The 109253-nt window shown below is 61.9% G+C and carries 121 protein-coding genes and 2 pseudogenes (1 of these 123 running past the window's edge); 44 read left to right on the top strand and 79 right to left on the bottom strand.

Annotated features, from left to right (window positions below; translation table 11 throughout):
* Nucleotides 1-711 precede the first annotated feature (711 nt).
* Together rhtA and CKW22_RS23700 are read left to right on the top strand one after the other, a co-directional pair.
* Nucleotides 712-1599 (top strand): threonine/homoserine exporter RhtA, encoded by an 888-nt coding sequence (gene rhtA / locus CKW22_RS23695; protein ID WP_033700271.1) that lies wholly within the window; start codon nucleotides 712-714, stop codon nucleotides 1597-1599.
* Nucleotides 1600-1789: 190 nt separating this feature from the next.
* A complete protein-coding gene (locus CKW22_RS23700; RefSeq protein ID WP_033700272.1) occupies nucleotides 1790-2071 on the top strand; it encodes a hypothetical protein in 282 nt (93 codons plus the stop codon).
* A 57-nt stretch (nucleotides 2072-2128) separates the two neighbouring features.
* On the opposite strand, the gene CKW22_RS23705 is transcribed toward CKW22_RS23700, so the two are convergent.
* Nucleotides 2129-3937 carry an aminopeptidase P family protein gene (locus CKW22_RS23705; RefSeq protein WP_033700274.1) on the bottom strand — a complete coding sequence of 603 codons (1809 nt, stop codon included), beginning with the start codon at nucleotides 3935-3937 and terminating at the stop codon, nucleotides 2129-2131.
* Between the two features lie 237 nt (nucleotides 3938-4174).
* Between CKW22_RS23705 and CKW22_RS23710 the strand changes: the two genes are divergently transcribed.
* A complete protein-coding gene (locus tag CKW22_RS23710; RefSeq protein ID WP_033700276.1) occupies nucleotides 4175-5287 on the top strand; it encodes a DUF3182 family protein in 1113 nt (370 codons plus the stop codon).
* Nucleotides 5271-6041: a S9 family peptidase gene (locus CKW22_RS23715; protein ID WP_033700278.1), complete on the top strand. Its 771-nt coding sequence runs from the start codon at nucleotides 5271-5273 to the stop codon at nucleotides 6039-6041. The genes CKW22_RS23710 and CKW22_RS23715 overlap by 17 nt, the downstream gene beginning before the upstream one ends.
* Here CKW22_RS23715 and CKW22_RS23720 read toward each other — a convergent pair.
* Nucleotides 6020-6400 carry an antibiotic biosynthesis monooxygenase gene (locus CKW22_RS23720; protein WP_033700280.1) on the bottom strand — a complete coding sequence of 127 codons (381 nt, stop codon included), beginning with the start codon at nucleotides 6398-6400 and terminating at the stop codon, nucleotides 6020-6022. The genes CKW22_RS23715 and CKW22_RS23720 overlap by 22 nt on opposite strands.
* Nucleotides 6401-6574: 174 nt before the next feature.
* Between CKW22_RS23720 and CKW22_RS23725 the strand changes: the two genes are divergently transcribed.
* On the top strand, nucleotides 6575-7129 hold the full coding sequence (locus CKW22_RS23725; protein WP_033700282.1) for a cysteine hydrolase family protein: 555 nt from the start codon (nucleotides 6575-6577) through the stop codon (nucleotides 7127-7129).
* A 49-nt stretch (nucleotides 7130-7178) separates the two neighbouring features.
* Here the strand turns inward: CKW22_RS23725 and CKW22_RS23730 are convergent, their stop codons facing one another.
* Nucleotides 7179-7742: a helix-turn-helix domain-containing protein gene (locus CKW22_RS23730; protein ID WP_033700285.1), complete on the bottom strand. Its 564-nt coding sequence runs from the start codon at nucleotides 7740-7742 to the stop codon at nucleotides 7179-7181.
* Nucleotides 7743-7825: 83 nt separating this feature from the next.
* Between CKW22_RS23730 and CKW22_RS23735 the strand changes: the two genes are divergently transcribed.
* From CKW22_RS23735 to CKW22_RS23765, 7 genes are all read left to right on the top strand, one after another.
* Nucleotides 7826-8776, top strand: a complete 951-nt coding sequence (locus CKW22_RS23735; RefSeq protein WP_047583908.1) for a DMT family transporter — start codon at nucleotides 7826-7828, stop codon at nucleotides 8774-8776.
* 149 nt (nucleotides 8777-8925) lie between these two features.
* Nucleotides 8926-11841, top strand: a complete 2916-nt coding sequence (locus CKW22_RS23740; RefSeq protein ID WP_047583907.1) for a monovalent cation/H+ antiporter subunit A — start codon at nucleotides 8926-8928, stop codon at nucleotides 11839-11841.
* Nucleotides 11841-12185, top strand: coding sequence for a Na+/H+ antiporter subunit C (locus CKW22_RS23745; protein ID WP_003250128.1), 345 nt, complete (start codon nucleotides 11841-11843; stop codon nucleotides 12183-12185). Before CKW22_RS23740 ends, CKW22_RS23745 begins: the two co-directional genes overlap by 1 nt.
* A complete protein-coding gene (locus CKW22_RS23750; protein ID WP_033700290.1) occupies nucleotides 12182-13861 on the top strand; it encodes a monovalent cation/H+ antiporter subunit D in 1680 nt (559 codons plus the stop codon). Before CKW22_RS23745 ends, CKW22_RS23750 begins: the two co-directional genes overlap by 4 nt.
* Nucleotides 13858-14346 carry a Na+/H+ antiporter subunit E gene (locus CKW22_RS23755; RefSeq protein WP_033700293.1) on the top strand — a complete coding sequence of 163 codons (489 nt, stop codon included), beginning with the start codon at nucleotides 13858-13860 and terminating at the stop codon, nucleotides 14344-14346. The genes CKW22_RS23750 and CKW22_RS23755 overlap by 4 nt, the downstream gene beginning before the upstream one ends.
* Complete coding sequence (locus CKW22_RS23760; RefSeq protein WP_003259015.1) at nucleotides 14343-14621, top strand: K+/H+ antiporter subunit F; 279 nt, start codon at nucleotides 14343-14345, stop codon at nucleotides 14619-14621. Before CKW22_RS23755 ends, CKW22_RS23760 begins: the two co-directional genes overlap by 4 nt.
* Nucleotides 14618-14983 carry a Na+/H+ antiporter subunit G gene (locus CKW22_RS23765; RefSeq protein ID WP_033700295.1) on the top strand — a complete coding sequence of 122 codons (366 nt, stop codon included), beginning with the start codon at nucleotides 14618-14620 and terminating at the stop codon, nucleotides 14981-14983. The genes CKW22_RS23760 and CKW22_RS23765 overlap by 4 nt, the downstream gene beginning before the upstream one ends.
* 12 nt (nucleotides 14984-14995) lie before the next feature.
* On the opposite strand, the gene CKW22_RS23770 is transcribed toward CKW22_RS23765, so the two are convergent.
* From CKW22_RS23770 to CKW22_RS23825, 11 genes are all read right to left on the bottom strand, one after another.
* The gene (locus CKW22_RS23770; RefSeq protein ID WP_033700297.1) at nucleotides 14996-15208 is read right to left on the bottom strand and encodes a hypothetical protein; all 213 of its coding nucleotides are present in this window, start codon (nucleotides 15206-15208) and stop codon (nucleotides 14996-14998) included.
* Nucleotides 15205-15675, bottom strand: a complete 471-nt coding sequence (locus CKW22_RS23775) for a hypothetical protein (RefSeq protein WP_033700299.1) — start codon at nucleotides 15673-15675, stop codon at nucleotides 15205-15207. Before CKW22_RS23775 ends, CKW22_RS23770 begins: the two co-directional genes overlap by 4 nt.
* A 362-nt stretch (nucleotides 15676-16037) precedes the next feature.
* Complete coding sequence (locus CKW22_RS23780) at nucleotides 16038-16232, bottom strand: hypothetical protein (protein WP_033700301.1); 195 nt, start codon at nucleotides 16230-16232, stop codon at nucleotides 16038-16040.
* Nucleotides 16233-16414: 182 nt separating this feature from the next.
* Nucleotides 16415-16819, bottom strand: a complete 405-nt coding sequence (locus CKW22_RS23785) for a TraR/DksA C4-type zinc finger protein (protein ID WP_033700302.1) — start codon at nucleotides 16817-16819, stop codon at nucleotides 16415-16417.
* A gap of 267 nt (nucleotides 16820-17086) precedes the next feature.
* A complete protein-coding gene (locus CKW22_RS23795) occupies nucleotides 17087-17860 on the bottom strand; it encodes an enoyl-CoA hydratase (protein WP_033700305.1) in 774 nt (257 codons plus the stop codon).
* Nucleotides 17861-17873: 13 nt separating this feature from the next.
* Nucleotides 17874-19001, bottom strand: coding sequence for an acyl-CoA dehydrogenase (locus tag CKW22_RS23800; RefSeq protein ID WP_033700307.1), 1128 nt, complete (start codon nucleotides 18999-19001; stop codon nucleotides 17874-17876).
* A gap of 8 nt (nucleotides 19002-19009) precedes the next feature.
* The gene (locus tag CKW22_RS23805; RefSeq protein WP_095065249.1) at nucleotides 19010-20203 is read right to left on the bottom strand and encodes an acetyl-CoA C-acyltransferase; all 1194 of its coding nucleotides are present in this window, start codon (nucleotides 20201-20203) and stop codon (nucleotides 19010-19012) included.
* A gap of 12 nt (nucleotides 20204-20215) precedes the next feature.
* Nucleotides 20216-20983 carry an SDR family NAD(P)-dependent oxidoreductase gene (locus CKW22_RS23810; protein ID WP_033700311.1) on the bottom strand — a complete coding sequence of 256 codons (768 nt, stop codon included), beginning with the start codon at nucleotides 20981-20983 and terminating at the stop codon, nucleotides 20216-20218.
* A gap of 11 nt (nucleotides 20984-20994) precedes the next feature.
* Nucleotides 20995-22641: an acyl-CoA synthetase gene (locus CKW22_RS23815; RefSeq protein ID WP_033700313.1), complete on the bottom strand. Its 1647-nt coding sequence runs from the start codon at nucleotides 22639-22641 to the stop codon at nucleotides 20995-20997.
* Between the two features lie 263 nt (nucleotides 22642-22904).
* Nucleotides 22905-23927 (bottom strand): AraC family transcriptional regulator, encoded by a 1023-nt coding sequence (locus CKW22_RS23820; RefSeq protein ID WP_095065251.1) that lies wholly within the window; start codon nucleotides 23925-23927, stop codon nucleotides 22905-22907.
* 57 nt (nucleotides 23928-23984) lie between these two features.
* Nucleotides 23985-24848, bottom strand: coding sequence for a LysR substrate-binding domain-containing protein (locus CKW22_RS23825; RefSeq protein WP_033700317.1), 864 nt, complete (start codon nucleotides 24846-24848; stop codon nucleotides 23985-23987).
* 134 nt (nucleotides 24849-24982) lie between these two features.
* On the opposite strand from CKW22_RS23825, the gene CKW22_RS23830 reads away from it, so the two are divergent.
* The 3 genes from CKW22_RS23830 to panB all read left to right on the top strand — a co-directional run bounded on the left by CKW22_RS23830 (nucleotide 24983) and on the right by panB (nucleotide 27916).
* Nucleotides 24983-26089 (top strand): 2-aminoethylphosphonate--pyruvate transaminase, encoded by a 1107-nt coding sequence (locus tag CKW22_RS23830; RefSeq protein WP_047583905.1) that lies wholly within the window; start codon nucleotides 24983-24985, stop codon nucleotides 26087-26089.
* Between the two features lie 34 nt (nucleotides 26090-26123).
* Entirely contained in the window at nucleotides 26124-26951 is an 828-nt protein-coding gene (gene phnX / locus CKW22_RS23835) for a phosphonoacetaldehyde hydrolase (RefSeq protein ID WP_033700321.1), read from the top strand.
* A gap of 149 nt (nucleotides 26952-27100) precedes the next feature.
* Nucleotides 27101-27916 (top strand): 3-methyl-2-oxobutanoate hydroxymethyltransferase, encoded by an 816-nt coding sequence (gene panB, locus CKW22_RS23840; protein WP_033700322.1) that lies wholly within the window; start codon nucleotides 27101-27103, stop codon nucleotides 27914-27916.
* Here panB and CKW22_RS23845 read toward each other — a convergent pair.
* A complete protein-coding gene (locus tag CKW22_RS23845) occupies nucleotides 27904-29313 on the bottom strand; it encodes a PLP-dependent aminotransferase family protein (RefSeq protein WP_095065253.1) in 1410 nt (469 codons plus the stop codon). The genes panB and CKW22_RS23845 overlap by 13 nt on opposite strands.
* Nucleotides 29314-29392: 79 nt before the next feature.
* Nucleotides 29393-30457, bottom strand: a complete 1065-nt coding sequence (locus CKW22_RS23850; RefSeq protein WP_033700327.1) for an AI-2E family transporter — start codon at nucleotides 30455-30457, stop codon at nucleotides 29393-29395.
* 131 nt (nucleotides 30458-30588) lie between these two features.
* Here CKW22_RS23850 and yegQ point away from each other — a divergent pair, with 131 nt between their 5' ends.
* The 6 genes from yegQ (at nucleotide 30589) to CKW22_RS23880 (ending at nucleotide 36509) form a co-directional block, all read left to right on the top strand.
* Nucleotides 30589-31923 carry a tRNA 5-hydroxyuridine modification protein YegQ gene (gene yegQ, locus CKW22_RS23855; RefSeq protein ID WP_033700329.1) on the top strand — a complete coding sequence of 445 codons (1335 nt, stop codon included), beginning with the start codon at nucleotides 30589-30591 and terminating at the stop codon, nucleotides 31921-31923.
* Between the two features lie 78 nt (nucleotides 31924-32001).
* Complete coding sequence (locus CKW22_RS23860; RefSeq protein WP_095065255.1) at nucleotides 32002-33693, top strand: copper resistance system multicopper oxidase; 1692 nt, start codon at nucleotides 32002-32004, stop codon at nucleotides 33691-33693.
* Nucleotides 33686-34555 (top strand): copper resistance protein B, encoded by an 870-nt coding sequence (locus tag CKW22_RS23865; RefSeq protein WP_047583903.1) that lies wholly within the window; start codon nucleotides 33686-33688, stop codon nucleotides 34553-34555. Before CKW22_RS23860 ends, CKW22_RS23865 begins: the two co-directional genes overlap by 8 nt.
* A 14-nt stretch (nucleotides 34556-34569) precedes the next feature.
* Nucleotides 34570-34998 carry a DUF411 domain-containing protein gene (locus CKW22_RS23870; RefSeq protein WP_033700334.1) on the top strand — a complete coding sequence of 143 codons (429 nt, stop codon included), beginning with the start codon at nucleotides 34570-34572 and terminating at the stop codon, nucleotides 34996-34998.
* A complete protein-coding gene (locus tag CKW22_RS23875) occupies nucleotides 34998-35435 on the top strand; it encodes a YqaA family protein (RefSeq protein WP_033700336.1) in 438 nt (145 codons plus the stop codon). Before CKW22_RS23870 ends, CKW22_RS23875 begins: the two co-directional genes overlap by 1 nt.
* A gap of 75 nt (nucleotides 35436-35510) precedes the next feature.
* Entirely contained in the window at nucleotides 35511-36509 is a 999-nt protein-coding gene (locus CKW22_RS23880) for an alpha/beta fold hydrolase (protein ID WP_033700337.1), read from the top strand.
* Between the two features lie 2 nt (nucleotides 36510-36511).
* Here CKW22_RS23880 and zapE read toward each other — a convergent pair whose 3' ends face one another.
* The 7 genes and pseudogenes from zapE to CKW22_RS23915 form a co-directional block, all read right to left on the bottom strand.
* On the bottom strand, nucleotides 36512-37621 hold the full coding sequence (gene zapE, locus CKW22_RS23885) for a cell division protein ZapE (RefSeq protein ID WP_033700339.1): 1110 nt from the start codon (nucleotides 37619-37621) through the stop codon (nucleotides 36512-36514).
* A 48-nt stretch (nucleotides 37622-37669) separates the two neighbouring features.
* Nucleotides 37670-38818: a PQQ-dependent sugar dehydrogenase gene (locus CKW22_RS23890; protein WP_033700340.1), complete on the bottom strand. Its 1149-nt coding sequence runs from the start codon at nucleotides 38816-38818 to the stop codon at nucleotides 37670-37672.
* Nucleotides 38819-38840: 22 nt separating this feature from the next.
* Entirely contained in the window at nucleotides 38841-39158 is a 318-nt protein-coding gene (locus tag CKW22_RS23895) for a hypothetical protein (RefSeq protein ID WP_033700341.1), read from the bottom strand.
* Between the two features lie 131 nt (nucleotides 39159-39289).
* Nucleotides 39290-40369 carry an extracellular solute-binding protein gene (locus CKW22_RS23900; protein ID WP_033700343.1) on the bottom strand — a complete coding sequence of 360 codons (1080 nt, stop codon included), beginning with the start codon at nucleotides 40367-40369 and terminating at the stop codon, nucleotides 39290-39292.
* 64 nt (nucleotides 40370-40433) lie between these two features.
* Complete coding sequence (locus CKW22_RS23905) at nucleotides 40434-42869, bottom strand: TonB-dependent receptor (protein ID WP_050506115.1); 2436 nt, start codon at nucleotides 42867-42869, stop codon at nucleotides 40434-40436.
* A gap of 120 nt (nucleotides 42870-42989) precedes the next feature.
* A complete protein-coding gene (locus CKW22_RS23910) occupies nucleotides 42990-43862 on the bottom strand; it encodes a FecR domain-containing protein (RefSeq protein WP_315972656.1) in 873 nt (290 codons plus the stop codon).
* A gap of 4 nt (nucleotides 43863-43866) precedes the next feature.
* Nucleotides 43867-44373: pseudogene (locus CKW22_RS23915) on the bottom strand (RNA polymerase sigma factor); the annotation flags it as partial.
* Between the two features lie 136 nt (nucleotides 44374-44509).
* Between CKW22_RS23915 and CKW22_RS23920 the strand changes: the two are divergent.
* Nucleotides 44510-44998, top strand: coding sequence for an LEA type 2 family protein (locus CKW22_RS23920; RefSeq protein WP_095065257.1), 489 nt, complete (start codon nucleotides 44510-44512; stop codon nucleotides 44996-44998).
* A 6-nt stretch (nucleotides 44999-45004) separates the two neighbouring features.
* Here CKW22_RS23920 and CKW22_RS23925 read toward each other — a convergent pair whose 3' ends face one another.
* The gene (locus CKW22_RS23925) at nucleotides 45005-45268 is read right to left on the bottom strand and encodes a hypothetical protein (RefSeq protein WP_033700347.1); all 264 of its coding nucleotides are present in this window, start codon (nucleotides 45266-45268) and stop codon (nucleotides 45005-45007) included.
* Between the two features lie 126 nt (nucleotides 45269-45394).
* Here CKW22_RS23925 and CKW22_RS23930 point away from each other — a divergent pair, with 126 nt between their 5' ends.
* Nucleotides 45395-45715: a YqjD family protein gene (locus CKW22_RS23930; RefSeq protein ID WP_033700349.1), complete on the top strand. Its 321-nt coding sequence runs from the start codon at nucleotides 45395-45397 to the stop codon at nucleotides 45713-45715.
* A 35-nt stretch (nucleotides 45716-45750) separates the two neighbouring features.
* On the opposite strand, the gene CKW22_RS23935 is transcribed toward CKW22_RS23930, so the two are convergent.
* Nucleotides 45751-46368 carry a tRNA-(ms[2]io[6]A)-hydroxylase gene (locus CKW22_RS23935; protein ID WP_033700351.1) on the bottom strand — a complete coding sequence of 206 codons (618 nt, stop codon included), beginning with the start codon at nucleotides 46366-46368 and terminating at the stop codon, nucleotides 45751-45753.
* Nucleotides 46369-46522: 154 nt separating this feature from the next.
* Between CKW22_RS23935 and CKW22_RS23940 the strand changes: the two genes are divergently transcribed.
* Entirely contained in the window at nucleotides 46523-47386 is an 864-nt protein-coding gene (locus tag CKW22_RS23940; protein ID WP_095065259.1) for a universal stress protein, read from the top strand.
* Nucleotides 47387-47568: 182 nt separating this feature from the next.
* Here the strand turns inward: CKW22_RS23940 and CKW22_RS23945 are convergent, their stop codons facing one another.
* The 10 genes from CKW22_RS23945 to CKW22_RS23990 form a co-directional block, all read right to left on the bottom strand.
* Nucleotides 47569-47772, bottom strand: coding sequence for a formate dehydrogenase subunit delta (locus CKW22_RS23945; RefSeq protein WP_033700355.1), 204 nt, complete (start codon nucleotides 47770-47772; stop codon nucleotides 47569-47571).
* Complete coding sequence (gene fdhF, locus CKW22_RS23950; RefSeq protein WP_095065261.1) at nucleotides 47769-50648, bottom strand: formate dehydrogenase subunit alpha; 2880 nt, start codon at nucleotides 50646-50648, stop codon at nucleotides 47769-47771. The genes CKW22_RS23945 and fdhF overlap by 4 nt, the downstream gene beginning before the upstream one ends.
* On the bottom strand, nucleotides 50645-52204 hold the full coding sequence (locus tag CKW22_RS23955) for an NADH-quinone oxidoreductase subunit NuoF (RefSeq protein WP_033700359.1): 1560 nt from the start codon (nucleotides 52202-52204) through the stop codon (nucleotides 50645-50647). The genes fdhF and CKW22_RS23955 overlap by 4 nt, the downstream gene beginning before the upstream one ends.
* A complete protein-coding gene (locus tag CKW22_RS23960; RefSeq protein WP_033700360.1) occupies nucleotides 52198-52680 on the bottom strand; it encodes a formate dehydrogenase subunit gamma in 483 nt (160 codons plus the stop codon). Before CKW22_RS23960 ends, CKW22_RS23955 begins: the two co-directional genes overlap by 7 nt.
* A gap of 262 nt (nucleotides 52681-52942) precedes the next feature.
* Entirely contained in the window at nucleotides 52943-54100 is a 1158-nt protein-coding gene (locus tag CKW22_RS23965) for a glutathionylspermidine synthase family protein (protein ID WP_033700362.1), read from the bottom strand.
* Nucleotides 54101-54102: 2 nt separating this feature from the next.
* Nucleotides 54103-54819, bottom strand: a complete 717-nt coding sequence (locus CKW22_RS23970) for a DUF1190 domain-containing protein (protein WP_177447961.1) — start codon at nucleotides 54817-54819, stop codon at nucleotides 54103-54105.
* Nucleotides 54820-54847: 28 nt separating this feature from the next.
* Nucleotides 54848-55273, bottom strand: coding sequence for a DUF350 domain-containing protein (locus CKW22_RS23975; protein WP_033700365.1), 426 nt, complete (start codon nucleotides 55271-55273; stop codon nucleotides 54848-54850).
* A gap of 12 nt (nucleotides 55274-55285) precedes the next feature.
* Nucleotides 55286-55960 carry a DUF2491 family protein gene (locus CKW22_RS23980; protein ID WP_371856445.1) on the bottom strand — a complete coding sequence of 225 codons (675 nt, stop codon included), beginning with the start codon at nucleotides 55958-55960 and terminating at the stop codon, nucleotides 55286-55288.
* Between the two features lie 54 nt (nucleotides 55961-56014).
* A complete protein-coding gene (locus CKW22_RS23985) occupies nucleotides 56015-56419 on the bottom strand; it encodes a DUF3077 domain-containing protein (protein ID WP_238347543.1) in 405 nt (134 codons plus the stop codon).
* A complete protein-coding gene (locus CKW22_RS23990; RefSeq protein ID WP_033700369.1) occupies nucleotides 56416-56673 on the bottom strand; it encodes a hypothetical protein in 258 nt (85 codons plus the stop codon). The genes CKW22_RS23985 and CKW22_RS23990 overlap by 4 nt, the downstream gene beginning before the upstream one ends.
* Nucleotides 56674-57018: 345 nt before the next feature.
* Between CKW22_RS23990 and CKW22_RS28220 the strand changes: the two are divergent.
* The 3 genes and pseudogenes from CKW22_RS28220 to CKW22_RS24005 all read left to right on the top strand — a co-directional run.
* A pseudogene (locus CKW22_RS28220) lies at nucleotides 57019-57144 on the top strand (arsenical resistance protein ArsH); the annotation flags it as partial.
* Nucleotides 57145-57423: 279 nt separating this feature from the next.
* Nucleotides 57424-57861 (top strand): acetyltransferase, encoded by a 438-nt coding sequence (locus CKW22_RS24000; RefSeq protein ID WP_033700370.1) that lies wholly within the window; start codon nucleotides 57424-57426, stop codon nucleotides 57859-57861.
* Between the two features lie 160 nt (nucleotides 57862-58021).
* Complete coding sequence (locus tag CKW22_RS24005; RefSeq protein ID WP_084213352.1) at nucleotides 58022-59929, top strand: acyltransferase family protein; 1908 nt, start codon at nucleotides 58022-58024, stop codon at nucleotides 59927-59929.
* Between the two features lie 79 nt (nucleotides 59930-60008).
* Here the strand turns inward: CKW22_RS24005 and CKW22_RS24010 are convergent, their stop codons facing one another.
* Complete coding sequence (locus tag CKW22_RS24010; RefSeq protein WP_033700373.1) at nucleotides 60009-60209, bottom strand: hypothetical protein; 201 nt, start codon at nucleotides 60207-60209, stop codon at nucleotides 60009-60011.
* A gap of 381 nt (nucleotides 60210-60590) precedes the next feature.
* Here CKW22_RS24010 and CKW22_RS24015 point away from each other — a divergent pair, with 381 nt between their 5' ends.
* The gene (locus tag CKW22_RS24015; protein WP_160015251.1) at nucleotides 60591-62270 is read left to right on the top strand and encodes an RNA-binding domain-containing protein; all 1680 of its coding nucleotides are present in this window, start codon (nucleotides 60591-60593) and stop codon (nucleotides 62268-62270) included.
* Between the two features lie 334 nt (nucleotides 62271-62604).
* On the opposite strand, the gene CKW22_RS27500 is transcribed toward CKW22_RS24015, so the two are convergent.
* The gene (locus CKW22_RS27500; RefSeq protein ID WP_160015253.1) at nucleotides 62605-62763 is read right to left on the bottom strand and encodes a hypothetical protein; all 159 of its coding nucleotides are present in this window, start codon (nucleotides 62761-62763) and stop codon (nucleotides 62605-62607) included.
* Nucleotides 62764-62991: 228 nt separating this feature from the next.
* Between CKW22_RS27500 and CKW22_RS28000 the strand changes: the two genes are divergently transcribed.
* Nucleotides 62992-63255: a helix-turn-helix transcriptional regulator gene (locus CKW22_RS28000; RefSeq protein WP_256577333.1), complete on the top strand. Its 264-nt coding sequence runs from the start codon at nucleotides 62992-62994 to the stop codon at nucleotides 63253-63255.
* A gap of 108 nt (nucleotides 63256-63363) precedes the next feature.
* Nucleotides 63364-63639, top strand: coding sequence for a hypothetical protein (locus CKW22_RS24025; protein ID WP_095065269.1), 276 nt, complete (start codon nucleotides 63364-63366; stop codon nucleotides 63637-63639).
* Here the strand turns inward: CKW22_RS24025 and CKW22_RS24030 are convergent, their stop codons facing one another.
* The 36 genes from CKW22_RS24030 to CKW22_RS24205 all read right to left on the bottom strand — a co-directional run bounded on the left by CKW22_RS24030 (nucleotide 63640) and on the right by CKW22_RS24205 (nucleotide 94715).
* Nucleotides 63640-64746, bottom strand: a complete 1107-nt coding sequence (locus tag CKW22_RS24030; RefSeq protein ID WP_095065271.1) for a lipopolysaccharide assembly protein LapB — start codon at nucleotides 64744-64746, stop codon at nucleotides 63640-63642.
* Nucleotides 64747-65225: 479 nt separating this feature from the next.
* Nucleotides 65226-66020: a DNA adenine methylase gene (locus tag CKW22_RS24035; protein WP_095065273.1), complete on the bottom strand. Its 795-nt coding sequence runs from the start codon at nucleotides 66018-66020 to the stop codon at nucleotides 65226-65228.
* Nucleotides 66021-66171: 151 nt separating this feature from the next.
* Nucleotides 66172-66726, bottom strand: a complete 555-nt coding sequence (locus CKW22_RS24040) for a lysis system i-spanin subunit Rz (protein ID WP_095065275.1) — start codon at nucleotides 66724-66726, stop codon at nucleotides 66172-66174.
* Entirely contained in the window at nucleotides 66726-67295 is a 570-nt protein-coding gene (locus CKW22_RS24045) for a glycoside hydrolase family 19 protein (RefSeq protein WP_095065277.1), read from the bottom strand. The genes CKW22_RS24040 and CKW22_RS24045 overlap by 1 nt, the downstream gene beginning before the upstream one ends.
* A 36-nt stretch (nucleotides 67296-67331) precedes the next feature.
* On the bottom strand, nucleotides 67332-68375 hold the full coding sequence (locus tag CKW22_RS24050; protein WP_095065279.1) for a phage late control D family protein: 1044 nt from the start codon (nucleotides 68373-68375) through the stop codon (nucleotides 67332-67334).
* A gap of 59 nt (nucleotides 68376-68434) precedes the next feature.
* Complete coding sequence (locus CKW22_RS24055) at nucleotides 68435-68641, bottom strand: tail protein X (RefSeq protein WP_095065281.1); 207 nt, start codon at nucleotides 68639-68641, stop codon at nucleotides 68435-68437.
* Entirely contained in the window at nucleotides 68616-69461 is an 846-nt protein-coding gene (locus CKW22_RS24060; RefSeq protein WP_095065283.1) for a phage tail protein, read from the bottom strand. Before CKW22_RS24060 ends, CKW22_RS24055 begins: the two co-directional genes overlap by 26 nt.
* A gap of 9 nt (nucleotides 69462-69470) precedes the next feature.
* Nucleotides 69471-73649: a phage tail tape measure protein gene (locus CKW22_RS24065; RefSeq protein WP_095065284.1), complete on the bottom strand. Its 4179-nt coding sequence runs from the start codon at nucleotides 73647-73649 to the stop codon at nucleotides 69471-69473.
* 131 nt (nucleotides 73650-73780) lie between these two features.
* On the bottom strand, nucleotides 73781-74077 hold the full coding sequence (locus CKW22_RS24070) for a phage tail assembly protein (protein ID WP_095065287.1): 297 nt from the start codon (nucleotides 74075-74077) through the stop codon (nucleotides 73781-73783).
* A gap of 45 nt (nucleotides 74078-74122) precedes the next feature.
* Nucleotides 74123-74632 (bottom strand): phage major tail tube protein, encoded by a 510-nt coding sequence (locus tag CKW22_RS24075; protein WP_095065289.1) that lies wholly within the window; start codon nucleotides 74630-74632, stop codon nucleotides 74123-74125.
* Nucleotides 74633-74644: 12 nt separating this feature from the next.
* Entirely contained in the window at nucleotides 74645-75811 is a 1167-nt protein-coding gene (locus tag CKW22_RS24080) for a phage tail sheath family protein (protein WP_095065291.1), read from the bottom strand.
* A gap of 93 nt (nucleotides 75812-75904) precedes the next feature.
* Nucleotides 75905-76360 (bottom strand): hypothetical protein, encoded by a 456-nt coding sequence (locus CKW22_RS24085; protein WP_095065293.1) that lies wholly within the window; start codon nucleotides 76358-76360, stop codon nucleotides 75905-75907.
* A gap of 10 nt (nucleotides 76361-76370) precedes the next feature.
* Nucleotides 76371-77099, bottom strand: a complete 729-nt coding sequence (locus tag CKW22_RS24090; protein ID WP_095065295.1) for a hypothetical protein — start codon at nucleotides 77097-77099, stop codon at nucleotides 76371-76373.
* Nucleotides 77100-77101: 2 nt separating this feature from the next.
* Nucleotides 77102-77788 (bottom strand): phage tail protein, encoded by a 687-nt coding sequence (locus CKW22_RS24095; protein WP_095065297.1) that lies wholly within the window; start codon nucleotides 77786-77788, stop codon nucleotides 77102-77104.
* Nucleotides 77785-78507, bottom strand: coding sequence for a phage tail protein I (locus CKW22_RS24100; RefSeq protein ID WP_095065299.1), 723 nt, complete (start codon nucleotides 78505-78507; stop codon nucleotides 77785-77787). Before CKW22_RS24100 ends, CKW22_RS24095 begins: the two co-directional genes overlap by 4 nt.
* On the bottom strand, nucleotides 78504-79484 hold the full coding sequence (locus tag CKW22_RS24105; RefSeq protein WP_095065301.1) for a baseplate J/gp47 family protein: 981 nt from the start codon (nucleotides 79482-79484) through the stop codon (nucleotides 78504-78506). Before CKW22_RS24105 ends, CKW22_RS24100 begins: the two co-directional genes overlap by 4 nt.
* Nucleotides 79481-79807, bottom strand: a complete 327-nt coding sequence (locus CKW22_RS24110) for a GPW/gp25 family protein (RefSeq protein WP_095065303.1) — start codon at nucleotides 79805-79807, stop codon at nucleotides 79481-79483. Before CKW22_RS24110 ends, CKW22_RS24105 begins: the two co-directional genes overlap by 4 nt.
* Before the next feature lie 2 nt (nucleotides 79808-79809).
* Nucleotides 79810-80094 carry a hypothetical protein gene (locus tag CKW22_RS24115; RefSeq protein WP_095065305.1) on the bottom strand — a complete coding sequence of 95 codons (285 nt, stop codon included), beginning with the start codon at nucleotides 80092-80094 and terminating at the stop codon, nucleotides 79810-79812.
* A gap of 43 nt (nucleotides 80095-80137) precedes the next feature.
* The gene (locus tag CKW22_RS24120; protein WP_095065307.1) at nucleotides 80138-80740 is read right to left on the bottom strand and encodes a phage baseplate assembly protein V; all 603 of its coding nucleotides are present in this window, start codon (nucleotides 80738-80740) and stop codon (nucleotides 80138-80140) included.
* Nucleotides 80737-81267 (bottom strand): hypothetical protein, encoded by a 531-nt coding sequence (locus CKW22_RS24125; protein WP_095065309.1) that lies wholly within the window; start codon nucleotides 81265-81267, stop codon nucleotides 80737-80739. The genes CKW22_RS24120 and CKW22_RS24125 overlap by 4 nt, the downstream gene beginning before the upstream one ends.
* Nucleotides 81260-81928: a hypothetical protein gene (locus CKW22_RS24130; RefSeq protein ID WP_095065311.1), complete on the bottom strand. Its 669-nt coding sequence runs from the start codon at nucleotides 81926-81928 to the stop codon at nucleotides 81260-81262. The genes CKW22_RS24125 and CKW22_RS24130 overlap by 8 nt, the downstream gene beginning before the upstream one ends.
* A complete protein-coding gene (locus CKW22_RS24135; RefSeq protein WP_095065312.1) occupies nucleotides 81925-82248 on the bottom strand; it encodes a hypothetical protein in 324 nt (107 codons plus the stop codon). The genes CKW22_RS24130 and CKW22_RS24135 overlap by 4 nt, the downstream gene beginning before the upstream one ends.
* 2 nt (nucleotides 82249-82250) lie before the next feature.
* Nucleotides 82251-82433: a hypothetical protein gene (locus tag CKW22_RS24140; RefSeq protein ID WP_095065314.1), complete on the bottom strand. Its 183-nt coding sequence runs from the start codon at nucleotides 82431-82433 to the stop codon at nucleotides 82251-82253.
* 1 nt (nucleotide 82434) lies between these two features.
* Nucleotides 82435-83463 (bottom strand): major capsid protein, encoded by a 1029-nt coding sequence (locus CKW22_RS24145; protein WP_095065316.1) that lies wholly within the window; start codon nucleotides 83461-83463, stop codon nucleotides 82435-82437.
* Between the two features lie 11 nt (nucleotides 83464-83474).
* On the bottom strand, nucleotides 83475-83825 hold the full coding sequence (locus tag CKW22_RS24150; RefSeq protein WP_095065318.1) for a head decoration protein: 351 nt from the start codon (nucleotides 83823-83825) through the stop codon (nucleotides 83475-83477).
* A gap of 13 nt (nucleotides 83826-83838) precedes the next feature.
* Nucleotides 83839-85059: a S49 family peptidase gene (locus tag CKW22_RS24155; RefSeq protein WP_095065320.1), complete on the bottom strand. Its 1221-nt coding sequence runs from the start codon at nucleotides 85057-85059 to the stop codon at nucleotides 83839-83841.
* Nucleotides 85060-85061: 2 nt separating this feature from the next.
* Complete coding sequence (locus CKW22_RS24160) at nucleotides 85062-86669, bottom strand: phage portal protein (RefSeq protein WP_095065322.1); 1608 nt, start codon at nucleotides 86667-86669, stop codon at nucleotides 85062-85064.
* A gap of 2 nt (nucleotides 86670-86671) precedes the next feature.
* Nucleotides 86672-86887: a hypothetical protein gene (locus tag CKW22_RS24165; RefSeq protein ID WP_085625556.1), complete on the bottom strand. Its 216-nt coding sequence runs from the start codon at nucleotides 86885-86887 to the stop codon at nucleotides 86672-86674.
* A gap of 12 nt (nucleotides 86888-86899) precedes the next feature.
* On the bottom strand, nucleotides 86900-88786 hold the full coding sequence (locus CKW22_RS24170) for a phage terminase large subunit family protein (RefSeq protein WP_177447962.1): 1887 nt from the start codon (nucleotides 88784-88786) through the stop codon (nucleotides 86900-86902).
* A 43-nt stretch (nucleotides 88787-88829) separates the two neighbouring features.
* Entirely contained in the window at nucleotides 88830-89351 is a 522-nt protein-coding gene (locus CKW22_RS24175; RefSeq protein WP_095065325.1) for a terminase small subunit, read from the bottom strand.
* A 142-nt stretch (nucleotides 89352-89493) separates the two neighbouring features.
* On the bottom strand, nucleotides 89494-89841 hold the full coding sequence (locus tag CKW22_RS24180) for a phage holin family protein (protein WP_095065327.1): 348 nt from the start codon (nucleotides 89839-89841) through the stop codon (nucleotides 89494-89496).
* Nucleotides 89842-90044: 203 nt separating this feature from the next.
* Nucleotides 90045-90596: a hypothetical protein gene (locus CKW22_RS24185; protein WP_095065329.1), complete on the bottom strand. Its 552-nt coding sequence runs from the start codon at nucleotides 90594-90596 to the stop codon at nucleotides 90045-90047.
* 324 nt (nucleotides 90597-90920) lie between these two features.
* Nucleotides 90921-93680, bottom strand: coding sequence for a bifunctional DNA primase/polymerase (locus tag CKW22_RS24190; protein ID WP_095065331.1), 2760 nt, complete (start codon nucleotides 93678-93680; stop codon nucleotides 90921-90923).
* Nucleotides 93677-93880, bottom strand: coding sequence for a TraR/DksA C4-type zinc finger protein (locus tag CKW22_RS24195; RefSeq protein WP_095065333.1), 204 nt, complete (start codon nucleotides 93878-93880; stop codon nucleotides 93677-93679). The genes CKW22_RS24190 and CKW22_RS24195 overlap by 4 nt, the downstream gene beginning before the upstream one ends.
* Nucleotides 93873-94361, bottom strand: coding sequence for a phage regulatory CII family protein (locus CKW22_RS24200; protein WP_095065335.1), 489 nt, complete (start codon nucleotides 94359-94361; stop codon nucleotides 93873-93875). Before CKW22_RS24200 ends, CKW22_RS24195 begins: the two co-directional genes overlap by 8 nt.
* Nucleotides 94362-94490: 129 nt before the next feature.
* Nucleotides 94491-94715: a YdaS family helix-turn-helix protein gene (locus CKW22_RS24205; protein ID WP_095065337.1), complete on the bottom strand. Its 225-nt coding sequence runs from the start codon at nucleotides 94713-94715 to the stop codon at nucleotides 94491-94493.
* A gap of 97 nt (nucleotides 94716-94812) precedes the next feature.
* Between CKW22_RS24205 and CKW22_RS24210 the strand changes: the two genes are divergently transcribed.
* The 7 genes from CKW22_RS24210 to CKW22_RS24235 all read left to right on the top strand — a co-directional run bounded on the left by CKW22_RS24210 (nucleotide 94813) and on the right by CKW22_RS24235 (nucleotide 97795).
* The gene (locus CKW22_RS24210) at nucleotides 94813-95517 is read left to right on the top strand and encodes a LexA family transcriptional regulator (RefSeq protein ID WP_095065338.1); all 705 of its coding nucleotides are present in this window, start codon (nucleotides 94813-94815) and stop codon (nucleotides 95515-95517) included.
* Between the two features lie 135 nt (nucleotides 95518-95652).
* Nucleotides 95653-95823, top strand: coding sequence for a hypothetical protein (locus tag CKW22_RS27505; RefSeq protein WP_160015255.1), 171 nt, complete (start codon nucleotides 95653-95655; stop codon nucleotides 95821-95823).
* Entirely contained in the window at nucleotides 95820-96329 is a 510-nt protein-coding gene (locus tag CKW22_RS24215) for a hypothetical protein (protein ID WP_095065340.1), read from the top strand. Before CKW22_RS27505 ends, CKW22_RS24215 begins: the two co-directional genes overlap by 4 nt.
* Nucleotides 96326-96574, top strand: a complete 249-nt coding sequence (locus CKW22_RS24220; protein ID WP_012270872.1) for a pyocin activator PrtN family protein — start codon at nucleotides 96326-96328, stop codon at nucleotides 96572-96574. The genes CKW22_RS24215 and CKW22_RS24220 overlap by 4 nt, the downstream gene beginning before the upstream one ends.
* A gap of 83 nt (nucleotides 96575-96657) precedes the next feature.
* On the top strand, nucleotides 96658-97155 hold the full coding sequence (locus tag CKW22_RS24225; RefSeq protein WP_095065342.1) for a hypothetical protein: 498 nt from the start codon (nucleotides 96658-96660) through the stop codon (nucleotides 97153-97155).
* A complete protein-coding gene (locus CKW22_RS28005) occupies nucleotides 97152-97535 on the top strand; it encodes a hypothetical protein (RefSeq protein WP_256577334.1) in 384 nt (127 codons plus the stop codon). Before CKW22_RS24225 ends, CKW22_RS28005 begins: the two co-directional genes overlap by 4 nt.
* Complete coding sequence (locus tag CKW22_RS24235; RefSeq protein ID WP_013971747.1) at nucleotides 97532-97795, top strand: pyocin activator PrtN family protein; 264 nt, start codon at nucleotides 97532-97534, stop codon at nucleotides 97793-97795. The genes CKW22_RS28005 and CKW22_RS24235 overlap by 4 nt, the downstream gene beginning before the upstream one ends.
* Before the next feature lie 285 nt (nucleotides 97796-98080).
* Here CKW22_RS24235 and CKW22_RS24240 read toward each other — a convergent pair whose 3' ends face one another.
* From CKW22_RS24240 to CKW22_RS24250, 3 genes are all read right to left on the bottom strand, one after another.
* Nucleotides 98081-98491, bottom strand: coding sequence for a hypothetical protein (locus CKW22_RS24240; RefSeq protein ID WP_095065344.1), 411 nt, complete (start codon nucleotides 98489-98491; stop codon nucleotides 98081-98083).
* A gap of 74 nt (nucleotides 98492-98565) precedes the next feature.
* Nucleotides 98566-99276 carry a hypothetical protein gene (locus CKW22_RS27410; RefSeq protein WP_143500801.1) on the bottom strand — a complete coding sequence of 237 codons (711 nt, stop codon included), beginning with the start codon at nucleotides 99274-99276 and terminating at the stop codon, nucleotides 98566-98568.
* A 363-nt stretch (nucleotides 99277-99639) separates the two neighbouring features.
* Nucleotides 99640-100761 carry a site-specific integrase gene (locus CKW22_RS24250; protein ID WP_095065354.1) on the bottom strand — a complete coding sequence of 374 codons (1122 nt, stop codon included), beginning with the start codon at nucleotides 100759-100761 and terminating at the stop codon, nucleotides 99640-99642.
* A 101-nt stretch (nucleotides 100762-100862) separates the two neighbouring features.
* On the opposite strand from CKW22_RS24250, the gene dusA reads away from it, so the two are divergent.
* The 4 genes from dusA (at nucleotide 100863) to CKW22_RS24270 (ending at nucleotide 105285) form a co-directional block, all read left to right on the top strand.
* Nucleotides 100863-101873, top strand: coding sequence for a tRNA dihydrouridine(20/20a) synthase DusA (dusA, locus tag CKW22_RS24255; RefSeq protein ID WP_095065348.1), 1011 nt, complete (start codon nucleotides 100863-100865; stop codon nucleotides 101871-101873).
* Nucleotides 101874-101905: 32 nt separating this feature from the next.
* Nucleotides 101906-102127: a hypothetical protein gene (locus CKW22_RS24260; RefSeq protein ID WP_227696913.1), complete on the top strand. Its 222-nt coding sequence runs from the start codon at nucleotides 101906-101908 to the stop codon at nucleotides 102125-102127.
* A gap of 176 nt (nucleotides 102128-102303) precedes the next feature.
* Nucleotides 102304-103230 carry a transaldolase gene (gene tal / locus CKW22_RS24265; RefSeq protein ID WP_033700376.1) on the top strand — a complete coding sequence of 309 codons (927 nt, stop codon included), beginning with the start codon at nucleotides 102304-102306 and terminating at the stop codon, nucleotides 103228-103230.
* Nucleotides 103231-103419: 189 nt separating this feature from the next.
* On the top strand, nucleotides 103420-105285 hold the full coding sequence (locus CKW22_RS24270) for an alkaline phosphatase D family protein (protein WP_095065350.1): 1866 nt from the start codon (nucleotides 103420-103422) through the stop codon (nucleotides 105283-105285).
* Nucleotides 105286-105356: 71 nt separating this feature from the next.
* Here CKW22_RS24270 and rssC read toward each other — a convergent pair whose 3' ends face one another.
* Complete coding sequence (gene rssC / locus CKW22_RS24275) at nucleotides 105357-105839, bottom strand: anti-sigma factor antagonist RssC (protein ID WP_016500715.1); 483 nt, start codon at nucleotides 105837-105839, stop codon at nucleotides 105357-105359.
* Nucleotides 105836-107020 (bottom strand): two-component system response regulator RssB, encoded by a 1185-nt coding sequence (gene rssB, locus CKW22_RS24280; RefSeq protein ID WP_027596602.1) that lies wholly within the window; start codon nucleotides 107018-107020, stop codon nucleotides 105836-105838. The genes rssC and rssB overlap by 4 nt, the downstream gene beginning before the upstream one ends.
* Before the next feature lie 270 nt (nucleotides 107021-107290).
* On the opposite strand from rssB, the gene CKW22_RS24285 reads away from it, so the two are divergent.
* Nucleotides 107291-107590, top strand: coding sequence for a PilZ domain-containing protein (locus tag CKW22_RS24285; protein WP_095065352.1), 300 nt, complete (start codon nucleotides 107291-107293; stop codon nucleotides 107588-107590).
* A gap of 34 nt (nucleotides 107591-107624) precedes the next feature.
* Here CKW22_RS24285 and CKW22_RS24290 read toward each other — a convergent pair whose 3' ends face one another.
* A complete protein-coding gene (locus tag CKW22_RS24290) occupies nucleotides 107625-108332 on the bottom strand; it encodes a VacJ family lipoprotein (protein ID WP_033700380.1) in 708 nt (235 codons plus the stop codon).
* Nucleotides 108333-108523: 191 nt separating this feature from the next.
* On the opposite strand from CKW22_RS24290, the gene CKW22_RS24295 reads away from it, so the two are divergent.
* Nucleotides 108524-109087 carry a hypothetical protein gene (locus tag CKW22_RS24295; RefSeq protein WP_047583297.1) on the top strand — a complete coding sequence of 188 codons (564 nt, stop codon included), beginning with the start codon at nucleotides 108524-108526 and terminating at the stop codon, nucleotides 109085-109087.
* Nucleotides 109088-109209: 122 nt separating this feature from the next.
* Nucleotides 109210-109253: the beginning of a DUF4404 family protein gene (locus CKW22_RS24300; RefSeq protein WP_003248815.1), read on the top strand. It continues 220 nt past the right edge of the window; the window shows 44 of its 264 coding nt (coding positions 1-44); the start codon lies at nucleotides 109210-109212; the stop codon falls past the right edge of the window.

Consider the following 109253-nt stretch of genomic DNA (forward strand, 5'->3'; position numbering starts at 1 on the left):
CAATCTCAAATGACTATGTGATTTCTCGCATGGTCACTTGTGATGCTGATAATCTTTGTGACTATCAGCCCATACTCACAAGCACCCACACGAATTGCTTGATTCAATTTGTTAAAGAGCGGTTGGTTAAGAGCCTTTCGTCTCAACCGAGGGGCGCATTCTACGCTTTCCTCATTTGCTGTCAAGCGTTTATTTTGAAGTTTTTTGCGAGAAACTCGTTTAGCTTCAAACACTTGACTCGCTGCGATCTCTCGTAGCGGGAGGCGAATCATACAGCGTTTAGAAGCGCTGTCAACCACCATCTTAACCGCTAACGATCTTTCGATCGGAGCACTTCAAACTTCGTCTTGACTATTTAACTCATTGAATCTCAAGGAGTTTTTCGTTCCGACTACGCTGGAAGTGGGGCGCATTATAAGGGGATTCGAAATCGCGTCAACCCTTAATGTTCATTAAAGTGAAATAACCGCAGAAAAGACCGCATCAAGGCTGACAGGTGCCCGCCATTACCCTTTCGGCGCCTATGAGATCGAGCGCCGCCCGCGCGGCGCATCGCGACGCAAGGCCGCTCCTACATTTGTTTCGGGCCAGTTATTGGTGAGGGATTGGCGCGCGGCCACCACCCTTACACCCAATAACCCATTGCCCCGCAGCCCCACAAGTGCGCACTATAGTGCACACCCACGCCTGCTCAAGGATCGCCGCACATAAATGAACACCCAAGCCCGCAGCCTGGCCGCCACGCTCTTTCCCATCGGCCTGCTGCTCATCGCCATGGCATCGATACAATCCGGTGCGTCACTGGCCAAAAGCATGTTCCCTATCATCGGCGCTCAGGGCACCACCGCGCTGCGCCTGATCTTCGCCAGCATCATCATGCTGCTGATCCTGCGCCCATGGCGTGTCCGCATGACCGCCAACACCCTGCGCAATGTCATCATCTATGGCATGGCACTCGGCGGCATGAACTTCCTCTTCTATATGTCTCTGCAGACGGTACCTATCGGCATTGCCGTGGCACTGGAATTTACCGGCCCCCTGGCCGTGGCGATCTGCTCTTCGCGCCGCCCGATCGACTTCCTCTGGATCGCCCTGGCGATTGTTGGCCTGTTGCTATTGCTGCCGGCAGGCGATGGTGGGCAAGCACTTGACCCGGTGGGCGCCGCCTACGCATTGGGGGCAGGCGTGTGCTGGGCGCTGTATATCCTGTTTGGCCAACGCGCCGGCGCCGAGCACGGCATCCAGAGTGCCGCACTCGGGGTAGTCGTCGCCGCCCTGTTCGTTGCCCCTATCGGCGTAATCCACGCCGGCAGCGCCTTGCTCACCCCAGCCGTGATCCCAATGGCCTTGGCTGTCGCGGTACTGTCCACCGCCCTGCCCTACAGCCTGGAAATGGTCGCCCTGACACGCATGCCTGCACGCACCTTCGGCACGCTGATGAGTATCGAACCGGCCTTTGGCGCGCTGTCCGGCCTGCTGTTTCTCGGCGAAGTACTCAGTACCACCCAATGGTTGGCAATTCTGGCGATCATCGTCGCATCGGTAGGCACCACGCTGTCCATGCGACAGACGCCCACCCCACCCGTCGCCGCCGACTGATATGAGAAATATTTTCATTTGTGACGGGAATAGTGATTGTAGCGGCCCGTCTCGCTGATTAAGCTGTCACAGCTTCAACATCTTTACGCTATCTACTGGAGCGAACACGGACGCTGGGGAAACTTCAGGAAGAACCAAAGCGATAACGACAGGGCCAGACAGCTGCTCCGCCCTGCATTTAAGGACAGGAATGAAACGTATTTTGCTCATCCTGGCCATCTTGGCTATTGCTGGATGTGCCGCCACGGCCAAGACTGAGGTCAAAAGGGGTAAGAAAGGCCTGCATATCAATTGTTCTGGCCTTTCCTCGTCCTGGGACAACTGCTACAGCAAGGCCGCGACGTCTTGCAGCTCACGTGGCTACAAGGTCATTGCGCGCTCGGGCGACACCGACGAAGAACCCGGCGACTACCTGTTCGGTATCAACCCGGCCGGCTATACCAGCCGCAGCATGATCGTCATCTGCAAGTGATGACCACACGCAATTGAAAAGGGCAGCGCGAACGCTGCCCTTTTCATTGGCCGGTTATCACAGCGACGCGGTGCGCGCCTGCAGCCAGGCCAGCGCCTCGCCTTTCAATAAAGGCGCAAGGCGCTCACGCACCATCGCGTGGTAACCGTTCAGCCAGTCCAGCTCTTCCCTGGCAAGCAACTCGGGCAACAGGCAGCGCGTATCGATCGGGCAAAGCGTCAAGGTCTCGAAATTCAGGAAGTCACCAAAAGCACTCTTGCCCGCTTCACGACTGACCACCAGGTTCTCGATACGAACGCCCCACTCGCGCGGCCGGTAGGTGCCTGGCTCGATTGAGCTGATCATGCCCGCCTGCATCGCAGTTTGCGGCGTGGCTGCCGCCTGATAGGCGATTACCTGTGGCCCCTCGTGCACGTTCATGAAGTAGCCCACCCCATGACCGGTGCCGTGGCCATAGTCCACTTGATCAGCCCAGATCGGTGCCCGGGCAATGGCATCGAGCAGTGGTGAGAGGATCCCGCGCGGGAAGGTGGCCCGCGACAATGCAATCATACCCTTGAGCACACGCGTGCAATCCTGCTTCTGCTCAAGCGTCGGGTTGCCCACCGGCACCATCCGGGTAATGTCGGTGGTGCCGCCCAGGTACTGCCCACCCGAATCGATCAGCAGCAAGCCGTCACCTTCGAGCGTGGCATGCGACTGCTCGGTGGCGCGGTAATGAGGCATCGCACCATTGCCGTTGAAGGCCGCAATGGTCGAGAAGCTCAACGACACGAAGTCGGGGCGTCGGGCACGCGCGGCGCTCAGTTGCTCATCGACCGTCAACTCGGTAATGACCTCCCGGCCCAGGTTTGCGTCCAGCCAGGCGAAGAACTCGCACAAGGCGGCGCCATCCTGCTCCATGACCCGGCGAACGTGCACAAGGTCCTCCTCACGCTTGCACGACTTGCTCAGGGTAGTGGGGTTGATCCCCTCGACCAGTTCCACCCCAGGGCTCAGGTTTTCCAGCAGGCCGCAAGTGACTCGCGCCGGGTCGAGCAACAGCCGGCTCCCTGAGGGCACCGCACCCAGGACCTGACCTATATCGGCGTAGTCACGCACCTCAATGCCGTCTACCGCCAACACATGGCGCAGATGATCATCGACTTTGTCGCGCCCCACGAACACAGTCGCCTGCTGCTGGCTGATCAGAGCGAACGAAACAAAGACTGGGTTGTACGACACATCACTGCCGCGCAAGTTGAACAGCCAGGCAATGTCATCCAGGGTAGCGATGAAGTGCCAGTCGGCGCCCTTGGCCTTCAGGCTGTCGCGCAATTGGGCGAGTTTGTCCGCCCGGTTCTGCGTCGCATGTGGCGGCAAGTGCTGATAGACCGGGTTGCTTGGCAACGGCGGGCGCCCCTGCCAAACCTTGCCGAGCAGGTCCTTGTCAGTCACCAACCTTACCTCGCGGGCCTTCAGGCGCTCGCCCAACAGCCGCGCCGACGCCAGGGCCATGACGGCACCGTCCACGGCAACGGCCCCCTTCGGCGCGATGTGCTCACCCAGCCACTCCAACGCGCCCGGCTTGCCTGGCAGCAGCTTCATCAGTTCGATGCCACTGCCGGCCAGCTCGTTTTCAGCCTGCTCCCAGTAGCGGCTGTCGACCCAGAGCCCGGCAAAGCCCGCCGTGACCACCAGCGTGCCGACAGAGCCGTGGAAACCGGACAACCATTGGCGCCCCTGCCAGAAGCCGGGCAGGTATTCGGAAAGATGGGGATCGGCCGATGGCACCAGCAGCGCATCGATGCCCTCTGCGGCCATTGCCTGGCGCACCTGCATCAGGCGCTCCGGCACACTCTGCTCAATCGTGGTCTGAACGTTCATGCGCACTCCTGCGAAACATCTTGGCTAATCCAGGCTGTCGATAATGGAACAGCCACCCGAGCCCTGCAATCGCGGCGACCGGCTAACGGCATGCAATGCCCGGCACGCCCTCTGCAATCAAGACGTTTCCTACAACTGACCCTACAGAGTCGCACGGACCGCCGATCACATCCCGATGAACTTCCCCAAAACGACGGATTCACACACAGTACATTCATTGCAGACAGGCCAACCCTTATGCCCGCTGCCTGCGACTCGAAAACCGGCGTTGTGCTGCTCGACACCCGCGAGCACACGCCCGACCACGAACATGCCGCCCACCTCAAGCTCGCCGATGGCCTGGCACAACTGCTGGGCTGCCCACGCTTAGACCCTGCCGCACCTGCCACTGCTGCAGACCGCTACTACTATGTACCGACCGAAACGCTGGTCGACCCACAGCGCCATGCCGCGCTGGGTATCCGTACCGAGCAGGACCTGTTCGGCGGGTTGGTCGCCTATCCCTACATGGCGACCAAGGCGATCTCCCATCCGCTGCCGGCCGACGCCAGCTTCCCGCCAGGCTGGACCGACGCCTTCGCCCTGCAGGCCAGCGATGCGTTGCTGCGGGGCTACACCGTGTTCAGCAAAACCGATGCCCGCACTGCGGCACGCTTGCTGCTGCTCGACGGCCCAGTGCGCATCAAGCCGGTATTGGCTTGCGCCGGCCGCGGGCAACAGGTAATCGATACAGCGGATGCGCTGGAGCCTTTGCTGGCCGACATGGATGATCAGGCCCTGGCAGTGTGGGGCCTGGTACTTGAAGAAGACCTGAGCGAGGTACAGACCTTCAGTGTCGGCCAAGTGCGGGTCGCCGGCCTGACCTGCAGCTACCACGGCACCCAGCAGCTGACCCACGACCATCAAGGCACAGAGGTTTATGGCGGCTCCGACCTGATCGTGGTGCGCGGTGACTATCAGGCACTGCTGCAACTGCCACTGGAAGACCACCTGCGCCTGGCGATCAACCAGGCCATGGCCTACGAACGGGCGGCCGAGCAGCACTTCCCGGGCTTCGTCGCATCAAGGCGCAACTACGACATCGCGCGCGGCACCACCGCCCAAGGCCATGTGCGCAGCGGCGTGCTTGAACAGTCCTGGCGCCTAGGGGGTGCCAGCAGTGCAGAACTGCTGGCCCTGCAGGCCTTCGCCGATGACCCCGCCCTGCAACGGGTTCGCGCTTCCACCCATGAAGTGTTCGGTACGCCCGACCTGCCCACTGACGCCACCCTCTTTTACCAAGGAATCGACAGTGAACTCGGACAACTCAGCAAATATGCACGGATTCGCGAACATGACCATTCAGAGTGAAACCATCGAACTGCAGGTCGAGAACGACACCATCGTCGGCACCCTGGTCAGCCCTGGCAGCAAGATGCCAGGCATACTCTTCGTCCACGGCTGGGGCGGCAGCCAGCAACGCGACCTGGCCCGCGCCCGGCATATCACCGGGCTGGGCTGCGTGTGCATGACCTTCGACCTGCGCGGGCACGAGAAGACCGAAAGCCAGCGCCTGACCGTCACCCGCGAACAGAACCTCAACGACTTGCTGGCCGCCTACGACCGCCTGGTCAGCCACCCGTCCGTGGACAGCAGTGCCATCGCCATCATCGGCAGCAGCTACGGTGGCTACCTGGCCACTCTGCTGACCCGGCTGCGGCCAGTGAAATGGCTGGCACTGCGGGTACCCGCCATGTACTGGGACGACGAGTGGGATAACCCCAAGCAAACCCTTGATCGGCAGCGGCTTAACGCCTACCGCAAACGCCCGCTTGGCCCGACGGACAACCGTGCCCTGGCCGCGTGCGCGGAATTCGGTGGTGATGTATTACTTGTGGAGTCTGAACAAGACGACTATGTGCCCCACAGTACACTGATGAGCTACCGCTCGGCGTTCGTCAGCGCCCATTCGCTGACCCACCGCATCGTCGACGGTGCCGACCACGCGCTGTCCAGCGAAGAGAGCCAGAAAGCCTACAGTTCGATCCTTGCCTCCTGGATCGGCGAAATGGTCGTAGGCGCGCGCCTGGATCGCTACCCGCACTACGCGCCCTGGTATGCCTGAGGCTCGCCGACCTGGCAGTGCAGGCCACCATCGGCGCCACGTACGAGGCTGCGCAATGTCTGGTAGGCAGCAAAGTTGACGCCGCGCGCCTGATGCTGGCACAGCAGGTCGAAGAAAGGCTCCTCGGCGAAGTCAGCCGCAGCTGCCGCCCAAGCCTGCCGCGATTGCCATTGCAGATACTGCAAGACCCGGCTGCCATCGTCACTGGCCTGGATGCTCACGCCCTGCAAGCCTTCACAGCGCGTTGCCAGTTCCTCGCTGCGCGCCACCAACGCCTGGGCCAATGCCACCTGGCGCATGGCCGGGACTTCATATTCGATCATCTGGGTAAACCACAGAGAGTGAGGCGTCGCCCTCATGAACAGTCTCCTTGCTCTGGACGCTATCAGCGTGATGGTGAGCAGGGTAAAACCTCAAGCTAAGTCAAGGTCAAGTGGTTTTTTCGTCAGAAAACGCAAAAGCGCTGCAGTTGAACCCTCAGGTCGATGTACACACGCTATGGTCATTCAACGACTACCGCCGCAGGAGGCAACATGAGCAAGCAAGCGCTGATCATCATCGACATCCAGAACGACTATTTCCCCGGTGGCAAATGGACCCTCGACGGCGCCGAGCAGGCAGCCGACAACGCCGCCCGGCTGCTGGCCGCCGCACGCGACCGGGGCGACCTGGTGGTGCATGTGCGGCATGAATTCGAAAGCGCCGATGCGCCGTTCTTCACGCCGCAGTCACCAGGGGCGGCCATCCATGCCAAGGTCGAGCCCGTGACCGGCGAACCCGTGGTACTCAAGCACAAGGTCAATGCGTTTCTCGGCACCGGCCTCAAGGATACGCTGGACCAGCATGGGGTTCAGGCGTTGACCATCGTCGGCAGCATGAGCCATATGTGCATCGATGCAGCAACCCGAGCCGCCGCCGATTTTGGCTACGAAGTGACCGTGGCCCACGATGCCTGCGCCACCCTGCCCCTGGATTTCAATGGTAAACAGGTGCCGGCGGCCCATGTGCACGACTCGGCGATGGCTGCACTGGCATTTGCCTATGCCAAGGTGGTGAAGACCGACGACCTGTTGCCCCCCAAGGCTTGACGCTTGTGAACTGCGCCCCTTTCGCGACGCAAGGCCGCTCCTGCAAGGGTCAGATCACCACGTTGCGGACAAAGCGCACAGCCACGGCGCCATCATTGCGATAGGCATAACGGCAGTTGCTGGGGAACACATGAAACTGGCCGACCTGCAAGCGGTGCTCGGCGTCTTCGATGACCAGTGTGAGCTGCCCTTCGGCCACATAGATCTGCTCGCTCCAGCCATCGGCATCCGCCTCGCTGAGGTAGCACTCGCCCGGCGCCAACGTCCATTCCCAAAGCTCGACCTCACGCCGGGCGGTGCTGCTACCCAGCAGCACCGCCTTGCTTTGCGGATGTTCGCCAGCCCAGGCCAGTTCATCGATACGGCTCGGGTCGCGCTGCTCAGGCGCCTGGATCAAGGTACTGAATGCTACGCCGAGGGCTTCGGCAATCAGATCGAGGGTGGTGAGGCTGACATTCTTCTCACCCGCCTCGATCGCCACCAGCATCCGCCGGCTGACGCCAGAGCGCTCGGCCAGGGCCGACTGGCTCATACCGGCTGCGTTACGCAGGCGCCGAACGTTGAGGCTGACATGCTGCAGCACCGAGGCGCGGTGTGTGGGATTTTTGTGCACGTTGTTGCTCGCTGATCGTGGCTGCGCAGTATACTGCCCACTTTGCGCAGATTGTGCGCCGGCCCCTCCGAGTGTGCAAGACCATGACCCACCCCAGCCGCAAACCGAACACTGCCGTCTCTTTTCGCCTGAGCAAGGCTGAACTGGTGCTGGTCTTCATCACCATGCTGTGGGGCGGCACCTTCTTGCTGGTGCATAACGTGATGACGGTAAGCGGCCCGATGTTCTTCGTCGGCCTGCGTTTCGCTGCGGCGGCGTTGTTCGTGGGGGTGGTCTCGGCGCGTGCACTGCCGGGGCTGACGCTTACCGAGCTCAAGGCCGGCGTGCTGATCGGCGTGTCGATCATGCTGGGCTACGGTTTGCAGACCATGGGCCTGCAAACCATCAGCAGCAGCCAGTCAGCCTTCATTACCGCGCTATATGTGCCCTTCGTGCCGCTGCTGCAATGGCTGGTGCTCGGCCGCCGGCCCGGCCTGATGCCAAGCATTGGCATCTGCCTGGCATTCTGCGGCTTGATGCTGCTGGCCGGGCCAGAGGGCGGCACCTTGCACTTCAGCGAAGGCGAGATAGTGACCCTGGTCAGCGCCATCGCCATTGCTGGCGAAATCATCCTGATCAGCCGCTATGCCGGCCAGGTCGATGTGCGCCGTGTGACCGTGGTGCAACTGGCGACCGCCTCGTTGCTGTCGTTCCTGATGATCGTACCGACCCAGGAACGCATCCCCGACTTCTCCTGGCTGCTGCTGGCCAGTGCCCTGGGGCTTGGCGCCATGAGCGCCGTGATCCAGGTGGCGATGAACTGGGCACAGAAGTCGGTTTCGCCCACCCGCGCCACCCTGATCTATGCCGGCGAGCCGGTGTGGGCCGGGATCGTCGGGCGCCTCGCCGGCGAGCGCCTGCCTGGCGTTGCATTGATCGGCGGGCTGCTGATCGTGATCGCAGTGGTGGTCAGCGAACTGAAGGTGCGCCGCCCCCGCGAAGACGCCGAGGCACGCGAAGCACAGGCCGAACGCGAGCAGCAAGCCGGCCTGTAAAGCGGCCAACTCCAGCTATGCTTTGTAAAAAACTGTTATAAAAAAACACCTTGTCACAGCGTATTTGTACGATTCTGCGACAGCTTGCGTGTTGGTGATCAACTGATCGGCACGTATGATCCTTGCAAACCTCTCCAGAATAGAACGCTATGTCCTTGATAGTGCTATTGCTTCTGCCGTTCGTGGGCAGTTGCCTGGCAGCCGTGCTGCCGCACAACGCACGTAACGCCGAGTCCATATTGGCGGGGCTCGTCGCCTTGGTCGGTACGGTCCAGGTAGCACTGCTGTACCCTCAGGTCGCCCACGGTGGCGTGATTCGCGAGGAATTCCTCTGGCTGCCCAGCCTGGGTTTGAACCTTGTGCTGCGCATGGACGGCTTCGCCTGGCTGTTCTCGCTGCTGGTACTGGGCATCGGCACACTGGTGTCGCTGTATGCCCGCTACTACATGTCACCGCAAGACCCGGTGCCGCGTTTCTTCGCCTTCTTCCTCGCGTTCATGGGCGCCATGCTGGGCCTGGTGATCTCTGGCAACCTGATCCAGCTGGTGTTCTTCTGGGAGCTGACCAGCGTTTTCTCCTTCCTGCTGATCGGTTATTGGCACCATCGCGCCGACGCCCGCCGCGGCGCCTACATGGCGCTGATGGTGACCGGTGCCGGCGGCCTGTGCCTGCTGGTCGGTGCCTTGCTGCTGGGCCACGTGGTCGGCAGCTACGACCTGGACAAGGTGCTGGCCGCGGGTGACGTTATCCGCCAGCACGCACTGTACCCGGTGCTGCTGCCACTGATCCTGATCGGCGCCCTGAGCAAGAGTGCGCAGTTTCCGTTCCACTTCTGGTTGCCCCACGCGATGGCGGCGCCGACCCCTGTGTCCGCCTACCTGCACTCGGCAACCATGGTAAAGGCCGGGGTGTTTCTGCTGGCGCGGCTCTGGCCTGTGCTGTCAGGCAGCGAGGAGTGGTTCTGGATCGTCGGCGGGGCTGGCGCCATCACGCTGCTGCTCGGCGCCTTTGCCGCGATGTTCCAGAACGACCTCAAGGGCCTGCTGGCGTATTCCACCATCAGCCACCTGGGCCTGATCACCCTGCTGCTGGGCCTGAACAGCCCGCTGGCGGCGGTCGCCGCCGTCTTCCACATCCTCAACCATGCCACCTTCAAGGCCTCGCTGTTCATGGCCGCCGGCATCATCGACCACGAGAGCGGTACGCGCGATATCCGGCGCCTCAGCGGCCTGATCCGCCTGGTGCCCTACACCGCCACCCTGGCCATGGTGGCCAGCGCCTCGATGGCCGGCGTGCCGCTGATGAACGGCTTCCTGTCCAAGGAGATGTTCTTCGCAGAAACAGTGTTCATCAGCTCCACGGCCTGGGTCGAAGCCGCCCTCCCGGTGATCGCCACGCTGGCCGGTACCTTCAGCGTGGCCTACGCACTGCGCTTTACCGTCGATGTCTTCTTCGGGCCAACCGCCCAGGACCTGCCCCACACACCTCACGAACCACCCCGCTGGATGCGCGCGCCGGTCGAACTGCTGGTGCTCACCTGCCTGGTGGTAGGCATCTTCCCTGCCCAGTCGGTCGGCCCGTTGCTGGCTGCGGCGGCCCTGCCGGTGGTGGGCGGTACGCTACCGGAATACAGCCTGGCCATCTGGCACGGCTGGAATGCGCCACTGATCATGAGCCTGGTCGCCATGAGCGGCGGCATCGTGCTCTACCTGCTGCTGCGCAAGCAACTGCGCATGGGCCGCTTCCCCTACCCACCACTGATCGAGCGGTTCAACGGCAAGCGCTTGTTCGAGCACGGCCTGGTGCGCCTGATGCTGCTGGCCCGCCGAATCGAAGGCTTGCTGACCACGCGCCGCCTGCAATCGCAGTTGTTCATGCTGGTACTGGCGGCCTTCCTGGCCGGCCTCACGCCCATGCTGTACAGCGGGCTGACCTGGGGTGAGCGCCCGAAAATCCCTGGTTCCGGCGTGTTCGTCGCACTCTGGCTGATCGCCATCGCCTGCGCCATCGGCGCCGCCTACCAGGCCAAATACCACCGTCTGGCCGCCTTGATCATGGTCAGCGTCTGCGGCCTGATGACCTGCATCACCTTCGTCTGGTTCTCGGCGCCCGACCTGGCCTTGACCCAGCTGGTCGTGGAAGTGGTCACCACTGTACTGATCCTGCTCGGCCTGCGCTGGCTGCCGCGCCGTATCGAAGGCGTATCACCGCTGCCGGGCAGCCTGGAGCGCGCCCGCATGCGCCGCCTGCGCGACCTGCTGCTGGCGGTGCTGGTGGGTGGCGGCATGGCGGTGCTGTCGTACGCCATGCTCACCCGGCCAACGCCCAACGACATTTCCTCGTTCTACCTGAGCCGCGCCCTGCCGCAAGGGGGTGGTACCAATGTGGTCAATGTGATGCTGGTCGACTTCCGTGGCTTCGACACCCTCGGTGAAATCACCGTGCTGGTCGCCGTGGCCCTGACCGTGTTCGCCCTGCTGCGACGCTTCCGCCCGCCCAAGGAGAGCATGCAGTTGCCCGCCCAGCAGCGCCAGCTGGCGCCCGACGTGGTCACAGACCTGATCAACCCGCGTCACGCCACAGACACCGCGCTGGGCTTCATGATGGTGCCTGCGGTGCTGGTGCGGCTGCTGCTGCCAATCGCCCTGCTGGTATCGATGTACCTGTTCATGCGCGGCCACAACCAGCCTGGCGGCGGGTTCGTCGCCGGCCTGGTGATGTCGGTGGCGTTCATCCTGCAGTACATGGTCGCCGGCACCCAATGGGTCGAGGCGCAAATGAGCTTGCGGCCGCTGCGCTGGATGGGCACTGGCCTGCTGTGCGCGACCCTGACCGGGGTCGGCGCCATGCTGCTGGGTTACCCGTTCCTGACCACGCACACGGCACACCTGCACCTGCCCGTGCTGGGGGATGTGCACGTGGCCAGCGCGCTGTTCTTCGATATCGGCGTGTACACCGTGGTGGTCGGCTCGACCCTGCTGATCCTCACTGCCCTGGCGCACCAGTCGGTGCGCGCCTACCGCCCGGGCAACCCGTCGAAATCCAGCCAAGCAGGAGCCGCCTGATGGAAGAAGTCATTGCAGTCGCCATCGGCGTACTGGCCGCCTCGGGGGTCTGGTTGATCCTGCGCCCACGGACCTACCAGGTGATCATGGGCCTATGCCTGCTGTCGTACGGCGTCAACCTGTTCATCTTCAGCATGGGCAGCCTGTTCATCGGCAAGGAGCCCATCATCAAGGACGGCGTGACCCAGGACTTGCTGCACTACACCGACCCCCTGCCCCAGGCCCTGGTACTGACTGCCATCGTCATCAGCTTCGCCATGACCGCACTGTTCCTGGTGGTGCTGCTGGCCTCACGCGGGTTGACCGGCACCGACCATGTGGATGGCCGGGAGCGTGACGAATGAGTGGCATGAGTCAACTGATCGTCGCCCCCATCCTGCTGCCCCTCATCACCGCTGCGGTGATGCTGTTGCTGGGCGAGAAACACCGGCGCATCAAGGCGCAACTGAACCTGCTGTCCACCTTCGCCGGCCTGGCCATCGCGGTCAGCCTGCTGCTGTGGGTGCGCACCCAGGGCCAGGCCGAATCGATCGGTGTGTACCTGCCAGGCAACTGGCCGGCACCGTTCGGCATCGTGTTGGTAGTCGACCATCTTTCGGCATTGCTGCTGACCCTGACCGGCATCATCGGCTTCAGCGCCCTGCTGTTTGCCCGCGCCCGCTGGGACAGCGCCGGTGCCAGCTTCCACGCACTGTTCCAGATCCAGCTGATGGGGCTGTACGGTGCATTCCTGACGGCCGACCTGTTCAACTTGTTCGTGTTCTTCGAGGTGCTGCTCGCAGCCTCCTATGGCTTGCTGCTGCACGGTTCGGGCCGCGCAAGGGTCAGGGCCGGCCTGCACTATATCGCCATCAACCTGTTCGCTTCGTCGTTGTTTCTGGTGGGCGCGGCGATGCTCTATGGCGTGACAGGCACCTTGAACATGGCCGACCTGGCGCTGAAGATCCCGCTGGTGCCGGAGGCCGATCGCGGCTTGCTGCACGCAGGCGCCGCGATACTGGCCATGGCGTTTCTGGCCAAGGCCGGCATATGGCCCCTCAACTTCTGGCTGGTGCCTGCCTACGCCTCGGCCAGCGCACCGGTTGCCGCGCTTTTTGCCATCATGACCAAGGTCGGCCTGTATGCCGTGCTGCGCCTGTGGACGCTGCTGTTCTCCGGGCAAGCCGGCGCCTCGGCGCACTTCGGTGGCGAGTGGCTGGTTTACGGCGGCCTGGTCACCCTGGCGGTGGCCGCCGTATCGATATTGGCCGCACAACGCCTGGAACGCATGGCTGCCCTGAGCATCCTGGTCTCCGCCGGCACGCTGCTCGCGGCCGTCGGTTTTGCCCAACCGGTGCTCACCGGCGCGGCATTGTTCTACCTGGTCAACTCGACCCTGGCGCTGTGCGCCCTGTTCCTGCTCGCCGAGCTGGTCGAGCGCTCGCGCTCGGCCAACGAAGTGCCGCTGGATGAAGAAGAAGACGCCATGCCTTCGCCCCTGGAGTCGCTGCACCCGCCCAAGGGCATCAACCTCGATGATGAACAAAAGGTCGTGATCGGCCAGATCATCCCATGGACCATGGCCTTCCTCGGCCTGAGCTTCATCGCCTGTGCGTTGCTGATCATCGGCATGCCGCCGCTTTCGGGCTTCGTCGGCAAACTCAACCTGATCAGTGCGCTGTTCAACCCGCTGGGGCTGGGCATAGCGCCGGAGCAACCGCTGACAACAGCTGGCTGGGGCCTGGTGGCATTGCTTGTACTTTCCGGCATGGCATCGCTGATCGCCTTTGGCCGCGTAGGTATTCAGCGCTTCTGGAAGCCCGAGGAGCGCCCCTCGCCTGTGCTGCGTCGCTATGAGTGCCTGCCGATCGTCATCCTGCTTGGGCTGTGCATCATCCTCAGCTTCAAAGCCGAGCCGTTGCTGCGCTACACCCAGGACACGGCTGCCAGCCTGCAGGCGCCGGACACCTACATAAAAGCGGTGATGGCTGCCCAACCGATCCCTGGCCCGACCTCCCTCGACGTGGAGCTGCAGCCATGAACCGTCTGTTCCCCGCCCCGCTGCTGTCGGTGTCGCTGTTTGGCCTGTGGTTGCTGCTGAACCTGTCGGTCAGCGCCGGCAACCTGCTGCTCGCTGCCCTGCTCGGCATCCTTGCACCGCTGTTGATGGCACCCCTACGCCCCCAGCATGCCCATGTGCGGCGCCCACTGGTGATTGCCAAGCTGATTGGCCGGGTAGGCCTTGATGTGATTGTGTCCAACCTGCTGGTGGCCCGTGGCGTGCTGCGCGCCGGCAAACAGCCGCCGCGCTCGGCATTCGTGCACATCCCGCTGGCCCTGCGTGATGCCCATGGCCTGGCCGCGCTTTCGATGATCACCACGGTGGTACCGGGTACGGTCTGGTCCGAGCTGGCACTGGACCGCAGCGTGCTGCTGCTGCATGTGTTCGACCTGGAGGATGAAGCCGCCTTCATCGAGCACTTCAAGGCCACCTATGAACGCCCGCTGATGGAGATTTTCCAATGACAGGCCTGCTCGCCAACGCTGTACTCGCCAGCCTGTTCATCTTCGCCCTGGCCATGGCCCTGGCGCTGATCCGGTTGTTCCGCGGCCCGTCCGCCCAGGACCGGGTTCTGGCGCTGGACTACCTGTATATCCTGGCCATGCTGACCATGCTGGTACTGGGGATTCGCTATGCAAGTGACACCTACTTCGAAGGTGCGCTGCTGATTGCGTTGTTCGGCTTTGTCGGCTCGTTCGCCCTGGCCAAGTTCCTGCTTCGTGGTGAGGTGATCGAATGACCGAAACGCTAGCACTGCCCTTCTGGCTGGAGTTGGTCACTGCCGCGCTGCTGCTGATCGGCAGCCTGTTTGCCCTGATCGGTGCCGTGGGCCTGCTGCGCCTGAAGGATTACTTCCAGCGCATGCACCCACCCGCGCTGGCCTCGACCCTCGGCGCATGGTGCGTGGCCTTGGCCTCGATCATCTACTTCTCGTGGCTCAAGGAAGCGCCCATCCTGCACGCCTGGTTGATCCCGATACTGCTGTCGATCACCGTACCGGTCACCACGCTCTTGCTGGCCAGGGCTGCGCTGTTTCGCAAGCGCATGTCGAAAGAAGCGGTGCCCGAGGAAGTCAGCAGCGGCGGCGACCGCGGCCACTGACAGCGTGCAGCCTCAGCCCTGGCTGAGGCGCTGCAGCTCGCGTCGGACCATGGCGGCATACGGTGGCGGGCCGAGCCGATACAGTTCACCGGCCACCCAGTTCAGCCAAGCCCCTTGCAAGTCCTCACGCCGAGCCAACAGGCGTTCGGCTTGCGCCAGCGCATCCGCCTGGTGCTGCTGATGGAACTCGGCACGCGAAACGGGCGAGCCGTTGCCGTCAGTCATTCACTGGCCTTGAAGGTGGTCAGCTCACCCTTGCGCCATTTCGCGACTTTGCCGGTCACGGCCTTGAGCAGCTTGCCCAGGCCTTCCTGCACTTGCTGTTGCGCAGCAAAGACCAACATCACGCCATGGCCCTCGCGCAGCACGATGCCCTCGCCTTCAGGCACCGAAACAAAGGCATAGTCGCCCACGCCGTAGACGTTGAGCTTGATGTCACGAAAGCGCATTTCCAACTTGCCGCCCTCGCGGCTGGGCAGTACGGCGGCACGGAAGTGATCGCCTACTTTCAGCTCCAGGCGCTGCTTGTCATCGACCACCAATGCGCTCTCGGTGTCGATCTCGGCCATATACAAGCCTTCAGGACTTTGTTCGGTGACATAGATAAAGCGGCCTTGGAACAGCTGGGCCAATTTACCGCGCAAATCGCCCAGGGCGAACAAGGCGTGGGTATCAAGAGTGCTGACTGCCAATGAAGTGATCCTCAACCGGTTACATCCCGCCCCCACACACGCTCGGTGAGGCACGGCCATTACATAGCGATAGGCGAAAAGAGTAATAAAGCGATGCGCTGATGTCTGTGCCTGCTGGCGATGCAGCATGCAGGATTCTTTACTCTGGCTTGCCAGATCTGGCCTCAGTACAGGCTTTCGGCAAATTCCCAACGCGGGAAGTGTAATGCCTGACAATAAAGCCGCCAGAAAAGATGCGATAGGGCGTTGCAGAGCACCCGACAGAACGGGCTCTGAAATCCATCAGCGCATTACTGGGGAAGGAATATGCACGAAAACACCGAAATCCGTCGAGAGGCAAACAACATTTCTTGCGACCGCCTTCAAGCGGCAAGGCCCTTCCTGAGTTGCTGCAACCAAGCCGCCTGGCATTCCACAGCCTCATCACGCGTGGCGAACGCAGTACCGCGGCGCTCACCATTGACCAGCACCACCCAGCAAATGCGCTTGCCCAGCGCCTGCAAGGTGGCAGGCACACCGGAGCCAATCATCACGGCTACATCGACTCGGCTATTCATCATCCCCTCCGGAATTTAATTAGCACCCTAACGATAAAGCCATGATACGCCTGCCTGCAGGCAGGAAACAGCGCATCTCGGTACAGCAGTGTTACGCCACAAGCAACAAATTCAGCAGCGTTTGCCGCAACAACGCAAAAAGCCCCAGGGATTTCTCCGTGGGGCTCACGCACCGCGCTCGGTCAGATCTGCCGCTGGTGGCGGTCGAGCTGCTCGTGGCGCTCCTGGGCTTCGATGCAGTACTTGGTGGTCGGGCTGATCAGCAGACGCTGCAGGCCGATGGGCTCACCACTGTCATCGCACCAGCCAAAGCTTTCGTCAGCGATTCGGCCCAGGGCCATCTCCAGCTGCGGCAGCAGGCGTTGGTCACGCTCGATGGCGTTGACCAACCAGTGGCGCTCTTCTTCGACCGAGGCCACATCAGCTGGATCCGACGGGGTTTCCAGGCTTTCGATGATGATGCGGTTCTTATCGATGCGTTCATGGGTTTCGACTTTCATCGCTTGCAGCAGGCCAGTGAAAAAGGCCAGCTGTTCAGCGCTCATGTAGTCATCGGCCGACATGGCCAGCAACTGTTCCTTGGTCATCGATTTCTCTATGAAAAAATGTGCATTGGGCGATTCGGGTGCCGCCGACGCCAGCGCGTCGGCAGCGGAATTCTTCAAGCGCCAACCGGCACTCTTTTACAGGGGGCGGCAGTCTAAGGCGCCACGTCGCGTGGAGCAACTGCAATTGGGGGGGAATTTACGCCCATTGACCAGAATCCGCTGGTCGGCGCCCTGGGCGGGCATGCCTTGAGAGGGCGGGTGCATTCGAGAAGAAGCGCGCCACCTCTCAAGGCAAGTACAACGCACTCAGCGATCCTTGAACTGCGCCTCACGCTTGCCAATGAAGGCACTCATGCCTTCCTTCTGGTCTTCAGTGGCGAAGGCCGCATGGAACACTCGACGCTCAAACCGCACGCCCTCACTGAGGGTAACTTCAAAGGCCCGATTGACACTCTCCTTGACCATCATGCTCACCGGGATCGACTTGCTGGCAATGGTCGCAGCCACTTTCAGCGCTTCCTCAAGCAGCTCGACCTGGGGCACGATGCGCGCCACAAGGCCGGCGCGCTCTGCCTCTTCGGCGCCCATCAGGCGGCCGGTCAGGCACAGTTCCATGGCCTTGGCCTTGCCGACTGCGCGGGTCAGCCGCTGGGTGCCGCCCATGCCGGGCAATACGCCCAGGTTGACCTCAGGCTGACCGAATTTGGCATTGTCAGCGGCCAGAATGAAGTCGCACATCATCGCCAGTTCACAGCCGCCACCCAAGGCAAAACCCGACACCGCAGCAATGATCGGTTTGCGCCGGTTGGCGATGCGATCAGCATCGCTGAACAGGTCATCGACGTAGATCTGCGGGTATTTGAGGTCGGCCATTTCCTTGATGTCGGCACCGGCGGCAAACGCCTTGGCCGAGCCTGTCAGCACTACGCAGCCGATGTTCGGGTCCTTTTCCAGCTGGTCCAGGGCCTGGTTGATCTCGCCGACGATCTGCGCGTTGAGTGCATTGAGCGCCTGGGGCCGGTTGAGGGTAATCAGGCCGACCTTGCCGTGGATGTCCAACAGGATGGTTTCGAATGCCATGCAGACTGCTCCTTCAAAGATTGCGCGCAATGACCATGCGCTGAATGTCGCTGGTGCCTTCGTAGATCTGGCAAACCCGAACGTCGCGGTAGATCCGCTCCAGCGGGAAGTCACTCAGATAGCCATATCCGCCCAGGGTCTGCAAGGCATCCGAACAGACCTTTTCGGCCATTTCCGAGGCGAACAGCTTGGCCATCGACGCCTCCACCAGCGCAGGGCGCCCGGCGTCACGCAGCGCGGCGGCATGCAACACCATCTGCCGGGCCACGGCAATGCGCGTGGCCATGTCAGCCAGGCGGAACGCCACGGCCTGGTGCTCGATCAACGGCTTGCCAAAGCTCTGGCGCTCCTTGGCATAGTCGCGCGCCACCTCGAACGCGGCACGTGCCATGCCGACCGACTGGGACGCAATGCCGATACGCCCACCCTCAAGGTTGGCCAGGGCGATCTTGTAGCCCTGCCCTTCTTCGCCCAGGCGATTGGCAACGGGCACGCGCACATTGTCGAAAACGATCTGACAGGTGTCCGAGGCATGCTGCCCTAGCTTGTCCTCGACCCTCGCCACCTGGTAGCCCGGCGCATCGGTGGGCACGATGAAAGCGGTGATGCCGCGCTTGCCCGCTTGCGGGTCGGTCACCGCAAACACGATGACCACACCGGCGTTCTGCCCGGAGGTGATGAACTGTTTGCTGCCGTTGAGCACATAGTGATCGCCCTCCAGACGCGCGCGGGTCTTCAGGCTGCTGGCATCGGAGCCCGCCTGGGGCTCGGTCAGGGCGAAGGCGCCGATCATCGCACCGCTGGCCAGCGGCGTCAGAAACTGCTGCTTTTGCTGCTCGGTGCCAAACTTCAGGATCGGCACACAACCCACCGAGTTGTGCACGCTCATGATGGTCGAGCAGGCACCGTCGCCTGCGGCGATTTCTTCAAGGGCCATGGCGTAGGCTACATAGCCGGTGTCACTGCCCCCGTACTGCTCCGGCACCAGCATGCCGAACAGGCCCAGCGCGGCCATCTCGTCGATGGCTTCACGGGGGAAGCGGTGCGCCTTGTCCCACTGTTCGGCGAACGGCCGCAGCCGTTCCTGGGCAAAGTCACGGACAGCGTCAGCGATTTGTTGTTGCTCGTCAGTTACCAGCATGGTTCACCTCAATACAGGCATTCGACGGCCATGGCCGTGGCCTCGCCACCGCCGATGCAGATGGCGGCCACGCCCCGGCGCAGGTTGTTCTGGCGCAGGGCCGACAGCAAGGTCACCAAAATCCGCGCACCCGAGGCACCGATCGGGTGGCCCAGCGCGCAGGCACCGCCGTGGATGTTGACCTTGTCATGCGGCAGGTCGAGGTGCTTCATGGCCGCGAGGGTGACGACGGCAAAGGCTTCGTTGATCTCGAACAGGTCCACCTCGGCCAGGTTCCAGCCGGTGCGCTTCATCAGTTTGTCGATGGCGCCGATCGGCGCGGTGGGGAACAGCGCCGGAGCATCGGCGAACGCCGCATGGCCATGAATGACGGCCAGGGGTTTCAAACCGCGCTTTTCAGCTTCGCTACGGCGCATCAGCACCAGTGCCGCGGCGCCGTCGGAAATCGAACTGGCGTTGGCCGCTGTCACCGTCCCGCCCTCACGGAAGGCCGGCTTGAGCTGCGGGATCTTGTCCAGACGCGCCTTGGGCGGTTGTTCGTCATCCTTGATCACGCGCTTTTCCTTGCCTTCGGTGACCTCTACCGGGACGATCTCGGCGCTGAAGCGGCCGTTGTTGATGGCGTCCTGGGCGCGGGTCAGCGAGCTGATGGCGAAGGCATCCTGGGCTTCGCGGCTAAAGCCGCCAGCCTGCGCGCAATCCTCGGCGAAGGTGCCCATCAGGCGCCCTTTGTCGTAAGCGTCTTCCAGGCCGTCCATGAACATATGGTCAATGATCTTGCCATGCCCCATGCGGTAGCCACTGCGGGCCTTGTCCAGCAGGTAGGGCGCGTTGGTCATGCTCTCCATGCCACCGGCCACCACCACATCGGCGCTGCCGGCCAGCAGCAGGTCATGGGCCATGATCGCCGCCTGCATGCCCGAACCGCACATCTTGTTCAGGGTGGTGCAGGTGGTGTGTTTATCCAGGCCGGCGCCCAGCGCCGCCTGACGTGCAGGCGCCTGCCCCAGGCCTGCCGGCAGCACGCAACCGAACAGCACCTGCTCGACGCTGGTGGCCTGGATGCCGGCGCGCTCGACGGCGGCGCGGATTGCGGCGGCGCCCAGTTGCGGCGCGGTCAGGCTCTTGAGGTCGCCCTGCAGGCCGCCCATGGGCGTGCGCACGGCGTTGACGATGACAATCGGGTCGTTGGCGAGGGTCATGTTCATTTCTCCTTACTTGGCAGCCATGCGCAGTGCGCCGTCGAGGCGGATCACCTCGCCGTTGAGCATGCTGTTCTCGATGATGTGGCGGGCCAGTGCGGCGTATTCCTGCGGGCGGCCCAGGCGTGGCGGGAACGGTACGCCAGCGGCAAGCGAGTCGCGCACTTCCTGGGTCATACCGGCCATCATGGGCGTCTCGAAAATGCCTGGGGCTATGGTCATCACGCGGATACCGAAACGCGCCAGCTCACGGGCCGCTGGCAGCGTGAGGCTGGCGATGGCGCCCTTGGACGCGGCGTAGGCGGCCTGGCCGATCTGCCCGTCATAGGCGGCGATGGACGCGGTGTTGATGATCACACCCCGTTCTGCGCCTTCGTCAGCCGGGCCCTCGGCCATCGCCGCCGCCGTCAGGCGCAGCAGGTTGAAGCTGCCAATCAGGTTGACGTTGATGACCTTGGCGAAGCTCGCCAGCCCATGCGGCCCTTGCTTGCCCAGGACCTTCTCGGCGCCGACGATACCGGCGCAGTTGACCAGGCCATGAATGCTGCCAAACGCGCTGACGGCGGCGTCGACCGCAGCCTTGGCGGCCTGCTCGTCGCTGATGTCAGCGACTGCGAAACGGGCGTTGTCGCCCAGTTCACGCGCCTTGGCTTCGACGGCCTGGGCATTGAGGTCGACCAGCATGACCTTGGCACCCGCCTCGATCAGCATTTGCGCGGTGGCGGCACCTAGCCCGGAAGCCGCGCCGCTGACGATGAAATGTTTGTTGATGATCTGCATGGTAGGTTCCCTCAGGCGCTGGCGCTGGCGGCCAGCAGCGCGTGTTGTTTGGCGATTTCCTGGTTGCGCAGGATGAAGCGTTGCAGCTTGCCGCTCGGGGTCTTGGGCAGCTCGCTGACGAATTCGATTTCACGCGGGTAGGCGTGGGCATACAGGCGCTGGCGCACGTGTTGGCGCAAGGTCTCTTCCAGCTCAGCGGTGCCTGACACACCGTTGGCCAATACCACGAAGGCCTTGATCAGTTCGGTGCGCTCGGGGTCGGGCTTGCCGATCACCGCCGCCTCGATGACTGCCGGGTGTTCGATCAGCGCGCTTTCCACATCGAACGGGCCAACCCGGTAGCCGGAGGTGGTGATCACGTCGTCGCTGCGGCCGACAAAACTGATGCTGCCGTCAGCGTTGAGCTCGACAGTGTCGCCGCTGAGGTAGTACTTGCCCACGAAAGATCGGGTAGGCACACCGTGGTAACCACCGAACCAGCAAAGCGGCGATTGCTCGCGGTCAACCGCCAGGATGCCTGGCTGGCCGACCGGTAATTCTGCGCCCTGTTCATCCAGAACGACGATGCGGTGACCGGGAATGGCGAACCCGGCTGACCCCAGGTGTACCGGGTGTTTGAGAGCATGGTGGTTGCACAGCACCATGCCCAGTTCGGTCTGGCCGTAATGATCGTGGATGGTCACACCCAGCTCGTCGGCGAACCAGCGAATCACCTCCGGGTTGAGCGGTTCGCCCGCGCTGCTGACGACCCGCAGGCGCCCCTTGATCGGCGCGGAGAACTCGCTACCCGCGGCAATCAGCAGCCGATAGGCCGTGGGTGAGCCCGCCAGGTTGGTGATGCCCAGCTTGTTGATGACCCGCGCGCAGCTCTCGACGCTGAACGGGCCATCGTAGAAGGTGGTGGCGTGGCCCAGCGACAGCGGGCCGGTCACCGCGTAATACAGGCCATACGCCCAGCCTGGGTCGGCCAGGTTCCAGAAGTTGTCCTCGGGGCGCAGGCCGATGGCATCGCGCATGTAGCCCTGGAAGGCCACAATCGCGCGCAGCGGCACCTCCAAGGGTTTGGCAGGGCCGGTGGTGCCGGAGGTGAACATCAGCAGGAACGGGTCATCGCCCGAGCGCATGACGGGCTCACAGACGGCTGAGGCCGTCGCCAGGCATTGTTGGAAATCCAGCTCGCCACTGCGGGCGTTGACCGTGATGATCGTCGGGCAGGCCTGCACATCGTCCAGCTTGGCGCGATTGTGGCTGTCGGTGACGACGACCCGGGCGTGGGACTGCTCCAGGCGGTGTTCGATGGCCTTAGGCCCGAACGCGGTGAACAGCGGCTGGTACACCGCCCCCAGGCGCCAGGTGGCGAGAATGGTGACCAGCAGCTCGGGGGTACGCGGCATCAGGCCGGCAACCCGGTCGCCGGCACCCACGCCCTGCGCCTTGAGCACATTGGCAAAACGGGCAGCTTGCGCCTTCAGCTGATCGAAGCTGTGGCGCGTGCTGTTGCCCTCGCGGTCCTCGTGGATCAGCGCCAGCTTGCCGTCACCGGCATGCCGATCACAGCATTCGACACAGGCATTGAGGGCAGCGAGGTTGCCATGCAGCGCCGTGCTGGCGGCCTGGGCAAGGTCGAACGCTCGAACGGCCTCGGCGTAATCACGCATCGTCTGACTCCTGGTTCTTGTTTTTGGAGTTTAACCATCAGTCCGACGATGTTCGCGCCGCTCAATCGCGGCGGCAATGGCCAAAGCTGTCAATCTGGATGACCGGTTTGGCCGCCCTCGTTCACCCCGCTGCGCGCTTGGCTGCACGCAGGTAGGACTGGGTGAGCCCGCTGATCAGGCGCTCGGTATCCATGCTCTGCTGTTCCCGCAGGCCGCTTTACGCAGAGGGAAGCGGCCCGCGAGGCCTTGCCACGGCAGCGCCCTCAGCGCCCCGAATCGCGTGCCTGAATCAATGCCCGGTAGTGCCCCGGGTTACAGCCAAACCACTTGCGAAACGCCTTGTAGAACGAACTGCTGTCGGCAAACCCAAGACGCTCGGCGATCTCGCCCATGGCCGCCTCTTCCTCGCTCAACCAGGCGATCGCCAGCTCACGGCGCACGCTGTCTTTCAAGCCCTGGTAGTTCTGCCCCTCCTCGGCCAGGCGCCGGCGCAGGGTCGAGGGCGACAGGCACAACTGGCGCGCCAGGCTGTCACCGTCGGGCCAATGCTCCGGGGCCAGGCGCAGCAGGTCGGTGCGGATACGCCGCCCAAGGCTTGCAGGGTCACGGTATTTGACCAGAATGTTGCCCGGCGCTTCGGCAAGAAAGCGCTGCAATTCCTCCTCGCTGCGCCGCAGTGGCAGTTCGAGGCATTCGGCGGCGATGATCATGCGCGTGCGCGGGCGTTCGAACTGCAGGTTCTCCGAAAACATCACCCGATAGTCGTCACAGAACGGTGGCTCGGCGCAGCGCAGGTCGATAGCCAGAATCGGGATGCGCCGCCCGGCCAGCCAGCAGGCCACGCCATGCACGATCATCCAGAAGGTGAAATACGTGAAGGCGCGACGGGGTTCGTCACGCGGCTCGTTGATGACGATCTCGGCCAGGCCTTCCTGGCGAACCAAACTTGGCTGCAGGTCTTCGAGCATCAGCGACAGGAACGCCAACGCGGTTTCCAGCGCCGTGCCCAAGCTCGGCTGGCCCATGCTCGCCCGGCACATGAACGCCAGGCTGCCGCTGCGCAGGCCACGCGGGTCCATGGCGAAGAACTCGTCATTGCAGCGCCGCGCCAGCAAACGCCAGAGGCGGGCATAGGCGTCGGCACTGACCCGTGCAGCGGGCAGGTGCAAGTGCTCGACGGCAATGCCAGCCCGCGCCAGCAAGCCGCTGTCGGGTTCACCCTTCGGGCAGGTCTGCAACAGCGCTTCGCGCACCAGCTGCATGGAGATAGTGTCTTTATCGCTCATCGACAGTCCTGTCGGTTCTGTGCCGGCCATGTTAGGGCGCCCAGTTGAAAACAGCCATCACAGCCCCGCCGCCAGGCTCAGGAAGGCCTGGATCAGGCGCAGTTCGCGGCGGCGCTCCAGGCAGCCAATCATGTGCTGGTTGAGCAGGCCGTCGCCGGCCAGCGGCCGAGCCACCACCCTGGGGTCATGGGCCACTTCAGTGGACGACACAACGCCAATGCCCAGCTCCGAGGCCACCGCTTCGGTCACTGCCTCGCGGCTGTCCAGCTCCAACAGCACCCGCGGCTGCACGCCCGCCTTGGCGCAGGCCTTGTCAAAGGTACGCCGGGTGGTGGAGCTCGGCTCACGCAGCACCATGATCTGCTGGTGCAGCTCGGCCAGCGGCAAGTCCCCCTCGCCACTGGCCCAGGCATGCCCCGCCGGCAGCAAGGCGCACAGGCGCGATTCACACAGGCTCTGCAAATGCAGGCCCTTGCGCGGTTCGATCTCGGTCAGCACGGCCACGTCGGCATGCTCGCTGAGCAACGCAGCCAGGGTTTCCTGGGCATTGCCCAGGCGCAGGTTGACAGTAATGCCCGGGTAGCGCTCGCGCAGCAGCGCAAGCATCGGCATGACCCGGTGCGGGCCGTCGGCGGCCACTTCCAGGCGCCCGGTCAGCAATTGCCGGTTGGCCTCGAGCATGGCCTGGGCCTCCTCCGCCAGGCCGAACATGGCGCGGGTGATGGCTGCCAACCGCGTGCCCTCCTCGGTCAGCTCCACGCGCCGGGCGGTACGCCGCAACAAGGTGATCTGGTAGTGCTCTTCCAGCGCCTTGACGTGGCCGGTGACGGCCGGCTGGCTGATGAACAACCGCGCCGCAGCGCGGGTGAAGCTACCTTCACGCGCCACCGCATCGAAGGCACGCAGCTGGAACAGGTTCATATCTATCGGCCCGACTTATGGCTGGCATAACAACAAACAATTTGATTGATAGCACAGTGAATTGCAACCTTGGCTCCGTAGTTTCAGCGCCAGATTTTTCGGCTCACCACCCGCCGCTTGTGAGGAACCACGGAATGAGCAACGCCCCGATCCTGCTGACCCCCGGCCCCCTGACCACTTCAGCCCGTACCCGCCAAGCCATGCTGGTGGACTGGGGCTCCTGGGACCGCGACTTCAACCAACTCACGGCCAGCGTCTGCGAGCAATTGCTGGCGATCATCGACGGCAGCGCCAGCCACCACTGCGTGCCCCTGCAAGGCAGCGGCACCTTCGCCGTGGAAGCTGCCATCGGCACTCTGGTTCCGCGTGACGGCAAGGTGCTGGTGTTGATCAACGGGGCCTACGGCCAACGCCTGGCGAAGATCTGCAAGGTGCTGGGGCGCACCTGCAGCACCTTCGAAACCGCCGAAGACCAGCCGACCACCGCCGCCGACGTCGACCGCCTGCTGGCTGCCGACCCGGGTGTCACCCACGTGGCGCTGATCCACTGCGAAACCAGCACCGGCATCCTCAACCCGCTGCCAGAGATCGCCCAGGTGATCAAACGCCACGGCAAGCGCCTGATCATCGATGCCATGAGCTCGTTCGGCGCCCTGCCGATCGATGCCCGTGCAGTCCCCTTCGAGGCATTGATCGCCGCCTCCGGCAAATGCCTGGAAGGCGTACCTGGCATGGGCTTCGTCTTCGCCGAAAAAACCGCACTGGCCGCAGCCGAAGGCAACGCCCACTCCCTGGCCATGGACCTGTACGACCAGCACACCTACATGGCCAAGACCGGCCAGTGGCGCTTCACCCCACCCACCCACGTGGTCGCGGCGCTGCACGAAGCACTGCAACAGTACAACGAGGAAGGCGGCCTGCCCGCCCGCCACCAGCGCTACGCCGACAACTGCAAGACGCTGCTGGACGGCATGGCCGCCATCGGCCTGCGCAGTTTCCTGCCCGCCGACATCCAGGCGCCGATCATCGTCACCTTCCATGCCCCGAACGACGCCCGCTACCAGTTCAAGGACTTCTACGAGCGGGTCAAGGCCAAGGGCTTCATCCTCTACCCCGGCAAGCTGACCCAGGTCGAAACCTTCCGCGTCGGCTGCATCGGCGTGGTCGGGCCAGACGGCATGCAGGCCGCCGTAAATGCCGTGGCCGACGTACTGCGGGAAATGGAAGTACTGACCATCTGACCCTTTGCCCACCCGACTTCAGGAATTAGCGCACATGAACTACAGCAACCCAACACAGCTGCAAGCCGCCATCCTCGACTGGGCCGGCACCGTGGTCGATTTCGGCTCGTTCGCCCCGACGCAGATCTTCGTCGAAGCCTTCGCCGAGTTCGATGTCCAGGTCTCCATCGAAGAAGCCCGTGGCCCGATGGGCATGGGCAAGTGGGACCACATCCGCACCCTGTGCAACGTGCCAGACATCGCCGAGCGCTACCGCAAGGTGTTCGGCCGCACCCCGACCGACGATGACGTCACCGCCCTCTACAACCGCTTCATGCCGCTGCAGATCGAAAAAATCGCCGTGCACTCGGCGCTGATCCCAGGCGCGCTGGACACCCTCACCGGCCTGCGCCAGGGCGGCCTGAAGATCGGCTCGTGCTCGGGTTACCCGAAGGTGGTCATGGACAAGGTGGTGGCGCTGGCCGCGCAGAACGGCTACGTGGCCGACCATGTAGTGGCCACCGACGAAACCCCGAATGGCCGCCCATGGCCGGCCCAGGCCCTGGCCAACGTGATTGCCCTGGGCATCGATGACGTGGCGGCCTGTGTGAAGGTCGATGACACCGTACCGGGCATCCTCGAAGGCCGTCGTGCGGGCATGTGGACCGTGGCCCTGGTGTGCTCCGGCAATGCCTTGGGGCTGACCTGGGAAGGCTACCAGGCGCTGAGTGCCGAGGCGCTGGAGAGCGAGCGCAAGCGCATTCATGCGCTGTTCGCCAGTTCCCGCCCGCACTACCTGATCGACACCATCAACGAGCTGCCCGAGGTGATTGCCGATATCAACCAGCGCCTGGCCAAGGGCGAGATGCCGCAGGCCTGCTGACCGTCGCGCTTGGCGCCTGGGGTTGCCTTGCAGCCCCAGGCGCGCATCTGGGTTGTTTTCCAGGGCCATTCTGTACATTGCGCCGTGACTGCGAAACTCAATAATCGGGCCACCTCTTTCCTGACGATTACACCGCAAAGGGAACACCGATGAGCACGCATACCCGCAACAGACGGCTGACGGTACCGCAGCTGGTGGCCATGAAAGGCCGGCAGAAAATCGTTTCGCTGACGGCCTACTCCAGCGCTATTGCCAAGGTCATCGACCCCCTGGTCGATTTCATTCTGGTGGGTGACTCCACCGCGATGGTCGGCTACGGCCGCCCGTCCACCCTGGGCATGCGCCTGGACGAAATCATTGGCCATACCCGGGCGGTCGTAGACAGCACGCGCCTGGCCTGCGTGATCGCCGACATGCCATTCGGCAGCTACCAGGAATCCCATGAGCAGGCGTTTCGCAACTGCGCCCAGGTACTCGCCAGCACCGGTTGCGACGCGGTAAAGCTGGAGGCCAACCAAGCCTTGGCAAGCACCGTGGCGTTTCTGGTCGCGCGCGGCATACCGGTCATGGCGCACATCGGCCTGATGCCGCAGTTCATCAATGTGATGGGCGGCTACAAGGCCCAAGGCCTGAGCCCCGACAGTGGCGCTGCACTGCGTGCCGATGCGCAGGCCAACCTTGAGGCCGGTGCCTTCAGCCTGGTGCTCGAAGGCGTGGCCGAACCCATTGCCCGCGCCATCACCGAGGCCACCGACAAACCGACCATCGGCATTGGCGCCTCACCCGCTTGCGATGGCCAGGTGCTGGTCACCGAAGACCTGCTGGGGCTGGGCGGCGAGCACGTGCCACGCTTCGTCAAGCAGTATGCCGACGTAGGCCAGGTGATCCGCGAGGCCTGCGCCCGCTACGCTGACGAAGTGCGCAACGGCGCCTTCCCCGAAATGCATCACTGCTACGGGGTCTGAGCCTCGTCCTGAATCGCCTTGACCAGGCGTTGCAGCGCCTGGCCAATGTCCTTGTCCCAGTCCAGCGTGTAGCACAGCCGCAGGCGGCCCTGCCAAAGGCCACGTTGGCTGAAGATTTCCCCCGGCGCGATGACGATGCGCTGGGCCAACAGCCGCTCGAAGACCCGGCGCATGTCCACTGGCCGGGTCGCCGCCAGCCACAGGCTCGCCCCGCCCTGCGGCTCGACGATACGCAGGCAGCCTTGGCCGTGGGCCTCCAGCAACGCCTTCATATACAGCATGCGAGCGCGCAGCAAAGGCCGCAGGCGTTGCAGATGCTGCTCTACCCGACGCGAGGTGAACAACTTGGCGATCGCCCTCTGGCGAATCGGTGACAACCGAAAACCGCGCTCCAGAAACACGTGCTGCAAGCGCTCGGCATGGCGCTTGCAAAGCAGATAGCCATAAGGCGCCTCGGCACCGATCACCTTGTCGAAGGCAGCGAACACCAACAGCCGGTCGGGGTCGGCGAAATCACGATAGCGCGGCGCCGCCTCGTGGAAACACAGTTCGCCATAACCGTCGTTCTCGAACAGCCACACCTCGCGCTCGGCCAGCCAGCGGCAGATCTGCTGTTTGTCCTCGGCCGGCATCAGGCCACCCTGAGGCGCATTGGTGGTTGAGGACAGCACTGCCAGGCGTACCGGCGCGTTGCTCAGCAGTTGCTGCAAGTGCTGCAGGTCGAACCGACCGTCGTCGCCCAAGGGCACTTCGATGATGGTCATGCGCGCGGCCTGCAACTGCCTCAGTACCGCCCAGCTGCAGGGCGACTCGACCAGCGCCACCTCGCCTTCGAGGTTCAGGGCACGCACCGCCAGCTCCAGCATGCTGCGCAGGTCGGCACCGATGAACACGTGCTCGGCTTGCCAGCAAAGCTGCGCCGAGCGGGTATAAATGCCCGCCAGCACGCTGCGCAATTCAGGTTCACCGAACGGTTGATACAGCGGCACTTGGGCACGCGGGTATTGGCGCGCCAGCTCCCGTTCGATCATCAGCAGCGGTTTATCCAGCGACAGCAGCATGGCCGGCGCATCACTGCCAAGGGCCAGCATGCCAGGCTGGCGAGCGCTGGCAAACACGGTGTCGAGCAAGCTCGCGGAGGGCTCCCTGCGCAACGGCGCGCTGCGGGTGACGGTGAAGTAGCCCCGCTTGGGCCGCGCAATCACCCGCCCCTGATCCTCGAGCAGCGCATAGGCGTACTTGGTGCTGGAGACCGAAACACTCAGCCGCTGGGCCAGATCACGCAACGACGGCATGCGCTGCTCCACGTCGCAAGGCGTCGCCTCGATCCAGTCGAGCAGGTAGCGGTAGACCGCCTGGTAGGTGAAGCCGGGTTTGTCGCTGTGGCGGGTATCCATACTCGGGCATCGTAGGCAGATAACGGCTACAGGGTAAACGAAAGCCCCTGCCCAGCGTCCAGCATCAGCGGCGCAACCTTTATTCCGGCAACTGCACCTGCGGCTTGGTCGCGGCAAAAATCGCCCAGCTCGACACGAACAACGCCGCGATCAACGGCCCGATCACGAACCCGTTGAGCCCGAACACCGCCAGCCCGCCCAAGGTGGAAACCAGGATCAGGTAGTCTGGCATGCGCGTATCCTTGCCCACCAGAATCGGCCGCAGCACGTTGTCCACCAGGCCGATCACCAGCACGCCGAAAGCGCTCAGGATCACCCCCGGCAAAATCGCCCCGGTCAGCAGGAAGTACGCCGCCACCGGCGCCCACACGATGCCCGCCCCCACCGCTGGCAACAGCGACAGAAACGCCATCAGCACCGCCCACACCAGCGCACTCGGAATATCCAGCACCCAGAAGATCAGACCGCCCAGCGCGCCCTGGGTAATGGCAACCAGCACGTTGCCCTTGACCGTCGCCCGCACCACACGGTTGAACTTCAACTGCAACCGGCGCTTCTGGTGCTCGGGCAGTGGCACCGCCAACCGCACTCGCCTGGCGACTTCCGGCCCCTCACGCAGAAAGAAGAACAGCAGGTACATCATGATGCCGAAGCTGATCAGGAACTCGAACGTGCCCTGGCCAAAGTTGAATGCCTGGCTGGCCAGCACCTGGCTACCCTGCGTGGCCCACTTGGTGATCTTGTCGCGCAGCCCATCCAGGTTACCCATGCCCATGCTGTCCAGGCTGTGCTGCGCGAAGGCCGGCAGCATGACCTTGCCGCGCTCGACGTAGCCGGCGATATCCAGTTGCCCGCTCTCGATGCGCTGGTACAGCGTGGCGCCCTCCTGTACTAGCAGGGCACTGGTGATGATGACCGGCAGTACCGCCACCAGCAGGCACACCATCAAGGTGGTGAACGCTGCCAGGTTGCGCCGCCGCCCAAAGCGGATCAGCAGGTTCCGCTGCAAGGGGGCAAACAGGATGCCCAGTATCACCGCCCAGAAGATCGCACCGTAGTACGGCAGCAGGATCCAGACGAAGGCAATGGTCACCAGCGTCAGGAGGACTGCCAGGGCTTTGTTCTGTAGAGCGGTTGGGTTCATGGCACTTCCTCGCGGGTTCTTGGACATTAGTGCCCGCCGCTGCCGCAAAAGTGCCGCTGCTCCGTTGATTCAGGTCAATACGCTGTGGCCGGCAGGTGCTTAGCATCCGCACCTTTTGCCCCGGTGCGTCCATGAACCCTCCCGCCAAGCCCGAACTGCTGGCCCCCGCCGGCTCCCTCAAGAGCATGCGTTATGCCTTCGCCTATGGCGCCGACGCGGTCTATGCCGGCCAGCCGCGCTACAGCTTGCGGGTGCGCAACAACGAATTCGACCACGCCAACCTGGCGCTGGGCATCCAGGAAGCGCATGCCCTGGGCAAGCACTTCTACGTGGTGGTCAACATCGCCCCGCACAATGCCAAGCTCAAGACTTTCCTCAAGGACCTCGCACCGGTGATCGCGATGGCACCGGATGCGCTGATCATGTCCGACCCCGGCCTGATCATGCTGGTGCGCCAGCACTACCCAGAGATGCCAGTACACCTGTCGGTGCAGGCCAACACGGTCAACTGGGCCAGCGTGCAGTTCTGGCAACAGCAGGGGATAAGCCGAGTGATTTTGTCGCGGGAGCTGTCGCTGGAGGAGATCGAAGAAATCCGCCAGCAGGTGCCGGGCATGGAGCTGGAGGTTTTCGTCCACGGCGCGCTGTGCATGGCCTATTCCGGCCGCTGCCTGCTGTCGGGCTACCTCAACAAGCGCGACGCGAACCAGGGCAGCTGCACCAATGCCTGCCGCTGGAAGTACCAGGCCACGCCCGCCGGCGAAGACGCCACGGGCGACATCGTGCGCCAGGTCGAGCCGACCCTGGGCCTCGGTGCGCCCACCGAGCACGTCTTCCTGCTGCACGAAAGCAACCGCCCAGACGACGCGATGCCGGCGTTCGAGGACGAGCACGGCACCTACATCATGAACGCCAAGGACCTGCGCGCCATCCAGCACGTCGGGCGCCTGGCCGGCATGGGCGTGCACTCGCTGAAGATCGAGGGCCGGACCAAGTCGCACTTTTACTGCGCCCGCGCGGTGCAGTCGTACCGCCAGGCGATCGATGACGCCGTGGCCGGCCGGCCTTTCGATCGCGCCCTGATGGACAACCTTGAATCCCTGGCCCAGCGCGGTTACACCGAAGGTTTTCTGCGCCGGCATGTGCACGACGAGTACCAGAACTACCAGCGTGGCAACTCACTGTCCGAACGCCAGCAGTTCGTCGGCGAGCTGACCGGCGCGCGCGTGGACGGCCTGGCCGAGGTCAAGGTCAAGAACCGCTTCGCCGTGGGCGACCACCTGGAGCTGATGACACCGCGTGGCAACTACCATTTCGACCTGCACCGCCTGTGCGGCCGCCAGCAGCAAGCCCTCGAAGTGGCCCCAGGGGACGGCCATGTGGTGTACCTGCCGATCCCTGAACAGGTCTCCCTGGAGTACGGCCTGCTGATGCGCGACCTGCGCCACGAAGAAGCCGCCGCCTGACAACGCTGTAATGTGCAGCTCAGCTGGCTGACAGCCGGCACAAGCGAACATCGGGGCTCTCTCGCATGAGGCCTCGCCATGTTGCGCACCCCCTCCCGTCGTACCTTCGTCAAAGGCCTGGGCGCCGCCACCACACTGGCAGGCCTTGGCCTGTGGCGGCCGTTGGCCCAGGCAGCCGATGGCCGCGACCTGGCCGGGCAGCACTTCGAGCTGTCGGTCGGCCAGAGCGCCGTCAATATCACCGGCCGCCCGCGCACAGCCCTCACCGTCAACAACAGCCTGCCCGGCCCGGTGCTGCGCTGGCGCGAAGGTGATACGGTCAGCCTGCGCGTGCGCAACCACCTCGATCAGGCCACCTCGATCCACTGGCATGGCATCCTTCTGCCGGCCAACATGGACGGCGTCCCTGGCCTGAGCTTTGCCGGTATCGAGCCTGGGGGCAGCTACCTCTACCAGTTCACCCTGCGCCAAAGCGGCACCTACTGGTACCACAGCCATTCCGGGCTGCAGGAGCAGGCGGGGGTGTATGGGGCGATCGTCATCGAACCCCGCGAAGCCGAGGCGCACCGCTACCAGCGTGACCATGTGCTGCTGTTCAGCGACTGGTCGGACCAACCTCCCGAGCAGCTGCTGGCGACACTGAAGAAGCAGTCCGACGCCTTCAACTACCACAAGCGCACGCTCGGTGACTTCATCGATGACGTGGCTGACAATGGCTGGCGCGCTACGGTCGCCGAACGCATGGGCTGGGCAAGCATGCGCATGAGCCCCACCGACCTTGCCGATATCAGCGCAGCTACCTACACCTACCTGCTCAATGGCCAGCCGCCGGACGGCAACTTCACCTGCCTGTTCCAACCGGGTGAAACCGTGCGCCTGCGGCTGATCAATGCCTCGGCCATGACCTATTTCGACTTTCGCATCCCCGGCCTGAAGCTGACGGTGATCGCCGCCGACGGCCTGCCGGTGACGCCGGTCAGCGTGGACGAACTGCGCATCGCCGTGGCCGAAACCTACGACGCGCTGGTAACCGTCGGCAACCTGCCCGCCTACACCCTGTACGCCCAGAGCATGGACCGCAGCGGCTACGCCCGCGGCACCCTTGCCCGCGCCAGCGGCTTGCAGGCACCGGTGCCGCAGCCCGACCCTCGGCCGGTGCTGAGCATGGCCGACATGGGCCACGGCGCCATGGCCGGCATGGACCACAGCAATATGGCCGGCATGGACCATTCGGCCATGCCCGCCATGCAGCAGCACCCGGCCAGCGAAACCGACAACCCACTGGTGGACATGCAGACCATGGCCCCACAGCCCAACCTCGCCGACCCAGGCATCGGCCTGCGCGGCAATGGCAGGCGGGTGCTGACCTACGCCGACCTGCGCAGCCCCTACCCCGACCCCGACGGCCGCGAACCGTCACGCGACATCGAGCTGCACCTGACCGGCCACATGGAACGCTTCGCCTGGTCGTTCGACGGGGTCAAGTTCAGCGATGCCGCACCGTTGCGCCTGACCTACGGCGAGCGCGTGCGCATCACCCTGGTCAACGACACCATGATGACCCACCCCATCCACCTGCACGGCATGTGGAGCGACCTGGAGGACGAGCACGGGCGCTTTCAGGTGCGCAAGCATACCGTCGACATCCCGCCCGGCAGCCGCCGCTCGTACCGGGTCACTGCCGACGCCCTGGGCCGCTGGGCCTACCACTGCCACCTGCTCTACCACATGGAGACCGGCATGTTCCGCGAGGTACGGGTCGATGAATGAGCCCAACAACCGCCGCATCATCACCGGCGTAGCCCTGCTGGCATTGCTCGCCAGTGAGCGCGTCCTGGCCGCCGGCATGCAGCACATGGACCACGGCGCCATGCCCATGGACCACCGCCAGATGAACCATGCAACGCCGCCTGCGCAGCAACCGCGCACACCATTGCCGATGTTCAGCGACGCCGACCGCCACGCCGCCTTCGCGCCGCTGCCAGGGCACCAGGTGCATGACCGCGCGCTCAACTGGGCAGTGATCGTCGACCAGCTCGAATACCAGCATGTGGACAACGGCAGTGCCTTGAACTGGAACGCCAGCGCCTGGGTCGGCGGCGATATCGACCGGCTGTGGCTGCGCAGCGAAGGCGAGCGCGAGCAAGGCCAGACCCACAAGGCCGAACTGCAGGCGCTGTGGGGCCACGCCATCAGCCCCTGGTGGGAACTGGTCGGCGGCCTGCGCCAAGACTTCAAGCCCGCCAGCGGCCAGGCCTGGGCAGCCTTCGGCATCCAGGGCACACCGCTGTATGGCGTAGAGCTGGAGGCCACCGCCTATGCCGGCGAGCGGCAACAGTCCGCGCTGCGCCTGGAAGCCGCTTACGCTATGCTGCTGACCAACCGCTGGATACTCGAACCCACCCTGGAAGCCAACTTCTTCGGCCGCAACGATGGCGGCCGCGAGCAAGGCACAGGGCTGGCTGACAGCGAGGTCGGCCTGCGCCTGCGCTACGAAATCAGCCGTGGCTTTGCGCCCTACCTCGGGGTCAGTTTCAATCGCCTGCACGGCAACCGCGCCGATCAGGCCCGCGAAGACGGCGAAGACACAGGCCAGACCCGCCTGGTGGCCGGTATCCGCCTGCGTTTCTAAAGGAGTGCTTCACCATGCTGCGCAAACACCTGCTCACCGTCGGCCTGCTGGCCATCACCGGCCTGGCCCAGGCCGCCGAAACCCTCGATGTGTACCGCGACCCCAACTGCGGCTGCTGCAAGGCCTGGATCAGCCACCTGCGCGACAACGGCTTCACCGTCAATGACCACGTCGAACCCAACATGAGCGCGGTCAAGCAACGCCTGGGCGTGGCGCCGCGCCTGGCCTCGTGCCATACCGGGGTGATCGACGGCAAGTTCGTCGAAGGCCATGTACCGGCCGAACAGGTTCGCCTGCTGGCCAAGCGCGACGACCTCAAGGGCCTGGCCGTGCCGGGCATGCCCATGGGCTCGCCGGGCATGGAAATGGGTGACCACAAAGACGCCTACCAGGTCATCGGCGTGACCCAGGATGGCAAGGACACCGTGGTCGCCAACTACTGATGCTCAGCTTATGGGCGCTGTTTTTCAGCGCCTTCGGCGCCGCCACCCTGCTGCCGCTGCAATCGGAGGCGGTGCTGGTCGGCTTGCTGCTGCGCCAGCCCGATGCCTGGGTAACCTTGCTGCTGGTGGCTACCCTGGGCAATGTGCTCGGCTCGGTGGTCAACTGGCTACTGGGGCGGGCCATCGAACACTGGCGTGACAAGCGTTGGTTCCCGTTCAGCGCCGTCCAGCTGGAGCGTGCCCAGCAGCGCTACCAGCGGTGGGGGCAGTGGTCGCTGCTGCTGAGCTGGATGCCAGTGATCGGCGACCCGCTCACCCTGATCGCCGGGATCATGCGCGAGCCGTTCTGGCGCTTCATGCTGCTGGTAACCCTGGCCAAGGCCGGCCGTTACGCGGTGGTGGCAATGATCACTCTGGGCTGGTTTCACGCCTGGTAACACCTTTGCCGCTTGCGGGGGTCAACTCACTGTTACAGTCGCCAATTCCTACATGGCCCTACACGGAGTGCCCCCATGCTGCGCGCAACCGCCCTGGCTCTGGCCTGCCTTGTCGGCGGCCCGGCCATCGCCGCCGAGTCGCCCACCTACGGTAAACAGCTCGAAGGGTTCAGCTACCCTCACCCGCTCAAGCATTTCGATTTCAAATCCCAGGGCCAACCCCTGCAGATGGGCTACATGGACGTGCCTGCCCAAGGTCAGGCCAACGGCCGCAGCGTGCTGCTGATGCATGGCAAGAACTTCTGCGCCGCCACCTGGGAAACCACCATCAATGCCCTGAGCAAGGCCGGCTACCGGGTCATCGCCCCGGACCAGGTCGGCTTCTGCACCTCCAGCAAACCCGCGTATTACCAGTACAGCTTCCAGCAACTGGCAGACAACACCCATGCCCTGCTCGACAAATTGGGCGTGAAGCAGGCCATTGTGCTGGGCCACTCCACAGGCGGCATGCTCGCCACCCGCTATGCACTGATGTACCCGCAGCAGGTCGAGCGCCTGGCGATGGTCAACCCGATCGGCCTTGAGGACTGGAAAGCCCTGGGCGTGCCGTATCGTACGGTGGACCAGTGGTATGCACGGGAGCTCAAGCTCGATGCCGCAGGGGTACGTGAGTATGAGCGCAAGACGTACTACGCCGGGCGCTGGAAGCCGGAGTACGAGCGCTGGGTGCAGATGCTGGTAGGCCTGAACCAAGGCCCGGGCCACGAAGCAGTGGCGTGGAACTCGGCGCTGATCTACGACATGATCTTCACCCAGCCGGTGTACCACGAGTTCAAGGACCTGAAGATGCCGACCCTGCTGCTGATCGGCGATCAGGACACCACGGCCATTGGCAGCGATATCGCACCGCCAGAAGTCAAGGCACAGCTGGGCAAGTACCAGGTGCTGGGGCCGCAGGTGGCCAAGCTGATCCCCCAGGGTGAACTGGTGACATTCGAAGGCATGGGCCACGCGCCGCAGATCGAAGAGCCGGTGCGGTTCAACCGGACCCTGATCGAGTGGCTGGAGCGCTAAGCCTACGAGCCGAAGCGCTGCAGTTGCATCTCGCGCAAGCGGCTCAGGGTGCGTTGGTACGGGAACGCCAGGTACCCTTGCGTGTACAGCGCATCGAGCGGTACCTGCGCCTCCACATACAACGCCACCCGGCGGTCGTAGCATTCGTCGACCAGCGCAATGAACCGGCGCACCGCATCGTCCTTGGGCGACAGCGCCGGCAGTTCACGGTCCCCTGCCGCGACCCGCGCCGCGCCATCTTCTGTACCCCGGGCGATGCGGCCGGCCCGTTGTTCGCCGCCCAACGCCGGTACCCCTTCCAGCAGAATCGAGGGGAAGCGGTCACACAACGCCATGAACTCGGTGGCCGCCAAGGGTTGCTCGCAGAGGTCGCTAAAGCGGCACCAGATGGCCTGCTCGCTGCGCCGGATGACCGTGATCTGCCTGGAGCCTATGGCCAACGGCTGGTCGCTCCCCGGGTCTGCCGGGCTGAGTTGGCGAAACACCTCGGCGAGCACCCCTCGCTCACCGGGTTCGACCACCCAGTAACGCTGGTGCTGCGCGCCCGGGTGCAGGCGATGGTCCTGATCACCGGCCACCGACAGCACCCGCATGTGCCGCTCGATGGCCGCAATTGCCGGCACGAAACGCTCACGGTTGAAGCCGTCGCGGTAGAGCTGGTCTGGTGGCTGGTTGGAGGTAGCGACGATCACCACGCCCTGATCGAACAGTACCTGGAACAGCCGCCCGAGGATGATCGCGTCGCCGATGTCGTTGACGAACAACTCGTCGAAACACAGCACACGAATCTGCCTGGCCAGTTCACGGGCCAGGGCCAGCAGCGGGTCAGCGGTGCCGTTGAGCTGGAACAGGCGCTGGTGCACCCAGGCCATGAAATGGTGAAAGTGCTGGCGTCGGCTGGGCAGTTGCAGGCAGCGGTGGAACTGGTCCATCAGCCAGGTCTTGCCACGGCCGACCGGGCCCCAGAGGTAGATGCCCTGGGTCGGGCGGCCATGTGCCACTGCCTCGAAACAGGCCTGCAGCGCGTTGATCGCATCGGCCTGTGCAGGGTCGTGGACATAGCCGTGGTCGGCCAGGGCTTGTTGGTAGAGGGTCTGCGGGTCTGGGGTCATGCGGCATTATCAGTACCGGCCCCCTCGCCGGCAAGCCGGCCCTGCCCCTCAGCCTTCGTTGAGCCCCACTTTCAACAACTGGCCGTCCTTGTCGTCGGTCAGTACATACAAGTAGCCATCCGGCCCTACCCGCACATCACGGATTCGTGCCTTGAGGTCCCCCAGCAAGCGCTCCTCGTGCACGACCTTGTCGCCCTTGAGCTGCAGACGAATCAGCTCCTGGCTGGCCAGTGCACCAATGAACAGATTATGGTCCCAGCCCTTGAATGTCGGGCTGTCGTAGAACGCCATGCCGCTGATGCCAGGGGACTTCTCCCAGACATGGTGCGGGTCGACCATGCCCTGCACATGCTTGCCCTTGGCCTCCGGAATCGGCAGCAGCGAGTAGTTGATGCCGTGGGTAGCAATCGGCCAGCCGTAGTTTTTGCCGGGCTGCGGAATATTGATTTCGTCACCGCCACGCGGGCCGTGTTCGTGGGTCCAGAGCGTGTCTGTCCAGGGGTTGAGCGCCGCACCCTGCTGGTTACGGTGGCCGAACGACCAGATCTCGGGCCGCACGTTGGCCTGGCCGACGAAGGGGTTGTCCTTGGGCACTTCGCCGTCGGGCAGAATGCGCACGATCTTGCCTTGCAGCTTGTCGAGGTCCTGGGCGGTTGGCCGTTGGTTGTTCTCGCCCAAGGCGATGAACAGATAACCCTCACGGTCGAACACCAGCCGCGAGCCGAAGTGGTTGCCCACCGACAGTTTGGGCTGCTGGCGGAAGATCACGGTGAAGTTCTCCAACCGCGCGCGGTCTTCAGACAACTGGCCCCGGCCAACCGCCGTACCGGCCTTGCCGTCATCGCCCGCTTCGGCATAGGACAGGTAAACGGTACGGTCCTTGCCGAATGCCGGCGACAACACCACATCCAGCAAGCCGCCCTGGCCCTCGGCCCAGACCTTGGGCACACCGCTGATGGGCGGGCCGACCTTGCCTTCGGCGTTCACCAGCCGCAGGTTGCCGGGGCGTTCGGTGACCAGCATGTCTTTGCCACCGGGCAGGAAGGCCAGTGCCCAAGGGTTGCGCAGGCCGTCGGCCACGGTATTGACAGTCAACTGCCCTTGCTCGCTGGGGAACTGCTGTTCGGAGGCCGCTTGTGCCAGCAAAGGCAGTAGCGCGGCAGCGGTCACGGTGGTCAGCCAGGTAGCTCTGGTCATTCAGGGTTCCTTGCAACGGGGCTCACGGCGCGCGTGGGTTATCGCGCGGTGGCCGGGTGGGTTCCAGATTAGGGGTCTGCTGTTGGCGACGCAGGTTGTCGCCGTTGCCAATGCCGCGGTTGTCCAGTGACGGCGTGCGCTGGTAGGGGTCGGTCGAAGGGCCGCGCACCGGCGGTGTGGCAGGCATGCTGCCTTGCCGACTGTTAGGGTTGGCACGCTGGATCGGGCTGTTGTACGGGTTGTTGTTGCTGGCAGCGAGCTGCAAGGGCGCAACCGGCGCGGCGCGCGCGGGCATACACAACGCCAGGCCGATGGCCAGGATTGGCAGGGTCAGGTTCATGCTTCACCTCCTGTACGAAAATGCCGCGCCTTGTGCGTTTGATAGCCTAAGGCGCGAGGGGTTCGCGGCAAAAGTGTGAATGCAGCTGGAGATAATTCCTGATGTTTCAGTATGGACCCGCACGGGCGGGTTTACTGGCCGGTGCGAAAGGCCATCCACAGGCGGTTGCGTTGGCGCAGGTCGGAAAGCGCCATGCTGCGGTCGGCATACAGCCGCTTACGTACCTGGGTAGGCGGGTAGATGTCCGGGTCGTTGCGCACGGCTTCGTCCACCAAGGGCGTGGCTGCGCGATTGGCATTGGCGAAGAACAGCGTGTTGGTCAGTGCCGCAACCGACTCCGGCTTGAGCATGAAGGCGATGAACGCCCGGGCCGCTTCAGGGTGCGGCGCATCCTTGGGGATGACCAGGTTGTCTTGCCAGACCACGGTGCCTTCCTGGGGGATGCGGTAGATCAGCTCGAACGGCTTGCCCGCACGGCGGGCCTGGTCGGCGGCCATCGCCGCATCGCCGTTGTAGGTCAGTGCCAGGCACACACTGCCGTTGGCCAGGTCGCTGATCTGCCGGCCGTTGGCGACATAGCGGATCGAAGGCTGCAGCTGGTTCAGCAGTTTCTGCGCCGCTGCAAGGTCGGTTTTGTCCTGGCTGTAGGGGTCCTTGCCCAGGTAGTTCAAGGTCAGGCCGATCACTTCCTGCGGCGAGTCGGGCATGGCGATACCGCAGTCCTTCAGGCGGCTGGCGTACTCGGGCTTGAACAACAGGTCGAGGCTGTCCAGCGGCACATCGCCCAGGCGCTGGCGTACGGCCTCGACATTCACCCCCAGGCCCAAAGTGCCCCAGGTATAGGGCACCGCATAGCGGTTGCCGGGGTCGGCCTCGGCCAGCTTGGCCAGCAGGTCCTGGTCGAGGTTGGCATAACCCGGCATGGCCTGGGCTTCGAGCGGCTGCAGGGCATTGGCCCTGAGGGCACGGGCCAGCACGGTGGATGACGGCACCACCACATCGTAGCCGCTGCCCCCGGTCAGCAGCTTGGTCTCCAGCACCTCGGTGGTGTCGAAGGTGTCGTAGCGCACCTTGTAGCCGGTTTCGCGCTCAAAGCGCTGAAGGGTTTGCGGGGCGACATAGTCGGCCCAGCTGTAGAGGTTGACGACCTTTTCCTGGGCCTGCAGCGGCAGGGCCAGGCACACGGACAACAGGCACAGCGATCGACGCATGACGGACACCTCGGCAAAGGGGGCTGCCCGTCACTGTAGCCCAAGGGTTTTCAGGCTGCGCCAATCAGTAGGCCATGCTCCAGGTCAGGGTGTAGGTGCGCCCACGCCCTTGGTAGTCATACAGGTACGCTGGCCCATAGGTCGGTGCATAGAACAACGTCGCACGCTGCCCCCAGACCGTGCTGTACTGCTTGTCCAGCAAGTTCTGGATGCCTGCACTGAAGGTGCCGAAGCCAGTGTCCTGGCTGCCCAGCAGGTCGAAAGTGGTGTAGCCGTCGATTTCGTGATCGGCATCGTCCTTGAGGCTGAATGCGTGGTTGGCCTGCAGCCGCGCACTGCGGCCATCGCCCTTCCAGCCGACGAACGCGGTGGACTTGGACAGCGACGCATAGCGGGCATCGCGCTTGTTCCAGCCACCGTTAGCGGCCTCTTCTTCGGAACGGGTCAGGTGCAAGGTACCACCGGCCTCCCAACCGCTCTGGAAGTGACGGGTCAACGCACCTTCGAAACCAAAGTCGCGGCTCTTCTGCTCTTCGACGTTGATGGTCAGCGTTTGCGAGTCGACGTTGATGATCTTGTCCGACCAGATGTAGTACAGCGCCGCCTGGGCGTCCCAGTCCAAGTCGGCAAAGCGCCAGCCGAGTTCGACCTGGCGGCTCTTGATACCGGCCAGCGGGTTGTCGGCGACGCTCAGGCCTGGCTTGCCGTAGTACTTGGCCGGGTCTGGCAGGTCGAAACCTTCACCGTAGTTGGTCCACAGCTGATGGCCATTCTTGAAATCGTAAATGGCGCCGACGTTGTACAGGCTGACCTGATAATCGTTGCTGCCGCCGGGTACGCCTTTGAAATCGCTGACATCCACGTCCATCTGCTGGCGCCGCGCGCCACCGGACAAGGTCAGGTTGTCGGTGGCATGCCAGTCGAGTTGGGCGTACACCGACACACCGTCAACCCGGTAACTGGGGTAGCGCGCGGCCTTGCTGGCCTTGTCCATTTCCAGGCCACCGCTTTCGGATGACGTCAGGGCATCGAAGGTGGTCTGTTCGGCGTTGAAGCGCTCGCGGTCCAGGTCGACGCCGTAGGTCAGCTTGAGCGCATCCCATTGTTTGGCGAACAGGCCTTTGAGGCTGGTGACTTCGAAGTTCTGTTGTGATGCGGCGAAGTACACCCCGCGCGACCCGGTGGGGGTGGCGCGGTTGTAGTACGGAAACGGGTAGAAGTTGTCGTCTTCCTTGCGGTACGAGGCCTGCAGGTAGAAGTCCTGGCCCAGCACATCGGTGTGATGGTAGTTGGCGTTGAGCAACAGGCGCCGGGTGCGTGGCTCGAGGTCGGAGGAATAGCCGCTGCGCAGTTCGGCGTCTTCCAGGTCCGAGGGGGCGTTGTGGTTGAGGTTGGGGAAGTAGATACCCGTGCTGCCGTGGTTGCCCGAGTCGTAGTACTGGGCCAGCAGGTCCAGGCTCTGCTCGTCGGTCAGGGTCAGGCCCAAGGTGCCGAGCACGTCGATTGTGCGGTTGTACTGCAGGTCGGTCTGGGTATTGTCGATGAAGATCTGGTCGCCAGCGCCGTCGTAAAAGGCTTCATTCTGCTCGCCGGAGATGCCCAGGCGGGCGCTGACCCGCTCGTTGCCGCCGCTGATCGACTGGGCGATGCGGGTGGCCAGGTCGTCACTGTTGTTGAAACCGCTGCTGGCTCCTAATTGGGTCTCGAAGCGTGCCGGGCCGGGCTCGCCCTTCTTGGTCACGATGTTGATGATGCCGCCGGTGGCGCCACCCCCGTAGAGGGCACTGGCACCCGACAGCACTTCGACACGCTCGACGTTGAACGGCGAAATACTGTCAAACTGGCGCGACAGGCCGCGCGAGCTGTTCTGGCTGACCCCGTCGATCATCACCAGCACATTGCGCCCACGCATGTTCTGGCCGTAGTTGGTGCGCCCCTCTGGGGCCAGGTCCAGGCCCGGCACCAGCTTGCCGATGGCTTCCTTCAGGCTCACACCGCTGTCGATCTGCTCGCGCAGTTGCTGCTGGTCGACCACCCAGACGGTGCCGGGGATTTCACTGATGGCGGTGCTCGTGCGCGAGGCGACGCTGACTTCGATGGGCTTCAAGTTGACAGCCTGCGGCGCAGTGTCCGCCTTGCGCAGGGTGACGGTGCGGGCATCGCTGAACTGCCAGCCCATGCCACTGCCGGCCAGCAACTGCTGCAACGCCTGCTCGATGCTGTAGCTGCCCTGCAAGGCCTGGCTATTCAGGCCCGACACATCACCGGTGGTGTACAGCAAGTGCAAACCGGCCTGGTCGGCGAACGCCGTCAGGGCCTGGTCCAGTGGCTGGGCCGGCACGTCCAACTGCACCTGGCGGGCTTCAACCTGGGCCGCTTGCGCAGCGGTCGAGGCCAACGCCTGCAGTGGGCCGGCCAACATGGCCAGGGCACTGCAAGACAGCAAGGCGTGATGGAGAGAACCGCTGGTGCGGTGCAAGGGCTTGAGCGTAAGGGCCACGAATGAGCTTCCAGACAAGTCGTAAATGAGAATGAGTTGCTGATCAGTCCCACTACGACGATCTGGCCTGCATGAACTTGCAGCGGCAGATGAAAAATATTTCGATTATTTTTTGCAGGGTCAGTGCACCACGGCCAACCAGGGCAGGTAGGTGACCTTCAGGCCATAACGCTGCTCCAAGGTACGCAGCAGTGCCTGGGGCTCATCGAGGTCGAACACCCCGCTCACTTCCAGGGCGGCCAGCGTGGTATCGGACAGCAATATGCGCCCCTGCTGGTAACGCTCAAGCTCCGCCAGCACCTGCCCCAGCGGCTTGCCGTTGAAAATCAGCTTGCCGCGCTGCCAGGCGGTCTGTGCACTGGCATCGGGCGACACCGGCACCCTGCGCTCACCCACCGTGGCCTCGCCCTGGGCCAGCACCACGCGGCCATCGCGGCGCACGCTGAACGTCGCCGCCGTGCCCCGCACCGCCTCGCCTTCGGTATCGACCACAAAGGGCCGTGCGTCGTTGGCCGTTTCGAACAAGGCCTCGCCAGCATTGAGCACCACTCGGCGCTCGCGGTCGGTAAATGCCACCGTCAAGGCACTGCCGCTGTTCAGCAGTACCCGCGAGCCATCGGCCAGGGTAATAGCCTGCCGCTGCCCCAGCCCGGTGTGGTAGTCCGCCAGCCAGATTGGGGCCTGCTGCCAGCCGGTAAAGCCTGCGGCCAGCACCACCACCGAGGCCGCCAAGCCGGCCGCCCAGTGCCGTCGGCGCCGCACGGGTGGTGGCGCGACAACCTGGGCGGTCGGGGTGTGGCCAATGTCTTGCCACAGCGCTTGCGCCTCGCGCGCCGCCTCGGCATGCGCCGGGCTCAATGCGCACCAGCGCTGGTAGCGGGCGTGGTCCGCCGCCGTGGCATTGCCCGCGTGCAACAGCACCTGCCAATCGATGGCATCGTCGCTGAGGTCGCTGAGCGGTTGGGCTGCAGGCATGGCGTAAGGCTCAGTCATGGTTGTGTTTGAGCCAGTCACGGCAATGGCGCAGCGCCTGGCCGATGTATTTTGCCACCATGCTTTCGGAAACGCCCAGCCGTTGTGCAATCTGTGCCTGGGTCAGGCCTTCGATGCGGTTGAGCAACAGCGCCTGGCGGGCATTGCTGGGCAGCTGCAACAGCGCCTCGTCGAGTATCTGCAGGCGCTCGCGGGCAAGTAACGCCGCCTCGGGCGCCGGCGCCGGGCAGGCCACCTCCCCTGTGCCATCGCTGTCATCGTGACGGGCAGCGTTGCGTTGCTCACGGCGCAAGGCATCGATCGCCAGGTTGCCCGCGACCCGAAAGATGAAGCTGCGCGCATGCAGCACCGTGACCGCTTGCTGGTCGATCTTCACCAGCTTCAGGTACGTCTCCTGCGCGACGTCGGCGGCGCGCTGTCGATCGCTCATGCGCCGGGTCAGGAACTGCAGGAGGTCGTCGTAGTGCTCCTGGAAACTCGCCAGCAGACCAGACACGGGAGACGTCAGCATGAGGTAGGAGAAAGGCCAGTAAGAGGAATTGTCGGGCGTTAATGAGAAACAGTATCTTTCATTGTGCACGCCACTTTCAACGTCAGAGAGCATTTGCCACACTGACGCTTGAATTCTTCTGGCAAGGTTGCAACCCATGACTGCCCATTTGCACCGCTGTGCCCGCGGCTGCCTGGTACTGCTGTTGGCGTTCGGCCTCAGCGCCTGTGCGTTGTTCCAAGCGCGCGACCCGCTCAACATCAGCGTGATCGGCATCGAGCCGCTGCCCGGCCAGGAGCTGGAACTGCGCATGGCGGTGAAAATACGCGTACAGAACCCTAACGAAACCCCGATCGACTACAACGGCATCGCGCTCGACCTGCAGGTCAACGGCCAGCCGCTGGCCGCCGGGGTGAGTGACCAGCAGGTGCATATAGGCCGGTTCGACGAAGCGGTGATCGTGGTGCCGGTCAGCGTCACCGCGTTTTCCTTCCTGCGCCAGGCGTATGGCCTGGGCCAGCGCAATTCGCTGCAAGGGCTACCCTATGTACTGCGCGGCAAACTGGCAGGCGGGTGGCTGCGCACCGTCCGCTTCACCGACGAAGGCACGCTGGATTTGCCGAAGGCTGCAGGCGCTGGCGGGTAACCAGCCTCAGCGGCTGTTGTTGGCGGCGGCCATCATCTTGTTGACCTCACTGCGCACCATGCTGGCGTATTCAGGCGGCGACATGCTTTCAAGCTCGGCACGCACCCACTCGGCCCATTTGCCCTTGCGCCGTGGCTTTTCGGAAATCAGCCGGGCCGCTTCGCCCTTGGCCTTGCCCAGGTTGCTCTGCCACATTTCGAACAACCGCGCCTTCTCTGCCTCGATCTGCGCCCGTTCCTCGAAGCTCTTGTTGGCCAGATTGAAACTCATGAAGGTACCTGCCTGTTGAAAATGGCCGCTATCTTACACCGTAGCGATGCGTCACCGGAAAGCCGGCGCAACTTTCCCGACGCGCCGGCATCCATTGTTCACCCCCCCATTGACGAGGATGAGTTCATGGCCCGAAAAAACGCCGCACAAGCCGCCAGCGATCAGATCAAGGATCAGGTCTTCAGCGAACTGCAGGCATTGATCGAAGAATCCGAAAAGCTGCTCAACGACAGCGCAGCCCTGGTTGGCGAGGAGGCAGAAACCCTGCGCGCCCAAGTCAGCCTGAAACTGCGCCAGGCCCGCCAGGCGGCGAGCAACGTGCGTGACAAGGCCCAGCCGGTGGTGGATGCCACCCAGGACTACATCGGCGGCCACCCCTGGCAGACCGTTGCCGTGTCCGCAGGCTTCGGCCTGGTGGTCGGCCTGTTGCTGGGCCGCCGTTACTAAGCAGCGCTAACGGCCGCAGCGCCGCCTGACCGGTTTCAGGCGGCCTGCGCCAGCGGGATACCGCTATGGAAGCGCAGCTCCTGGTCCGGTGACTGGATCAGTTCGGCCTCGGCCTCACGTACCAGCTCCACCCGGCCGGCGATGTCCGCTGCCTCACCATACTGATGGGCCAGCTTCAGGTAGCCCTGGTAATGGCGCGCTTCACTTTTCAGCAAGCCGTGGTAGAAGGTACCCAGCTCTTCATCCAGGTGCGGCACCAGTGCGGCAAAGCGCTCGCAACTGCGTGCTTCGATGAAAGCCCCCACCACCAGGGTATCCACCAGTTTGACCGGTTCATGGGCACGCACCAGGCGGCGCAGGCCCGAGGCATAACGCCCGGCCGACACCGGGCGCAAAGGCACACCCCGGCGCTTCATCAGGCGCAACACCTGCTCATGGTGCACCAGTTCTTCACGGGCCAGGCGCGACATCATGTTGATCAGGTCCAGGTGCGTGTTGTACTTGGCGATCAGGCTCAAGGCGGTGCTGGCGGCCTTGAACTCGCAGTTCTTGTGGTCGATCAGCAGGGTTTCCTGGTCGGCAAGCGCCGCTTCGATCCAGGCATCTGGGGTCGGGCAGCCAAGAAAGGCGTCGATTTCGGGGATCAAGGACATAAACGTGCAACCAGACAGAACAGGCAGGGCCGGCGATTATACCGGCGGCAAGCGGCAGCGCCAGTGACTATGCTTGATGTACATCAAGCGGCGGCGGGTGGGGCGCCGACTATAGTCAGGCATTGGCCGCCATCTTTGAACGGAGCTCAAGCCCATGCAAGCCGTCCGCAGCATCCTCGTCGTCCTCGACCCCGCGCATGCCCATAGCCGGGCCTTGACCCGCGCCAAGCTAATCGCAGGGGTGACCGGCGCGCGCCTGCACCTGTTGATGTGTGACAAGAAGCAGGACCACAGCGCACTGCTCAGCCTGCTGTGCAGCCAGTTGCACGATGACGGGTATGACAATGTGACCTTTGAGCAGGCCTGGCACGACACCCTTCACGAGTCGATCATCGCGGTGCAGCAAGCTGAAGGCTGCGAGTTGGTCATCAAGGAGCACCGGCCGGACAACCCCCTGAAAAAAGCACTGCTGACGCCCAGCGACTGGAAGCTGCTGCGCCTGTGCCCCAGCCCGGTGCTGATGGTGAAAACCGAGCGCCCATGGACGGGCGGGGCAATTCTGGCGGCCGTGGATGTCGGCAACCAGGATGAGGATCACCGCCGGTTGCACGCAAGCATCATCGACCATGGCTATGCCATTGCCGGCCTGGCTAAAGGTCAGTTGCACGTCATCAGTGCGCACCCCTCCCCCATGCTGTCGGCTGCGGACCCGGTCTACCAGCTCAGCGAGACCATTGCAGAGCGCTACCGCGAAGCCTGCCGCGCGTTTCAAGCCGAGTTCGACATCAGCGATGAACGCCTGCATGTCGCCGAAGGCCCGGCCGATGTGCTGATACCCCATACCGAGAAGAGGTTCGGCGCCGTGGTCACGGTGATCGGCACGGTGGCCCGCACGGGGATTTCCGGTGCCTTGATCGGCAATACGTCGGAGGTGGTGCTCGACTCGCTCGAAGGGGATGTGCTGGTGCTCAAGAGCGAAGAAGCGATTGCCCACCTGACAGAACTGGCCCGCGGGTAGGCCCAGCACAGCATCAACATGCTTTTGTAGGAGCGGCCTTGCGTCGCGAAAGGGGCGCGTAGCGGCCCCGGCGATTTTTGCTGCGCCACAGAACCTGGGGCCGCTATGCGGCCCTTTCCGACCGGTCCGGCGCCCCGGCAAGGCCGCTCCTACACAGGCAAGGCGTTGCCTCGCGCGAAGGGCTAGGTCAGCGCCTCGCGCACTTTTGGGTCCAGGCCTTCCCCGCCATTGGCCTCGCTCCACGCCAGCAACTGCCGGCGCATCGCCGGCGTCCAGAAGCTCTGCAAGTGCTGCCTCACCCCCTGCACCGCCAGCACCCGGTTCGGTTCGCTGTCAAAATAATGGGCAATCTGGTTGGCCATCTTGACCAGGTTGTCGCTGCTCATCGGCGCACCTCGGCGTTCTCCGGTTGCTCGGCGGTGCGGCGCTCCTTGAGCAGGCGGCGCTGTTCGTCGCTGAAGTCCTGGTAGCGCTTCTGCCATTCAGACGGGTGGAACACCTTCACCACCTCCACCGCCGTCACCTTGTATTCAGGGCAATTGGTGGCCCAGTCGGAGTTGTCGGTGGTGATCACGTTGGCGCCAGACTCAGGGAAGTGGAACGTGGTGTACACCACCCCCGGCGCCACCCGCGCACTGACCTTGGCGCGCAGCACCGTCTGCCCGGCACGGCTGCCGATACCCACCCAGTCACCGTCGCGAATGCCACGGCTCTCGGCATCGGTCGGGTGCAGCTCCAGGCGGTCGGCATCATGCCAGGCAACGTTGCCGGTGCGCCGGGTCTGGGCGCCAACGTTGTACTGGCTGAGGATACGCCCGGTGGTCAGCAACAGCGGGTAGCGGCTGTTGACCTTCTCGTCGGTGGGCACGTAACCCGTGAGCATGAAGCGCCCCTTGCCGCGCACGAACTGGTCGATGTGCATGGTCGGCGTGCCATCGGGCGCGGCATCGTTGCACGGCCACTGCAGGCTGCCATGGCGGTCGAGCTCGGCGTAGCTGACGCGGTGGAAGGTCGGCGTCAGGCGGGCGATCTCGTCCATGATCTGGGACGGGTGGCGGTACTGCATCGGGTAGCCCAAGGCGTTGGCCAAGGCCACCGTGGCCTCCCAGTCGGCCTTGCCGGCCAGCGGCTCCATGACCTTGCGCACCCGCGAGATACGCCGCTCGGCGTTGGTGAAGGTGCCGTCCTTTTCAAGGAACGAACTGCCCGGCAGGAACACGTGGGCGAACTTGGCCGTTTCGTTGAGGAAGATGTCCTGCACCACCACACACTCCATGGCATGCAGGGCCGCAGTGACGTGCTGGGTGTTGGGGTCGCTCTGGGCAATGTCCTCACCCTGGCAGTACAGCGCCTTGAAGCTGCCATCCAGGGCCGCTTCGAACATGTTGGGAATGCGCAGGCCCGGGTCGGGTTGCAAGGTCACGCCCCAGGCCCGCTCGAATTCGGCACGTACCCCTTCGTTGGAGATATGCCGGTAGCCGGGCAGTTCGTGCGGGAACGAGCCCATGTCGCACGAACCCTGCACGTTGTTCTGCCCACGCAGTGGGTTCACCCCTACCCCTTCGCGGCCAATGTTGCCGGTGGCCATGGCCAGGTTGGCGATGCCCATCACCGCAGTGCTGCCCTGGCTGTGCTCGGTGACACCCAGGCCGTAGTAGATGGCCGCATTGCCGCCGGTGGCGTACAGCCGGGCTGCGGCGCGGATCTGCTCGGCAGGCACGCCGCAGACCGGGCCGAGTACTTCCGGCGCGTTCTCTGGCAGGCTGACGAAGTCGCGCCAGCGGGCGAAGTCCTCGGTCTCGCAGCGCGCGTCGATAAAGCGCTGGGCCAGCAAGCCTTCACTGACGATCACATGGGCCAGGGCGTTGAGCATGGCCACGTTGGTGCCAGGGCGCAGTTGCAGGTGCAGCTCGGCGCGGGCGTGGGGCGAGTCGACCAGGTCGATGCGCCGTGGGTCGATGACGATCAGCCGCGCGCCCTGGCGCAGGCGGCGCTTGAGCTGCGAGCCGAACACCGGGTGGGCGTCGGTGGGGTTGGCGCCAATCACCAGCACCACGTCGGCCTGCATCACCGAATCGAAGCTCTGGGTACCGGCCGACTCACCGAGGGTCTGCTTGAGGCCGTAGCCGGTGGGCGAATGGCACACCCGGGCGCAGGTGTCGACGTTGTTGTTGCCAAACGCCACGCGCACCAGTTTCTGCACCAGGTAAGCCTCTTCGTTGGTGCAGCGGCTGGAGGTGATGCCGCCAATCGAATCACGCCCGTACTTGAGCTGAATGCGCCGGAACTCGCTGGCCGCATAGTTTACCGCCTCTTCCCAGCTGACTTCCTGCCACGGGTCTTCGAGGCGCTTGCGGATCATCGGCTTGGTGATGCGGTCCGGGTGGGTGGCATAGCCCCAGGCGAAGCGGCCCTTGACGCAGGCGTGGCCGTGGTTGGCGCCGCCGTTCTTGTCCGGGACCATGCGCACCAACTGGTCGCCCTTCATCTCGGCACGGAACGAGCAGCCGACACCGCAGTAGGCGCATGTGGTGATCACCGCACGTTCGGGCTGGCCGAGCTGCACCAGGCTCTTTTCGGTCAAGGTGGCGGTCGGGCACGCCTGCACGCAAGCACCGCACGACACACACTCGGAGGCCAGGAAGTTATCGCCCCCCGCCGCCGCCACCCGCGAGTCGAAACCACGCCCGGTGATGGTCAGGGCAAAGGTGCCCTGGATGTCTTCGCAGGCGCGCACGCAGCGGCTGCAGACGATGCATTTGCTGGGTTCGTAGTCGAAGTACGGGTTGGAGACGTCCTTCTTCTCAGCCAGGTGATTGGCGCCGTCGTAGCCGTAGCGGACCTCACGCAGCCCCACCTGGCCGGCGACGGTCTGCAGTTCGCAGTTACCGTTGGCCGAGCAGGTCAGGCAGTCCAGCGGGTGATCGGAGATGTACAGCTCCATCACATTGCGCCGTAGCCCGGCCAGGCGCGGGGTTTCGGTGCGCACCACCATGCCTTCGCTGACAGGGGTGGTGCAGGAGGCGGGATACCCGCGCATGCCGTCGATTTCCACCATGCACATGCGGCACGAGCCGAACGCTTCAAGGCTGTCGGTGGCGCACAGTTTGGGGATGCTGGTGCCGAGCATGGCGGCGGCGCGCATCACCGAGGTACCGGCAGGCACGCTGATCGCGCGGCCGTCAATGTTCAGGCTGACCCGCACCTGGCTGTCGCGGGCCGGGGTGCCAAGATCGGTCTCGGGGTCGAAAAAATTGATCACTGTGCGGCCTCCGTCTGAGTCAGACCGAAATCGGCGGGGAAGTACTTGAGCGCGCTGGCCACGGGGTAGGCCGTCATCCCGCCCATGGCGCACAGCGAGCCGTACTGCATCGTGTCGCAGAGGTCGCGCAGCAGCAGGGCGTGGTCGTGGCGCTCGGTGAAATCGGTGCTGGCGATCAGCCGATCCACCACCTCCATGCCACGGGTCGAGCCGATGCGGCAGGGCGTGCACTTGCCGCAGGATTCCTCGGCGCAGAACTGCAGGGCGAAGCGCGCCATGCTGGCCATGTTGAGGGTGTCATCGGCCACCACCACACCGCCGTGGCCCAGCATCGCGCCCATGGCGGCGAAGGCTTCATAGTCCAGCGGCGTGTCGAAGTGGCTGGGCGGCACCCAGGCACCGAGCGGCCCACCGACCTGCGCGGCCTTCAGTGGCCGGCCGCTGGCGGTACCGCCGCCATAGCCTTCCACCAGCTCGCGCAGGGTCAGGCCGAACGCCCGCTCCACCAGGCCGCCGTGGCGGATATTGCCGGCCAGCTGAAACGGCATGGTGCCCAGCGAACGGCCCATGCCGAAGTCGCGGTAGAACGCCGCGCCCTTGGCCAGGATGATCGGCACCGAGGCCAGGGTAAGTACGTTGTGCACCAGGGTCGGCAAGCCGAACAGGCCCTGCAGGGCCGGCAAGGGCGGCTTGGCGCGGACGATGCCGCGCTTGCCTTCAAGGGACTCCAGCAGCGCGGTTTCTTCGCCGCAGATATAAGCGCCAGCGCCAACCCGGACTTCCAGGTCGAAGGCCTTGCCGCTGCCGGCCACGTTCACACCGAGGTAGCCGGCGTCACGGGCGATGGCAAAGGCCTGGTCGAGCACGCGAATGGCGTCGGGGTATTCCGAGCGCACGTAGATGTAGCCTTTGTCGGCCCCCACGGCCAGGCCGGCGATGATCATGCCTTCGATCAGCAGAAACGGGTCGCCTTCCATCAGCATACGGTCGGCGAAGGTACCGGAGTCGCCTTCGTCGGCGTTGCAGACCACGTACTTCTGCCCAGCCCCGGCATCGCGCACGGTGCGCCATTTGATGCCAGCCGGGAACGCCGCACCGCCACGGCCACGCAGGCCGGAATCAAGCACTGCGGCAACCACCTCGGCGCCGTCCAGCGCCACCGCGTGTTCCAGGCCGGCAAAGCCGCCGTGGGCACGGTAGTCGTCCAGCGACAGCGGCCGGGTTACCCCGGCCCGGGCGAACAGCAGGCGTTGCTGGCTTTTCAGATAAGGGATTTGCTCAACCGGCCCCAAGGCCAGGGCATGCTCGTGGGCCTCGCCTGCCAAGCCATCGAGTAGCGCCGGCACATCGTGCACCGTGACCGGGCCGAAACCCTGGCGCCCTTGTGCGGTTTCGCATTCAAGCAGCGGCTCCAGCCAGTACAGGCCACGCGAACTGGTGCGCTGGATATCGACCGCCAACTGCCGGCGTTCGGCCTCGCGCTGCACGGCCTCGGCAACCTGGTCGGCACCCACGGCGCGGGCTACCGAATCACAGGGGATGAACACCTTCAACATGTTTCGCCCTCCAGGCAACCGTTTACCAGGGCACGCAGGCGCTCAGGCGTGAGGCGTGCGTGCAATTGGCCGTCCAGCTCCAGTGCTGGCGAGCAGGCGCAGGCGCCCAGGCAGTACACCGGGCGCAGGCTGATGGCGCCGTCGGCGCTGGTGCCATGGTCGTCCAGCGCCAATTGGTCGCGCAGTTGCGCGGCCAAGGCCTCGGCGCCACGGCTCTGGCATGACTCGGCCCGGCACAGGCGCAAGGTATGGCGTGCAGGCGGCGTGGTACGGAAGTCGTGGTAGAAGCTGATCACCCCGCGCACCTCGGCCAGGCTGAGGTTCAGGGCATGGGCAATTTCGGCGACAGCGGCATCGGGGACGAAGCCGATGCCTTGCTGAATGGCGTGAAGGATCGGCAACAGGGCGCCGGGGGTCTCCTTTTCACGGGCCAGGATGCTGTGGATCAAAGGCAGGTGGAGCAGTTCATCAGGCATACAGCGGACCTCGGCATCACGGACCCTGCCTTCGCGTTGTAGAGGCAGGGGCCGGCGTGTTCTGCTGCGGCGTACCGGCCACGTCACGGTTGCGTGGTGTCGGCAGCCTCCTTGCCCATGGCCGTGCGTCTGCGCGCACTGGCCCGAGGGCATCCTGCAAGCATGGCACTTGTGGCGGCGCAGGGTTGCATGCGAACGACCAGGCGCATCCTGAAACCGACGTGAGGTTCAGGGGGTTTCAGCTGCCCCGCTTCGCGGCCCGTCAGTCCAGCACGACATGCGGCAAAAACCGCGAGCTGTCCTTGGTAATCAGTGAGTCATCCTCACGGATGCCGATACCCGCCGCTGTGTCACCGACTACCCACGAACCGATCAGCGTGTAGCTGTCAGCAAACCTGGGCAACGGCGCGAACCCTTGCAGGATGTACGGCGCATCGTTGTAGGGCCCGTCTTCGAACACCCGCTGCCCCTCGCCGGTGCGGATGTCCACATTGGCCCCTTCCCGCGAGAAATACGGCTTGCGTACCCAGCCCTTGGGCACAGGCCGCGAAGGGTTATCGTCGATGAAGGCCGGCAACAGGTTGGGGTGCCCTGGGTGCCATTCCCACAGCAACGGCAAGATGCCCTTGTTGGAGATCAGCGCCTTCCACGGCGGCTCGATGAACTGCGTGTCACAACCTGGGATGGCCTTGCCGAAGGCTTCGTGGAAGATGTGCTCCCAGGCGTGCAGCTTGAACAAGCGCTGAATCGGCTGCCCCTCCAGGTCAACGAAACGCCCCTCGCCATTCAGGCCGATGTCCTCCAGGTCGATATGCCGGGTGGGAATACCGGCGTGCGCGGCCATCTTGCGCAAAAAGTCCGTTGTGCCACGGTCCTCTACCGAGCCCGAGATGGTCGAGAAGTAGAACGTGCCCTGCCCCTGCTGCGCGGCAAACGCCTGAATGAGGTCTTCGGCCAGGGTATTGAACTGGCTGGCATGCGCGGGCAGAACGCCCCGCTGGATCTGCTCTTCAAGCCAGATCAACTGGAACGCCGCCGCCTCGTACAGCGAGGTAGGCGTGTCGTAGTTGGCCTCGATCAGTTTCGCCGGGCCATGGCCGTCATAGCTGAAGTCAAAGCGCCCATACAGATGCGGCTGCCGCGCTAGCCACGAGTGCCGCACCAGGTCGAAGAATGCCGCAGGAATGGCCAGGCGCGTCATCAGCGCCTCGCTGTCGACGATACGATCAACGGCGTCCAGGCACATCGCGTGCAGTGCTTCGGTCGGGGCCTGCAAGTCGCGCTCGACCTGGGCCTGGCTGAATTGGTAGTAGCCCCGCTCGTCCCAGTAGCGCTCGCCATCGAGGGTGTGGAAGGCAAAGCCCTCTTGTTGGGCAGTGGCGCGCCAACCTGGGCGCTCTGCGAGCTCGACCTTGCGCATGCCTACCCCCCGAAGAAGCTGCCGGACTTGCCGCCCCAGCCACTGCGGGCCGTGGCCTGGCTGCCAAACCCACCCCGCGAGATGGACGCAGAGACGGCTGAGCGCGACGCCGTGCGGCCTGAGGCGCCATAGCCAGCACCGCCGCCGCCGGACGAACCGCCACTGCTGCTCTGCTCATCCTTGTTGCGCTGAATGCCCCCGGCGGAACCATATCGCTGCCCAAGCAGGCCACTGCGCTGCCCGGCGCCATCGCGGTAGGTATACAGCGGCTGCGCGCGATAACGGCGGTCGGCGCTGTTGGTCATCTGCCCCAGCAGCATGCCAGCGACCACGGCGGTGGCGACATGGCCATAGCCGCCGCCCTGAGCGTGGGCCGCATCGACCTGGGACTGGGTGACTTCACCTGCGGTGTCCAGCTCGAACCCGCTCATGCGAGGCATGTAACGGCCACCGGCGCCTATCTGGCAACCGTCAGGGGCGAATTCGGCTTCGCAGTCGGGCTTCGATACATAGGTCGGGGCGGTGCGCCGGTACTCGGCCAGCGCCTGCTTGTAGGCATCGTTGCACGCCTTCTCCGGCACCTTGTCGTTGACGCAGGCTTCGACACTGCCGTAGTTCACCTGCTGGCTGACGGTGTAGGTTTCTTCTTGCGGGCTGCACGCGGTCAACGCCAAGGGCAGCGAGCTGGCCAGCACCAGCTTGACGGAGCTTCGTCTCATTGGGGATTTCATGGGGGCTCCTAGTGCATCAGGCCGACGGGGTCATGCAAGCCGAATTGAGTAAGCCGACGCTGATCGCCACGCTGGCAGCGTAGATGGCAGCGGCCAGTTCGCCTGCCGCGATACGCCTGGACAGGCCGCGCAGCACCAGGCTGGTAAGGCCGAAGGCAAGCAACTGCACCACTGCGGCGATCACAACCCAGGCCACCACGTCGAGGATGCCGACGCTGTAGGCAATGATATTGCTGGCCGGCAGCGAAAAGCCGATCAGCGAACCGCCCAGGGCAATGGCCGCGGCCGGGTTGTTCTCACGAATGAGCGCGAACTCGCGGTGCGGGGTAAGGCGGGTATAGATGAACTGGAACAGCCAGAACAGCAACAGTGCCACGCTGATATAAAGGATGAAGCCAGTCACTGCAGTGGCATTGAGCGACAGGCGCAGAGCGTCGAGCATGGTGAGTCCTTGTCAGGTTACGTGAAAGTCCGTGGGGTGTAGGGTGACGCCCAACGAAGTGGTGAAAGTGGCGTTGCCCTGCTCGTCCTCCTCCGCTGACAGCAGCAGGAATTCGCGACGCTCTGGCAGGCCGGTATCGCGGGCGTAGAGCATCGACAGGTGCTGGATGCCATAGCGCGCATCAGGGCTGGTCACGCGCTCGTGCAACGGAACCAGTTTGGCCTGGCCTGCCTCCTGGCCCCACTGGCGGGAATACAGGTAGCCGTCGTGTTCGTAGATCGGCAGGCCGACCTTGGACTGGCTGCCGACAAGGCGCTGAAGGTGCGACGCGTCGCGGATCGGTACAGCGCTGTGATAACCGAACAATACGGTATCACCCACTTCGCTACCGTTCATCAGCACTTGCAGCCAATAGTCTTCATCGTCCAGATAGAAACGCAGCAGGTGCATCGAAGCACCGAGGTCGACCTCGCCGATGGCCCAGACCGTTTCCGGGCCGGGAACCAGCAGTTGCGAATGCCCCTCAAGCAATGGTTTGAGTGACGCAGCGGGTGTGAACCGGCGACCGCTGAGCAAGCCAAATGGCGGCGTGGCACTAGGCGAAAGTGGCATCGTAAACGTCCTGAAGCGGGGCAGTCCTTGCGAGGGGCGACACCTTAACGGGTTTGGCCGCCCGAGCCAATTCAAGCACTGTTTGCGAAACACTGTTGCGGGGGCAACAGCCAACAGCCCCGAGACGCATCAGCGTTGTTTACGCATACCCATGTGCGCATCATCCATCAGCGCCTTGGCCATTTCGCAAAGAAAGTGCGAAGCCCAGACCAGCACAGGTTCGTCGTCCATCACACCGATGAACGATGCCCGTCGTGAGCAATCCAGCAGCAGCGAGGCCTGCTCGATGGCATGGTTGCAGCAGTTGCCGGCTTCAACGCGAAACAGGCGCTTTCCCTTTATCACGCCGTCCATGCACGACGCTGAACCTACGGTCAAAACCAGCGTGCCGGTGCCTTCTGGTATTGTCTTGTCCATTTCAAATCCCCTTGCGCTGTCGCGCAGAAAACAACCTTTGCATTCGAGTTGACGACCCAGTGGGCGCGGGTTACCCGCGAAGGGCTGCAAGGCAGCCCCGGCACGGGTGAACGTCAATGCAACGTATGCATCTGCGGCCGTTGCGTCAGTTGCACCTGCGCAACCGCCGATTCCAGCAATGAGCGCACGGCCTCCATCTCGTGCATGACTGCCAGGGTCATGATCGAGGCGGGCGACTTGGGCAGCGTGGAGACGGCGTGATGGGCGACTGCCAAGGCGCAGAGTACGTACTCCGTGGCCTGGATCAGGGTGTCTTCGAGGTAATGAGTGGCATCGGGGGAGCAAGGTGGGTCGGGGACGATCTTGAGCATGACAACCTCCAGACAACATTAAAGTCGGACCGTCGCCAAATCACTTGCAGATGAATGGGTGGCGGCTACGTGCGGGCCTGCAAGACCGGACTTGGAGGTCAATTGCCCGGCTGGCCCGAGGGCCACCCACACGCAGCCACCATTGAGCAAAGCCAACAGCCACTGAGACCAATCCAAGCTACGGGCTTGCAGACCCGGTCGTTGAATATGCAACGACCCAGCGAGACTAGGGGGCTCAGCTTTCCATCGCAATGACGCAATGGCCTGCAAAGGGTTATTCAGAAGCGTCCTACAAGGAAGAGCCAAAATCTGATTATTCATATGTGCAAGTCCTGTTCATGCGCACATGGTTCCCTATCGGCCGTGTTCAAGGCACCGATCGATTGGATACCCCTGGCCCTTGGCGCCGTGCGCCCCACCCAAGGCAAAACCCTGGCCGTGATGCAGGTATGCGGCGGCTCGCAGTCGTTCAAACGACAGCGGCCGCATGAAGCCATCGCCGTATAGCGCCGAACAGCTTACCGCGCGGGTGAACCAGCGTTCGATCTGAGCACCTGGTGTTTGCAGGGGCTCTGGCCTTGACGCCCCCTGCGGCGCCCAGTATTTTTTCAGCCCCTTCCTTTTCGGCTACCTCTGCTGTGCACCGCCCAGGCGTTAAATCGCGAAGCGGGCATTCATGATGCCGACACTTATACGGTCGCCACTCAATGGCGTGCCGCTATCCGTCATCAAGTGCAAAAGGTTGCTTCCATGATCATTCGTCAGGCCAACGCCGCCGACCACTCGCTGCTGCTCGACATCTGGCTGCGCGCCGTTCGCGCCACTCACCATTTTTTGCAGGCATCCGACATAGACGCGCTGCTACCGCAGCTGCGCGACGTTTACCTACCCGCGGTCGAGCTGTGGGTTGCAGTCGATGCTGACGACTGCCCGCAGGGCTTTATCGGGCTGAATCAGCACCATGTGGAAATGCTCTTTATCGATCCCGATTTGCGTGGGCAAGGCATTGGCCGCGCGCTCCTGGATTACGCCCGCAGTTCGCGCAGCGCATTGAGCGTTGATGTGAACGAGCAGAACCCCGAGGCCGTGGGGTTTTATCTGCATTACGGGTTTGTGCAAACGGGGCGCTCTGCGCTGGATGGCGAGGGGCGGCCATTTCCGTTGTTGCATATGAGCTTGCCTGGCTAGGCAACTGGCAAAATCGTTCCTGCGCCAGGACGCAGGGACGATTTCCGGCATCGCGGTCCGAGCACCAAAAGGCAGCCCTGACAACTCCGATAGTCATTGGTTCCGGGGGGATTTGTGGATACAATTTCCGGCTGTCGCAGAAAAACAAACCGGGATCTCGATGTCTACTATCAGGGTTGATATACAAGTCTTACGCGGGCTTGCCGTCTTATTCGTCGTTCTAGAACACTTGGCTATCCCGGGATTCCACTATGGATATCTGGGCGTAGACATATTCTTTGTCATCTCTGGCTTCTTGATTACATCCATAGTTTCAAGAGGACTAGCGCGCGATAAGTTCTCCTTCAAAGAATTCTATCTTCGCCGCGCCAAACGCCTGCTGCCTGCTTCGTTCGTAACGATCCTTGCAACTATCATTGCGGCGAAACTCTTCCTGCCACCCATGCAGATTGAATCGCTGAAGCAACAGATCATCGGTGCGCTGACCTTCTCCACAAACTTTGTATTGCTGAGCCAGGCGGGTTACTTCGACCTCGAGTCTGCGACCAAGCCCCTGCTGCACATGTGGTCGCTCGCGGTTGAAGAACAGTTCTACTTCTTTGTCCCAGCGCTGCTGGCCTTCACCCCGGCCAGGCATTGGCGCAAGATCCTGGTGGTGCTCGCCATCGCCAGCTTCGTGGGCTGCCTGTACCTGTCCTTGAGCAACCAGTCGGCAGCGTTCTATCTGCTCCCGACCCGAGCCTGGGAACTGCTGATCGGCAGCATCGCGTCCATGCTCGTGCACAGCGCCTCCGTCAAGAACGTCACGTCGAAGCTGGCAATTCCGGCATTCGCCGTACTGCTGGCATCGCCCTTCTTCAACTCTGGCCTGTCGCACCCTGGCCTTGACGCAGTGGTGGTTTGCTTCGCTACTGCCATCGTTCTTCTGGCGAACCACCGACTGATCAATAGCAAGGTTTGGTCACCCATCGAGAAAGCGGGCGACATTTCCTACTCCCTGTACCTGGTTCACTGGCCAATCATCGCGATCGCGAACGCCTCAATCGGCACCGAGAGCATGACGGTGAAAGCGACCCTGCTAGCCGCTTCGTTGGTCACGGCCATCGCACTGTACAACCTGGTGGAAAAGCCTTTCCGGGTTATGCAGTACGGCTTCAAGCCATCGCTGGTCGTCTTCCCTGCCCTTACCCTGGCACTGTTCGGCCTTTCGCATTCATTCCTCAAGGTCCAGTCGGCGGAGAAGATCGAGAAGCTGTTCGCACCTAACTACGGCCTCGACCGGTCCTGCGGCACCAATATCTATAAAGACACCGAGAAGTGCCGGACCTCGCAAGATCCGAAGATCATCGTGTGGGGCGATTCCTATGCAATGCACAACATCCCTGGACTGTCGCAAGCGCAGAAGATTGATATCCGCCAAGCCACCCGCAGTGCCTGTGCGCCCTTCCTGAACACAGCGCCCAATACCAAGCGCAGCGACTTCGAAGCGCAAGCGCGTCAGTGCGTTGGCTTCAACGACAGCACCTTCAAGTTCATCAGCGACACCCCGTCGATCAAGACCGTTATCCTGGCCGGCTCCTATGGCCAATACATGCAAGACACCTTCGAGTCGATTTCCTTCGACACCAGCGGGGTAATGCAGATTGAAAAGTCGACCCCAGAGCGCGCCATGAAGGATATGCAGGTGGTCGTCGAGAAGCTGAAGGCACTGGGTAAACAGGTAGTCATCATTTCTCCGCCGCCCCCCATCAACACCACCATCGTGAGCTGCATTCAGGCCGAAATGGCCAGCCCATCGCTCACCAATCAATCCAGCAAATGCCTGCTCGACAGGAAGCTGTTCGAGCGCTCCCACAAAAATGTGCTCAACCTGATGAAGTACGCCGAGACTAGCCTCGGTGCCAAGGTGATCTACCTGTCCGACGCACTCTGCGATGCCAAGTCGTGCAAAACCATCATCGATGGCGTGCCGATCTACCGAGATCCAGGCCACCTGAGCAATACCGGTTCTGTGAAGCTGTACCAGAAAATGCCTAACATCCTTGCCGGCATCAACAGCAATAGCTAACGGCAGGAGGTAGGTTAGATTGCATGCGGCGCCTGGCCTGATCGACGGGCGCCGCAGTGATTTCAGCTCGCCCGCTCGATCATCGCCTTAGTTTCGACTTCGCTATCGCACCAGGTTCGTACAGCTTGGCCTCTCGCGTCCGCTTCCCGGCCTGGGCCGGGCTCTTGCGATCGAAGGTCTGGCTTTCCTGATAAACTGCCTCCACTTTCTTCATGATTCGGATCTGGGCTGTGAAGCCAGATGCCCCGTCCTTGCGCCTGCGCTGCGTGATGGTTCCCATGGATTTGCGCCATGGCTGATTTGCTAAATAGTAGCAACGGCTGTAGCAAAACCAGCAAGAGCCGGAAAAAAGCGGCAACAAACAGAGACCCCTAAATGCTCCAGAAACAAGCAGAAACCCCAGCAAACCCAGGCGATACGGTAGTTAGGAGGTTTTCTGTCGCACCCATGATGGATTGGGCATGCTTTCGCTAAAGACCTTATCCAGTAAGGTTTTCAGCCAAACGATCTCTCCACTCGTACCAATTTTGTACCAAGCTGGATCACAGCCGATTGGATCGCTCTGAGCTCCTCGACATCCCTTTGGCACGTAGGCATAGCCATTGGCCATAGGTTACTATCGATCCTGTCAACGGTACTGATAGGACGCGGTAGCATGTACATGAAGAGTGAAGACGAGCTCCGGGGAATCATTGAAGCCTGCAAGCACGTCAACAGCGAACTTCTTGAGAGCGAAGACGTAGAATTCAAAGAGTTTTCCAATATCGGATCCCTGCACAACTCAAAAGAATTAGCCGAGGAAGTTTCCGCGCTAGCCAACAAAAAGGGCGGCGTCATAATTGTAGGAATAAAAGATGGCAGCAATGTAAAGAATCAAGACTGGAAAAGCCAACTAGTGGGCTTCCAAATTTCAGACACCATTGAAATTGAGCAACGAATCAAGGGAAAACTCCGCCCCAACATAGATATCAGAGCTCAGTATATAAACTTCGAACAAAAAAACTATCTCTCGGTGCATGTCCCCACTCGTAGAGACTCTCTAATTTCAACAACTAGCGGAAAGACGTGTATTCGCGATGGTCGCTCCAGCCGACCGATGATGCCGGAAGAAATTAGGTTGGCAGTCTCGGGCCTTGTAAGTTACGACTGGACTGCCGAAGTCATGGAACAAATGCGGGAAAGTAATTTAGACGCCAACGCCGTCATAGCAGCATACAACGATTATTGCTCGCGCAAATATTCTGCGGAGACACTCCCGACAACTTCTGCGTTTCTTGAAGCTATTGGCGCAACCACGAACGGCGTAGTAACTAAATCAGGATTGCTCTTTCTGGGCAAGCCAGAAGATATCGCAAAATGGCTCGGCACCTACGAGTACAGGTTCACATGGCGACAAGCTAGCGGGGAGCTTTTGCAAAATATTGTTTGGGATGACAACTTATGGAACACCATTCAGAGAATTAAAAACCTGTTCAACTCTTGCAATTCCGAAATACCTCTGCAATACGCTGGCAAAACGCACAAGTGCAAAATGTTAGACAGCACTGCGTTCCACGAATGCTATATGAACGCCATGGTCCACCGCGACTATTCAATCGAGGGCATGGTAGTCGTCGACTATAATTTTGAACGCATGATCGTTACTAACCCCGGCGTTTTCTATGGAGGGGTTACCGCCGAGAACATCACTTCTCACCAACCTCGCCACAGGAACAAAGCTCTCGCCAAGTTATTAATGAATTTCCAGCTGGTAGACCGTGCAGGCATGGGGGTCAAACGAATGCACTTCGGCTCTTTAGCCTACGGCAGGGAGTTCCCAAAATTCCGAGAGTCATTTGACACCGTAGAGGTCACGCTTTCTGCCAAGGCTATAATCCCTGAAATATTTGTTAAGGTGCAGAACTCACCAGAAAAATTCAGCTTACCTGACCTAGTAATCTTCAACAGTCTCTATCGGGTAGGCCACATGAATGTACAAGAACTCACAAAAAGAATATCGATCCATGACGGAGACTCATGGGAAACTATTAAAACATCCGTAAAAAAACACTCCGAACTTGAGTTATGCGGCACTAACAATGGAATATTTATACGATTCAAACCCGCATGGGCAGCACATTTCAAAGCACAGAACCCCCTAAAAATAAGCCAAACATCAGGCAAGCACGTGAAGCTTTTTGATTATCTCCAAGAGTTTCATGAAGCCTCCAATGAAAACATTACTCAACTTCTTGAACATAAAAGCACAACTCATACAAGCGCCTTTTTGAGAAAAGCAACCTACGCAATGCGAACAGGCAATGGTCCGAGTGCTAAATGGTCACTCGTAAAAAGAATCTAGCTGCTAAATGGCACATAGCCCGATTGTGCTGGAGTAGGACTAAGAAAAGGCGCCCAAGCCCCAACAAATGGGGACTTTGGCGCCTTTTGTGTATGTGCGTATCAGCGTCTAGATGGGCATGATTTGGCATGGAGTGGCATACGGCTTGCCCCATTTTTGCCCCACGGGTTTCCTCCCCTACAGGCATCCGAGCTAGCCACTGATCATGATTCAGAGGAGGGGGGGCTGCGCGGGCTATAATCCTTGAGCTGACAAAAGGAGTTTGTCGATGAAACTCGACCGCGCAATGGAAGAGCTACGTGCCCTGGTACTGGCAAATAACCCCCAACTCACATCAGCCGAGCTCGACAAACTCACTGATCTTCAGGTCCTGGAACGGGTCAGGAACTCGCTCATAGTAGATGATCAAGGCAGACCAGGTAATGACTGGGAGGTAGTCCAGATGCGAGCGCGCCTTGATCGCCTCATCAAGAAGTACCGCTCTAAGTCTCATCTGCACTGATCCATCCCATCCACCAAGGATAGGGATTTGAACCCGCCCGCATAGCGTAACAGGCCGCTTTAGACCCGAAAACATTGCTGCCAGCGGGATTCACAAAGGCTCAATGCGGCCTGATGCGGCCTAGAATTTGCCCTAATTTTGCCCTAACTCCAGCCCGTCTTCTCCAACGCATTTGCTTGGCATATACTGTTCATATGTACAGCACCGGACGGAATAGCCATGACCTCTCACGCTCTTGATCGGCCGCCGCTTCGCCTCAACCTCGACGAGGATCAGATAGAAGTAGTTGCGTCGCTCATAGACCACCTGCCACTCGGCTTTAATAGCAGTCATTGCGGCCCAGCACGCGTGCTGCTGGGCTGGAGTATCGATGACCTCGGAGCGAAATCCGGCGTTTCTCCGCAGGCAATCCTGGAGCTTGAAGGTGGGGCACACCTCAATGCAGTCAGTATGCAGGCACTGGCATTTGCGCTCGAGGCTTAAGGCCTATTGTTCTTCCCAGGCCACCCTCCACTGAAGGGTGAGAACTGTCGCGGATCTACAAAAGACCCGCGTAGCCGCCACGATTACCATCTACTAGAGTAGCCAGCCATGCCCCAGCGTTACCGTCTCCCAAGCGGCGAGTTAGCACCCGGCCTCTTGCTACCACCGGAGATTCAAAGACGTCTTCGCCTGCTTCTCGCAAACATCGAAGCTGCCAATAGTCCTGTTAATTACATGATCGCGCAGGCCAACGCTCAAGGTGCTTGTCTCGGCTTGGATATGGGGCAAGTGCTGGCTCGATCTACCATAGAGCGCTTAGAGATCCTGGTAGACAATGTCGCCAGCGAGCGTTTGGCCGAGCTGGCTGGAGATTCGCTGCCATAGTTATTTACGCCTATTAAGATAATCATTGATCATAGAGTTAATATCAATCCCCACCCCATTGAAATTTGGATTCAGCGTCACATACTTATTAATAGTCGCGATGATTGACACAATACGAGAAACGTTTTTCTTTGGAAGCTCATACAGAGCCACTATTAATTCTTGCACCACGCCCATGAAATACGGATCATTAGTCCTAACACTCTTTATCATATCGAGAGCCTTAGAAATATCACTTGGAACTTGAGTTCGCAGTGCCAGCTCACAGACCACTATTGAGTAATCAAAGTAATTCACCGGCGACATCTTTACCAAATCCAACTCAGCAAATATACCTCTCGCCCGATCCAAGCGCCCTAGGTAAACCTGAACCTTACCCAGATAAACATTTGCCAATGGTGGATTACAGACTGAAATAGACTTCGAATAATACTTTTCCGCCAGATAGTACTTCTTCAGCGCAAAGTAACACTGACCTACATCACACAAAAAATCGGCAGTTGCCTCAGACGTAAACCTGTCGTCATCGCACTCTAAAAGCAATAACTCAATGGCTTTGGCTAACATTTGCTCATCACCGAGAATCTCGCCAAGGTGCATGTACCCACGCGCCAGCAACACGCGACCGTAAGCTGTTCTCTCCTCCACCCGGGTATGCTCGAAATCAGTTATCGCCTGCCGCGCTAATCTTTCCGCCCTATTCGCCTCATTATGGAGAAAATATTGGACAGCAATAATGAATCGATACTGAAATCTTGATGAAGCGCAGCCTGTTACATCTACAACCTTCGATGCGATAGCTACAACATCAACGTGACCTAACAACTCTGAGTGGACATCCAAATAAACCTCAAGAAACTCTGAACTCTCAACATCCTGCCAGCGAAACTTCGCCATCACAGATCTAGCGCGCGCCCGATCGTTCTTGAATGCAAGGAAGAACAGAGCCTCTTCCGCACACAAAAACCATGCCCATCGGTCGTCCGCAATTGCACCAGATAACTGATGAAGCATTAAAGGGTAATCATCAGCACAGTGACAGCTTTTGTAAAGAGAAAGCGCCTTTCGCGTCATGCCCTGCATGGACGAGAGGTCCAATTCAAGCATCTTGGTGGCGTCCTTTCCGCTGTGCATATCTCGGACCGTGTGCGCCAAATGGCAGAGGCGATACCAGGTAATGTGCGCCCTCAGTTTTTTTAGTTTTTGTACCGCGGTTCGAGGACGAACCTCACTAACCCTGTAGTCGTATTTAGGCCACTCATCCTTGCAGCAATTCTTATATTTGAAGCCAGAGCCGCAGAGGCAGTTCTCTTTTCCACCTGGAGCATACGAATACAGGCCTTCCCACTTTACTCTGCCCAAGTCCACCCCCACATAATCTGGAGCCACAATGCAAGCAGCCCCAGATTAAAAACACACACAATGAAGAACGCACCAACTGGAAACATGTGAAGCTCGTGCGGACAATGTCTTCTAATCGAACCGCTCAATAGAGTTTTCCAGCAGAAGGACTAAAAACAGCGGCCCACCCAAGACTGCTGGCCAACATTACTACTAGCTTGAGACTACCCGCAAGCCTGCTTTCTTCAAAAGAGCTGACCGAATTCGTCCGATTTCCAGTTGGTAATTATGAGCTCCCCTGTAATTTGCGCTGAGCCTTGACGTTGGTTGGCATTGGAGTATCTGATGTCGACGGTCTCGAAATGGAAGCCGTGAAAAGCACGCCGAATGTCGGGATGATCATTGATGCTTAGCATCACCTTGCCCTTGCACCGACGCATAAAGTCGGCCATGCGCTCATACTCCGCGAAAGGGAATTCCAAGCCATAGCCGGCTGTTTTCCAGTATGGTGGGTCCATGTAGAAGAAGGTGTGTGCTCGATCGTAGCGTTCGGCACAGTCGAGCCAGGACAGATTCTCGACATAAGTGCCAGCGAGGCGCTGCCACGCAGCGGACAAATTCTCCTCTATGCGCAGCAGGTTAATGGCCGGCCCAGTTGTGGCAGTACCGAAGGTCTGCCCGGTGACCTTACCGCCGAAGGCATGCTGCTGCAGGTAGAAGAACCGCGCCGCTCGCTGAATATCGGTCAGGGTTTCAGGGCGCGTCATCTTCTGCCACTCGAAGATCTGCCTGGAGCTAAGCGCCCATTTGAACTGGCGAACGAACTCCTCCAAGTGGTTCTGCACAACGCGATAGAGGGTGACCAGGTCGCCGTTGAGATCGTTCAGTACCTCCACCGGCGCGGGCTGGGGACGCATGAAGAATAACGCGGCACCGCCGGCGAAGACTTCGACGTAGCATTCATGAGGGGGAAAGAGGGGGATCAAGCGGTCGGCCAGGCGGCGTTTGCCACCCATCCAGGGAATGATTGGAGAGGTCATAGGTATGCAAGTCTTTACTGTATGGATAGACAGGTGTTAGGCTCGCCGCGCTTTGTGCACAAGGCAGAGGCCACGGCTGGACTTGCAGGAAGGGTCTGCGGGTTCGGCGGGCCGGGCTGGATGTTGACGCATCCATCCGGCTCGCCTCTTTTCACTTGGTGACTTCGCGCACGTAGGCCTGGCAGGCCTGCAACGCGATCAGCCCCCGGTCGCCTTCGTCGGTGATGGCGACAATTCGTTGAGCATGCGCTCGGTCAAGTTGGGCGCGTAAGGCGCCATGTACCACGCCTCCGGTGCCGGCGGTTTCTCGCACCCCACCGTCACAACCCGGGGCGGCAAAGGCTCCGGCGTCGACAAGGACTGACAACCGCAGATCAGCGGTAGCAAGCCTGTCACGCAGGCGAGCTTGAGTTTGGTGAGCATCGTTCATCTCCTTCCAATGCGCCTGGCTCTGCTCCTGCAGGTGATTTTCCAGGGTGCGCCGTTGCGCCTGCTGTTCCGCCAACTTCTTGAGGGCAGCAACAGAGGCTTCTTCACGTTCACGGCCATAGGCTCGATCCTTGTCCGCCAGTTGCCGGCCAAAATCCGCAGCCTGTTCGGCGAGCTGCTTCCCGTAGTCGCTCGCCTGCCACACCCAGGCACCGCGACCACCAACCCACAGCCCTACCGCTATGGCGAGCAAGGCGATGCGCACGTTAAGTGACATCACTGCAGCACCTCAAGAGCTCGCTTGTAGAGCGCCTGGCGATCCTTCAAACCATTCAGGCCACCATTGATGCGGCGGGTGATCGACTCGAAAGCCGCATCATCAGCATGCGTCACCTTGTCAGCGAGACTGTTGAGCCCCGCCCGCTGCCAGTACCAGCCAGCTGACAGAGATGCATAAACCGGCTGCTCGAGCAGATCAGGGGTATTGAGCAAGCGGCTGTCGCCGAACAGCGCCTCGCTGCAGGCCTCGTAGTTGTCACGTCCGGTGATCTGAATTAGCCCACGGCCACGGTACCGTTGGCCATCGCCATCAGCCTGCGGGGTGTTGCCGAGACGCTGCGCCAAGCGGCCGGTGTCGTACTTGGCCAAGTAGGCCTCGTTACCGAGCTCACGCACATACAGCAGCTGGCCAGACTCATGGCCGACCTGGGCAAGGAATGCCGCCATACGCTTGGGCGTGATGATCGAGTACTTGCCCATTGTCGCGTTGAGGCCAGGAACAAAAACGCCGGCTTTGCGGCCGGCGTTGGGGAGGATTTGTTGCAGTTGTTGAACTGAGATAGCCATTGCGTTCTCCAGTGATGGCCGCGCGCGGCCGTGGGGTTACAGCTGCTCAACCCTGAGCGGCTTTTCTTCTTTCTTCTTCTTGCCCGAGGCCTTGGCCTTGCCCTTCTTGCCGCCGTTGCACTCGACCGTCGTTGTCCACCCGGATTGGGTAAACACCTGCTCGACGGCATCCACCAGGTACTCGCCATCAAGGCCGACCTTGAAGCCCTGGGCGTTGATCGAGCATTCGGCAAACAGGTCGGTACGTCCGGCCATTTCCAGGCGCACGGCGGCGGTGCTTCGGTTGAACGCGGCCAGCCGCGCCTTGGCGGCTTGCTCAGCGGCGGTCTTGTTGGGATAGATATGGCGGTCGGTATGGACCGGGGGCAGTCCGTCGGGCGACTCGCCGTTGTCCAACTGGACCACCTTCAAGGCGCCGGTTTTCTGGTCCTGATGCTGGGTCTTCACAGCCTTCTGTGTGCTGCGGTCACCCAGGCGGAATTGATAGCGGGCCACGTCCGTCTTGTTGATGGGCACGACCAGCAGCGGCTTGCTGGTCGTGCTCTTCCCGCCTTGCCGAGGCATGACCAACAGCTTGCCCTCGGCCACCTTGGCGGTGCTGTCGTACTGCCGTGCCAGGCGCGTGACAAAGTTAAAGTCCGACTCGTTGCGCTGGTCGACGCGCTCGACCTTGGTTGTCACCGGGCACACAACCTCCCAACCGTTACGCTTGGCGATTTCGGTCACGATCTGCGACAACGGCACGTTTTCCCAGCTACCGCTGCGAATGGTCTTGCCGCTGCCCCGCATGTCGCTAGCCTTGCCGCGTATGGTCAGTTCGTCAGGTGGGCCAGACACCTGCACCTCGTCCACCGTAAAGGCGCCCATGCGCGTGATCGGCTGGCCCTCATAGCCCAGGAACACCTCCACCCGCCCCCCGCGCGCCGGCAGTGCAACCGCTTGGGCGCGGTCGTCAATGCGCAGCTCGAACTCGTCCGACTCCATGCCGGGCTTGTCCGATATGCGCAGCAGCAACAGGCGGTCATTGATCAAGGCGGTAATGTCCTTGCCATCCGCGACGATTTGAAACGTGGGTTTCATGCTTGCTCCAGAAACAAGAAACCCCGCACGGGGCGGGGCTTCGTTACGCGTAACGCGGGTTAGCCGAACAGCTGCAGCAGCTCGACCGCCGGCGCCGACAGATCGGGCAACCGGATCAGCAGGCCGGCGCGGTAAGGCTGCGCCTCCCTGGCCAGATCCGCGTTGGCCTCTAGCACCGCTTCGACGGTGCCGTTGAGATGCCCATAATGGTGCTGGCAGATCACATCGAGCAGATCCCCGTCAGACGTTCTGCAGGTCGTTGCCATAGCTCACAAACTCCAGGGTGAAGCCTTGTTTTCGGGGGATGCCGCCTGGCAGCAGGTGGCTTTGCTCTTCCTCGATGCTAACCAGGCACCAGTTGCCCAGGACCTCGCCATAACCCGTGACCAGGTTCAACGGCTGCAGGTTGCGGCCAATGCTGCGCAGCACGTTCAGCTGCTTAATGCCGCCCTTGTGGTGGGGGAAGATCGCGCCCTTGAGCGTGATCTTTTCCTCACCCAAGCCCACCGCCTGCTGCGCCACACTGCGGCGCAGGCGCTCCTGGCCGGCCCATCGGTACGTCGCCTGCCGCCGCAGCTCGTCAAACGCGGCTGTATCAAGGTTGAAGTAATACGGCTGCATCTTCGGGTCATGCGGCTGGATGATCAGCAGGTGAGGGAACGGCGCGACCGCCTCGGGCAGCGGCGTGGCCGAGCCCAGCAGCCCGCCAGTGGGCAGGATGTTGGACAGCGAAGGGCTGACCATTCCCGCCACCCGGCTGGCCTCGGCCGTGACCTTGGACGCCATCCGCTTGAACGTGCCGAGCCGTTCCTGCACCTGGGCGGCGCCAGACACGACACGACCATAGGTTTCGGCCACCTGCCCCACGCGGGACTGCGCCACGCTGATACTGCGCACCACGCGCCCCAGCTTGGCGCCGACCTCGGGCGGCACGAACGGGATGTTTTCCAGCTCCGAGGCGGCGCCGGTGATGCTGCCAATGGCACCATTCAAGGGCACAAGCATGCCGTCCAGATCCTTTCGCCCAGCCTCCCCTGCTGCAACCAATCCCGACAGGGACGATTCCAGCTGTTCCATGTAGGCCATAGGCCCTCCTTAGATGTGTGGTTGATCGAACAGCTGAGCCGAGGACATGCGCGCGGAAACCTCACGTTGGAAGGCCTCCCAAAGCCGGCGCAATGAAGGCTCCAGTTCGCGCACCACCTGCTCTGGGTCTTTCACATCCCCATGCACGTCGAGCTTGATAGACGGCGCGAAGGTAAACGACTGCTCTACCGTCGGTGCCGGCACCTTGGCCGGTGCAGGGGATTTGGCCGGTTTGGCCTCGGGCATCCGTGGTGCCGGCGGCGCCGCTTTGGCCATTTCCCGTACCACCTCCCCGAGGGAAGGCGGCGCATTTGGTACCGGCGCCGCAGGCCGGGCATCAGGCGATGTTCGCTCGGCGACCGGCAGACGCTCCCGGTTGTCGACCACCAGTGGCACAGGGGCCGCCGGTTGCTGCACAAGCGTGACCATCGGTTTGACCAGCAGCGGCGCCGGCGCCGCTGGCATGACCTTGGCCAGATCACGCACGGCAGTGCCCAGGGCGGGCACCGGTGCCGGCGCAGGTTCGGCGACCGGCACACGCTCCCGGCTGTCGACTGCTGCAGGGGCCACCGCCGGCGCCTGGGACACTGGCTCGGGCGCCGCCGGCGTGATCAACGGCTTGACCACCGTCGGTGCCGGGGCACTGGCCTTGACCGGCTCGCGCACGGTCTTGCCCAGGTCCGGTACCGGCGCCAGCGCAGGGTCGGCGACCGGCACAGGCTCCCGATTGTCGACTGCTGCAGGGACCACCGCCGGCGCCTGGGGCACTGGCTTGGGCGCCGCCGGCGTGATCACTGGCTTGACCACTGTCGGTGCCGGGGCGCTGGCCTTGACCGGCTCGCGCACAGTCTTGCCCAGGGCGGGTACCGGTGCCGGCGCAGGTTCGGCGACCGGCACACGCTCCCGACTTTCGACTGCTGCAGGGGCCGCCGCCGGCGCCTGGGGCATTGGCTCGGGCGCCGCCGGCGTGATCACTGGCTTGACCACTGTCGGTGCCGGGGCGCTGGCCTTGACCGGCTCGCGCACGGTCTTGCCCAGGTCCAGCACCGGTGCCGGCGCAGGTTCGGCGACCGGCACACGCTCCCGGCCGTCGACTGCTGCAGGGGCCACCGCCGGTGCCTGGGGCACTGGCTTGGGCGCCGCCGACGTGATCACCGTCTTGACCACGGTCGGTGCCGGGGGGCTGGCCTTGACCGGCTCGCGCACAGTCTTGCCCAGGGCGGGTATCGGTGCCGGCACAGGGTCGACGACCGGCACACGTTCCCGGTCGTCAACTACTGCAGGGGCCACCATCGGCGCCTGGAGCACTGGCTCGGGCGCCGTCGGCGTGAGCACCGGCTTGACCACCGTCGGTGCCGGGGCACTGGCTTTGACCGGCTCCCGCACGGTCTTGCCCAGGTCCGGTACCGGCGCCGGCATAGGTTCGGCGACCGGCACACGCTCCCGGCCGTCGACTACTGCAGGGGCCGCCGCCGGCTTGAGCACCGGCTTGACCACCGTCGGTGCCGGGGCACTGGCTTTGACTGGCTCGTGCACGGTCTTGCCCAGGTCCGGTACCGGCGCCGGCACAGGTTCGGCGATCGGCACACGCTCTTGGCCGTCGACTGCTGCAGGGGCCACCACCGGCGCCTGGGGCACCGGCTCGGGCGCCGCCGGCGTGATTATCGGCTTGACCACGGTCGGTGCCGGCGCGCTGGCCTTGACTGGCTCGCGCACAGTCTTGCGCAGGTCCGGTACCGGTGCCGCCACAGGTTTGGCGACTGCTGCAGGGAGTGGCTGCGCCGGCTTGGCCTCTTGGCCTGGCTCCAGCGTTACGCGTAACGCCTCACCAGGTGCCGGCGGCGTTTCCGCCTTTGGCTTGGCCTCCCCTTCGGGTTGCTCCTCGCCAAACCACCGCTTACCCAGCCAGCCGCCGAACGTTTCGCCACCCATACCCCCCAGGATGGCGCCAACAGCACCGCCAACGGCGGTACCGATGACCGGCACGACCGAGCCAATAGCTGCACCTGCAGCTGCTCCTGCGAGCGTGCCCGCAAGACTACCGGCGGCGCCGCCATAACCCTCGGCTTTCTCATCCTTGGTTTCAGCGTTCAGCGCGACGTCCAGCGCCTGAGCACCGGCATCCACAACATTGCCTCCGGGCAGGCGCTTAGCCAAACGGGCGACCCCACGAATGGAGCGCGCTATCTTGCCCACCTCGTCGCCACTCGTCAGCGCCGCTGGCACTGCAGCAAATAGTCGGCGCTTGGGCGCCGGCGCGCTGGGCGCCTCCACCTTCGCTGCCGGCCGTACCACAGGCCCCTGTTTCGCCAGGCGCCGGCGCTCCCGGCGGCGACTTCGGCGGCTGCCCCGACCAGACCCTGCAGGGCCGTTACTGGCGACGCTACTGCCGATCCCGCCGATCGCACTGGCATTAACCACAAACACGCGCTGCGGGTCGTGGCCGCCTGCTTCGCCGTCATTGGCCGGGGCCGACTCGGTGGACCTGGAAGAGAACACCTTGCCCAGCACGCCCAGGCCGGTGTCGACCACCTTACTGCCCGTCTTGGGCAGCTCGCCCCGCCCAGCACGTCCGGCCAGGCGCTCCAGGCCTCGGCCGCGCGCAATATTGAAAACGCCACGGCCGATTTTCAGCGCGCTCGATGCGGTCATGAAAGCGATAACCGCCGCAGTGATGCCTCCAATGCCCAGCACCACCGACGGGAACCCGTCGGCCAACTTGGTCAAGCCACGGGCAACCGTGGTCACTCCCGTGGCCACCATATCCGTGGCCGGCCGGATGGCATCGCCGATGCTACGCATGGCGTCGTCAATCGACTGGACCGTCTCGGCCCATTGCTGCGCGGAAGTCTCACGGCGCTCGGCAAGGTTCTTGTCGAGGATCCCCGAGGCCTTCTTAGAATCGGCTTTCAGTTCTTCATATAGCCCCCGATTCTGCGCGTAGGCCGTGAGCGCAGCCTTGACCTGCATGTCGGCGAACAGGTCGCCGGTACGCAAAGTTTTCTCCAGGGCTTCAAGCGCGGCGGCGGCCTTCTCCGGGTCAACTTCCTTGTCGATCTTGGCCTTGGCTTCCTCGATCTTTTTAGCCTTGGCCGGGTCAGTCGCCTGGACGTACTTCATGGCCAGGGCCATGGACGCCTCAATGACGTTCATGCCCTTCTGCAGACCGGTATTCAGCGACGCCTGGTAGTCAATGCCTACATCGCTGTAGGCCTTCTTGATGTCGCCGGCACCGATCTTCTCCATCCAGTTTTTGAAGTTGTTCGCGGCTTCGTCCGAGCTGCCGGCGGTCTTCATTTGCACCTGCAGCATGGAGCCCAGCGACGTCACCGCATCCAACCCGGTGATGCCGTTTTTCTCCATGCCGGCCAGCAGCTGCGGGAACCACTTGGCCATATCGCTGGCCTCGAAGCTCCCCGCCTGGCCTTGGTAGGCGATAGCCTCCAGGGCCTGCTGCATGACCTTTGGGTCGCTGATCTTGGCGTTTTGCTGCAGCGCCTGAATCATCGACGCCGTATCAACGCCAGAAGCACCCTGGCCGATGGCGAACTTGGCCGCCACCGGCGCATAGGACAGCGCCTTATCCAGCTCCATGCCGGCGCCGACCAACTGGTTGACCAGGTCGGCCACGTCATTGCGCGACATACCGGTGTCTTTGGCCGTGTCGATTACCGTCCGGGTAAGCTGCTGCTCTTCCGGTTTGTTGGCAATGTCGGCCTTGATCGCAATGTCACGGATGACCGCTTGGTAGTTCGCGCTGATCATCGTTGGCACGGCGGCCATGCCCGTGCCCACCACAGCACGGCCAATGTTCGACTTGAGCGAGTCCTTGCCCGCCTGCAGCTGCTGGTGGCCCTTTAACTGCAGATCGGCGCCCTTGGCCTCACGGGCCAGGCGCTGGTATTCGCGGGAAAGACGGCCAACCTCGACGCCTTGCTTGCGCAGGGAGTCCAGGTTGTTGTCCAGCTTGCGTAACAGCTTGTCGGCGCCGGCGGCGCCGCTGTCATGCGCGCGCTTCCATTCTTCGCGCAGTTTGATGGTTTCGCCGATGGTGCTTTTGAGCACCTTGGCCCTGTTGCCTTTGGCCTCCAGTTTCTGGATGCCGTTTTCTACTGTCTTGAATGCGGCGCCGACCGATGAAGCGACAGCACCCCCGATCACCAGCGATAACGCTAGTTTGCTTGCCATCGGTACCCCCTATGCAAGCTCAATCCGAAAGCCACCAGACCATATCCTGGTAAGACATGGTCAGGATTTCAGCGGCCGAGAAATGCAGCTCGGCCGCCAGTCGCTTGGCCGCGCTTTTCAGCGTCTCGGGATTACAGTTCGTCCTCTCGCACCAAAAAGGTGTAACCCGCTTGTACGCGGTTGTAGTCCTTGTAGGTGAGGCCCTCCAGATCCTGCAGGCCCACCTCGGCCAGGGAGGCGAACAGGTTCAGTTCGCGCTGTTCTTCGTCGCCGTCCGAGGTCTTGGAAGAGTTGCGAATGTCGCGCACGGTCGGCGCACGCAGGGTGATTTTGTCCTGCTCGATGCCGTTCAGCACGACGGGCTTGGTCAAGGTAATGGTGACGTTTTCAGCGGTCAGGGCGATGTACTTCGGTGCCGGCTTGCTCATGGAGATTTGTCCTTGATTCGAAAAGGTGTGCGGAAAGGTTGCGGGTTACAGGCCGAGGTCGCGGCGCTGGCTGGCCAACTGGTCGACGCCATTGATGACGCGTTTCATGGCCATCGGCTCGATCTCGTAAATGACCTCGCCGCCGACTTCGAGCTTGTAATAGGTCAGGGCAACGGCGTGCTTGAGCTCTGCCTTGTCGCCCGGCTTCCAGTCGCCCATGTCCAGCTCTTTCAGCGTGCCGCGCTGGGTAACGATCACCGCTTTGGTTTCGCCTTTCTGCCCCTTGAAGGAGCCGCGGAAAACACCGTTGAAGGCATTGCCGTCGGCCAGACCGAAGAACTTCAGCGACTCCTTCCGCACGCCGGTGGTGACGAAGGTGGACTCCAGCTTTTCCATGCCCACATCCATCTCAATCGGCATATCCATGCCGCCGGGGCGGTACTCCTCCATCTTGAGCGTGAGCTTGGGCAGGGTCAGGCTGGGGACATCGCCCTGAAAGCTGACCCCATCCACAAACAGGTTCAGGTTGGCCAGAATTTCGGGAATCATTGCCATGTGGTGCGCTCCTTAAGCGACTTGATCGAGGACTTCGGTCAGCCACTGGTTAGTGACTTCGACGCGGAAATTGGGGTTTTCAGCCGGCGGAACGTCGGTGAATCGGATGTTCCAATACACCTTGCCCTGCTCCAGCTGGCTTTGCGTGTTGAGCACCGGGTCGGCGTAGACCTCGAAGTTGATGATTGCGCCCTGGGCTTTCAGGTCGCGCATGAAGGCTTGCAGGCCCTCGGTCACATCGCGGATGTAGGTCGAGGTGATAGCGCGGTCGACCGCCCATTTGTGGCCGTACAGGATCGCGTCCATGACCATGTCCATGGTCCGCACGCGGGTGACGAAGGCCCACTTGGCATCGCTCGACAGCGTGCGGTTGCCCCACAGGCGGAACCCGTCGTCACGGATGATGGTCGCGATATTGGCGTTGTTGAGCAGGTTGGCCCGGCAGGTCTCGTCGCCATCCAGATACTCGATGGCACGGGTGGTGCCGGTGATGCCGACAAACTCCTTGTTCGACGGCGAGGCCCAGAAACCGTACTGGCTATCGGTGTAGGCGAACACGCCTGCAGCCCAGGCCGAGGCCGGCGCGTCGACGGTCGCGCTGGTGGCGGTGTCCCACATCTGCACGCCGGGGTCGACCATGAAAAGACGCTTGGAACCAAACAACTTGGCGTAGGTGGTGGCCGCCTCATCGGTGGTGCCTGGGCCGTCGATGATGGCGACAGCACGCAGCTTGGCTGCAATCGAGTCCATCGCGGTGGCCACCGCCTGGGTGGCGCTGTGCTTGGGCGCGATGATGAGGCGCGGCTGGGCGTTGAAACGGCTCTTGCCATCGAGCAGCGCCTGCAGGCCGGTACGCTTGCCGTTAGCCTGCACCCCGCCAATGATCGAGGAAGTCTGCGCGGCTGCGTCGACGGCCTTGGCCACGCCCGAGGCGACGATGACCGCCTTGGCGCGGGCATAGATCGCCTGGCAGGCCTTGGTGATTGCCGAGGCGGGGCCAAACGCGGCAACGGCCTCGCGCTCGTTGGTGATCAGCACCAGGTCGCCCGCCTTGGCCGTTGCGCCGGCGCCTTCGGTGAAGGTGTCGACCAGGCCAATGATTGAGGAAGACGGTAGCGAGACACTACGCGCGCCAGTGTCGACGCTCGTTACGGTAACGCCGTGAAAGAATCCAGCCATGGGAAAGCTCCAAAAGAAAGGGCCGCACTCGGCGGCCCTGCAGAAATGAAAACGCCCCGAAATCGGGGCGCTCAAGGGAATGCGGGGAGAGGGTCAGGCGTTGCCGGCCACACTGGCGCGGATCGCGTTGATTGCCGTGTCGGCGTGACCTTCGGCCTCATCATGATTCTTAGCCTTGAGCACCTCCTGCCTGCCTTTCAGGCGGGCCGAGCGGATTGCACAGAGCGCAGCCCGCCAGGCTTCTGACTCGGCCAAAATAACCTCCGCAGCGGCTTGCGGGTCGATACCCTGGGCATCGACCACCGCCTGGACTGTCAGCGGCACGTCGCCGTCATAACCGGCCAGCTTGTAAGCCTTGGCTTCATCCTCGGCCATCTGATACTCGACCGCTCGCAGCGAATCTCCCAGCACGGATGCACGGGCCTGATCGGCCGCTTGCTCGATCTGCTGTTCAGCAGCTAACAAAGCCGCCCCCAGGGGCAGCGCCCCGAAGTCGAAACCCACATAGCTGTCGCCTTGGAAAACGACGGTCAAAAACTGCTTTTGCATGGGCAGGGCCTCAGAGTGTTGGAACGTTGGTGATGATGTTTGCCAGGGTTTTGGAATCCGTGCCGGCGGCAACACCTGGGATGATCGAACCGGCCAGAGCCGACGGAATAGAGGTGCCGGAAACTGCAAGGGCATAAAGCGCAGCGTTTGGACCGAACAGGCGACCACGGAAGGTGCCACGAAGCTCAAACACGCAATTGTAGAAACGCATCTGATGCAGCACCGGCGAAGATGCTCCGCTACCGAAGGCGAGGCAGTAATAGGTGTCGAGGTCGCCAGCCGAAGAAGCCGGCAGGCTGATCGTCATCTGAGCAAAGTCCAGCGTCGAACCATCGGACTGCCAGAAGCAACCCATGCGCAGGCCTTGACCACTGGATGGCACGAATTCATTGAGAATCAGCTTGCGCCCGGAGTTCGCCTCTGCACGCAATGACAAGCGACGACCCTGGAGGTAGAGGTGCTCTGCCAGAGTGTAATCCTGTTGCAACCAAGCCTCACAGCGCCCCCCCGCCGGGGTTGCGGCAATGGCCGCCGCCAGGGTCTTGAATGGGCTGGCACTCGATCCGAGGCCTGCGTCGTCGCCCAGCTTAGGGTCGACATAGAAGGTTCGACTGATGGCAGGCGCCGCAGCCACTGCAGCCGATACGGCTTTGTCGATGGCATCCTTTTTCCCAAGGAAGTACTCCGCCATCTTGTTGTTAGACGCGGTCAGCGCGGCGATTTCGGTTTCAAGGCTCATGCCTATGCTCCATGGATGTGTTGAATAACGGTGTATTGAAGGGCAATCAGCCCGGTGGCATTGGCAATCGCTACACTCAGCAAGCCATCCCGCGTTTGAATCGCCGCCTTTTCAGCGGCGCTCATACGGTCAAGTAGGCTGCTGATTTGCTCCCCAGCGATCTGCTGCAGGCGCTCCTGGCTAACCTGCCGGTCGTGCTGTTTCAGACCGCGCAGCTGCTCGTCAATGAGTGCTGTGGCCTGCGCTGCCAGGGACGCTGCCAGCGTCAGGTTGAGGCCGGCGGCCGTACTGGTGATAGTTACGCTGTCCGCCGGTAGCGCAGCCAGCGACAGGTCGTAGGCCAGCAGCAGGTCGATGTTGGCGGCCTTGTATGCCAAAGCCTCGGTCAAGTGCGACCAGACCGCCAACAGGGTGCCGTCCTTGAGGAAAATGCCGACCTCCTTTACCCAGTAGCCGGTTGTGCCATCGGCGACAGCGGTCAGGTGCAACAGCGTGCCGCTCAGCTTCTCGCCGCTGGAAATCGGGAACCGCGCCACCTCGTTGCGCAGGGTCTTTTGATCGGCGCTCGGGGTGTAGGCCTGGCTGCCCAGGGCGATATGGCTAATCTCGGCCGAGAGGCCGGTTTTAGTCGCCGTCAGGATCGCAGCCAGGCCGGCCTTGGTGATGACAGGTTGCAAGCCTGTACTCATAGAACAGCCTCCATGTAGCCCCGGATGACCACGCGCACCTGCACCGCGTTGGCCACCAGCGGGGCACCTTCTGCTTGAATGGGTACGCCCTGCGCCTCGGCAAACCGCCGGGATACGCTGGACGCGTTGAGCGCATTGGCAAACAGCACCGTCTGCGCCATGGGGTCGAAGGGCACCGCCTGGGCATCCATGGATCGATGCTGCACGGCGCGCGCCTGGAAGGCGTTACCCAGCACCAGGCCACCGTCGAAGCGCGCACCCAGCCGAAACTCGTAGTGGCTGCGCTCGTTCTTCGCCGCGTCGACCAGGGCGCGCAGTCGCTCCCCCAGCTCAGGCGAGATAATCGAGCCTTCGCCCGGCCGGTTGTGGTTCGCCCAGGCCGTGACCTGGAACGTGTACGGCGCGGCGTTCGGGATCTGGTGCCACTCCTTGAATTCCGCGTTGACCCGCACCGCCTTGAGCACTCGCCGGATCGCGCCGACAGTGCCCTTGGTCTTGTGAACCGGAATCGCCTCGCGGATCAGCTCGCGGCGCTGGGCGTCGGTGTAAGCCGCCTCCCAGCCCTCGACCTTGAGCGCCCAGCCCAGCCAGGGGAGGAAGCTGGGCGGACAGCGTGCCGAGTCGGCCACGCCCCGGATGATTTCCGGGTCCACACCCAACTCGCCAGCGCGCTCCAGCGAGCGCTCCAGCAGCGTGGCGTTGTGCGGTAGCAGGCTCATGTGACCACCTTGGTCGTCAGTGCTATCGCCGTAGCACGGGGGTAGTGCCGCTTGTCACACACCACACCCTCGACTGGCTTCACCAGGTCCACACGACTGATGCCCGTTACGTGTAACGCGGCATAGATCGCCGAAACGGGCAATTGCCCCTCAAGGCGGCGCGCCTCGGCAATGGCGGCATCAAGGCTTTTCCGGGCTGCGGCTAGCACAACGTCCGGGTCTGGCCCATTTTCCACCCACAGCACGGCTTCAACCTTGAAGTCGGTCGGGATGCCACCCTGCACGCGGGGCCGATCTGTCACCGGCCGCACGTCCTCGGCCGACAGCGCCTTAAGGACCGTGGCCACCAGCTGCGCCTCGGGCATGGTGCTGCTCGTCCCGGCCAGCACCGCCAGCGACACGTCACCGGGCAGAGGATTGGCCAGGCCGGCGTCGTAGTCGCAGACCACCACAATGGCCCCGGCCGGCAGTTGCGACTTAACCGCGGCTGGCACCGGCACCCCGGAAAACCGGGGCGAGTCGACCGAAACGTGTACCAGCTCGGCCGACGCACTCAGCGCGTGATACTCATACGCCCCGCTGCTGCCAGCGACCGACAGGGCTTCAAGCGAAAGCCGCGTGCGGTAGCGCAGCGCCTCGTCAGACTCCATAACAGCCGCAACGGGCGGCACCGCGTCGGGATCCGCTGCCCGGATGGTCAACCGCTGCACGCCATAGTCGGCGGCGCGATTGTCCAGATCGGCGCCTTTGGCATAAGCCAGCAAGCTGGCCTTGGCCGCCGCGTTGATCCGCGCCCGCACTAGCAGCTCACGGTAGGCCATGACCTCCATCAGCTTGACCACGGGTTCGGACTCCAGCAACGCGGTCCACTGATCGCCCATATGGGCGCGGAAGATGCCTAGCACCTCCTGATACAGCGTCTCGAAGTCGAGGGTTTCCACCACCTCGGGTGGGGGGAGCAAAGACAGATCGATCACGCGCTTACCTCCACGACAGCCGAGCTGCCTAGGTACTGGCCGGTCAGCTGCAGGCCAATCTGGCCGTCAACCACGGAAACGACCTTGACCCGCTCCAGCCGCAAACGCGGCTCCCAGCGACCCAAGGCGCGGGCCACCTCGGCCTGTACGGCGCTTTTCCAGCCCTCGTTAACCGGCAGGTCGACAAAGCGGCGCAGGTTGCAGCCGTACTCAGGGCGCATGCGGCGACTGCCCAGGGGCGTGGTCAGGATGTCCTCAATCGATTGTTTCAAGTGATCGAGGCCGGTGGATTGCTGGCCGGTCCTGCGGTCGACGCCGATCATGCTTAGCCGTCCAGCTGCTGCAGGTCGGCATGGGCGCGCAGGAACACCAGCGCCTCGGCGTCGTCGGCCTGGAGGGTCACGCGGCCGGTCTGCACCTTGAACTCTCGCAGGTCGTTACCGGCCTGCAGGAACAGCGAGCGCGAGGTATAGGCGCTGTCGGTGAAGGTCACGCCAGGCGGCTCAGCGGCAGCAACAGCGGTGTCGGCGCCGTCAGGCGCACCAGGTACAACTGCGGATTCGTCCGCCACCGCTGCCGCGTCGGTCGCGGCGGTTTTCTTGACTGCCATAAGTTGATGCTCCAGAAAAGACAAAGCCCGCGAGAGCGGGCTGTCAGTGTTTGTGGTTCGCCGTGTTGCCGGCGGTGTCGATGATTTTCCCGAGGCCGAGAATGTCGAGCGTTACTAGTAACGCGCCGTCGATCTTCACGTTGCCGAGCAGCAGAATCTCAGGCGCTATAGCCGTGTACGTCTCGGCCTCGGCGGTGATCGCCTTTGACTTGGCGCTGATCGCGTCGTCGGTGATCGTCGCCTTGCTGCTACCGACCTCGATGTTGACCGTGCCAGTGGGCAGCTTGATGGTGTAGCTATTGGCCGCCCAGTCGTAGACCAGGGAGCCGCCATCGTCGAAACGCCATACCTCGACATGGTCGCGGTTGTCCGGCTGGGCGCCGGCATTGCCATACAGCCCTGGAACGAACGTCCCTTGCGCAGGCTCGCCGCTAGGGCTCACCAGCACGCCCTGCTCGCCCATGCTCGGCGCACGCCAGTGGCGAGCCTTGCCGGCGGCCAGGGCATGCCAGCGCACCCAGGCGCTCGTCCAATCGCCACCATCGGAAACCCGAACCTTGCCGGCGACCAGGTCCACCCCGACCACGTAACAGGGGATCACCAGGCCGGCCAGCATACGGTCGAGCTGCGCGAGCGGGTAACTCATGCCAGCTGCTCCGGCGCCTGATACTGATCCTCGTTGCCTGGGCCGCTATCTGGATCGAAGGCGAACACCAGCGGGCCGGACTCTCGGGGCCACGGCCACTCCTCCTCCCCGAGGTAAATCACCTGGGTCCACTCGACCACCCAAACTGCGTAGCTATCTAACTCGGGCCGGCTCCAGTCCCGCTCTGCCCGGACGAACTGAGCAAACTCAACTGCCAAGCCCCAGGACTGCATGCGCAACAACACGGCCAGCTGAGCCGCGACAAACGCGGCCACATGAAGGCAGTTTTCTTCTTCGGCCCCCACGATCACGCGTGCCTCAAAACGGGCATCAACTGCTGTCTCACCTGTACCAGGATCCTTGTCCGCGTCTTCAAACCCGGCCAACTCCAACACAACAGCAGGCACCGGAACGACGTCAATTCCAGCAGGCATGGTTCCTACATAGGCGAGGCCAGGTATTGCATCCCCGATGTGCTGCTCAATCGCAGCGTATATCTGGGAAAGCGGAATCGGCTCATCAGCCATTGCCAGTCCTCCGCAAGAATTTTTGCAGTTCGAAGTTCAACTCTTGCTTCATGACCACGAGCAACCGCTCGTGGGCACGATTGGTCCAGGTCTCGAAATGAGGCCGAACGTCTTCAAGCGAGATTTTTGCTTTGGCAAGAGGGAAGCGGCCGATACTGTTGGATTCGGCAATCCAACCCGTGCGCCCCTTTCGCCGCGTTTCAATCATGCTGTCGGGGTAGTCTTCATCCGTGAAATGCTTGCTGCCGGCACGGATCCAGATATCAGCCTGGTCACCATAAACTCGTCGGTAGAAGGCCCCTTTGTAATGCCGCCCCGCTACCGATACACCTGAGCGTGTTTGCCGAGCCCGACCAGCACGACTGGCCTCAATTGGTTTGATCCCGAACCAGAGCTTGCCCTGACCGTTGCTGCCCATGGGGTAAGCCATCAAGCGCTTTCGCACGGCAGATATAGCAATGCGCTCCTGAACACCTACCTCGCGGGCAATCTTGCCTCTCAGCCAGCGAAGTGTCTTATTGATGGCTCGCCGCTGTGCTGCAGCGATTGCTTTCGGTACCACTTGAGCGAACTGCTCAAATCCTTTGACGTCTTGAGGTCTTGCCTGCAGCGTGATCAAGCCGCTGCTTGCCGACCCCTTGTGGTAGCTGCCAACACTCATGCACGCACCTCCCGCAGTGTCAGGTTGATCCAACCGGTCCCGTCAGGCTTCCTGCCCGCTATAACGTATCGTCCACCACCATCCTCGGGCGCGAGCTTGATCACCAGGTGCATCCCTTCCTTGATTCCATTCGCATGGGCGATGCGAACCGCAAACACAGGCTCGCGGACCCCTGTGTTGATCTGGCCAAGCTTGGGCTGGAGCCAGGGCGCCGAAAAGAACCCAGGTACCGGATCGACTACCCCTTCGATCTCAGCCTCATCACCCAGGGCATCCAGCAGCGCCCTGTCCATGAACGCCACCTGATCACGGAAGTCCACGATCAGTCACCGTCGTCTTGTTCGTCCTTGCTTGGCAGCTTGCCGCGAGGAGCAATCTTCCCCTCTTCGATAAGCAGCTCCAGCACCTCCTTGTTGGAAGTCATAAAGACCTCGCCCTTTTTGAAGACCTTGGCGCCGTCCTGAATGCAGCCATCCACCACCACGTATTCGATCTTGGTAGCCATGTCACACCACCTTGGCGTAGAGGAAAGCGTTCGGCTCCAGCAGGCCAGGCAACGGGGCAGCTTGAACCTTCAGCCAGCGCTGGCTCGGCTCTTGGGTAACCCAGCTCTTGGGGAAGCGCGCCGCTTCGACCAGGCCACTTTCGATGGCTTCCAGGTCCTGAATCGCCGCATACAGCATCGCGTTACGGGTCGCGGTGGAGCCCAGGATCAAGCCGCCCGCTGGGATCAGTGGCTTTTCACCATCCTCATCGTCCAGATACCACTCGTCATAAGCGTAAAGGTCCACACCTGGATCATTGAGGTAGCCGAGGTAAGTCACGCCGTCAGGGAGCTCTTCCGGTTTGATCAGGCCCAGGTCAACACGGCGGGTGTTCAACTGCTTGAGCACCGCTTCGTTGCTCTGGAAGGCATCCTGTGCCTCAGCGCTAAGCACCGCGACGTTGGCCGAACGGCCCGAGTCCTTGGCGATCAGGCGACGCCACTGACGCATGTTGGCGATGGGATCGGACCCGGCGGTGTTCCAACGGCCAGTGGCCAAAGCGATCTTGTGGGTGTCCTCCATCAGGAAATCAATGGTGTCATCAACCCCATCGCCAATCACCCGGATTCGCCCGGTAGTCAAGGCCTGGGAGCACATCCACTCCTCGCGGCGAATGATCTCGCCCTCAAGCTCCACCAGGTCACGGCCAAGCCGCTCGCCTGCTCGTTCAAGTGCGGTGCGCGTAGAGAACGGGGTCTCACCTGCCCCGCGTTTCAGGATCTGCTCTGCCCTGGTGACACGCTTGGGCTGAATGTACGGCGGCTGGTAGGTGGACGAGGCGAAGCCGGTACGCTGCGACACACTGCCAGGGAGGGTTGGGTGAACAAAGGGCGCCATCTTGCGCTGCCCCTTCACGATGTCGATGGTCACCGTCTCAGTGGGGAAGGTTTCAGGGGCACCGGCGTTGAAGAAGGTGTTCATGAGGAAGCGGCGTGGCGTTGCCAACTGCTCGACGGCTTCCAGCATGGTCAGGGTGTCAAAGATGTTCATGGATGCTCCAATTAACGGACGAAGAGGCAGAGAGGACGCAGGGCCGCTTTTGCAGCTGCCAGGGTCAACCCAGCGCCGAGGGTGAGTTGGCTGCCCAACACCTGACCGGTCAGGCGGATCGGCGCACTGTGAGCGCCATCGGTGGTGTCAACATCGCGGTCGAGGATCACCTTGGGCACCTGCGAGCCGTCCTCAGCGTCGGCTTTGCACAGCAGATATTCACCAGAAGCCGTGACCTGCCCGAGCACTGCACCGCGGAGCAGTTGCTGGCCGGCGGCGATGACGCCGGAGTCCATCACGATGGGGAAGTCACCCGCTTCGATCTGAGAGGGCGTGAAGGTATGGGTACGTGGGTTTTCCATGAGGGGCTCCTACTTAACGACGCGAGGCGCCAGAGACGATTGCGCTGACGGCGGCCTTGCGCTCGCCAGCCTGGCCACCTTCCGGCGGAGTGCTGCCGGTGACGCCTTGCGCATCACCCTTGATGCCCGCGAGCGAGATGCCGCGATCCTGCGAGGCTTTGAGCAGCACCAGCGCAGTGGCCTCAACCGAGCTGCCATCATCGATCGCCGCGTCGATTTCCTTCTCGAAGCCCTTGACCGCCAGGGTATTGATACCCTTGATGCGCTCACGCTCGGCGGTGGCCGCCTCGGTGCGAATCGCGGCGGTATCAGGCTGATCGGCCTGGGCAATCTCGATAGTGTTGGGATCAGTGCCAGCTGCAATAGCGGTGCGCAGTTCTGCCGTGGTCTTGACGGTGGTCATGGTGTTTGTCCTTGGGAAGGTAGTGGCCGGCTTGGCCAGTTCAGTGATCAGAGATTCCAGCGAGCCCACGCGATGGGCCAGGCCGTGCTTGACGGCGTCAGCTCCTACGCGAATGCCGCCGTTGTCGCCCATTGCGGGCACCTTCTCGGCTGCCACGCCGAGGTTGCGGGCAACCTTGCCCTCGAAGACTTCGGCCATTGCGTCGATGGTCTCCCCCATCTTGGCGCGGCCTTCCTCGGTTCCGAGATCGGGTCGCTTGTTCGGGGCGTTGCGACTGACGATCTGGTAGCGGGTGCGACCGGTCTTCTTTTCGTCCTCGATCACAGCCTCGACAACGACACCGATGCTGCCTGCCAGGCTGGCCTCATCGATGACGATCTCGCTGGCAGCTGAGGCGATCCAGTAAGCGGCGCTGGCTCCAATCCCACCGATGTAGGCAACAATCCGTTTCCGATCCCGGCCGGCATAGATCATCTCGGCCAGTTCATTGATGCCCGAGGCCACACCACCTGGACTGTCGATGTTGAGCACGATGGACTTGACCTTGGGGTCGTCCAGGGCACGCTGGATGTCGGTCGCCAGGATCTGGGTGCTGGTGGCACCACTGATCTCGGTGAACAGGTTGGCGTACCGGAAGATCGGGCCGGTGATTGGCACCACCGCCACACTGCCGCGCATAGTGATGCGCCGGGTTTCATCCAGCCGCTCGCCGCGCTTGGTCGCCAGTGCCACCGGATCGCCCATGCGGTCGGAGATGGTCAGCAGGTTGTCCAAGGCGTCGGGCATCATCAGCCAGGGCTGCGAGGCAGCCAGCTCAAGTGCTCGAGGCATGCTTATTCCTCTTTGGGGTTGGATTCAGGCGCAGACTCAAGCCCGCTCTTTGGCAGGGCCTGCATGTTGTGCTCGCGCCGGTAGGTAACCTCGCGGGTGCGCTGACGGATAACCTGCTGCCAGGGCTCGCCGGTCATGGCCGCCGTTTCCAGCGTCTCGTTGCTGACGCCGATCTCGATGCGCTTGCCAGCTGCGTTAGCTTCCTTGAGCTCATCGATCGCGCCACGGGCCGGGCCAATCCAGATTGCCTGGCAATAGGCCTTGCGCTTGGCTGGGTCGTTGTAACCCGGCAGATCGACCAGGCCCCGAGCAACTGCCTCGTCGATAACCAGCTCGCGGCTCGGCTGGCAGAAGTCACAGGCCAGCCACCAGCGGCGCAGGCTGTAGAAGCGCCAGGCCTGGAGCATTGCTGCTCGGGCGGCGCTGTAACTGCTGCTGTAATGCAACAGCAGCTCTTCCAGAGGCAGCTCCAGCGCAGCGCCGATTTCCTTCACCACTGCGGTGAAGAACGGATCGAACTGGGCGTTGGGACGGCTAGGGTTGGCCACCACCGGTTCCTCACCCACGCCCAAGTCAACGATGGCGCCTTCGCCCAGCGCGATGGCACCGTCGGACGTGTCATCACCGCCAGGCTTCTCCTCCGTCAACGCAGACATGGGCAGGTTATTGGCGTTGAAGCTGTCGCCCTTCTTGATGAACACGGTAAACATCGCCGAGATCACCGCCGCCATCAGCTCGGCGCTGCTGTACCGCTCCAACTTCTGCAGCGGCTCAAGCACCGGGGACAGGTACGGCGCGCCGCGCTTCTGCCCTGGCCGCTCTTTGTCAGCCATGACATGCAGCACCCGGCGGCGGCCGGTTCCAGCACCGAACACCGTCAGCCGCTCCCACTGCAGCGACTTGCCCAGCACATGCTCACCGGGGTAGCCAGTGCATACGTGGTAAGCCACTGGCGCACCCAACCCGTCGAACTCCACGCCCTCTACCAGGTCCGCCCGGTCCATCCCGCCGTTCGGGTTGCCTACGCGGTCCGACTCAATCAACTGCAAGCGGGTGCTGAAGATGCAACCAGGCCGCTCTTGATCGGGGCTGGCAACAAATACGTCACCGGCCACCATCGACGAGACAAGCACCAATGCCTGCAGCTGGTAGTGGTTGAGGGATGCTTCGGCATCGCACTCTCGTGGATCGTCGGCGTACAGGGACCACAGCCGGTCCAGCTGGCTGTTGAGCTGCTCGGCCTCTTCCTCGGTCAGGCCCAAGGCCTCATGATCGACCTGGGCACGGCAGACCAGCCCGGTACCCACGACATTGGTGCGCAACCGGGTAATCGCCGCGCGGGCGATCAAGTGATTGCGCATCGCATCGCGGGAGCGGGCCACCAGCATGCGGCGCTCGCTGTGGTTAAAGTCACGCCGAGGGCTACCCAGGCCGGGGATCCAGCTGGCAACGCTGCGCAACACCCGAGAAGCGCCACGCCAGCGGGTTTCGACGCCACCGCCACCGCCCTGGGCGACGATCTGCTGGCCCTCGACTGATGCTCTGGCCACACGAATAGCTTCGGTCATCAGCTGCTCGGCAGCCGAATCCCGTTTTCGGAACGGCCACATGGTCAGATCCCCACGTAGGAAACGCGGTTACGGCCACGGCCCTGCCGGGCAGCCGTCTCTGCAGCAACTTCGGTGGCGTACTGTTTTTCCAGCAAGCGCAAACTGTTCAGCTCAGCCAGCTGGACCTCTCGATCCTGTCGGCGCAAGCGTTGCCCGTTTTTCAGGACGTTCGAGATCGCCGCCCGGACCTCGTCAAGACGTTGTTGTGCATCTGTCATGGTGAACCTCGGTTAGCTGACGCGGCTCCGAGTGCCTCTGCCGCGCGCAACCGCACGGCGGGGAACCGGCGCCACCGCCTGCTCAGTTGTGAAGAGGGTGGGCTGAAGCAGTTGCTGCTCCAGCTGGTCCCATTCGTGATCACGCAGCAGGTGCGTCTTCAGGCTGCGAGCCGCGTGCAAGGCGTACACCTCACAGTCCAGCGCTTCATTGCGCCGGCCAGCTTTTTTCTGCCAGACCATCTTGCTGGGGTTTCGCGGGTGCGGCGCCAGCACCTCGTTGGTCACCTGCTCGTAGTAGTCCGAGCGGATCTCGCTGTACCAGTGCATACGCCCCGGCCCAGCGCCCTTGAGCTTCATCCGGCCATCGATCAGCGTCTTGGCCTTGTGGGTACCGACGATGAACACGCGGAGGCCGTACTTCGACGCCTTGGTGTTGTCTTGGCTGGTGTCTGCGGACTGGGCTGGCTTGGTGAAGATCTCCCGGTCCCGGCTGTCGATGGACGCGCCCTTGATCGCCATGATGTTGAAGCGCTGGCGATCTCGAACGTAGGTGTACACCGCATCGCTGGTATTACCGTCAGAGCTGTCGATGCTGACTGCCGACACGGCAAGCTGCGCACCGCTGTCGGTAGGTATGGGCGTCGCGATGATCTTGTCCAGTTCAGTCCATACCGGGTCGTGCGGATCGATGGGGTTGCCTGGTAGCTCGCCCCAGTGCAATCGCCAGGACTCTTCGCCCCTCCCCCAACCAACCATGACCAGGGCGAGACGATCACCCTGAACGTCGACGCCGACCGTGACCAACAGCGTGCCCTTCGGGGCAGTCAGCTCGGCATAGGGCTCGGCACGCTTCTCCAGCTCGTCCGTCTTAGGCGCGTCGCTCTTGTACTCGTAGCTTTCGCCCATCGAACTGTTGGTGAAGGCAATCATCGGACCGATATTGCCCTGCCGCGCAGCGTATTCCGCCTGCAGCTTCTTCTCGATCAAGACCTCGAAGCGGGAACCATGGAATTTGGCATACAGTTCGTTGAGGATGTAGCCAGCGATTCCACGAAACTCAGCCGTCGCCTCCCAGCGCCCATGTGCCAGGTTGGCGTTCTTTTGATGGTCATCCCAGATCTCCCCGCAGTGCGGGCACGCGTAGAAAGCAGATTCCGGTCGGCGCTTGCCATAGACCTCATGGAAGTAGTGCTCGTCCTCGTCACAGTGCAGATTATCGAAGCTCAGCGCGTGCGACTCACCGCAACCGTGGCACGGCACCAGACCTACACGCTTGTCAGAGAGCTCAAGCTCAGCGTCGATGGCTGACAGGCCCTTGATGGTAGGTGTGCCACCAATGATGATCTTCGACCGACGGAACGTCTTCAGACGCTCCTTCGCCAGCTTGATGCTGTCCCCCTGCCCCCGCAGGTTCAGGTTGCAGTCATCAGGCTCTTCGATAGCGACCCGTGGTACTGGTGTGGACTTCACGCTGGCCGGGCTGTTGGAGCCCACCATTTTCAGAAAGCCTCCGGGGAACCGCTTGAAGTCCTGGCGCTGCTGCAACTTTCGACTGCGCAGGTCGACCTTCTTCCGCAGCCGCTTGGTCGCCTCGATCATCGGCTCCAGTTTTTCAGCAACATACTGCTTGGCCGCTTCAGCCTTGGGGAACAGGATCAGAATCGGCGAGGGGTCGAGATCGATCCACTTGCCAATGGCGTTACCCAGTACGCCCGACGTCCAAGCCACCTGGGCCGACTTGCGCCCTACGATCTCGAAGACGTTCGGGTCGTCCAGCGCCTCGAGCGGGCCGCCTGGCCAGATCAGATGCGGGGTCATGTCGAAGCGGTACTTACCTGGTGCAGCCGACTCTTCGGGAGCGAGCCAACGAAACCTGTCGGCCCACTCGATGATGGTCATTCTCGGCGGGGGCGCCCACTTGCGGCAGACGCGGCCCATCGCTTTACTCGCCGTCTTCTTCAGAGCCCTCCTCGTCGTCCGACTCGTCAGAATCCCAAGCGAGATCGTCGTCCTCGTCATACGCGGACAACCTCCTCAGTATTGATTCGATGGGATCGCGGATCAGCTGGTCATCGACCTGCATGCCGTACTTGGCCGACAAGGTCGCCGCCAGCTCATCAGGGAAGGTATTGAGCAGTTCGATCTTCGCGGCAGTGATCACCGCTTCAAAGCGCTCAACCATTTCGGCCTCGATCACGACCTCGCCCAGTTCACGGGCCAACGCGATTTCTTCGCGGTCACCGCGCAGCCGATCAAGGCGGTCGCGCGTCGATTCCTTCTTGCCGTTCAAGGCGGCCTGTCGCATCAGCCACTCGATCACCACCTGGGTGTCGTATTGGTTTTCGTTGCCTCGGCCAACGCCAAACTCGATCACTGGCATGCCGTCCTTCTGCCAACGGCTCAGGGTCCGCTCATCACGGCCAATGATCTCGCCCAGTTCGAGCTTGCTGACTGTCTTGCCCATCACTAAGTCCTTGAAAAGACGGACATCCCTGCAGGAATTTCAGCTGCAGGGAAACCGCGAGTCTGCGCACCCGTGTAGGGGGCGGCCCGGGGGGAGGACCCAAAAATCAGCGGGCGCCGCCTGACCCGGCTCTCGGCGGGGGTCACTGACCCGCCTCGCTACCGGCCGGCGGCTCCTGGCTCAGTCCCAGGCGCTTGGCGGCCCAGCGCATGTAGAGGTTGATCGCGACATCGGCACCGGCCATCGCAGCCAGACACCCAACCGCTGCCGCCGCCCATACCGAAACGCCGAGGGCGTACAGCAGCATGTTGGTCGAAAGCCCGCAGGTCACACAGGCACCAGAGCGCAACGCCAGCCGGCGAATCAGCCCCCAGCCGCGAGCGCCCGCCATGTCCGCCCGCCACATCTCTCCCGAAACACCGCCGACCAGGGACAGCACGATCACCATCCAGATCGGCAGTTCGGCTAACGTTTGTTGCTCGCTGTTCATGTAAGCCTCATTGGCAAAGCACGGCGCCGGAAATAGAAAACCCCGCCAAATGGCAGGGTTCTCAATGCGCCGAAAGGTCGGAGCGGGTTGCACAGCACAGTGCTTGTGGGGAAGCGCCTAAGCGCACTTTTGATATCGTGGTGACTTTTTACAGGTCACCGGAAAAACCGAAAAGGGGCAATTTACGGTTCTCCGCTTCGGCGCTACTTCGGCGCAACTTCGGCGCACGCTCGGCGCATAGTGACCCGACGAACGGTCTGCTGCCTAACCCGGCCAGCACGAGCAGCCAGGATGGCAAACACCTGCAGGTGCAGGGCCTTTACCCAGTTTCGGTAGGTGCGGTCAGCATCTTCAGCCAGCCCGACTTCGCGCATCTGTATCCGCACCGTTGTGCCGAAGAGGTATCGAAGGTGAGCCAACTTGGCCAATGTTGCTCCCCGCGCGTCGCGTCGTTCCAGCTGGGCCACCGCCGCGTCGACCTCAGCCGCTGCGTGGTCAAGACCAGCACCAGAGACCAGAATCCGCGATCCAGAAGTTCCGCCGCGTGGAGCTGAACCCTTCCATTCCATGATGGTGCCCATCTGGCTGCCCAAGCTGGCCTCCAGACCAAGCTGAGAACGCTGCTCCCCCCAATGCTTCATCAGCTCGCCAACCAGGCGGAGGCGCTCGGCCTGATCAATGAGCGCCGCCATATCAATGCGATGGAGCGCGAGGTCCACCTGCTGCTGTAGGCGCAAACCTTGGTCATTTTTCATCGCCGACCTCCAAATCACTACCCAACACGCATAAAGGCAAAGCCAACACAAACCCAACACACTCGAAAGTCAATGAATTCAATGGATTAAGCGAATGTGAGTTGAGTGTGTTGGGTGTGTTGGGTTTATCGAGGTTCGCATAAGGATTTTTCTCACCTTCGGAATCACTGTTAAAAAAAGCGCGCCTGCGCGCGCGCGTGCACAAACCCAACACACCCAACACACATGCCCTCCACGCCACGAAACTCGGGGCTCTAACCTGTGTTGGCTTACCGAAACCAACCCAACACAAACCCAACACACCCAACACACTCGCCGACGGAATCATGCTGCAAGCCTCTTGATGTGGTCCCAGCCGTCCACGTTCCACCCAGCCAGCTTTGCCCGGGCACGCCACTCGACGACGTTCTTGCCCAGCTCGGCCGCCACTGCGGATGGGGGCAGGGAAGGATCGCCGTCACTGGGGAAGAAGAACGCCGCGAACCGTCGGTTGCTGCCGTCTGACCAGGGGATGGCCCTTGTCTTCTCCACCTTCGCACTGAACATCAACGAGAACTTGGTGTGGCTCATGGAGTTCTCCTTGTTGTGGGAACACCATTCCAAGAACATCGCGTAGACGTCCGAGGTCAGGCAGCAGCCCCACAGGCCGTGCCCCAGCTCGCCGGCTCGCCAGAGGTAGAAGAAGGTCTGCCAAGCCGTGCGACTCAGCTCGACTAAACGCTGGCGGGCCTCGGTCTCTGGTGGGCGTGTGCGCTGGGTGAACTCACCCAGCTCGACGTCTAACAACCAGCCATACAGCGCCGCGACGCCACCGCTGGCCAACTCACGGGCAATCGCTTTCTGCCGCTCGGGCGGCAACGTCTCCAGCGGCCACATCACCAACATTCGCCGGTCGCTCTCGCTGATCGGCCAAGGCATGATCTCGTTGCTCAAGAAGACCGAGTTCATGTGGTTGGCTTCTTCCCAGCCGTTGATGAACTTCGACTCCATGCGCACCGTCTTGCCGGTGATCATGTGCTTGATCTTGCCCACCTGGTTGTAGCGCTGGTCGCGACTGACAACCTCTTCGAACACCGCCCACAGCTTCCCGCTCTGCCAGGCGTTGAAGTTGCCTTCGAGCTGGGTTTGACCGACCGTTGCGCCGTACCGGCCGTATAGCTCGCCCATGATGTCCGCGAACAGCAAGCTCTTGCCGGAACCTTCCATCGTGGAGTGGAACAACACGGCGGTATCCATCTTTGCGCCCATGTGCTGCAGCGGGTAAGCCAGCCACTTGACCAGCCAGTCCAGGGCCACCGCGTCGTGGTTGCACAGAAACGAAATCAGCCATCGCAAGTTCTCGCAGGCAGCGTCATCCCGCACCGGCTCCAGCGGCAGGCCCTCGAAGGTGTTGATGTAGACCGCTGGGTCCTTTGTCATCGTCGGGTCGAACACGATGTGGTCGACGTCAACCACCCGACGATTCGGGCTGTTCAGCCAAAGCTGGTACGCATCGCCCAAAGCCATCTTTACGCTGCCTTCGGGCAGGCGCCGCTTCTTCTCCCGGTCCCAGGCTTCCTTGGTACCGTCGATGTACACATAGCGGTCAAGCGGAGCGAGGTTCATCGCCCCGCCCTTCTTGCTCGACATCTTGCGGGCCTGCTCGAGTTCCTTGACCTGCTCGGAGGAGACCAGCTTCTTGTCGGTGCTTTCCATCCACTGCTTGGCAAGAGGTTTGCCGACCAGGGCTTCGAAGCCGGTTCGCTTCATGGACTGCCCCTTGTCCATGTCCCACACATTCGTGGTGCCCTCGACCAGGGCGAACCGGCGCTTGGCGCTTTTCAGGACCAGACCGTCTCCCCCCGGCCCCCCGTCGGCCGAGTAGGAGGCGGGGCTGGGCTCACCTTGGCTGCCCTTGACGACGACAGGCTCATCGGGGTTTGCGCCCACTTCGACCTGTTCGGCCCGCTCGGCGACTGATGGGGTACGGGGAAGCTCTCCCAACGGCGGCGGTGCAGGTGGGCCTGATTTTGCATCGATACCGAGTATCTGCGCGGCAGCTTTTGTCGCGGCCCGCTGATCGCCAGCGTGCACGAGGATGCGGAACACATCGAATGCATCGTTCTTGTGCCCGTTCGCCAACGGGTCGGAACTGTGGTGGGAGAACAGCTTGTCGTCGATGATGCTGACACCTGCCAAACCACTGCTGCTCTGCGGGCAGAGCCACTTGTCACCTCGACGCTCGTAGCCATGGGCCTCAATCAGCGTAGCGATGTCATGGGCCTGATTGAACAGCGGAATCACTTCTGGCAGATCACGCCCGCTGCGCCCCGCAGCAGGGCGAGGCCTTGCAGGTGCTGGTCGCGGCGCCGGCGATGCTTTGGGTAGCCAAGGACAAACAGCCTCAGCCTTGGGCTTGAACTCGTCCCACCCCTGCCAGATAGCGAGCAACTGAGGGGGCAGCTCTGGCAGCCCTTCCACTGATGGCGGTGTACGCCAAGTGTACGGCTGGCCAGTACCAGGGTGGATAGAAGGCGGCAGCACGTCTTGCACCAGGCCGGCACGCAGCTCGAAGACGGGGATCTTCTTGAACGGCTCAGCGGCCATCTTCAACGCAGCCTCCCTGTCAGTGTCCCCAGCATCCCTGGCAGCCTTGACCTGCGCCATGAGCGCTTTGTGTATAGAGCCATCTGGATCCGCCTGGCTTGGCCAGGTCAGAGGGTGCCAGCTTAGATCAACTCCATCGGGTACACGAAACATGATGCGGAAGCGTGCCGGGTTGCCCACCGAGGTCGGGTAGGCATCTGCCAGCGCGTCCAAGTCCATCCCGAGCAACTCGCTCAGTATCTGCCGGGCGCATTGAACTTCATCAACGTCCAGCGAGCAGACACCACTCGGCCCTAGTACTACCCCAAGGTTGTGAATCGGGCGCTTCTTCCAGAATGCTTCAGCATCAGCGGCGGCAGTAAAGTAGCCTCCGGGTTTGTTCCAGCCGTTACCCTTCGGTCCCTTCTCACCTGGCTCGATTGGAACCAGAGCAAGATTGAAGGTTTCAATGTACCGGCGCGCCCAATCAGCTGTGGTAGGAGTTGGGCGCTCGCTCATCTGCGGCGCTCCCGCAGTTGCTGGCAACTGGTGCAAGTTTCGCAACCCGCCACCAGCTGCTGCCTCTTCACCGGGATCGGTTCGTCGCAGTCCTCGCAGAACTGCGCGCTGGGCTTCGTCACCGGGCGAAGACGACGCTGAAGGGACACCTGCAGGTGGTAATCGGCTTGGTCATTGGCAACATCTACCACATCAGCCATGGGAGCTTTCCTCCATGGCTTGGCGGGCACCCGCCATGATGGCCAGCACTTGGCGGATAACATCCATGCCGCGTTGCTCAAGGTCGACCACCTCGACAGGGGTCCAAACATTGTCTGCGGCCCCATCATGCAGGCTGCCAACGAACTCGCTGGATTCCTCAAGAAGTTTTGCGACCGCCTGCAGCGCTGCGTTAGTCGCGGGGACGGGCTCAGGGCGGTACCAAACTGCACCGGCCGGACGCACCAGAGCATCAAGCAGGCGCGGGCTCGCGGTCAGTTGAACGATCTCTTCCAACTCATCGGGCGTGGGCCAGCGGCGCTCCTCGTTGTGGTTAAGTTTCTTCTGAAGCGTATCCACATCCAGCCCCATGTCGAAGGCCAGCCTGGTCATTCCGCCATAATAATCTCGACCTGCGCGATAGAGCGCCTGCCGCAGGGTAAGTACCGGACCAGCGCCCGGCAAAAGATCAATGCGACTCATAACCGTAAAACCTCGATTTACGGTGTAGTCACAGGATCAGGTAAGACCTATCCTACAACCACGACCGATGTACTGTGCTGTGCGTCGTCGTCGCTGGACTGGGGAGGTGAGAGGCCCCGGCCCAGCACCTTAATTTCTGGTGTTTCTCAAATACGCCCAATCGATATCAGGCCGCATGTCTTCACAGCGGATAGCTCCGCCTGTCTCTCGGTCAAGGCTCACAGCCAACCCGGCGCTTGCACGACGGTTTCCGTAAGCCACCTGCTTCAACTGGCCAGCAGACGTCCCGCAGCAGCGGGCAAAGGCTGCCAGCCCTTCCTTGTCCATCGTTTTCAGGTACTCGCTAAGCGTCATAGACACCTCCATGGGTGGCGAGATTAGCAATTGCTAATCAGCAAAACAATAGCATCTTGTAATTTACTGTTTGCTAACGGAAAGCAATCATCACCACATGGATATCAACGAAAGGCGTATCGCCTCCCTCCGCAAGATCATGGGGACCATGAGCCAGAAGGAATTCGCCGAGGCTCATGACCTGGACGCGTCGTACCTGTCACAACTGTTGAACGGCCATCGGAAGCTGGGGGAAAAGGCTGCGCTCAATCTAGAGCTCAAGATCGGGCTTGCTGCAGGGATGCTTACCTCTCCGCCATCGGAGAGCCCCACCCACAAAGCCCCGGACAATGTCGTTCACCTCTCGGCCCGAGCGGCCAAGGACAAGAACTTCATACTGATACCGCACCTGGACATCGCGGCATCAATGGGGCATGGCAAGGCAGCCCCCTATATGCACATTGAAGTGATACGCGACATGACCGTGCACCTCGACTGGTTGAGGATGCAGGGCCTAACGTTCTCGAAGGTCGACAATCTGGCGATTATCTCCGGCAACGGCGACAGCATGACTGGCACGTTTGCGGATGGTGATGCACTGCTGGTCGACCGTGGGATTACAGAGGTCAAAACAGATGCCATCTACGTCTTCACTCTGGACGGCGACCTGTACATAAAGCGCCTCCAGCGGCTCACGGGCGGGCAGCTAAGAATGATTTCGGACAACCCCATTTACCCACCGATAACGATTGATCTGTCCATGATTGATCGGATGCACATTCAGGCCCGGGTCCTGCTCGCCTGGAACGCTAAAAAGCTGTAACCCCCCTCCCCTTTGCAGCTACCGGCCATCAGGCAGGTACTGCCACGCTTAAAATATTTAGCAGTTGCTATTGATGTAAATTTTAGCTTTTGCTAATTTCAGGCCGTGTCACCTCTCACTCAAAGGACACGGACCATGAAATCAGCACAGTACAAAGAGCTAGGCAAAGTCCTGATCCACCCCACCACCTGCAGCAGTCTGCAGAAGGTTTTGGCGTTTCAACGCCGCACGGGGCTACAGATAGTCATCAACCAATTCGGTACCGCACAGGCCATTCCCGCTCAATGCGCAGGGGGTGCTGTATGAGCGATTACACGCTTTCATTGAAACGCGTGATGCTACTGCAGAAGACGCTTGAAGAAGGTGGCTTTACGACCTGCCCGCTGCAACGACCGGAAACTACGACCGATGCAGTGATTCAAGTCGAGAACGACCACGAGGTTCATCGCCTTAGCGTGCGTATCGGGCCATTGCATAGCTCGATCACACTGAAACGGCGGGATTCAGCAAAGTACTTGGCGCTACGGGACTTCCTGCAAGACGTGGCAAATGGCCGAGCTGACTCTGGTACCGAGCCGCAGGCAGCAGCCGCTATGAGGGAAGCACTCGAATCCGTGAATACGGTGCTGGAAACCGACCAGGTCGCATACATCACGCCAACCGCAGATAAAGCCCGTCCATTCCGAGTAATCGTGCTGGATGAACTTGGGGACATTTGCGCCCACACAAAAGGCCACTGCAAAGACAACCTTGTGGAGGCGGTGCGCGCCCAGCTCAGGCCCCGGTACCAGGGGACCGAGGAACGTTCATGAGGGACACGCTAGCCCAACTGCGCAATCAGTGGACAACCCCCTGCCCGACGCTAACCGCCGTGCGGGAGCATTACTTCCCCCACATCAAGACCGATCGCCGGTTCAAGGAGCTCGTCCAGAAGGGCCAGATCCAGCTGAAGCTTAAAAAGCTGCACAACTCGCTGAAGGCGCAGCACGTGATCTACCTACACGACTTGGCCGATTACCTGGACCGCCGCGCCGACGAAGCAAAGCAATCGACATGATCTAGATGGCCCCGGTCCTCAGGGGCAACCGCTCGCCGTCCACCTCTCACCTAACCGACGGCGAGCAATTTGGAGCACACCATATGCAACCCTATCAATACGCACTCAGTGCCGGTATCGCCGTGCTGTTCATCTTGGCAATCCTGCCTTATTTATTTGGAGTAGCCCACTGCCGGGCACATGAAGAAGGCAAGGAAATTGGCTTGGCAGAACGCGACGTCATACATGCCCAGCGACTCAGAACGTTGAACGAAGAACTGGCAGAACTCGCCGTACAACGCGAAGCCGACCAACGCAAACACCTCATAACCGTGGCAAACCTCAAGCTCACCATCAGTGAGCTCGAGGAGCGAATCATGTCCTACACCGACATGCCGGTGACCAGGGCCGATTACGAGCTGCTGACAAAGGTCGAAGCAACACTGCAGCTCGCTCATCGCACCATGAAAGCCTTGAAAGCTGACCAGCAGGCGAAACTGGCTACAGGACAGGCGCTCAGTGTTGATTCGCTCGCCAAGCGCATTCTCGCCCAGCTGCGCAGCACCCCAGCCACGGCATCGACTGCGGAGGCTGCAGCATGACCACCGTTATCCAACAAAGCTGCCTCGTTGATGGCCGCATAACCACGCACAAGCATCTCTGGGAAACAGTGGACCCTTACGACGGTGGTTATCACATCTGCAAGAAGTGCAAACTCGGCTCTCAAGGCGAGCGCCTTGGGACACCTTGCCCCGTATCCGACGCCGAGTATCACGCCGTCGCTTGGCTCGGCCGGGCCGGGCTGTACCGCACTCGGTTTGAGGCCGTACGCAACTTCGAGCAGTCCGTATCGCCGGTTACCGTCGACGAGTTGTTCAACCTTGCCAGCAAGCAGGTGCTCAGCCAGCTCAATGAGGGTCGGCAATCCGCTCGCCCCAGCAGCGCAGAGCCGAATTCGCAGGAACAGGAGGGCCATGCGTGAACACAGCCTTTGTTTTGATGGCGCAGTACAACGGCATGGCGATTATCTCGCTCGACCAGGTATGCGCCGACTACTTCACGCACCTCACGCCGCTCGTATTCCAACGCAAGGTGTTGGCCGGGGAGATCAAGCTGCCTATCACCCGACTTGAACCGAGCCAGAAGAGCGCCCGAGGTATACACATTGCCGATCTAGCCCTCTACCTGGACCAGCAGCGGGATGCTGCACGCAAAGAGTGTGCGCAATTGAATAAGAGGTGACGGGCAGGCTGATACGGAGATCGCATCCCACTTGGTCAGTGTAAGCCGCGCACACGGAACATGCGGATGCATCCGCCCCTCCACCCAGTCGAATACGACTTAACCACCTTGCGTCGATGGCCGCCTACGTTCGGCGGCTATCGATGCACTCCCTAAATGGGCTGGATGGGAACGGCGGAAATTCCCTTACGTGATAGTGACCACTTTTGACTCCAAAGCTGCCCTTGGCGCAGGGTAGCGCATGGCCAGAAGCAGTTGCTCAGCCATCACAAAATTTAGGGGAAATCATTCAACAAATTTTTCATATGCACGTTTTTCACACAAAACGTCCCATGTCTTCTGGGGAATTAATTTGCTTGCCCAACCATAGTAACCCCAAGTTTTTGCGATATCTTTCTGCCAGCACTCATCACACATCAACGAGTGAAAATGAACATTGTCACTTACTATATCTAGATAAATACCGTACAAGCTTTGCGGATTATTACAATAGCATTTGAATTTTTTGTCTCTCTTGCGCTCATGAAGAGGCCCCACGAGTCGCTCGTAGATTTTTGGATGACACTTTTTAAGGCGTTGATTCACTGAGTCAAGGACATCAGTCCTACACTTGTTAATGGCGTTGTCACGTAGATTCAGCAGACTCTGCTCAGAGTCATACCTTCCTTGGTTGATTCGAGAAACAATACCACTCATACATGGCCTCCTTGCGATAAAAAATGTCTTCTAAGGGCGGACTTTTGTCACGACAACGCGATGAGCGTAGACAATTATACTACTTCGACATCTGTGATTTTTCCAACATCAATAACAACCTCGAACTCACCGAACTGCTTGGAAAAATATGCATGCTCTTTGGGGATTTTAGTTTTCAAAATCACTCTACTGCCAAATTCAAACGAAGGCTGGTCCACGTAATGCGTAAAAGCGAAAAGATAGGCTATCTCTTTGCACGTAGTCCATGACTGCCCATAGCTCGATGAGAGGTGCTCGGTGATATCGGTGCCTCTGTATAGAGTAACCTGACTTGGCAGCTCGCCAATATCGTTCGGCTTTAACTCTTTGGTAAGGATTACTTTGGGATGCCAATCAATATTTTCCTGGCACGTAAATAGCTCATGAAGTCCGTTTCGGGCAAACAAGGAAAACGAATATCTCAATGATTCAAGAACAGGTAACGCATCAGTACCCGCAAGATCTTCAGATAATTGGGAGCTATAATTGTTAATTTCTACCTGAGCCGGACTGAACTGAAATGAGTTACCATCAAACAAATATCCGGCTTTATTTTGAGCTCGAATTGAACATATAAAAAAAGAAATCGCAGACTCAAGACGATCTCTATATGGCAATAGAGCATGCTCACTGAGCTTAGAACTAACGGATGCTAGCGAAACGCTCATTTCATTTGATATGAAATCCTGATCTTCTATTGATAGCATGGTAGGCTGCTCTTGGCTTTTAGATCTTTTGATCGGCATCTCATTGTCGGCCTTTGCCGTTCACTAGCGTAAACACAACTTTCGGTCGTCCTGAAAGGTTTTACACTATTTCTGCAAAAACCAAAATCCCTCTTACGACAGTGGATACACCGATCGGCAGCTATTTATAAATTTCTGCTCATCACAAAGGTGGTCTTGGCCGTTCGCTGCTCTCCGTAAAGGCAGCTTTTGCTCAAAAGCAGCCACTCTCGCCAGTCGGATCTACTCAAGCCGGTGTTACGCGCAAGGTAGATCTTGGCCGCTTCTTGCCGATCAAACCACCCATTGAACTAATCAGGCCCAAGCAACCGACTCGTCAAGAAGGGGGCAGGTGACGGTCAATTCTGTGCATATCCCAGCAAACTACTCAACTCGGGCGCCTAGGGTGACCGAAGCCTGGATGATCCGCTCTAACCAACCCCATTCTATATATCGATCGCCACGCCCCCTCAGATGGGTATAACGCCGCAGCGAGTTCCAGTCACGATGACCGGAAACACTCGATACGCGAGGGATGTCCCAATCCATTTCGAACAACCGGCTCACACCTTCGTGGCGCAGATCGTGAAAATGCAAGTCCTCCAGGCCAACCATCTTGCATGCCCTGGACCAGGCCGTACCGATTGAGTCGGTGTTGTAAGGGAAAATCTCAGCGCACTGACGCGGCATGCTTTGCACAATCGCCCACGCCTCATCCGGCAGATGGCACCACACATCGTTGCCGATCTTCTGGCCAGGGTTCTTCATGTCCCGCACTTTCACCGCCTGGCGGTGCTCATCCAGATCCTCCCACATGATGCGAGCGATTTCGTCCATACGGCGCGTAGAAAAGATGGCAAACGCCACGACCTTCGGCATGTGAATGACTGTCGGACGCCGTGCGAGCATCTCAAAAAAATGCTCAAGCACCCTGTCGAGTTCTTCGAGCGTTGGCCGCCGATCCCGCTCCCGGCTTTTCATGTTGTAGCCGAGGCGCTTCAGGACAAGGCGTGCGTCGGGCATGGCTTGGGGGTTGATTTCGTACTCCCACGCTGCCCTAGCGAGTGACAACACTGAACCCAGGTGAGCCAGATCATTGCCGGCTGTCTGTGGTTTGATGCCACCGCCTGCGGGGCTCATACGCCATAGGGCATAGTCCACCAGCACCTGCTGGCTGATGTCGGAGTCGACCATCTCACCCAGGTAGCTGTTCTTGATGGCGTTCAACGTGCGTCGCTTGGTCTCGCCCAGAGGCCGGGCTTTCTCTGCCTCGACCAGGTAACGGTCGATCATATGTTTGACAGTGTGCCCTACCCGGTTGGCGCGCTCGATAGCACCAGGCTCAGACAGCTCGGTTTCCCGTCGCTTCGCCCAGGCCACTGCAGCCTGTTTGCGGGCGAACGTTTGGCTCTCTTGGTAGACTGTCACCTTGTCGCGATTAATGCGGATCTGGACGAGGTAGCTGCTGCTGCCATCGGCCTTTTTACGCGTTCTGATCGTTGCCATCTGAGATTGGTACACGTCGTCTGTCGGTTGGTACATTGTACCAAGCGCTTGGTAAAAACGCCCCAAAACCCCGAAAATTGGTACAAAACACGTTGAACGAAATGACCGCAAAATCAGGCTACAAGCCAGAAACCACGCGCTCTGAGCCGTCACGCCGCTTCAGCGTTGCACCTATGATGGACTGGACAGACCGCCACTGCCGCTTCTTCCTGCGCCTGCTCTCCAAGCACACCCTGCTCTACACCGAAATGGTCACCACCGGCGCCCTGCTGCACAACGACGCCCACCGTTTCCTGCGTCACGACGCGTCCGAGCACCCGCTGGCCCTGCAACTGGGTGGCAGCGTGCCGGCTGACCTGGCGGCCTGCGCGCGCTTGGCCGAAGAGGCCGGTTACGACGAGGTCAACCTCAACGTCGGCTGCCCGAGCGACCGGGTGCAGAACAACATGATCGGCGCCTGCCTGATGGCCCACCCGGCGCTGGTGGCCGATTGCGTGAAGGCCATGCGGGATGCGGTTTCGACGCCGGTGACGGTGAAGCACCGCATTGGCATCAATGGCCGTGACAGCTATGCCGAGCTGTGCGACTTCGTCGGCCAGGTGCGTGAGGCCGGGTGCCGGAGTTTTACCGTGCATGCGCGGATCGCGATTCTTGAGGGGCTGTCGCCCAAGGAGAACCGTGAGGTGCCGCCGTTGCGCTATGACGTGGCGGCACAGTTGAAGGCGGACTTCCCGGACTTGGAGTTTGTGCTCAACGGGGGGATCAAGACCTTGGCGCAATGCCAGGCGCACCTTGAAACGTTCGACGGGGTGATGCTGGGGCGTGAGGCGTACCACAACCCTTACTTGCTGGCCGATGTCGACCAGCAACTGTTTGGCAGCGAGGCGCCGGTGGTCAGCCGCAGCGAGGCGTTGGCGCTGCTGCGGCCTTATATCGTGGCGCATATGGAAAGTGGCGGGGCAATGCACCACATCACCCGGCATATTCTGGGGCTGGCCCAGGGGTTCAAGGGCGCTCGGCGGTTCCGGCAGTTGCTGTCGGCGGATATTCACAAGGCGGCCGAGCCGTTGGCGGTGTTTGATCAAGCGGCGGAACTGATGGAGGGGCGTTGAAAAGGCGCACGCGTTCCCAGGGCACTTGGGGTGTGGCACTGGCGATTTTTGCTCCGGTCGCCATCATCCTGTTGGTGGCCTCGCAGTACCCGACCATGATCGAGCGCAGGGTTGAAGCGAGGAAGGCGCAGGCGCGGGCGGCACAACCAGCACCTCGGCCTGCGGGGACCACGCTGGAAATCATCATGCCCGACGGCAAACGGCTCCAGGAAGGGGAATCCGGCACCTTGGGCGAAGCGCTGAAAAGCAGATAGTCCAGCAGACTTGGGAACCTCGCGGCGGGAGGGGACTCGAATCATCACCTTTCGCAGCCCTTTCCGACCGGCCCGATGCCCCGGCAAGGCCGCTTTGCACGCCCGGCTTCGACGGGCCTTGAGCGGCCGCCGGGGCTCGGGTAATGTCGAGTCATTGCACAGGACAGAGCACGCCCATGACCTCCAAGCTGGAACAACTCAAACAGTTCACCACCGTGGTCGCCGACACCGGGGACCTGGACGCCATCACCCGCCTGAAACCGGTCGATGCCACCACCAACCCGTCGCTGCTGCTCAAGGCGGCTGCCATGCCCGGCTATGCGGAACTGCTCAAGCAGGTGAAGGGCGATGCCAACGGCGATGTGGACCTGGCCTGCGACAAGTTCGCGGTGGCGGTGGGTTCGGGCATTCTGAAGGCCATCCCTGGGCGAATCTCCACCGAAGTGGATGCCCGCCTGTCGTTCGATGAACCGGCCCTGCTGGCCAAGGCCCGTCAGTTGATCGCGCTGTACGACAAAGCCGGGGTCGGCAAAGACCGCGTGCTGATCAAGCTGGCCTCCACCTGGGAAGGCATCCGCGCCGCCGAGAAGCTGGAGAAGGAAGGCATCCAGACCAACCTCACCCTGCTGTTCTCCTTCGCCCAGGCTCAGGCCTGCGCCGATGCCGGGGTGTTCCTGATTTCACCGTTCGTGGGCCGTATCTACGACTGGTACAAGAAAAACACCGGCAAGGAGTACGTGGGCGCCGAGGACCCGGGCGTGCAATCGGTCACGCGCATCTACGACTACTACAAGACCAATGGCTACGACACCGTGGTCATGGGCGCCAGCTTCCGCAACATCAGCCAGATCGAGCAGTTGGCAGGCTGCGATCGCCTGACCATCAGCCCCGAGCTGCTGCAGCAACTGAGCGATGATCAGGGCGAGCTGCCACGGGTGCTCAAACCGGGCAACGCTGGCGAGGCCAAGCAGGTGTTGAGCGAGAGCCAGTTCCGCTGGGCGATGAACGAAGATGCCATGGGCACCGAGAAGCTGGCCGAGGGTATTCGTCAGTTTGCCCGCGATCAGGAGAAGCTGGAGAAACTGATGGCTGAAAAAGCCTGATACATAATAGGTTTGCCTGACGGGCGGGAAATGCTCAGCATTTTCCGCCCGTTTTTGGTTTGGCGCTGAATAGCGCCAGGCTTCAGAGGTATTTTGAATTCGATGGCCTATTCGCGGGCAAGCCCGCTGCCACCGGTGCAGTGCTGTCGCTGCACCGGTGGATGGGCTGCCTAGCCAACAGAGCTGTTGATGACCTCATCCCTACCCCTCGTTCTTGCCGGCCCGGTACTGCGCCGGCTAGAGCCCCAGCGCCTGGCCATCTGGCTGGTCGCCACGCAACCCTTGCAACCCGAATTCACCCTGGACGGCGCAGCGCGTACAGCCAACGCCACTTGCCAGGTTATCCCGATAGGCCAGCACGCGTTTATCCACTTGCTGGATATCCACTTCGCCCAGCCCCTCCCTTGCAACCAGGCGCTGGGCTATGACTTGCGCATCGATGGCCAGGGCATCGCCGAGTGGGCACCCCACCTGCTCTACCCAGGCTGCCAGCGCCCAAGCTTTGTGCTGCGGGACCGCCTCGACCATTTATTGCATGGTTCTTGTCGCAAGCCGCACCACCCTGCCGCGGATGGCCTGCTCTGCGCCGACCGTTTGCTGGCACAGTGCGAACAGCCCGAACAGCGCCCTGCCGTGCTGCTGATGAGCGGTGACCAGGTGTATGCCGACGATGTTGCCGGCCCCATGCTGCGGGCCATCCATAGCCTGATCGAGCGCCTGGGGCTGTTCGACGAACAGCTCGACGGTGCGGTGGTGGCCGACAGCACAGCGCTGTACCAGCACCCGGCCAGCTATTACCACCGTGCAGACTTGCTGCCGGCCCAAGAACAGAACGAAAGCCTGCGCGAGCGCTTTTTCGGCGGCAAACGCAAGCCGATCTTCTCGTCCAGCAATGCCGACAACCACCTGGTCACCTTCGCTGAAGTCATGGCCATGTACCTGCTGGTATGGTCACCCGAGCCTTGGCGCCTGGTGAACCTGGACATGCCCGCCGGGCTCACTGATGAGCGCCAGGCGCGGTATCGGCAAGAGCTGCCACTGATCGAGGCCTTCGCCAGCAACCTGGGCCAGGTGGCACGGGTAATGGCCCACCTGCCGTGCCTGATGATCTTCGATGACCACGACATCACCGACGACTGGAACCTCTCGGCACAGTGGGAAGAAACCGCCTATGGCCACCCCTTCTCACGGCGCATCATCGGCAACGCGTTGCTTGGCTACTTGCTGTGCCAGGGCTGGGGCAACGACCCGGATGGCTGCGCGGGGCTGGTCGAGCGCTGCCAGGTGCTGACAGGTACAACGCTAGACAGCCAGGCACAGGACGAACTGATCGGCGAAGCGTTGCAGTTCCAGGGCTGGCAGTACAGCTTGCCCAGCAACCCGCCGTTGCTGGTGCTCGACACCCGCACCCGCCGCTGGCGCAGCGAAAGCAGCCTGGCCAAGCCATCCGGTCTGCTCGACTGGGAAGCGTTGAGCGAGCTGCAGCAGGCGCTGCTCGATCATCCCTCGGCGATTATCGTGTCACCCGCGCCGATCTTCGGGGTAAAACTGATCGAAACCGTGCAGAAGGTGTTCAGTTGGCTGGGCTACCCGTTGCTGGTGGATGCCGAGAACTGGATGGCACACCGCGGCGCGGCGCAGGTAATTTTGAATATCTTCCGCCACTCGCGCACGCCGGGGCATTACGTGGTGCTCTCCGGCGACGTGCATTATTCATTCGTGTATGAAGTACTGATTCGCCATCGCCAGCGCAGCCCGCACTTGTGGCAGATCACCAGCAGCGGCATCAAGAACGAGTTCCCCAGGCGCCTGCTCGATGTGCTCGACCGGCTGAACCGTTGGCTGTATTCACCACGCTCGCCGCTCAACTGGTTTACCAAGCGGCGGGAGATGGAGGTGGTGCCGCGTACGCCCAACCATAGCAAGGCGGGGGAACGGCTGTGGAATGGTGCGGGGTTGGGGCAGGTGTTCTTTGATGAGCAAGGGCGGCCGGCGCGGGTGTTTCAGCTGGATGCCGGTGGGCGGGAAGTGACAGAGTTCGTTGCGCCGGAATAAGCGATGGTTTTAACCTTTACCGACCTCTTGGCGGGGTAAGCCCGCGACCACGGGCCGGTAAAGGCAATGAATCAGGTGCGCTCTAGCGCATTCACCAGGTCATGGAAGGCTTCACGGTTGGAGTCATTCAAGCCCATCAGGATCTTGTGCGCCTCCAGCACCTTTGACCGCACCACCTCTTCGTTCTGGTCCTGCGACGGCAGGTCGGTCAGGCACTCCGGGCACGGTATCGGACGATCGACGATGTTGAACACCTGATCGAAGCCCATCGACTGCAGCAACCGGGAAATATCCGGGTTGGTGGTGACCACGGTCGGCAGCAGCCCAACCTTCTGGCGCGACAGGATCGACAACTTGGCCAGCAAGCCCAAGGTGGTGCTGTCGATGCTCTCGGTTTCAGTCAAGTCGATGACGATGGCCGAGAAATTCAGCGCAGTGAAGATTTTCTCGATCGTCGCATCCAGCGCCGAACACAAGGTCAGGCGCACTTCACCGACGAATTTCAGTACAAAGGTACCGCTTTGCTCGGCGAACTGAATTCTACCGGTACTCATTGAAGGTTCCTGCTCAACACCAATAGGGCGATATCATCCGGCATCTCCCCAAGCGTAGCCAATCCAAATCGTTGGCGCAGCCCATCCAGGCTGCCACCCGCTGCCTTGACGATTTCTGGCAAGGCGGCTTCTTTATCTTTGAGCGTGTCACCCGGCAAAAGGTCCAGAATGCCATCGGACATCAAGCTGAGGCTGAACACAGGCGGCAGCTCCACCACTAGGTCCTGGTAACTGGCCTCGTCGAACAACCCCACCGGCAGGCCGCGGCCTTCCAGGTAGCGGGTATTGCCCGGGGTGTACAGCACCGGCAGCGGCAAGTGGCCGCCCACGGCATAGGTCAACAGGCCGGTGTCTTCGTCGATGACACCGCCGACCATGGTCACATGCTTGCCCAGCTTGCAGTTGATCAGCCCGCGGTTGATGTGGCTGAGCACTTGCGAAGGCTTGAACTCGCGCATCTTGCTGCCGCGCTTGAATTCGAACAACAGGCGCGTGGTCATGAACTTGAGCAGCACCGTGACGAAGGCCGACGACGCGCCATGCCCGGAGACATCGGCGAGGTAGAAGGCGATGCGGCGGTCATCCACACGGAAGTAGTCGGCGAAGTCACCCGACAGGTACAGCGACGGGATGATCTGGTGCTCGAACGCGAACTCGCCGGCTACCCAGGGGCTTTCCGGCAGCATGTTCATCTGCACCTGCCGACCGGCGGTCTGGTCCTCCTGCAGCAGGTGCAGGCTGGCTTCAAGCTCACGGTTGGCCGCTTCGAGCTTGTCGCGGTAGCGCTGGTTTTCCAGCACCAGGCGCGAACGGTCGAGCGCCCGGCGCACCGAATGCTCGAGCACGGCAAGGTCTTCCAGCGGCTTGATCAGGTAGTCGGCAGCGCCCAGGCGCAAGGCCTCGACCGCATCGCTCATGACGCCGGCACCGGACACCACGATCACCGGCAATTGCGGCGCGCGCTCGCTGATCTGGCGGATCAGTTCGAGCCCGCCCATCTGCGGCATGCGCAGATCGCAGATCACGAGGTCGGGCTGGTGTTCTTCGAAGACCTGAAGCCCCTGCTGGCCATTACCGGCCTGGAGGACGCTGAAACCACTGTCTTCAAGATAGGCGGCGAGGCTCGCACGGACCACGTCGTCGTCATCGATGATCAACAGCGTTGCACTGGTTTTCTGCATGTGGGCGAACGGCGCCGATTTGGGTTGGTGCAGCGGTGTCGGCAAAGCTGACGGCCAGCTACGGGAATACTCTGTGGTAACACTCTACTTGAGTTGTAGGACAAGAAGACCCGCCCGGCAACTATCAGCGCTACCCTGTAAGGCGCAGACGGTACTCCCATCCGCCAGGCGTTTCAAGCGTACGAGGGTCGACCTCGCTGCTCTTTACAGGCCAAATCACCGGGAGTTATAAGAAAGCCGACCCGTGCAACCCAAAGGGAAGGATGCAGCATGCCTCAGACGCCCTCCAACCACAGCGAAAAACGCGATTTCATCCGCATGCGCATCGATACCGAGGTGAGCCTGCTGCACGAAGGCCAGGTGATTGCGGCGGTGTGCCTGGACCTGTCCAGCGGGGGCATGCAGATGCAGGCGCCACAGCGCTTTCAGGTGGGGGATACGCTTGAGGTGCGGATCGATTCTGATCACCCGGCGCTCAAGGGCTTGCACGCCAGCACCGAGGTGGTGTGGATCGCCGATCAGCCCGATGGGCAGCAGAAGTTCGGCCTGCGCATCCTGGCCATGCATTGACGCGGGGGCTGCAGGGCAGCCCCTTGTTCAAGAATCAGAAGTCGTCTTCGACTTCGCCGTCCTTGACCTTGAACTCGCGGTTCTGCAGGTAGGCGTTGCGAATGAAGATGTACTTGTCGCCCTGAATCAGTTTTTCCGCCGGCAGCAGGCTGGCGCGGGTATCGATCACGTCCAGTGCAAAGATCGAGTTGCGCGTCGGCACATGGTCGATATAGCGGTAGGGCTTGGTGTAGCTGTCAGGGTACTTGGCCAGGCCATCACGCACGGTGCTTGGGCCCAGCAACGGGATGACTACGTAAGGGCCGCTGCCCACGCCCCAGTAACCCAGGGTCTGGCCAAAGTCCTCGTCGCTGCGCTGCAGGCCCATCTTGGTGCCAACGTCGAAGAAGCCACCGATGCCGAACGTGGTGTTGACGATCAAGCGTGCGGTGTCCACCCCTGCCGCATGCGGCTTGAGCTGCAGCACGTTGTTGACCAGGTTGGTCACGTCGCCCAGGTTGCGGAAGACATTGTGGATGCCGTCTTCGAGGAATTGCGGCGTCACCGCCTCGTAGCCCTTGGCCAATGGCTTGAGGGCATAGGTGTCGACGGTATCGTTGAACCTGAAGATCGGTCGGTTGACCGCCTCCCACGGGTCGTCCTCGGTGGCCGCCTGGGTAGCCGCCACGGGCGCCAGCAGCAAGCTGGCGCAGACACAGGCCTGGGTGACTCGCTCGATCACACCGGCACCGATCCTACGCATAGATGTCTCTCCATCGAATTTCTTGGCCGCAGCCGCACCGGGCGCGCTGCTGGTAAGGCGCAAGTATAAGGGCTTACGGGCTGATCACCAGCATTACACATTTTTGCTCAAGATTTTGTGAGCGCATGTTGCACCGTCATCGCCCAGTAACAATGGCGGCATAGCCTGCGGACTATTTCAGGGAAGTTGCCATGCACGATGCATCCGCCTTCACTGCTGTGCTGTTCGGCCTGCGTGGCTGCCTGGTCCAGGGGGCGAACGGCAACCCGCTGCCCGCGCCCGGCGCCCTGGCAACACTGGCCAGCCTGCGCCAGCGCCAGGTGCCCTGCATCTGGCTGGACGACCTGAGTGCCACGCAAGGCAAACGCCTGGCCAACGTGCTGCCCGACTGGTTGCCGGGGCATTCGGTTAATGGTATGCGCTGGCCGGCACCGAACGCCTGCTGGCAGGCACTGATGGCGCTGGACAGCTCGCGCCTGGATGGCTGCGTACTGGTCAGTGGCGAACCGGCGCTATTGCAATCGGGCCTGAACGCCGGGTTGTGGACCGTGGGCCTGGCCGCCTGCAGCCCTTATTGCGACCTCAGTTCCCGCCATTGGCAAGCCATGAGCCAACAGGAGCGGGACCTGGCCCGCGGCAAGGCCACCCTCGAACTGTTCAGCCTGGGCGTGCACTCGGTGATCGATCACCTCGAAGCGCTGGACACCTGCCTGCAGGACATTGCCCAACGGCGCCGCAAGGGTGAAAAACCCTGATACAGCACCTTTGATGCGGATCATGCAAAGCGGCTGCGAGTGGATTACATTGAAAGCAGGCCAGAACCTTTGCCGCTTCGCTGAGGTCCATGCCTTGCCAAGCCATTGATGGAGAAAAGCCAATGCCTGCCCGCGAATTGCAAGAGCGTCTGAACAGCTTGCGCGA

The sequence above is a fragment of the Pseudomonas sp. Irchel s3f19 genome (assembly GCF_900187555.1).
Taxonomy (GTDB): Bacteria; Pseudomonadota; Gammaproteobacteria; order Pseudomonadales; family Pseudomonadaceae; genus Aquipseudomonas; species Aquipseudomonas capeferrum.

What these genes read in the sequence shown, in the direction of transcription:
- CKW22_RS27410 (WP_143500801.1), bottom strand. Translation starts at nt 99,276, where the DNA reads ATGCCGATCAAAAGATCTAAAAGCCAAGAGCAGCCTACCATGCTATCA.
- CKW22_RS24240 (WP_095065344.1), bottom strand. Translation starts at nt 98,491, where the DNA reads ATGAGTGGTATTGTTTCTCGAATCAACCAAGGAAGGTATGACTCTGAG.
- CKW22_RS24040 (WP_095065275.1), bottom strand. Translation starts at nt 66,726, where the DNA reads ATGTCACTTAACGTGCGCATCGCCTTGCTCGCCATAGCGGTAGGGCTG.
- CKW22_RS23930 (WP_033700349.1), top strand. Translation starts at nt 45,395, where the DNA reads ATGGCCCGAAAAAACGCCGCACAAGCCGCCAGCGATCAGATCAAGGAT.
- CKW22_RS24150 (WP_095065318.1), bottom strand. Translation starts at nt 83,825, where the DNA reads ATGGAAAACCCACGTACCCATACCTTCACGCCCTCTCAGATCGAAGCG.
- CKW22_RS24095 (WP_095065297.1), bottom strand. Translation starts at nt 77,788, where the DNA reads ATGAGTACAGGCTTGCAACCTGTCATCACCAAGGCCGGCCTGGCTGCG.
- CKW22_RS24120 (WP_095065307.1), bottom strand. Translation starts at nt 80,740, where the DNA reads ATGAGTTACCCGCTCGCGCAGCTCGACCGTATGCTGGCCGGCCTGGTG.
- CKW22_RS23720 (WP_033700280.1), bottom strand. Translation starts at nt 6,400, where the DNA reads ATGAGGGCGACGCCTCACTCTCTGTGGTTTACCCAGATGATCGAATAT.
- CKW22_RS24155 (WP_095065320.1), bottom strand. Translation starts at nt 85,059, where the DNA reads ATGCCTCGAGCACTTGAGCTGGCTGCCTCGCAGCCCTGGCTGATGATG.
- CKW22_RS23805 (WP_095065249.1), bottom strand. Translation starts at nt 20,203, where the DNA reads ATGACCCTCGCCAACGACCCGATTGTCATCGTCAACGCCGTGCGCACG.
- CKW22_RS23795 (WP_033700305.1), bottom strand. Translation starts at nt 17,860, where the DNA reads ATGGCATTCGAAACCATCCTGTTGGACATCCACGGCAAGGTCGGCCTG.
- CKW22_RS23895 (WP_033700341.1), bottom strand. Translation starts at nt 39,158, where the DNA reads ATGAACCTGACCCTGCCAATCCTGGCCATCGGCCTGGCGTTGTGTATG.
- CKW22_RS24220 (WP_012270872.1), top strand. Translation starts at nt 96,326, where the DNA reads ATGAGGGACACGCTAGCCCAACTGCGCAATCAGTGGACAACCCCCTGC.
- CKW22_RS28000 (WP_256577333.1), top strand. Translation starts at nt 62,992, where the DNA reads ATGACCTCTCACGCTCTTGATCGGCCGCCGCTTCGCCTCAACCTCGAC.
- CKW22_RS23705 (WP_033700274.1), bottom strand. Translation starts at nt 3,937, where the DNA reads ATGAACGTTCAGACCACGATTGAGCAGAGTGTGCCGGAGCGCCTGATG.
- CKW22_RS27505 (WP_160015255.1), top strand. Translation starts at nt 95,653, where the DNA reads ATGAAATCAGCACAGTACAAAGAGCTAGGCAAAGTCCTGATCCACCCC.
- CKW22_RS24160 (WP_095065322.1), bottom strand. Translation starts at nt 86,669, where the DNA reads ATGTGGCCGTTCCGAAAACGGGATTCGGCTGCCGAGCAGCTGATGACC.
- CKW22_RS24175 (WP_095065325.1), bottom strand. Translation starts at nt 89,351, where the DNA reads ATGGGCAAGACAGTCAGCAAGCTCGAACTGGGCGAGATCATTGGCCGT.
- CKW22_RS24090 (WP_095065295.1), bottom strand. Translation starts at nt 77,099, where the DNA reads ATGAGCCTTGAAACCGAAATCGCCGCGCTGACCGCGTCTAACAACAAG.
- CKW22_RS23770 (WP_033700297.1), bottom strand. Translation starts at nt 15,208, where the DNA reads ATGACTGACGGCAACGGCTCGCCCGTTTCGCGTGCCGAGTTCCATCAG.
- CKW22_RS23865 (WP_047583903.1), top strand. Translation starts at nt 33,686, where the DNA reads ATGAATGAGCCCAACAACCGCCGCATCATCACCGGCGTAGCCCTGCTG.
- CKW22_RS24215 (WP_095065340.1), top strand. Translation starts at nt 95,820, where the DNA reads ATGAGCGATTACACGCTTTCATTGAAACGCGTGATGCTACTGCAGAAG.
- CKW22_RS23940 (WP_095065259.1), top strand. Translation starts at nt 46,523, where the DNA reads ATGCAAGCCGTCCGCAGCATCCTCGTCGTCCTCGACCCCGCGCATGCC.
- CKW22_RS24005 (WP_084213352.1), top strand. Translation starts at nt 58,022, where the DNA reads ATGTCTACTATCAGGGTTGATATACAAGTCTTACGCGGGCTTGCCGTC.
- CKW22_RS23870 (WP_033700334.1), top strand. Translation starts at nt 34,570, where the DNA reads ATGCTGCGCAAACACCTGCTCACCGTCGGCCTGCTGGCCATCACCGGC.
- CKW22_RS24180 (WP_095065327.1), bottom strand. Translation starts at nt 89,841, where the DNA reads ATGAACAGCGAGCAACAAACGTTAGCCGAACTGCCGATCTGGATGGTG.
- CKW22_RS24270 (WP_095065350.1), top strand. Translation starts at nt 103,420, where the DNA reads ATGACCTCATCCCTACCCCTCGTTCTTGCCGGCCCGGTACTGCGCCGG.
- CKW22_RS24210 (WP_095065338.1), top strand. Translation starts at nt 94,813, where the DNA reads ATGGATATCAACGAAAGGCGTATCGCCTCCCTCCGCAAGATCATGGGG.
- CKW22_RS24085 (WP_095065293.1), bottom strand. Translation starts at nt 76,360, where the DNA reads ATGCAAAAGCAGTTTTTGACCGTCGTTTTCCAAGGCGACAGCTATGTG.
- CKW22_RS24065 (WP_095065284.1), bottom strand. Translation starts at nt 73,649, where the DNA reads ATGGCAAGCAAACTAGCGTTATCGCTGGTGATCGGGGGTGCTGTCGCT.
- CKW22_RS24295 (WP_047583297.1), top strand. Translation starts at nt 108,524, where the DNA reads ATGCACGATGCATCCGCCTTCACTGCTGTGCTGTTCGGCCTGCGTGGC.
- CKW22_RS24080 (WP_095065291.1), bottom strand. Translation starts at nt 75,811, where the DNA reads ATGGCTGGATTCTTTCACGGCGTTACCGTAACGAGCGTCGACACTGGC.
- CKW22_RS23785 (WP_033700302.1), bottom strand. Translation starts at nt 16,819, where the DNA reads ATGACCAAGGAACAGTTGCTGGCCATGTCGGCCGATGACTACATGAGC.
- rhtA (WP_033700271.1), top strand. Translation starts at nt 712, where the DNA reads ATGAACACCCAAGCCCGCAGCCTGGCCGCCACGCTCTTTCCCATCGGC.
- CKW22_RS24290 (WP_033700380.1), bottom strand. Translation starts at nt 108,332, where the DNA reads ATGCGTAGGATCGGTGCCGGTGTGATCGAGCGAGTCACCCAGGCCTGT.
- CKW22_RS24125 (WP_095065309.1), bottom strand. Translation starts at nt 81,267, where the DNA reads ATGGCTGATGAGCCGATTCCGCTTTCCCAGATATACGCTGCGATTGAG.
- CKW22_RS23975 (WP_033700365.1), bottom strand. Translation starts at nt 55,273, where the DNA reads ATGCTCGACGCTCTGCGCCTGTCGCTCAATGCCACTGCAGTGACTGGC.
- CKW22_RS24050 (WP_095065279.1), bottom strand. Translation starts at nt 68,375, where the DNA reads ATGAAACCCACGTTTCAAATCGTCGCGGATGGCAAGGACATTACCGCC.
- CKW22_RS23970 (WP_177447961.1), bottom strand. Translation starts at nt 54,819, where the DNA reads ATGAGACGAAGCTCCGTCAAGCTGGTGCTGGCCAGCTCGCTGCCCTTG.
- CKW22_RS24115 (WP_095065305.1), bottom strand. Translation starts at nt 80,094, where the DNA reads ATGGCAGTCAAGAAAACCGCCGCGACCGACGCGGCAGCGGTGGCGGAC.
- CKW22_RS23955 (WP_033700359.1), bottom strand. Translation starts at nt 52,204, where the DNA reads ATGTTGAAGGTGTTCATCCCCTGTGATTCGGTAGCCCGCGCCGTGGGT.
- CKW22_RS24185 (WP_095065329.1), bottom strand. Translation starts at nt 90,596, where the DNA reads ATGAAAAATGACCAAGGTTTGCGCCTACAGCAGCAGGTGGACCTCGCG.
- CKW22_RS23700 (WP_033700272.1), top strand. Translation starts at nt 1,790, where the DNA reads ATGAAACGTATTTTGCTCATCCTGGCCATCTTGGCTATTGCTGGATGT.
- CKW22_RS24015 (WP_160015251.1), top strand. Translation starts at nt 60,591, where the DNA reads ATGAAGAGTGAAGACGAGCTCCGGGGAATCATTGAAGCCTGCAAGCAC.
- CKW22_RS24190 (WP_095065331.1), bottom strand. Translation starts at nt 93,680, where the DNA reads ATGAGCGAGCGCCCAACTCCTACCACAGCTGATTGGGCGCGCCGGTAC.
- CKW22_RS24140 (WP_095065314.1), bottom strand. Translation starts at nt 82,433, where the DNA reads ATGGCTACCAAGATCGAATACGTGGTGGTGGATGGCTGCATTCAGGAC.
- CKW22_RS24145 (WP_095065316.1), bottom strand. Translation starts at nt 83,463, where the DNA reads ATGAACATCTTTGACACCCTGACCATGCTGGAAGCCGTCGAGCAGTTG.
- CKW22_RS24075 (WP_095065289.1), bottom strand. Translation starts at nt 74,632, where the DNA reads ATGGCAATGATTCCCGAAATTCTGGCCAACCTGAACCTGTTTGTGGAT.
- CKW22_RS24130 (WP_095065311.1), bottom strand. Translation starts at nt 81,928, where the DNA reads ATGAGTGTTGGCAGCTACCACAAGGGGTCGGCAAGCAGCGGCTTGATC.
- CKW22_RS24195 (WP_095065333.1), bottom strand. Translation starts at nt 93,880, where the DNA reads ATGGCTGATGTGGTAGATGTTGCCAATGACCAAGCCGATTACCACCTG.
- CKW22_RS24110 (WP_095065303.1), bottom strand. Translation starts at nt 79,807, where the DNA reads ATGATCGGCGTCGACCGCAGGACCGGCCAGCAATCCACCGGCCTCGAT.
- CKW22_RS23860 (WP_095065255.1), top strand. Translation starts at nt 32,002, where the DNA reads ATGTTGCGCACCCCCTCCCGTCGTACCTTCGTCAAAGGCCTGGGCGCC.
- dusA (WP_095065348.1), top strand. Translation starts at nt 100,863, where the DNA reads ATGACCGCAAAATCAGGCTACAAGCCAGAAACCACGCGCTCTGAGCCG.
- CKW22_RS24025 (WP_095065269.1), top strand. Translation starts at nt 63,364, where the DNA reads ATGCCCCAGCGTTACCGTCTCCCAAGCGGCGAGTTAGCACCCGGCCTC.
- panB (WP_033700322.1), top strand. Translation starts at nt 27,101, where the DNA reads ATGAGCACGCATACCCGCAACAGACGGCTGACGGTACCGCAGCTGGTG.
- CKW22_RS24000 (WP_033700370.1), top strand. Translation starts at nt 57,424, where the DNA reads ATGATCATTCGTCAGGCCAACGCCGCCGACCACTCGCTGCTGCTCGAC.
- CKW22_RS23710 (WP_033700276.1), top strand. Translation starts at nt 4,175, where the DNA reads ATGCCCGCTGCCTGCGACTCGAAAACCGGCGTTGTGCTGCTCGACACC.
- CKW22_RS23825 (WP_033700317.1), bottom strand. Translation starts at nt 24,848, where the DNA reads ATGAACCTGTTCCAGCTGCGTGCCTTCGATGCGGTGGCGCGTGAAGGT.
- CKW22_RS23875 (WP_033700336.1), top strand. Translation starts at nt 34,998, where the DNA reads ATGCTCAGCTTATGGGCGCTGTTTTTCAGCGCCTTCGGCGCCGCCACC.
- CKW22_RS24100 (WP_095065299.1), bottom strand. Translation starts at nt 78,507, where the DNA reads ATGAGCCTGCTACCGCACAACGCCACGCTGCTGGAGCGCTCGCTGGAG.
- CKW22_RS23815 (WP_033700313.1), bottom strand. Translation starts at nt 22,641, where the DNA reads ATGCGTGATTACGCCGAGGCCGTTCGAGCGTTCGACCTTGCCCAGGCC.
- CKW22_RS24060 (WP_095065283.1), bottom strand. Translation starts at nt 69,461, where the DNA reads ATGGCCTACATGGAACAGCTGGAATCGTCCCTGTCGGGATTGGTTGCA.
- CKW22_RS24055 (WP_095065281.1), bottom strand. Translation starts at nt 68,641, where the DNA reads ATGGCAACGACCTGCAGAACGTCTGACGGGGATCTGCTCGATGTGATC.
- CKW22_RS24010 (WP_033700373.1), bottom strand. Translation starts at nt 60,209, where the DNA reads ATGGGAACCATCACGCAGCGCAGGCGCAAGGACGGGGCATCTGGCTTC.
- CKW22_RS24200 (WP_095065335.1), bottom strand. Translation starts at nt 94,361, where the DNA reads ATGAGTCGCATTGATCTTTTGCCGGGCGCTGGTCCGGTACTTACCCTG.
- CKW22_RS23945 (WP_033700355.1), bottom strand. Translation starts at nt 47,772, where the DNA reads ATGAGCAGCGACAACCTGGTCAAGATGGCCAACCAGATTGCCCATTAT.
- CKW22_RS23880 (WP_033700337.1), top strand. Translation starts at nt 35,511, where the DNA reads ATGCTGCGCGCAACCGCCCTGGCTCTGGCCTGCCTTGTCGGCGGCCCG.
- CKW22_RS23780 (WP_033700301.1), bottom strand. Translation starts at nt 16,232, where the DNA reads ATGAATAGCCGAGTCGATGTAGCCGTGATGATTGGCTCCGGTGTGCCT.
- yegQ (WP_033700329.1), top strand. Translation starts at nt 30,589, where the DNA reads ATGAACCCTCCCGCCAAGCCCGAACTGCTGGCCCCCGCCGGCTCCCTC.
- CKW22_RS24225 (WP_095065342.1), top strand. Translation starts at nt 96,658, where the DNA reads ATGCAACCCTATCAATACGCACTCAGTGCCGGTATCGCCGTGCTGTTC.
- tal (WP_033700376.1), top strand. Translation starts at nt 102,304, where the DNA reads ATGACCTCCAAGCTGGAACAACTCAAACAGTTCACCACCGTGGTCGCC.
- CKW22_RS23890 (WP_033700340.1), bottom strand. Translation starts at nt 38,818, where the DNA reads ATGACCAGAGCTACCTGGCTGACCACCGTGACCGCTGCCGCGCTACTG.
- CKW22_RS24035 (WP_095065273.1), bottom strand. Translation starts at nt 66,020, where the DNA reads ATGACCTCTCCAATCATTCCCTGGATGGGTGGCAAACGCCGCCTGGCC.
- CKW22_RS23850 (WP_033700327.1), bottom strand. Translation starts at nt 30,457, where the DNA reads ATGAACCCAACCGCTCTACAGAACAAAGCCCTGGCAGTCCTCCTGACG.
- CKW22_RS23755 (WP_033700293.1), top strand. Translation starts at nt 13,858, where the DNA reads ATGAACCGTCTGTTCCCCGCCCCGCTGCTGTCGGTGTCGCTGTTTGGC.
- CKW22_RS23935 (WP_033700351.1), bottom strand. Translation starts at nt 46,368, where the DNA reads ATGTCCTTGATCCCCGAAATCGACGCCTTTCTTGGCTGCCCGACCCCA.
- CKW22_RS23750 (WP_033700290.1), top strand. Translation starts at nt 12,182, where the DNA reads ATGAGTGGCATGAGTCAACTGATCGTCGCCCCCATCCTGCTGCCCCTC.
- CKW22_RS23845 (WP_095065253.1), bottom strand. Translation starts at nt 29,313, where the DNA reads ATGGATACCCGCCACAGCGACAAACCCGGCTTCACCTACCAGGCGGTC.
- CKW22_RS23925 (WP_033700347.1), bottom strand. Translation starts at nt 45,268, where the DNA reads ATGAGTTTCAATCTGGCCAACAAGAGCTTCGAGGAACGGGCGCAGATC.
- CKW22_RS23740 (WP_047583907.1), top strand. Translation starts at nt 8,926, where the DNA reads ATGTCCTTGATAGTGCTATTGCTTCTGCCGTTCGTGGGCAGTTGCCTG.
- CKW22_RS24285 (WP_095065352.1), top strand. Translation starts at nt 107,291, where the DNA reads ATGCCTCAGACGCCCTCCAACCACAGCGAAAAACGCGATTTCATCCGC.
- CKW22_RS23810 (WP_033700311.1), bottom strand. Translation starts at nt 20,983, where the DNA reads ATGCAGATCATCAACAAACATTTCATCGTCAGCGGCGCGGCTTCCGGG.
- CKW22_RS24045 (WP_095065277.1), bottom strand. Translation starts at nt 67,295, where the DNA reads ATGGCTATCTCAGTTCAACAACTGCAACAAATCCTCCCCAACGCCGGC.
- CKW22_RS23735 (WP_047583908.1), top strand. Translation starts at nt 7,826, where the DNA reads ATGACCCACCCCAGCCGCAAACCGAACACTGCCGTCTCTTTTCGCCTG.
- CKW22_RS28005 (WP_256577334.1), top strand. Translation starts at nt 97,152, where the DNA reads ATGACCACCGTTATCCAACAAAGCTGCCTCGTTGATGGCCGCATAACC.
- CKW22_RS23745 (WP_003250128.1), top strand. Translation starts at nt 11,841, where the DNA reads ATGGAAGAAGTCATTGCAGTCGCCATCGGCGTACTGGCCGCCTCGGGG.
- CKW22_RS23960 (WP_033700360.1), bottom strand. Translation starts at nt 52,680, where the DNA reads ATGCCTGATGAACTGCTCCACCTGCCTTTGATCCACAGCATCCTGGCC.
- CKW22_RS23820 (WP_095065251.1), bottom strand. Translation starts at nt 23,927, where the DNA reads ATGAGCGATAAAGACACTATCTCCATGCAGCTGGTGCGCGAAGCGCTG.
- zapE (WP_033700339.1), bottom strand. Translation starts at nt 37,621, where the DNA reads ATGACCCCAGACCCGCAGACCCTCTACCAACAAGCCCTGGCCGACCAC.
- CKW22_RS24165 (WP_085625556.1), bottom strand. Translation starts at nt 86,887, where the DNA reads ATGACAGATGCACAACAACGTCTTGACGAGGTCCGGGCGGCGATCTCG.
- CKW22_RS24170 (WP_177447962.1), bottom strand. Translation starts at nt 88,786, where the DNA reads ATGACCATCATCGAGTGGGCCGACAGGTTTCGTTGGCTCGCTCCCGAA.
- CKW22_RS23990 (WP_033700369.1), bottom strand. Translation starts at nt 56,673, where the DNA reads ATGCTCAAGATCGTCCCCGACCCACCTTGCTCCCCCGATGCCACTCAT.
- rssC (WP_016500715.1), bottom strand. Translation starts at nt 105,839, where the DNA reads ATGAGTACCGGTAGAATTCAGTTCGCCGAGCAAAGCGGTACCTTTGTA.
- CKW22_RS23800 (WP_033700307.1), bottom strand. Translation starts at nt 19,001, where the DNA reads ATGCTGGTAACTGACGAGCAACAACAAATCGCTGACGCTGTCCGTGAC.
- CKW22_RS24250 (WP_095065354.1), bottom strand. Translation starts at nt 100,761, where the DNA reads ATGGCAACGATCAGAACGCGTAAAAAGGCCGATGGCAGCAGCAGCTAC.
- CKW22_RS23765 (WP_033700295.1), top strand. Translation starts at nt 14,618, where the DNA reads ATGACCGAAACGCTAGCACTGCCCTTCTGGCTGGAGTTGGTCACTGCC.
- CKW22_RS23725 (WP_033700282.1), top strand. Translation starts at nt 6,575, where the DNA reads ATGAGCAAGCAAGCGCTGATCATCATCGACATCCAGAACGACTATTTC.
- CKW22_RS24205 (WP_095065337.1), bottom strand. Translation starts at nt 94,715, where the DNA reads ATGACGCTTAGCGAGTACCTGAAAACGATGGACAAGGAAGGGCTGGCA.
- CKW22_RS23965 (WP_033700362.1), bottom strand. Translation starts at nt 54,100, where the DNA reads ATGCGCAAGGTCGAGCTCGCAGAGCGCCCAGGTTGGCGCGCCACTGCC.
- phnX (WP_033700321.1), top strand. Translation starts at nt 26,124, where the DNA reads ATGAACTACAGCAACCCAACACAGCTGCAAGCCGCCATCCTCGACTGG.
- CKW22_RS24030 (WP_095065271.1), bottom strand. Translation starts at nt 64,746, where the DNA reads ATGCTTGAATTGGACCTCTCGTCCATGCAGGGCATGACGCGAAAGGCG.
- CKW22_RS23910 (WP_315972656.1), bottom strand. Translation starts at nt 43,862, where the DNA reads ATGACTGAGCCTTACGCCATGCCTGCAGCCCAACCGCTCAGCGACCTC.
- CKW22_RS24070 (WP_095065287.1), bottom strand. Translation starts at nt 74,077, where the DNA reads ATGAGCAAGCCGGCACCGAAGTACATCGCCCTGACCGCTGAAAACGTC.
- CKW22_RS23900 (WP_033700343.1), bottom strand. Translation starts at nt 40,369, where the DNA reads ATGCGTCGATCGCTGTGCCTGTTGTCCGTGTGCCTGGCCCTGCCGCTG.
- CKW22_RS23830 (WP_047583905.1), top strand. Translation starts at nt 24,983, where the DNA reads ATGAGCAACGCCCCGATCCTGCTGACCCCCGGCCCCCTGACCACTTCA.
- rssB (WP_027596602.1), bottom strand. Translation starts at nt 107,020, where the DNA reads ATGCAGAAAACCAGTGCAACGCTGTTGATCATCGATGACGACGACGTG.
- CKW22_RS23760 (WP_003259015.1), top strand. Translation starts at nt 14,343, where the DNA reads ATGACAGGCCTGCTCGCCAACGCTGTACTCGCCAGCCTGTTCATCTTC.
- CKW22_RS27500 (WP_160015253.1), bottom strand. Translation starts at nt 62,763, where the DNA reads ATGAGACTTAGAGCGGTACTTCTTGATGAGGCGATCAAGGCGCGCTCG.
- CKW22_RS23920 (WP_095065257.1), top strand. Translation starts at nt 44,510, where the DNA reads ATGACTGCCCATTTGCACCGCTGTGCCCGCGGCTGCCTGGTACTGCTG.
- CKW22_RS23715 (WP_033700278.1), top strand. Translation starts at nt 5,271, where the DNA reads ATGACCATTCAGAGTGAAACCATCGAACTGCAGGTCGAGAACGACACC.